Source organism: Streptomyces sp. NPDC093109 (genome assembly GCF_040701725.1).
In the GTDB taxonomy this organism is placed as follows: Bacteria; Actinomycetota; Actinomycetes; order Streptomycetales; family Streptomycetaceae; genus Streptomyces.
The window spans coordinates 1-114,328 of record NZ_JBFBEZ010000017.1 but is presented as its reverse complement, the minus strand read 5'-3'; the positions used below and the strand labels follow the sequence as shown (position 1 = coordinate 114,328).

Annotated in this window: 103 protein-coding genes, 1 tRNA gene and 4 pseudogenes (1 of these 108 cut by a window edge); 60 read left to right on the top strand and 48 right to left on the bottom strand. The window is 70.0% G+C overall.

What is annotated here, in order from left to right; genetic code table 11:
* From AB0389_RS18515 to AB0389_RS18495, 5 genes are all read left to right on the top strand, one after another.
* Positions 1-352: the 3' portion of an ABC transporter substrate-binding protein gene (locus tag AB0389_RS18515; protein ID WP_366396472.1), read on the top strand. Its footprint begins 1,175 nt before the window's first position; 352 of the gene's 1,527 nt are visible here — the last part of the coding sequence; the start codon falls outside the window, past its left edge; its stop codon occupies positions 350-352.
* Positions 353-470: 118 nt separating this feature from the next.
* Positions 471-1,448: an ABC transporter permease gene (locus AB0389_RS18510; protein ID WP_366396471.1), complete on the top strand. Its 978-nt coding sequence runs from the start codon at positions 471-473 to the stop codon at positions 1,446-1,448.
* Complete coding sequence (locus AB0389_RS18505) at positions 1,448-2,311, top strand: ABC transporter permease (protein ID WP_366396470.1); 864 nt, start codon at positions 1,448-1,450, stop codon at positions 2,309-2,311. Before AB0389_RS18510 ends, AB0389_RS18505 begins: the two co-directional genes overlap by 1 nt.
* Complete coding sequence (locus AB0389_RS18500) at positions 2,308-3,132, top strand: ABC transporter ATP-binding protein (RefSeq protein ID WP_366396469.1); 825 nt, start codon at positions 2,308-2,310, stop codon at positions 3,130-3,132. Before AB0389_RS18505 ends, AB0389_RS18500 begins: the two co-directional genes overlap by 4 nt.
* Positions 3,129-3,962: an ABC transporter ATP-binding protein gene (locus AB0389_RS18495; protein WP_366396468.1), complete on the top strand. Its 834-nt coding sequence runs from the start codon at positions 3,129-3,131 to the stop codon at positions 3,960-3,962. Before AB0389_RS18500 ends, AB0389_RS18495 begins: the two co-directional genes overlap by 4 nt.
* An 18-nt stretch (positions 3,963-3,980) precedes the next feature.
* Here AB0389_RS18495 and AB0389_RS18490 read toward each other — a convergent pair whose 3' ends face one another.
* Positions 3,981-4,610 carry a MerR family transcriptional regulator gene (locus tag AB0389_RS18490; protein WP_366396519.1) on the bottom strand — a complete coding sequence of 210 codons (630 nt, stop codon included), beginning with the start codon at positions 4,608-4,610 and terminating at the stop codon, positions 3,981-3,983.
* A 216-nt stretch (positions 4,611-4,826) separates the two neighbouring features.
* Here AB0389_RS18490 and AB0389_RS18485 point away from each other — a divergent pair, with 216 nt between their 5' ends.
* The 5 genes from AB0389_RS18485 to AB0389_RS18465 all read left to right on the top strand — a co-directional run bounded on the left by AB0389_RS18485 (position 4,827) and on the right by AB0389_RS18465 (position 10,330).
* Complete coding sequence (locus AB0389_RS18485; RefSeq protein WP_366396467.1) at positions 4,827-6,356, top strand: NAD(P)/FAD-dependent oxidoreductase; 1,530 nt, start codon at positions 4,827-4,829, stop codon at positions 6,354-6,356.
* 74 nt (positions 6,357-6,430) lie between these two features.
* A complete protein-coding gene (locus tag AB0389_RS18480) occupies positions 6,431-7,360 on the top strand; it encodes an alpha/beta hydrolase (protein ID WP_366396466.1) in 930 nt (309 codons plus the stop codon).
* A gap of 5 nt (positions 7,361-7,365) precedes the next feature.
* Positions 7,366-8,346 carry an SDR family oxidoreductase gene (locus AB0389_RS18475; RefSeq protein WP_366396518.1) on the top strand — a complete coding sequence of 327 codons (981 nt, stop codon included), beginning with the start codon at positions 7,366-7,368 and terminating at the stop codon, positions 8,344-8,346.
* A 117-nt stretch (positions 8,347-8,463) separates the two neighbouring features.
* Positions 8,464-8,643 (top strand): hypothetical protein, encoded by a 180-nt coding sequence (locus AB0389_RS18470; protein WP_366396465.1) that lies wholly within the window; start codon positions 8,464-8,466, stop codon positions 8,641-8,643.
* A 163-nt stretch (positions 8,644-8,806) separates the two neighbouring features.
* Positions 8,807-10,330 carry a hypothetical protein gene (locus AB0389_RS18465; RefSeq protein WP_366396464.1) on the top strand — a complete coding sequence of 508 codons (1,524 nt, stop codon included), beginning with the start codon at positions 8,807-8,809 and terminating at the stop codon, positions 10,328-10,330.
* Positions 10,331-10,400: 70 nt separating this feature from the next.
* On the opposite strand, the gene AB0389_RS18460 is transcribed toward AB0389_RS18465, so the two are convergent.
* Entirely contained in the window at positions 10,401-13,823 is a 3,423-nt protein-coding gene (locus AB0389_RS18460) for a S41 family peptidase (protein WP_366396463.1), read from the bottom strand.
* A gap of 310 nt (positions 13,824-14,133) precedes the next feature.
* On the opposite strand from AB0389_RS18460, the gene AB0389_RS18455 reads away from it, so the two are divergent.
* Together AB0389_RS18455 and AB0389_RS18450 are read left to right on the top strand one after the other, a co-directional pair.
* A complete protein-coding gene (locus AB0389_RS18455) occupies positions 14,134-14,706 on the top strand; it encodes a TetR/AcrR family transcriptional regulator (RefSeq protein ID WP_366396462.1) in 573 nt (190 codons plus the stop codon).
* Between the two features lie 150 nt (positions 14,707-14,856).
* Positions 14,857-17,118, top strand: coding sequence for an MMPL family transporter (locus AB0389_RS18450; RefSeq protein ID WP_366396461.1), 2,262 nt, complete (start codon positions 14,857-14,859; stop codon positions 17,116-17,118).
* Positions 17,119-17,357: 239 nt separating this feature from the next.
* Here the strand turns inward: AB0389_RS18450 and AB0389_RS18445 are convergent, their stop codons facing one another.
* Positions 17,358-17,774, bottom strand: a complete 417-nt coding sequence (locus AB0389_RS18445; protein ID WP_366396460.1) for an SsgA family sporulation/cell division regulator — start codon at positions 17,772-17,774, stop codon at positions 17,358-17,360.
* A 222-nt stretch (positions 17,775-17,996) separates the two neighbouring features.
* Here AB0389_RS18445 and AB0389_RS18440 point away from each other — a divergent pair, with 222 nt between their 5' ends.
* The 3 genes from AB0389_RS18440 to AB0389_RS18430 are packed head-to-tail and all read left to right on the top strand — an operon-like array spanning position 17,997 to position 20,654.
* Positions 17,997-19,112: an energy-coupling factor ABC transporter permease gene (locus AB0389_RS18440; protein WP_366396459.1), complete on the top strand. Its 1,116-nt coding sequence runs from the start codon at positions 17,997-17,999 to the stop codon at positions 19,110-19,112.
* Between the two features lies 1 nt (position 19,113).
* Entirely contained in the window at positions 19,114-19,875 is a 762-nt protein-coding gene (gene cbiQ, locus AB0389_RS18435) for a cobalt ECF transporter T component CbiQ (RefSeq protein ID WP_366396458.1), read from the top strand.
* On the top strand, positions 19,872-20,654 hold the full coding sequence (locus AB0389_RS18430; RefSeq protein ID WP_366396457.1) for an ABC transporter ATP-binding protein: 783 nt from the start codon (positions 19,872-19,874) through the stop codon (positions 20,652-20,654). Before cbiQ ends, AB0389_RS18430 begins: the two co-directional genes overlap by 4 nt.
* Before the next feature lie 3 nt (positions 20,655-20,657).
* Here AB0389_RS18430 and AB0389_RS18425 read toward each other — a convergent pair whose 3' ends face one another.
* The 3 genes from AB0389_RS18425 to AB0389_RS18415 all read right to left on the bottom strand — a co-directional run bounded on the left by AB0389_RS18425 (position 20,658) and on the right by AB0389_RS18415 (position 25,129).
* Complete coding sequence (locus tag AB0389_RS18425; protein WP_366396456.1) at positions 20,658-22,037, bottom strand: hypothetical protein; 1,380 nt, start codon at positions 22,035-22,037, stop codon at positions 20,658-20,660.
* Positions 22,038-22,106: 69 nt separating this feature from the next.
* The gene (locus tag AB0389_RS18420; RefSeq protein WP_366396455.1) at positions 22,107-22,841 is read right to left on the bottom strand and encodes a siderophore-interacting protein; all 735 of its coding nucleotides are present in this window, start codon (positions 22,839-22,841) and stop codon (positions 22,107-22,109) included.
* The gene (locus AB0389_RS18415) at positions 22,838-25,129 is read right to left on the bottom strand and encodes an MMPL family transporter (RefSeq protein ID WP_366396454.1); all 2,292 of its coding nucleotides are present in this window, start codon (positions 25,127-25,129) and stop codon (positions 22,838-22,840) included. Before AB0389_RS18415 ends, AB0389_RS18420 begins: the two co-directional genes overlap by 4 nt.
* A gap of 24 nt (positions 25,130-25,153) precedes the next feature.
* Here AB0389_RS18415 and AB0389_RS18410 point away from each other — a divergent pair, with 24 nt between their 5' ends.
* From AB0389_RS18410 to AB0389_RS18400, 3 genes are all read left to right on the top strand, one after another.
* Positions 25,154-25,945, top strand: a complete 792-nt coding sequence (locus AB0389_RS18410; protein WP_366396453.1) for an AraC family transcriptional regulator — start codon at positions 25,154-25,156, stop codon at positions 25,943-25,945.
* A 754-nt stretch (positions 25,946-26,699) separates the two neighbouring features.
* Positions 26,700-27,197, top strand: a complete 498-nt coding sequence (locus AB0389_RS18405; RefSeq protein ID WP_366396452.1) for a GNAT family N-acetyltransferase — start codon at positions 26,700-26,702, stop codon at positions 27,195-27,197.
* A gap of 676 nt (positions 27,198-27,873) precedes the next feature.
* Entirely contained in the window at positions 27,874-28,341 is a 468-nt protein-coding gene (locus AB0389_RS18400) for a hypothetical protein (protein WP_366396451.1), read from the top strand.
* A 121-nt stretch (positions 28,342-28,462) separates the two neighbouring features.
* On the opposite strand, the pseudogene AB0389_RS18395 reads toward AB0389_RS18400, so the two are convergent.
* The 4 genes and pseudogenes from AB0389_RS18395 to AB0389_RS18380 all read right to left on the bottom strand — a co-directional run.
* Positions 28,463-28,708, bottom strand: a pseudogene (locus tag AB0389_RS18395) (transposase); the annotation flags it as partial.
* Positions 28,709-29,479: 771 nt separating this feature from the next.
* Positions 29,480-29,656, bottom strand: a complete 177-nt coding sequence (locus AB0389_RS18390) for a DUF397 domain-containing protein (protein WP_366396517.1) — start codon at positions 29,654-29,656, stop codon at positions 29,480-29,482.
* A 5-nt stretch (positions 29,657-29,661) separates the two neighbouring features.
* The gene (locus tag AB0389_RS18385) at positions 29,662-29,847 is read right to left on the bottom strand and encodes a DUF397 domain-containing protein (protein ID WP_366396450.1); all 186 of its coding nucleotides are present in this window, start codon (positions 29,845-29,847) and stop codon (positions 29,662-29,664) included.
* Positions 29,848-29,851: 4 nt separating this feature from the next.
* The gene (locus tag AB0389_RS18380) at positions 29,852-30,733 is read right to left on the bottom strand and encodes a DUF5753 domain-containing protein (RefSeq protein ID WP_366396449.1); all 882 of its coding nucleotides are present in this window, start codon (positions 30,731-30,733) and stop codon (positions 29,852-29,854) included.
* Between the two features lie 316 nt (positions 30,734-31,049).
* Between AB0389_RS18380 and AB0389_RS18375 the strand changes: the two genes are divergently transcribed.
* On the top strand, positions 31,050-31,478 hold the full coding sequence (locus AB0389_RS18375; RefSeq protein ID WP_366396448.1) for an ATP-binding protein: 429 nt from the start codon (positions 31,050-31,052) through the stop codon (positions 31,476-31,478).
* The gene (locus tag AB0389_RS18370; protein ID WP_366396447.1) at positions 31,471-31,743 is read left to right on the top strand and encodes a hypothetical protein; all 273 of its coding nucleotides are present in this window, start codon (positions 31,471-31,473) and stop codon (positions 31,741-31,743) included. Before AB0389_RS18375 ends, AB0389_RS18370 begins: the two co-directional genes overlap by 8 nt.
* Positions 31,744-31,827: 84 nt before the next feature.
* Here AB0389_RS18370 and AB0389_RS18365 read toward each other — a convergent pair whose 3' ends face one another.
* Positions 31,828-33,243, bottom strand: a complete 1,416-nt coding sequence (locus tag AB0389_RS18365) for a M14 family metallopeptidase (RefSeq protein WP_366396446.1) — start codon at positions 33,241-33,243, stop codon at positions 31,828-31,830.
* A gap of 229 nt (positions 33,244-33,472) precedes the next feature.
* Between AB0389_RS18365 and AB0389_RS18360 the strand changes: the two genes are divergently transcribed.
* A complete protein-coding gene (locus AB0389_RS18360) occupies positions 33,473-34,771 on the top strand; it encodes a serine hydrolase domain-containing protein (RefSeq protein WP_366396445.1) in 1,299 nt (432 codons plus the stop codon).
* A 78-nt stretch (positions 34,772-34,849) separates the two neighbouring features.
* Here AB0389_RS18360 and AB0389_RS18355 read toward each other — a convergent pair whose 3' ends face one another.
* From AB0389_RS18355 to AB0389_RS18340, 4 genes are all read right to left on the bottom strand, one after another.
* The gene (locus AB0389_RS18355) at positions 34,850-35,869 is read right to left on the bottom strand and encodes a DUF1259 domain-containing protein (protein ID WP_366396444.1); all 1,020 of its coding nucleotides are present in this window, start codon (positions 35,867-35,869) and stop codon (positions 34,850-34,852) included.
* Between the two features lie 75 nt (positions 35,870-35,944).
* Positions 35,945-36,832, bottom strand: a complete 888-nt coding sequence (locus AB0389_RS18350; protein ID WP_366396443.1) for a DMT family transporter — start codon at positions 36,830-36,832, stop codon at positions 35,945-35,947.
* Positions 36,833-37,004: 172 nt separating this feature from the next.
* Positions 37,005-38,705 carry a penicillin-binding transpeptidase domain-containing protein gene (locus AB0389_RS18345; protein WP_366396442.1) on the bottom strand — a complete coding sequence of 567 codons (1,701 nt, stop codon included), beginning with the start codon at positions 38,703-38,705 and terminating at the stop codon, positions 37,005-37,007.
* Between the two features lie 99 nt (positions 38,706-38,804).
* Positions 38,805-40,532 (bottom strand): phospholipid carrier-dependent glycosyltransferase, encoded by a 1,728-nt coding sequence (locus AB0389_RS18340; protein ID WP_366396441.1) that lies wholly within the window; start codon positions 40,530-40,532, stop codon positions 38,805-38,807.
* 71 nt (positions 40,533-40,603) lie between these two features.
* Here AB0389_RS18340 and rsmI point away from each other — a divergent pair, with 71 nt between their 5' ends.
* From rsmI to AB0389_RS18315, 5 genes are all read left to right on the top strand, one after another.
* Entirely contained in the window at positions 40,604-41,704 is a 1,101-nt protein-coding gene (rsmI, locus tag AB0389_RS18335; protein ID WP_366396440.1) for a 16S rRNA (cytidine(1402)-2'-O)-methyltransferase, read from the top strand.
* A gap of 139 nt (positions 41,705-41,843) precedes the next feature.
* Positions 41,844-42,317: a hypothetical protein gene (locus tag AB0389_RS18330; protein WP_366396439.1), complete on the top strand. Its 474-nt coding sequence runs from the start codon at positions 41,844-41,846 to the stop codon at positions 42,315-42,317.
* Positions 42,318-42,440: 123 nt separating this feature from the next.
* On the top strand, positions 42,441-43,283 hold the full coding sequence (locus AB0389_RS18325; RefSeq protein WP_366396438.1) for a TatD family hydrolase: 843 nt from the start codon (positions 42,441-42,443) through the stop codon (positions 43,281-43,283).
* A 58-nt stretch (positions 43,284-43,341) separates the two neighbouring features.
* Positions 43,342-44,217: a 16S rRNA (adenine(1518)-N(6)/adenine(1519)-N(6))-dimethyltransferase RsmA gene (rsmA, locus tag AB0389_RS18320; protein ID WP_366396516.1), complete on the top strand. Its 876-nt coding sequence runs from the start codon at positions 43,342-43,344 to the stop codon at positions 44,215-44,217.
* Positions 44,218-44,300: 83 nt separating this feature from the next.
* A complete protein-coding gene (locus tag AB0389_RS18315) occupies positions 44,301-45,212 on the top strand; it encodes a 4-(cytidine 5'-diphospho)-2-C-methyl-D-erythritol kinase (RefSeq protein ID WP_366396515.1) in 912 nt (303 codons plus the stop codon).
* A 124-nt stretch (positions 45,213-45,336) separates the two neighbouring features.
* Here the strand turns inward: AB0389_RS18315 and AB0389_RS18310 are convergent, their stop codons facing one another.
* From AB0389_RS18310 to AB0389_RS18300, 3 genes are all read right to left on the bottom strand, one after another.
* Complete coding sequence (locus tag AB0389_RS18310) at positions 45,337-48,657, bottom strand: S8 family peptidase (RefSeq protein ID WP_366396437.1); 3,321 nt, start codon at positions 48,655-48,657, stop codon at positions 45,337-45,339.
* Positions 48,658-48,997: 340 nt separating this feature from the next.
* Complete coding sequence (locus AB0389_RS18305) at positions 48,998-49,492, bottom strand: hypothetical protein (RefSeq protein ID WP_366396436.1); 495 nt, start codon at positions 49,490-49,492, stop codon at positions 48,998-49,000.
* Complete coding sequence (locus tag AB0389_RS18300) at positions 49,489-53,988, bottom strand: DNRLRE domain-containing protein (RefSeq protein ID WP_366396435.1); 4,500 nt, start codon at positions 53,986-53,988, stop codon at positions 49,489-49,491. Before AB0389_RS18300 ends, AB0389_RS18305 begins: the two co-directional genes overlap by 4 nt.
* Before the next feature lie 1,588 nt (positions 53,989-55,576).
* Here AB0389_RS18300 and AB0389_RS18295 point away from each other — a divergent pair.
* A complete protein-coding gene (locus AB0389_RS18295) occupies positions 55,577-56,305 on the top strand; it encodes a polysaccharide deacetylase family protein (protein ID WP_366396434.1) in 729 nt (242 codons plus the stop codon).
* Between the two features lie 131 nt (positions 56,306-56,436).
* Here AB0389_RS18295 and AB0389_RS18290 read toward each other — a convergent pair whose 3' ends face one another.
* On the bottom strand, positions 56,437-56,892 hold the full coding sequence (locus AB0389_RS18290; RefSeq protein WP_366396433.1) for a MarR family transcriptional regulator: 456 nt from the start codon (positions 56,890-56,892) through the stop codon (positions 56,437-56,439).
* A gap of 162 nt (positions 56,893-57,054) precedes the next feature.
* On the opposite strand from AB0389_RS18290, the gene AB0389_RS18285 reads away from it, so the two are divergent.
* The 9 genes from AB0389_RS18285 (at position 57,055) to AB0389_RS18245 (ending at position 70,266) form a co-directional block, all read left to right on the top strand.
* Complete coding sequence (locus tag AB0389_RS18285; RefSeq protein WP_366396432.1) at positions 57,055-58,533, top strand: MFS transporter; 1,479 nt, start codon at positions 57,055-57,057, stop codon at positions 58,531-58,533.
* Between the two features lie 165 nt (positions 58,534-58,698).
* A complete protein-coding gene (locus AB0389_RS18280) occupies positions 58,699-60,534 on the top strand; it encodes an ABC-F family ATP-binding cassette domain-containing protein (protein ID WP_366396431.1) in 1,836 nt (611 codons plus the stop codon).
* A gap of 252 nt (positions 60,535-60,786) precedes the next feature.
* Positions 60,787-62,823 (top strand): PQQ-binding-like beta-propeller repeat protein, encoded by a 2,037-nt coding sequence (locus tag AB0389_RS18275; protein WP_366396430.1) that lies wholly within the window; start codon positions 60,787-60,789, stop codon positions 62,821-62,823.
* A 16-nt stretch (positions 62,824-62,839) separates the two neighbouring features.
* Complete coding sequence (locus AB0389_RS18270; RefSeq protein ID WP_366396429.1) at positions 62,840-64,768, top strand: PQQ-binding-like beta-propeller repeat protein; 1,929 nt, start codon at positions 62,840-62,842, stop codon at positions 64,766-64,768.
* A 241-nt stretch (positions 64,769-65,009) separates the two neighbouring features.
* A complete protein-coding gene (locus AB0389_RS18265) occupies positions 65,010-65,693 on the top strand; it encodes a LuxR C-terminal-related transcriptional regulator (RefSeq protein WP_366396428.1) in 684 nt (227 codons plus the stop codon).
* A gap of 220 nt (positions 65,694-65,913) precedes the next feature.
* On the top strand, positions 65,914-66,969 hold the full coding sequence (gene galT, locus AB0389_RS18260) for a galactose-1-phosphate uridylyltransferase (RefSeq protein ID WP_366396427.1): 1,056 nt from the start codon (positions 65,914-65,916) through the stop codon (positions 66,967-66,969).
* Positions 66,966-67,949, top strand: a complete 984-nt coding sequence (gene galE, locus AB0389_RS18255; protein WP_366396426.1) for a UDP-glucose 4-epimerase GalE — start codon at positions 66,966-66,968, stop codon at positions 67,947-67,949. Before galT ends, galE begins: the two co-directional genes overlap by 4 nt.
* 32 nt (positions 67,950-67,981) lie before the next feature.
* The gene (gene galK / locus AB0389_RS18250; RefSeq protein WP_366396514.1) at positions 67,982-69,163 is read left to right on the top strand and encodes a galactokinase; all 1,182 of its coding nucleotides are present in this window, start codon (positions 67,982-67,984) and stop codon (positions 69,161-69,163) included.
* A 332-nt stretch (positions 69,164-69,495) separates the two neighbouring features.
* Positions 69,496-70,266: a response regulator transcription factor gene (locus AB0389_RS18245; RefSeq protein ID WP_366396425.1), complete on the top strand. Its 771-nt coding sequence runs from the start codon at positions 69,496-69,498 to the stop codon at positions 70,264-70,266.
* 73 nt (positions 70,267-70,339) lie between these two features.
* Here the strand turns inward: AB0389_RS18245 and AB0389_RS18240 are convergent, their stop codons facing one another.
* Positions 70,340-70,837 carry a MarR family transcriptional regulator gene (locus tag AB0389_RS18240; RefSeq protein WP_366396424.1) on the bottom strand — a complete coding sequence of 166 codons (498 nt, stop codon included), beginning with the start codon at positions 70,835-70,837 and terminating at the stop codon, positions 70,340-70,342.
* Positions 70,838-70,945: 108 nt separating this feature from the next.
* Here AB0389_RS18240 and AB0389_RS18235 point away from each other — a divergent pair, with 108 nt between their 5' ends.
* From AB0389_RS18235 to AB0389_RS18205, 7 genes are all read left to right on the top strand, one after another.
* Positions 70,946-71,863: a trans-aconitate 2-methyltransferase gene (locus AB0389_RS18235; protein ID WP_366396423.1), complete on the top strand. Its 918-nt coding sequence runs from the start codon at positions 70,946-70,948 to the stop codon at positions 71,861-71,863.
* A 136-nt stretch (positions 71,864-71,999) separates the two neighbouring features.
* Complete coding sequence (locus tag AB0389_RS18230; RefSeq protein WP_366396422.1) at positions 72,000-72,179, top strand: hypothetical protein; 180 nt, start codon at positions 72,000-72,002, stop codon at positions 72,177-72,179.
* On the top strand, positions 72,137-72,589 hold the full coding sequence (locus tag AB0389_RS18225) for a Uma2 family endonuclease (RefSeq protein ID WP_366396421.1): 453 nt from the start codon (positions 72,137-72,139) through the stop codon (positions 72,587-72,589). The genes AB0389_RS18230 and AB0389_RS18225 overlap by 43 nt, the downstream gene beginning before the upstream one ends.
* 105 nt (positions 72,590-72,694) lie before the next feature.
* Entirely contained in the window at positions 72,695-72,925 is a 231-nt protein-coding gene (gene cas5 / locus AB0389_RS18220; RefSeq protein ID WP_366396420.1) for a CRISPR-associated protein Cas5, read from the top strand.
* A gap of 121 nt (positions 72,926-73,046) precedes the next feature.
* Positions 73,047-73,889 (top strand): helix-turn-helix transcriptional regulator, encoded by an 843-nt coding sequence (locus AB0389_RS18215; protein WP_366396419.1) that lies wholly within the window; start codon positions 73,047-73,049, stop codon positions 73,887-73,889.
* On the top strand, positions 73,886-74,098 hold the full coding sequence (locus tag AB0389_RS18210; RefSeq protein WP_366396418.1) for a DUF397 domain-containing protein: 213 nt from the start codon (positions 73,886-73,888) through the stop codon (positions 74,096-74,098). The genes AB0389_RS18215 and AB0389_RS18210 overlap by 4 nt, the downstream gene beginning before the upstream one ends.
* Positions 74,099-74,232: 134 nt before the next feature.
* Positions 74,233-74,451: a DUF397 domain-containing protein gene (locus AB0389_RS18205; protein WP_366396417.1), complete on the top strand. Its 219-nt coding sequence runs from the start codon at positions 74,233-74,235 to the stop codon at positions 74,449-74,451.
* On the opposite strand, the gene AB0389_RS18200 is transcribed toward AB0389_RS18205, so the two are convergent.
* The 4 genes from AB0389_RS18200 to AB0389_RS18185 form a co-directional block, all read right to left on the bottom strand.
* Positions 74,420-74,710 (bottom strand): hypothetical protein, encoded by a 291-nt coding sequence (locus AB0389_RS18200; protein ID WP_366396416.1) that lies wholly within the window; start codon positions 74,708-74,710, stop codon positions 74,420-74,422. The two genes, AB0389_RS18205 and AB0389_RS18200, sit on opposite strands and share 32 nt — an antisense overlap.
* Before the next feature lie 115 nt (positions 74,711-74,825).
* Positions 74,826-75,152, bottom strand: a complete 327-nt coding sequence (locus AB0389_RS18195; protein ID WP_366396415.1) for a DUF1048 domain-containing protein — start codon at positions 75,150-75,152, stop codon at positions 74,826-74,828.
* 1 nt (position 75,153) lies between these two features.
* Positions 75,154-75,510 carry a DUF1048 domain-containing protein gene (locus tag AB0389_RS18190; protein WP_366396414.1) on the bottom strand — a complete coding sequence of 119 codons (357 nt, stop codon included), beginning with the start codon at positions 75,508-75,510 and terminating at the stop codon, positions 75,154-75,156.
* The gene (locus AB0389_RS18185) at positions 75,507-75,833 is read right to left on the bottom strand and encodes a PadR family transcriptional regulator (protein WP_366396413.1); all 327 of its coding nucleotides are present in this window, start codon (positions 75,831-75,833) and stop codon (positions 75,507-75,509) included. Before AB0389_RS18185 ends, AB0389_RS18190 begins: the two co-directional genes overlap by 4 nt.
* 78 nt (positions 75,834-75,911) lie before the next feature.
* Between AB0389_RS18185 and AB0389_RS18180 the strand changes: the two genes are divergently transcribed.
* Positions 75,912-76,070, top strand: coding sequence for a hypothetical protein (locus AB0389_RS18180; RefSeq protein WP_366396412.1), 159 nt, complete (start codon positions 75,912-75,914; stop codon positions 76,068-76,070).
* Positions 76,071-76,136: 66 nt separating this feature from the next.
* Here the strand turns inward: AB0389_RS18180 and AB0389_RS18175 are convergent, their stop codons facing one another.
* Together AB0389_RS18175 and AB0389_RS18170 are read right to left on the bottom strand one after the other, a co-directional pair.
* The gene (locus AB0389_RS18175; RefSeq protein WP_366396411.1) at positions 76,137-76,976 is read right to left on the bottom strand and encodes a helix-turn-helix transcriptional regulator; all 840 of its coding nucleotides are present in this window, start codon (positions 76,974-76,976) and stop codon (positions 76,137-76,139) included.
* A gap of 13 nt (positions 76,977-76,989) precedes the next feature.
* Complete coding sequence (locus tag AB0389_RS18170) at positions 76,990-77,739, bottom strand: DUF6879 family protein (protein ID WP_366396410.1); 750 nt, start codon at positions 77,737-77,739, stop codon at positions 76,990-76,992.
* Positions 77,740-77,913: 174 nt separating this feature from the next.
* Between AB0389_RS18170 and AB0389_RS18165 the strand changes: the two genes are divergently transcribed.
* A complete protein-coding gene (locus AB0389_RS18165) occupies positions 77,914-78,177 on the top strand; it encodes a hypothetical protein (protein WP_366396409.1) in 264 nt (87 codons plus the stop codon).
* A 46-nt stretch (positions 78,178-78,223) separates the two neighbouring features.
* Here the strand turns inward: AB0389_RS18165 and AB0389_RS18160 are convergent, their stop codons facing one another.
* From AB0389_RS18160 to AB0389_RS18135, 6 genes are all read right to left on the bottom strand, one after another.
* Positions 78,224-78,631, bottom strand: a complete 408-nt coding sequence (locus AB0389_RS18160) for a hypothetical protein (protein WP_366396408.1) — start codon at positions 78,629-78,631, stop codon at positions 78,224-78,226.
* 177 nt (positions 78,632-78,808) lie between these two features.
* A complete protein-coding gene (locus AB0389_RS18155; RefSeq protein ID WP_366396407.1) occupies positions 78,809-79,597 on the bottom strand; it encodes a calcium-binding protein in 789 nt (262 codons plus the stop codon).
* Positions 79,598-79,625: 28 nt separating this feature from the next.
* The gene (locus AB0389_RS18150) at positions 79,626-79,868 is read right to left on the bottom strand and encodes a hypothetical protein (protein ID WP_366396406.1); all 243 of its coding nucleotides are present in this window, start codon (positions 79,866-79,868) and stop codon (positions 79,626-79,628) included.
* A gap of 60 nt (positions 79,869-79,928) precedes the next feature.
* Positions 79,929-80,543, bottom strand: a complete 615-nt coding sequence (locus tag AB0389_RS18145) for a Uma2 family endonuclease (protein ID WP_366396405.1) — start codon at positions 80,541-80,543, stop codon at positions 79,929-79,931.
* Positions 80,544-80,698: 155 nt separating this feature from the next.
* Positions 80,699-81,409, bottom strand: a complete 711-nt coding sequence (locus AB0389_RS18140) for a TetR/AcrR family transcriptional regulator (protein WP_366396513.1) — start codon at positions 81,407-81,409, stop codon at positions 80,699-80,701.
* A complete protein-coding gene (locus AB0389_RS18135; protein ID WP_366396404.1) occupies positions 81,409-82,398 on the bottom strand; it encodes an acyl-CoA desaturase in 990 nt (329 codons plus the stop codon). Before AB0389_RS18135 ends, AB0389_RS18140 begins: the two co-directional genes overlap by 1 nt.
* A 275-nt stretch (positions 82,399-82,673) precedes the next feature.
* Here AB0389_RS18135 and ppc point away from each other — a divergent pair, with 275 nt between their 5' ends.
* Positions 82,674-85,403: a phosphoenolpyruvate carboxylase gene (ppc, locus tag AB0389_RS18130; RefSeq protein WP_366396403.1), complete on the top strand. Its 2,730-nt coding sequence runs from the start codon at positions 82,674-82,676 to the stop codon at positions 85,401-85,403.
* Between the two features lie 112 nt (positions 85,404-85,515).
* Here ppc and AB0389_RS18125 read toward each other — a convergent pair whose 3' ends face one another.
* The 7 genes from AB0389_RS18125 to AB0389_RS18095 all read right to left on the bottom strand — a co-directional run bounded on the left by AB0389_RS18125 (position 85,516) and on the right by AB0389_RS18095 (position 91,270).
* Complete coding sequence (locus AB0389_RS18125; protein WP_366396512.1) at positions 85,516-85,932, bottom strand: hypothetical protein; 417 nt, start codon at positions 85,930-85,932, stop codon at positions 85,516-85,518.
* Positions 85,933-86,071: 139 nt separating this feature from the next.
* A complete protein-coding gene (pth, locus tag AB0389_RS18120) occupies positions 86,072-86,668 on the bottom strand; it encodes an aminoacyl-tRNA hydrolase (protein ID WP_366396402.1) in 597 nt (198 codons plus the stop codon).
* 168 nt (positions 86,669-86,836) lie between these two features.
* Positions 86,837-87,427 carry a 50S ribosomal protein L25/general stress protein Ctc gene (locus AB0389_RS18115; protein ID WP_366396401.1) on the bottom strand — a complete coding sequence of 197 codons (591 nt, stop codon included), beginning with the start codon at positions 87,425-87,427 and terminating at the stop codon, positions 86,837-86,839.
* 234 nt (positions 87,428-87,661) lie between these two features.
* Positions 87,662-88,645, bottom strand: coding sequence for a ribose-phosphate diphosphokinase (locus AB0389_RS18110; RefSeq protein WP_366396400.1), 984 nt, complete (start codon positions 88,643-88,645; stop codon positions 87,662-87,664).
* Between the two features lie 139 nt (positions 88,646-88,784).
* Positions 88,785-90,233, bottom strand: a complete 1,449-nt coding sequence (glmU, locus tag AB0389_RS18105) for a bifunctional UDP-N-acetylglucosamine diphosphorylase/glucosamine-1-phosphate N-acetyltransferase GlmU (RefSeq protein ID WP_366396399.1) — start codon at positions 90,231-90,233, stop codon at positions 88,785-88,787.
* Positions 90,234-90,338: 105 nt separating this feature from the next.
* Positions 90,339-90,412: transfer RNA gene (locus tag AB0389_RS18100), tRNA-Gln, on the bottom strand.
* Positions 90,413-90,418: 6 nt separating this feature from the next.
* The gene (locus tag AB0389_RS18095) at positions 90,419-91,270 is read right to left on the bottom strand and encodes a hypothetical protein (RefSeq protein WP_366396398.1); all 852 of its coding nucleotides are present in this window, start codon (positions 91,268-91,270) and stop codon (positions 90,419-90,421) included.
* 215 nt (positions 91,271-91,485) lie between these two features.
* On the opposite strand from AB0389_RS18095, the gene AB0389_RS18090 reads away from it, so the two are divergent.
* Positions 91,486-92,937 carry a histidine kinase gene (locus AB0389_RS18090; protein ID WP_366396397.1) on the top strand — a complete coding sequence of 484 codons (1,452 nt, stop codon included), beginning with the start codon at positions 91,486-91,488 and terminating at the stop codon, positions 92,935-92,937.
* A gap of 30 nt (positions 92,938-92,967) precedes the next feature.
* Here the strand turns inward: AB0389_RS18090 and AB0389_RS18085 are convergent, their stop codons facing one another.
* Positions 92,968-93,456, bottom strand: coding sequence for an SUKH-3 domain-containing protein (locus AB0389_RS18085; RefSeq protein WP_366396396.1), 489 nt, complete (start codon positions 93,454-93,456; stop codon positions 92,968-92,970).
* Positions 93,457-93,463: 7 nt separating this feature from the next.
* Entirely contained in the window at positions 93,464-94,015 is a 552-nt protein-coding gene (locus tag AB0389_RS18080) for a YwqJ-related putative deaminase (protein WP_366396511.1), read from the bottom strand.
* Positions 94,016-94,654: 639 nt separating this feature from the next.
* Here AB0389_RS18080 and AB0389_RS18075 point away from each other — a divergent pair.
* From AB0389_RS18075 to AB0389_RS18055, 5 genes are all read left to right on the top strand, one after another.
* The gene (locus AB0389_RS18075) at positions 94,655-95,632 is read left to right on the top strand and encodes an SMI1/KNR4 family protein (protein ID WP_366396395.1); all 978 of its coding nucleotides are present in this window, start codon (positions 94,655-94,657) and stop codon (positions 95,630-95,632) included.
* The gene (locus tag AB0389_RS18070) at positions 95,629-98,199 is read left to right on the top strand and encodes an SUKH-4 family immunity protein (protein ID WP_366396394.1); all 2,571 of its coding nucleotides are present in this window, start codon (positions 95,629-95,631) and stop codon (positions 98,197-98,199) included. Before AB0389_RS18075 ends, AB0389_RS18070 begins: the two co-directional genes overlap by 4 nt.
* Positions 98,200-98,393: 194 nt before the next feature.
* Entirely contained in the window at positions 98,394-99,284 is an 891-nt protein-coding gene (locus tag AB0389_RS18065) for a cellulose-binding protein (protein ID WP_366396393.1), read from the top strand.
* Positions 99,285-99,640: 356 nt separating this feature from the next.
* Entirely contained in the window at positions 99,641-100,429 is a 789-nt protein-coding gene (locus tag AB0389_RS18060) for an ABC transporter ATP-binding protein (RefSeq protein ID WP_366396392.1), read from the top strand.
* Complete coding sequence (locus AB0389_RS18055) at positions 100,426-103,017, top strand: FtsX-like permease family protein (protein ID WP_366396391.1); 2,592 nt, start codon at positions 100,426-100,428, stop codon at positions 103,015-103,017. Before AB0389_RS18060 ends, AB0389_RS18055 begins: the two co-directional genes overlap by 4 nt.
* Positions 103,018-103,243: 226 nt before the next feature.
* Here the strand turns inward: AB0389_RS18055 and AB0389_RS18050 are convergent, their stop codons facing one another.
* Entirely contained in the window at positions 103,244-103,714 is a 471-nt protein-coding gene (locus tag AB0389_RS18050) for a hypothetical protein (RefSeq protein ID WP_366396390.1), read from the bottom strand.
* A 569-nt stretch (positions 103,715-104,283) separates the two neighbouring features.
* Between AB0389_RS18050 and AB0389_RS18045 the strand changes: the two genes are divergently transcribed.
* From AB0389_RS18045 to AB0389_RS18035, 3 genes and pseudogenes are all read left to right on the top strand, one after another.
* Entirely contained in the window at positions 104,284-104,544 is a 261-nt protein-coding gene (locus tag AB0389_RS18045) for a hypothetical protein (protein ID WP_366396389.1), read from the top strand.
* A 238-nt stretch (positions 104,545-104,782) separates the two neighbouring features.
* Positions 104,783-105,139: pseudogene (locus tag AB0389_RS18040) on the top strand (DddA-like double-stranded DNA deaminase toxin); the annotation flags it as partial.
* Positions 105,140-105,141: 2 nt separating this feature from the next.
* Positions 105,142-105,573: an Imm1 family immunity protein gene (locus AB0389_RS18035; RefSeq protein WP_366396388.1), complete on the top strand. Its 432-nt coding sequence runs from the start codon at positions 105,142-105,144 to the stop codon at positions 105,571-105,573.
* 180 nt (positions 105,574-105,753) lie between these two features.
* Here AB0389_RS18035 and AB0389_RS18030 read toward each other — a convergent pair whose 3' ends face one another.
* Complete coding sequence (locus tag AB0389_RS18030) at positions 105,754-106,896, bottom strand: methyltransferase domain-containing protein (RefSeq protein WP_366396387.1); 1,143 nt, start codon at positions 106,894-106,896, stop codon at positions 105,754-105,756.
* Complete coding sequence (locus AB0389_RS18025) at positions 106,893-107,018, bottom strand: hypothetical protein (protein WP_366396386.1); 126 nt, start codon at positions 107,016-107,018, stop codon at positions 106,893-106,895. The genes AB0389_RS18030 and AB0389_RS18025 overlap by 4 nt, the downstream gene beginning before the upstream one ends.
* A 141-nt stretch (positions 107,019-107,159) precedes the next feature.
* Here AB0389_RS18025 and AB0389_RS18020 point away from each other — a divergent pair.
* Positions 107,160-107,702 (top strand): annotated as a pseudogene (locus AB0389_RS18020) (MMPL family transporter); the annotation flags it as partial.
* 74 nt (positions 107,703-107,776) lie between these two features.
* Here AB0389_RS18020 and AB0389_RS18015 read toward each other — a convergent pair.
* From AB0389_RS18015 to AB0389_RS18005, 3 genes and pseudogenes are all read right to left on the bottom strand, one after another.
* Positions 107,777-108,448 carry a class I SAM-dependent methyltransferase gene (locus tag AB0389_RS18015; protein WP_366396385.1) on the bottom strand — a complete coding sequence of 224 codons (672 nt, stop codon included), beginning with the start codon at positions 108,446-108,448 and terminating at the stop codon, positions 107,777-107,779.
* Between the two features lie 288 nt (positions 108,449-108,736).
* Positions 108,737-109,597: a helix-turn-helix transcriptional regulator gene (locus tag AB0389_RS18010; protein WP_366396384.1), complete on the bottom strand. Its 861-nt coding sequence runs from the start codon at positions 109,595-109,597 to the stop codon at positions 108,737-108,739.
* Between the two features lie 55 nt (positions 109,598-109,652).
* A pseudogene (locus AB0389_RS18005) lies at positions 109,653-109,811 on the bottom strand (DUF6879 family protein); the annotation flags it as partial.
* A gap of 221 nt (positions 109,812-110,032) precedes the next feature.
* On the opposite strand from AB0389_RS18005, the gene AB0389_RS18000 reads away from it, so the two are divergent.
* The gene (locus AB0389_RS18000) at positions 110,033-110,881 is read left to right on the top strand and encodes an alpha/beta hydrolase-fold protein (RefSeq protein ID WP_366396383.1); all 849 of its coding nucleotides are present in this window, start codon (positions 110,033-110,035) and stop codon (positions 110,879-110,881) included.
* A 42-nt stretch (positions 110,882-110,923) separates the two neighbouring features.
* On the opposite strand, the gene AB0389_RS17995 is transcribed toward AB0389_RS18000, so the two are convergent.
* Positions 110,924-111,484 (bottom strand): TetR family transcriptional regulator, encoded by a 561-nt coding sequence (locus tag AB0389_RS17995; RefSeq protein WP_366396382.1) that lies wholly within the window; start codon positions 111,482-111,484, stop codon positions 110,924-110,926.
* 103 nt (positions 111,485-111,587) lie between these two features.
* On the opposite strand from AB0389_RS17995, the gene AB0389_RS17990 reads away from it, so the two are divergent.
* From AB0389_RS17990 to AB0389_RS17980, 3 genes are all read left to right on the top strand, one after another.
* On the top strand, positions 111,588-111,725 hold the full coding sequence (locus AB0389_RS17990) for a hypothetical protein (protein WP_366396381.1): 138 nt from the start codon (positions 111,588-111,590) through the stop codon (positions 111,723-111,725).
* The gene (locus tag AB0389_RS17985; RefSeq protein ID WP_366396380.1) at positions 111,725-113,242 is read left to right on the top strand and encodes an MFS transporter; all 1,518 of its coding nucleotides are present in this window, start codon (positions 111,725-111,727) and stop codon (positions 113,240-113,242) included. Before AB0389_RS17990 ends, AB0389_RS17985 begins: the two co-directional genes overlap by 1 nt.
* A gap of 246 nt (positions 113,243-113,488) precedes the next feature.
* A complete protein-coding gene (locus tag AB0389_RS17980) occupies positions 113,489-113,827 on the top strand; it encodes a hypothetical protein (protein ID WP_366396379.1) in 339 nt (112 codons plus the stop codon).
* Positions 113,828-114,328 lie beyond the last annotated feature (501 nt).

The following is a 114,328-nucleotide window of genomic DNA, read 5'->3' as shown; positions in this document are numbered from 1 at the left end:
CATCATCACGCCGGACGAGTGGTACACGAAGGTCTACAAGAACCACGACTTCAGCGCGACGCTCCAGGAGCACGTCAACGACCGCGACATCGTCTGGTACGGAAACCCCGACTTCTACTGGGGCTACGACAACAAGCAGGTCACCGAGTGGGTGAAGCAGGCGGAGGAGTCGGACACCACCGCACAGCAGACGGCCCTGCTGAAGAAGGTCAACACGAAGATCGCGGAGGACGCGGCCAGCGACTGGCTGTACCTCTACCCGCAGATCGTGGTGGCCAACACGAAGCTGTCGGGGTACCCGCTGAACGGGCTGAACTCGCAGTTCTTCGCGTACGGCATCAAGAAGAGCTGACCTCCCGCCCGCTGGGATCCCTTCTTGATGTGCTGTTCCGCGGGGCGGCCGGGCCGGGTTCTCCCGCCCGTCGCCGCCCCGCGGAATACCCGCTTCCCCCGATCGGTTCGGTCTCCTGATGCTCTCCTACCTCCTGCGGCGGCTGGGCTTCCTCGTCGGCTCGCTCTTCCTGGCCAGCGTGGTGCTCTTCCTGCTGCTGCGGCTGCTGCCCGGTGACCCGGCGAACTCCCTGCTCTCGGTCGGCGCGACCCCGGAGCAGATCGCCGCCGCCCGCCACCAGATAGGGTCCGACCGGCCGCTGCCCGAGCAGTTCGGGCACTGGCTGCACCAACTGGTCACCTTCGACCTCGGCAACTCCTTCATCAGCTCGCTGCCGGTCGGCCCGGAGATCACCTCCCGGCTGAACGTCACCGTGCCGCTGACGCTGCTTGCCTTCCTGCTGGCCGTGGTGGTCGCCGTACCGGTCGGCTACGCCGCGGCCCTCCGCGCGAACACCCGCCTCGGCACACTCCTCAGCGGAGTCTCCCAGCTCGGCATCGCCGTACCCGTCTTCTGGGTCGGCATGCTCCTCATCACCGTCTTCGCGCTGCGCCTCGGCGTGCTGCCGGCCGGGGGCTTCCCGCAGGACGGCTGGGCGGAGCCCGGGGAAGCGCTCAGATCGCTCGCGCTGCCGGTCATCACCGTCGCGCTCGTGATGTCGGCGTCGCTCATCCGGTACGTACGCTCCGCCGCCCTGGATGTCCTCGGCAGCGACTACCTCCGTACGGCGCGCGCCCTGGGCTCCTCCTTCACCCGCGCGATGTGGCGCCACGGGCTGCGCAACGGCGCCGTACCGGTGATATCGGTGCTCGGCATCGAACTGGCGACGACGCTGCTCGGCGCGGTGGTCGTCGAGACGGTGTTCGCGCTGCCGGGCCTGGGGAGCATGCTGGCGCAGGCGGTCGCGCAGCACGACTACCCGGTGGTGCAGGGCGTGCTGTTCGTATCCACCTTCGCGGTCCTGGTCATCGGGTTCCTCAGCGATCTCGCGCAGCGGCTGGTCGATCCGCGGCTGCGCGGCCATCTGGCGTCGGGTCGGCGGGGGGCGAAGTCGTGATGGGTGACACCACGGTGCGGGACACGGCTACGGAGAAGACCACACGCCGCCGGCGGCGGTCGCCCGCGCTGGTGACCGGACTCGTCCTCGTGGGATTCATCGTCCTGATCGCGGTCGTGTCGGCGTTCTGGCTGCCGTACGCGCCCGACGACACCTCGGGCGGGCGGCTGATGGCGCCGGGGCTCGACCATCTGCTCGGTACGGACAAGCTCGGCCGCGATCTGCTGACGCAGCTGATGAACGGCGCGGGCATCGCGCTGCGTGCCGGGCTCGGCGCGACCGCGATCGGTGCCGGGCTCGGGGTGTGCGCCGGGCTCGCGGCCGGATTCGCGACGCGCTGGCTGGACGACACACTGTCGACCCTGCTGGACGTGCTGATCGCCTTCCCCACCTTGCTGCTGGCCATGCTGATGGTCGCGGCGCGCTCCGCGTCGCTCGGCTCGGCGATCCTGGCGATCGGGCTCGCGATGACGGCGGTTGTTGCCCGTTTGACCAGAGTGCTGGTCAAACGGGTACTGGCGCAGGACTACATCACCGCGGCCCGGACCTCGGGCACCTCGTGGCCCCGGATCGTCACGGGCCATGTGCTGCCCAACATCTGGCCCACGCTCGTGGTGAACCTCGCCCTCCAGTTCGGCCTCGCCGTCATGGCCGAGGCGAGCCTGTCGTTCCTCGGGCTCGGCGCGCCGCCGCCGAACGCCTCGTGGGGGCGGATGCTCCAGGAGGCGCAGGCGACCGTCTTCACCGCGCCGACCGGGGTGATCGCGCCGGGCGTGCTGCTGGTCATGCTGGTCGTCGGCATGAACCTGGTCGCGGACGGGCTGCGCGACACGCTCGATCCGACGCGACGGAGGTCCCGATGAGCGACGTACTGCAGGTCGAGGGGCTCGGTGTCCGCACGGACGACGGGCGGGACCTCGTCTCCGACGTCTCGTTCTCGATCGGCGCCGGGTCCCGGCTCGGGCTGGTCGGGGAGTCGGGTTCCGGCAAGTCGCTGACCGCGCTCGCCGTCATGGGGCTGCTGCCGCGCGGAATGAGCGCGTCGGGCAGCATCCTGCTCAGGCCCACGGACTCCGCGCCGGCCGCCGAGGTCGTCGGCGCGTCCGAGCAGCGGCTGAACGGGCTGCGCGGCAGCGCGGCCACCGTCGTCTTCCAGGAGCCGCTGACCGCCCTCGACCCGCTGATGCGTACCGGGCACCAGATCGCGGAGTCCCTGCGCCTGACCCACGGCCGCGGGCTGCGCGGCCCGGCGCTGCGGCGCGCGGTGACCGACGCGCTGGACCGCGTACGGCTGCCCGAGCCCGACCGGATCGCCCGCGCGTATCCGCACGAGATCTCCGGCGGCCAGCGCCAGCGGGTCGCCCTCGCCATGGCCCTGGCCAGGGAACCGGCGCTGCTGATCGCGGACGAGCCGACCACCGCGCTGGATGTCACCGTGCAGGCGGAGGTGCTCGCGCTGCTGGACGGCCTGGTCGCCGAGCGGGGCATGGCACTGCTCTTCATCAGCCACGATCTGGCGGTCGTCTCGGCCGTGACCGACCATGTCCTGGTGCTCAAGGACGGGGCGGCGGTCGAGTCGGGCACCGTGGACGACATCGTGCGGCGGCCGTCACATCCGTACACCCGGGACCTGGTGGGGAGCGCCCGGCACCTCGAAAGCGCGCTGGAACGGATCGTTCGATGACGCCACACACTCCAACGACCCCTTCCACGGCCCCCGTTCTGGCCGCCCGCGACGCGGGGTTCGCGTACCGGGGGGCGCCGCCCGTACTGCACGGTGTCTCGCTCGACATCACGGCGGGACGGAGCGTCGGCCTGGTCGGTGAGTCGGGCGCGGGCAAGACCACGGTGCTCCGGCTGCTGCTCGGCCTGACCCGGCCCACCAGCGGGCGGATCCTCTTCGACGGCGACGAACTCCGGCTGCGCGACCGGGAGCAGATGCGGCGCTTCCGGCGGGGCGTGCAGAGCGTGTTCCAGGACCCGTACTCGTCGCTGGATCCGCGGCAGCGGGTGGGCAGGATCGTCTCGGAGCCGCTGCGATCGCTGGGGCTCGCGCCGACGGCCAGTCCTGTACGCGGTGTACGCGGCGTACGCGGGGACGATCCGCGCGTCGGGGCCGCGCTGGAGGCGGTCGGGCTGCCGGCGGATGTCGCGGGGCGCTACCCGCACGAGTTCTCCGGCGGTCAGCGCCAGCGCATCGCGATCGCGCGGGCGACGGTGTGCGATCCGCGCGTTCTGCTGGCCGACGAGCCGGTCAGCGCGCTCGATGTGACCACCCGCGTCCGGATCGTCGATCTGCTGATCGAGCTGAAGGAGACCCGCGGGCTGACCATCGCGATGGTCTCGCACGATCTGTCGGTGGTGGCGGCCCTCTGCGAGTGGACGGCGGTGCTTGAGCACGGGCGGGTGGTGGAGCAGGGCGACACCGCCGGCGTCCTGGGTGCGCCGTCGCATCCGTACACGCGCCAACTGCTGGCGAGCGTACCGAGGTTGCCGGCGGCGGACGACGCGTAGGGGTCTTCTGCGGCTCCTTTACGGGGTCGGCGGATCCGTGCGCAGGTGGCGGTCCAGGGCCAGTGACACCTCCGCCGCCACCACACTCTGCGCGAGGGGCCTGAGCTTGGCCGGGTCCGTGCCGGGGGTGTGGTCCCTGAGCACCTCGGCGAAGATCGCGGCCAGCGCGTCCGTGTGGACCCGTACGCTCCGGCCCGCTTCGAGGACGGCCGCGAGCGGCACGCCCTCCCGTACCAGGGCCGTCGAGACGTCCAGCAGCCGGCGGCTGACGTGGACGATGTCCGTGCCGTCCGTGGCGAGATAGCCGAGGTCGAGGGCGGCGGCGAGGTTCGCCGGGGTGACCTCGCCCTCGAAGTGGTCGGCCAGCTCCTCGGGGGAGAGCCGGACCGGGGTCTCCTCGAAGTCGGCGCCGAGTCCCAGGACTTCGCCGACGTCCCGGCCGGTCTCGATGGTGGCGGCGAGGTCGGCGATGCCGTTCAGGGTGTGGCCGCGCTCCAGGAGGGCGGCGATCGTACGGAGCCGGGCCAGATGACCGTCGTCGTACCAGGCGATCCGGCCCTCCCGGCGGGGCGGCCGGATCAGCCCGCGCTCACGGTAGAAGCGCACGGTGCGGACGGTGATGCCCGCCTCCCGGGCCAGCTCCGCCATGCGGTACTCGCGGACCGCCGTGTCCTGCGCCCGTCGCTGCCCCTCTTCCATGCCGGGCAGCTTATGTCGTACGCGTCGTACCGCGGGTAACTTGCCCTGGTCCGACCCCTACCCATCAGTACGGCGCTGCTCTACGCTCCGGATTGCGCCAGTGATCGCTGGCGCTGTTCTTGTCTGTCCGGCGGATGGGCCCAGTGGGTCAGGAGGCGGTGCGGTATGGATCAGCACGTACGTGTGGCGGTGATCGGATCCGGGTTCGGCGGTCTGGGGGCGGCCGTCCGGCTGCGACGGGAGGGGATCACCGACTTCGTCGTACTGGAGCGGGCCGGTTCCGTCGGCGGCACCTGGCGCGACAACAGCTATCCGGGCTGCGCCTGCGACGTCCCCTCGCACCTCTACTCGTTCTCCTTCGCGCCCAACCCCGACTGGCCGCGCACCTTCTCCGGGCAGCGCCATATCCGCGCGTACCTGGAACACGTCGCCGACACCTTCGGGCTCCGGCCGCACCTCCGCTTCCACCACGACGTACGGCTGATGCGCTGGGACAACGACGCCCTGCGCTGGGAGATCGAGACCACGCACGGCACCACACTCACCGCCGATGTGGTCGTCTCGGCGACCGGCCCGCTCTCGGACCCGAAGATCCCGGACATACCCGGGCTCGCGGAGTTCCCCGGGAAGGTCTTCCACTCCGCGCGCTGGGACCACGGCTACGACCTGCGCGGCAAGCGCGTCGCCGTCATCGGTACGGGCGCCTCGGCCATCCAGATCGTCCCCGCCATCCAGCCCGAGGTGTCCCGGCTGACGCTCTTCCAGCGGACCCCGGCCTGGGTGCTGCCGCGCGCCGACCGGCCGATCACGGCGGTGGAGCGCGGGCTGCACAGGGCGCTGCCCGTCACGAGCGCGCTGCGTCGCAGACTGCTCCGGTCCATAAGGGAGTTGCAGATCCAGGCGTTCACCAAGCGGCCCAGGGAGCTCGGTCTGGTCGAGACCCTCGCCAAGGCCAATATCGCGAGGTCGGTCAAGGACCCGGCGCTCCGGGCCAGGCTGACCCCCGCGTACCGCATCGGCTGCAAGCGCATCCTGCTCTCCAGCTCGTACTATCCGGCGCTCGCACGGCCGAATGTGGAGGTGGTCGCGGCCGGGCTGGCCGAGGTGCGCGGGTCGACGCTGGTGGGGACGGACGGTACGGAGGTGGAGGCCGACGCGATCGTCTTCGGCACCGGATTCCATGTGACGGACGCACCCATCGCCGAGCGGGTGATCGGCGCGGACGGGATCACACTCGCGGAGGTGTGGAAGGGCGGGGTGACATCGCTGCGCGGCGCGACCGCCGGCGGATTCCCCAACTGGATGACGATCATCGGCCCGAACACCGGGCTCGGGAACTCCTCGATGGTCCTGATGATCGAGTCCCATCTGAACTATCTTGCGGACTATCTACGGCAGTTGGACGGCCTGGGCGGCCGGGACGCGGGCCGGGGCCGGGTGGCACTCGTACCCCGCGCGGCGGCCGTGCGCGGCTGGAACGACCGTGTGCAGCGGCGGATGGCGCGCACGGTGTGGAGCACCGGCGGCTGCACCAGCTGGTACATCGACGAGAGCGGTCACAACACCACCCTCTGGCCGGGCACGACGGCGGAGTTCCGGCGGGCGACGCGGGAGGTGAACCTCGCGGAGTACGAGGTGATCCGCGCGGCGGGGCCCGCGCGGGGTAACGAGCGGGAGAAGGAGGCGGTCCGATGAGCCGGGCGGAGAGCGGGACAGCAGGGGGGAAGGCTGCGCGGCCGGGGCGGCGGTACTTCCCCAAGGAGCGGGAGGTGTCCGTCCGTTCGGCCGACGGCACCCGGATCCACACGGAGATCCACGGCGAGGACGGCCGGCCCGCCGTCGTCCTCGCGCACGGCTGGACCTGCTCCGTCCAGTACTGGGCCGCGCAGCTCGCGGACCTCGCCGTCGACCACCGGGTGATCGTCTACGACCTGCGCGGACACGGCCGCTCGCGCGTACCGGCCGACGTACCGGCCGATGCGGGCCGTTCGGACCGTTCGGGCCGCCCGGGTAGTCCGGGCGGCCGTCCAGGCGCGTTCTCGGCCGACGCGCTGGCCGACGACCTCGAAGCGGTGCTCGCCGCCACCCTCGCGCCCGGCGAGAAGGCCGTGGTCGTCGGCCACTCGATGGGCGGCATGGCGGTGATGGCCGCCGCCCGCCGGCCCGTCTTCCGGGAGCACACGGCGGCCGTCCTGCTGTGCAACACGGGCAGTTCGCGGCTGGTCGCCGACATGGAGGTCGTACCGCTGCCCGCCGGGCGGGCGCGCGACTGGTTCACCCGGCGGATCCTCGGCACACGGCTGCCGCTGGGCCCGGTCACACCGGTCTCGAAGCGGCTCCTGCGGTACGGGACGATGGGCGCCGGCGCGGCGCCGGAGCGGGTCACGGCGTGCGCGCGCGTCGTACAGGCCTGTCCCCGGGGTACCCGGGTGGGGTGGGCGAAGGTGCTGGACGGGCTCGATCTCGACGCGAACGTACGGGAGTTGCGCGTACCGACCGCCGTACTCGCCGGGGAGGCGGACCGGATGACCCCGCCGGTGATGTCGCGGGCGCTGGCCGCCGCGCTGCCGGAGTGCGTGGGGCTGACCGTACTGGCGGGCGTCGGGCACATGGGGCCGGTGGAGGCGCCGGAGGCCGTCGGCGAGTCGATACGGGAGCTCACGGCGGCGCATCTCGGCACGGCGGAGGGGACGGCGTGAGCGACGTGAGCACGGCGAACCGTAGGAACCGGACAGGACGCCCGCGCGGCTTCCGCGACCTCGACGGGCAGGTCGCCGTCGTCACCGGTGCGGCGCGCGGGGTCGGTGAGCTGCTGGCGCGCAAGCTCTCGGCGCGCGGCGCGCGGGTGGCGCTCGTGGGCCTGGAGGAGGACGGGCTGAAGCGCGTCGCCGGGCGGCTGCACACGGAGGGCGGCCACTGGCACGCGGATGTCACGGACGACGCCGCGATGACCCGGGTCGCGGGCGAGGTGCGGGAGCGCTTCGGCCGCGTCGACATCGTGGTGGCCAACGCGGGCGTCGCCGCCGGCGGCCCCTTCGCGGACGCGGACCCGGCCGCCTGGCGCCGGGTCATCGAGGTCAATCTGATCGGCGGCGCGGTGACGGCGCGGGCCTTCCTGCCGTTCCTGCGCAGCAGCCGCGGCTACTTCCTCCAGATAGCGTCGCTCGCCGCGATCACGCCCGCGCCGCTGATGACGGCGTACTGCGCGTCCAAGTCCGGTGTCGAGGCGTTCGCCCACAGCCTGCGCGCCGAGGTCGCCCACCAGGGCGTACGCGTCGGCGTCGGCTATCTGTCCTGGACGGACACCGACATGGTGCGCGGCGCCGACGAGGACGAGGCGCTGCGCGAACTGCGCGCCCGGCTGCCCTGGCCGGCGAACCGTACGTACCCCCTCGGCCCCGCCGTGGACCGTATCGTCGCCGGCATAGAGCGGCGCGCTCCGCATGTGTACGCGCAGTGGTGGCTGCGCGGCATGCAGGGCGTACGGGGCTGTGTGCCCGGCGTCATCGCCACTGCCGGACAGCGCGAGATGCGCCGCTTCGAGGCGCGGCTCGCGGGCCGTCCGGCGGGAGCGGGCGGCGGCGTGGGCGGTGGCGTGGGAGGGGGCGCGGGCGGTGGCGTGGGTACGGGCCTGCTCGGCGCGGGCGGCGCGGCGGACGAACGGGGGCGCACGCTCCGTAACTGAGCGAACCTTGATCGAAATGCGTGGAATGTCGGGCCGTGTCAGTCTGATCGAGGCCCCACCCCGCGAGGGGGTTCCGGGCCTCATCCCAAGGCTCCACAACTTCAGGAGTGACATTCCATGGGCATTTCCGACCAGTTCAAGGACAAGGCACAGCAGCTCGCCGACCAGGCCAAGGCCAAGATGGACGAGAACAAGGACCCGTCGAAGGCCAAGGACCGCGCGCAGGACGCCCGCGACCAGGGCCAGTCGAGGGCCCAGGACGCACGCGACGACGCGGAAGACCGCTTCGACCACTGACGCGGGCGCCGCTCCGGTGCTTCGACGAGAGCGCACCCGGCTCCGGCCGGGTGCGCTCTTCGCGCGTGCTCGTCCGAAGTCCTTTGCCCAGGAGGCCCCCTGGTACGTTGACGCCCTGAGAATCCGGACGTTCGCGGATCTCGGCACAGAGGAAAGGGCGTCCATGCGCACTCAGCACACCCCGGCCAGGGGAACCGATCAGGTGGAGGACCCGGCACGGCGTGCCGTGCTGAGAAACGCTCGCGCCGCGGACGATCTCGTCGGTCCCGCCCTGGCCGGCCTGTCGCGGCCCACCTCTGGTTCACTGCTCACCTTGCAGAGCGCCGTCGGCAACTCGGCGGTGATATCCGCGATGAACGGCGGGAGCGGCGCCCCGGTTTCGGCACCGGGCGGTACGCGGGGCCTGTTGGTTCAGCGCGCCCGCGACGATGATGACGATGATCGTCGTCGCCGCCACCGCAGCAAGTCGCACGCCTCCAGCTCACGTCGCACGCCTTCGCGTTCACGGGGCTCACAGACCCCTGAGTACGAACACCTGGACATCAGTTACACATCGAGGGACACGATGGCGGGCGTGCCGCACGGTCCCAGGCGACCCGACCAGAACACGGTGATGGGCGGGTCGGCGTCCGACGCGATGAAGGCATCCGGAGTGCACCCCGGCGGAACCACGAGCTGGCTGCACGCCGCCGCCGCCTGGCACCACGGTGACGCGGTGCACGGCACGCCGCAGCGGGCGGACAACCTGGTCGCCGGTACGCAGGCGACGAACATGGAGCACCTCCGCTGGGAGTCCGCCCTGTCGGAACCCGCCAGGGACGACAAGGGCAAGGGCAAGGCCAGCAGCAAGGGCAAGGGCAAGAGCAGCAGCAGCAAGAGCAAGAGCGGAAAGAGCGACGGCGGCGACGGCGGTGGCCACTTCGCGGGCGGCGTCGACATGCTCGGGACGCCGGTCACGCAGATGGCCATGAACGGCCGTGTCCCCGGCGGGAAGAACGTGTTCCGTGAGGCGAAGTACATGGTCCACTCGCCTTATGATCCGCGAGACATGTATTACAGGAAGCTCGATCCCCTGGACCCGCGATCGGTCGGCGATCGCGAAAAGGCCGGAGACCTGCCGTCACGTGAGTCGATTCACCGCCAGTCGGAGGCGTATCACGCGCAGTTCACGATGAACGCGCTCCCTCACGAGGCGGTCCCGTCCGAGTACCGGGACTGGGAGCAGTCGCGGGGGCAGTCGTCGGCGCCGACATCGTCGGCAAGCGGTGCCCACATCAGGACCTCGCGCGAGCGCAGTCGGGAGAGCCCCGCCCCTGCCCCCTCCGGCTCAGGACACCGGCGCCGCAGTGAATCCCTGAGCAGAAGCAACAGCCGGAGCGGCACCCCCACCACGAGCGCGCCCAGGCCGGATCGCAGCCGGCCGCCGGTGGCCAACGCGCACCTCTACCCCGCTGCCGGCAACCAGGCTTCGAGGCTTTCGCCGGCCCCCGGTTACGGCTCTTCCCGGTCCTCCCGCTCGGGCAGCGTCGACATCGTCACCGCCGAGCCCAGGCCACGGCCCCGCCGGCGGGACAGTGTCCACGAGCGCGACGACCGCTCCGCCTCCCCTCCGGATCGCCTCAGCAGCGCCCGTGACGCCCGTGACAGGGACGACGACAGGCGCTCACGTGGGGGGTACTACTACTGAGTCCGGGAGGCGCCGCGCGGGCCGAACGCCGTTCGCGAGCCGGTGCGTGCCTACCGCTGCCTGCCGCTGCCTACCCCGAACGGGGCGGCAGCGGCGGGCGGCGGAGGTCGGGGACCGCGCCGTAGCCCGGAGGGGTGGCGGCCGGGGTGCCGGCCAGGAGGTCGAGGGCCATCCAGACCGCGTCGTCGAGCTGGGCGTGCCGCCCCTCCGCCCAGTCCAGAGGGGTACGCAGGGCCTCGACGTCCGGGGCGACGCCGTGGTTCTCGATGGACCAGCCGTACGCGTCGAACCAGGCCGCGTTCATCGGCACGGTGATCACCGTGCCGTCGACCAGACGGTGCCGGCCCGTCATCCCGACCACACCGCCCCAGGTGCGCTGGCCGACGACCGGGCCGAGGCCGAGCAGCTTGAACGCGGCGGTGATCATGTCGCCGTCGGAGGCCGTCGCCTCGTCGGCCAGCGCGACGACCGGGCCGCGCGGCGCGTTCGAGGCGTACGAGACGGGCTGGGCGTCGCGCGTCAGGTCCCAGCCGACGATCCGGCGGCTGAGCTTCTCCACGACCAGTTCGCTGATGTGGCCGCCCGCGTTGCCCCGGACGTCCACGATCAGCGCCGGGCGCGAGACCTCCAGCCGTAGATCCCGGTTGAACTGCGCCCAGCCCGAGCCGCCCATGTCGGGGATGTGCAGATAGCCGCACCGGCCGCCGCTGATCTCCCGTACCGCCTCCCGGCGCTTGGACACCCAGTCCTGGTAGCGCAGCGGCCGTTCGTCGATCAGCGGGACCACCGCGACGCGCCGGGGCCGGTCCTCGCGGGTCTCGCGGCCCTCGCGCGCCGCCGGGCGGAAGGTCAGCTCGACCGTCGTACCGCCGGCTGCGGAGAGGAGCGGGTACGGGCCGGTCACCGGATCCACCGCGCGCCCGTCGACATGCGTGAGCACCGCGCCCTCGCGGATGCCCGTACCGGCGAGCGGTGAGCGCGCCCGGGAGTCCGAGGAGTCACCCGGCAGAATGCGCTTGACGATCCAATCCCCGTCCCTGCACACGAGGTTGGCGCCCAGCAGCCCCATCGCGCGCTGGTAGTGCGCCGGTCCCTCGTTGCGCCGGGCCGGGGTGACGTACGCGTGCGACGTGCCCAGCTCGCCGAGGACCTCGCGCAGCAGATCGGCGAACTCGTCGGGGGAGGCGACGCGTTCGATCAGCGGCCGGTACTGGTCGAGGACCCCGTCCCAGTCGATGCCGCACATCTCCGGCTCCCAGAAGTACGCGCGGATGATCCGGCCCGCCTCCGCGTACGCCTGCCGCCACTCCGCCTCCGGGTCGACGTCGTGCAGGATGCGCCGGGGATCGAGGAAGACGGTCGTGTCGAGGTCGCCCAGCTCGGTCGCGGGGACGGCGCGCAGCTCGCCGTCGTCCACGATCACCAGCCGGCTGCCGTCGCCGCTCGTGGCGAACCAGTCCAGATGCGCGACGAGTTCGCTCTTGCGCGCCTTCGCGATGTCGAAGTGCTCCAGCGTCGGCCGGCCCGACATGTCCGCCGGGTTGGCGAACGTCTCGCCCAGCGCGCCCGAGATCGGCCAGCGCAGCCACACCAGCCCGCCCCCGCTCACCGGGCGCAGCGCCGAGTACTTCGACGCGGTCACGGGGAACGGTGTGACCCGGTCGGGCAGCCCCTCGACCTCGACCGTGACCGTACCCTCGCCGTCCTCACTGAGCGTCGGATCGAGCCCGCCGGCAGCCGGGCGGCCGTCGGGGGAGAGCGCGAAGGGGGACGGGGTCGCGGAGGAGAGGGGGACGAGGTAGGGGCGGCAGCCGAGCGGGAAGGAGAGGTCGCCGGTGTGCACGTCGTACACCGGGTCGAAGCCGCGCCAGGAGAGGAAGGCGAGATAGCGGCCGTCGCTGGTGAAGACGGGGTTCTCGTCCTCGAAACGGCCGTTGGTGACATCGACGACGGTACGGGCGAAGCTGCCGGCGATCTTGGCGAGCTTGATCTGGCGCAGCGAGCGGCCGATGCCGGGGTGGGACCAGGTGAGCCAGCCGCCGTCGGGGGAGAAGGCGAGGTCGGTGACGGGGCCGTTGATGGAGCGGATGAGTTCGGTGACGGGGTCGGGGGTGGGTTGTTCCGCGGTCGCTTCTTCGGCGGGGGCCTCGGTCTGCTCGGTCTGCTCGGTCTGCTCGGCCTGCTCGGGGGGTTCCTCGGCCGTCGTCTCCACGTCTGCCGCCGCCACGTCCGTGTCCGCCACATCGATCAGCAGCAGCCGCCCGTCGTGCGACGCGATCGCGATCCGTTCGCCGTCCGGGTCCGCGACCATCTCCAGTACGCGCCCCAGCCGCCCGGAGGCCAGCCTGCGCGGCGGGCGGTCGCCGCTCGCGCGCGGGAGGTACGCGATCTCGACGGCGTCCTCGCCGTCCGCGTCCGTGACGTACGCGACCTGGCCGCCGCTGCCGAGCATCACCGGGTTCCTGACCCGTACGCCCGGTGTGTCCGCGATGGTGCGGGCGGGGCCGTCGCGGTGGGTGAGCCAGTAGAGGCTGCCGCGTACGGAGACGGCGCTCGCGCGGCCCGTCAGGTCCACCGACAGCCCGTCGATGTGCCGGCCGGCGGGCACCTGGTAGCCGCGCCGGCCCGCGCGTGTCCCTCCGAGCCGTACGTCCAGCCTGCGCGGCTGCGAGTCGGGGGCCAGCGTGTCCACCAGCCAGAGATCGCCCGCGCACTGGTAGACGACCCGGTGGCCGTCGGAGGAGGCGTGGCGGGCGTAGAAGGCGTCGTGGTCGGTGTGGCGGGTGAGGTCCGTACCGTCGGGGAGGCAGGAGTAGAGGTTGCCCACGCCCTCGTGGTCGGAGAGGAACGCGATGCGCCCGGCCACGAACATCGGCGAGTCGAGATGGCCCCCGATGTCCGGCAGCAGCCGCTCCCCGTGCAGCCAGAGCCGGCCGGTCGCGCCGCCCCGGTAGCGCTTCCAGGCGGCGGGCTCGTGCGGCGGCTTTCCGGTGAGCAGGAGCGTACGGCGCTCGCCGTCGAGGTCCGCGACGGCGATGTCGGTCACCGGGCCCCAGGGCAGCGCGCCGCCGGGGGAGCCGTCGAGGGGCAGGCTGTACGCCCAGGCGAAGTACGAGAAGGGCTGGCCGTGCGAGGAGACGGCGAGGATCTGCGGGGTCTGCGGCTCGCCGTCCTCACGGACGCAGGGGGTCCAGCCGCAGACCCGGGTGTCGGTGGCGCCCCAGTACGTCAGCCGCCGCGCGGGGCCGCCGCCGACGGGCGCCAGATGGATCTCGGGATCGAGGCTGCGCCAGCTCGTGTAGGCGATGTGCCGCCCGTCGGGCGAGAAGCGGGGATGGCCGAGCCGGGTCCGGTCCGCCGTCACCCGCCAGGCCCGGCCGGGTTCCTCCCCGGCACGCGGGAGCGGGGCGACCCAGAGGTCGTCCTCGGCGACGAAGCACAGGGAGTCGCCGTGCAGGTGCGGGAAGCGAAGGTACGCGGTCTCGTCACTCACCTCCCCCATGCTGCACTCGTCGGGGGTGGCGCGCCTCTTGAACGCGGGTTTTCGGGCCTGTGGCCGTCCGAAGGGGCCGAGCGTCTACCAGTGCGTGAAGTCGTACACCGCCGTGCAGTACGGATCCAGTGCCGGAGAGGTGTTCCACTCGAGTTCGTCGGGGACGAGAGACGGCAGCGCGGCGGCCAGCGCCGTGTTGCCCACCGTGATGTGGCGCAGGACACAAGCGAAACGGGTCCGTTTCGCTTGGGGGTAGGGTTATCTTCGTACTGTACGAAACCGTTTCGTTCGTTCGGGAAGGTCGAAGGCCATGGCACGCAGCAGACTCACGCCTGAACGTGAGGCCGAGCTGTACGGTGCCGTGCTCGATCTGCTGCGCGAGGTCGGTTACGACGCCCTCACCATGGACGCCGTGGCCGCACGTACCCACTCCAGCAAGGCCACCCTCTACCGCCAGTGGGGGAGCAAGGCCGAGTTGGTCGTCCGGGCGATGCGGAGCAACAAGCCATTGCAGTCGGACCGGATCGACACCGGTTCGCTGCGCGGGGACTTCCTCGCGATGGTCTCGCACACCGATGACTGCCAGGTGGAGAAGGACACCGCGCTGATGCGGGGTCTGTTCCATGCCGTGCACGACAATCCCGATCTGCACCAGGCGCTGCGCGAGCTGCTCATCGAGCCCGAGATCAACGGGCTTCACGTGCTGCTCCAGCGGGCCGTGGACCGGGGCGAGATCCCCGCGGACAGTCCCGCGCTGAAATATGTCACCCACATGCTGGTCGGCGCCTTCGTGGCCCGGCAGCTGATCGAGGATCTGCCGCCGGACCAGGCGTTCCTCGGTACCTATATCGACGCCGTCGTCTTCCCCGCCCTCGGCGTCTGAGTCCTTCTCTCCCTCGCAGGACCAGTTGGACCCGCAGGACCGTAGGACCTGTTCCACCCCGCAGCACCCGCAATACCTGACGCGTACCGCTCTGCCGTCGGGCCGGCTCCCCATGCCCTGTTCGTTCCATAGACCCGGGAGTACGCCCTCGTGGCCACGTTCCTCTACAAGCTCGGTCGGTTCGCCTTCCGGCGCCGCAACTATGTCGCCCTGGTGTGGGTGGCACTGCTGGCGCTCGCCGGGGTCGGCGCGGTCTCCGCGTCCACCCCCGCCGCCAGTTCCTTCTCCATACCCGGCACGGAGGCCCAGAAGGCCTTCGACCTGCTCGAACAGCGCTTCCCCGGAGCCACCGCCGACGGTGCGACCGCTCGGGTCGTCTTCAAGGCGCCGAATGGCGAGAAGATGACCGATGCCGCGCACAAGGCAGAGGTCGACAAGATCATCGGCGAGCTGAAGAGCGGCTCGGACCAGGTCGCCTCGGTGGCCGATCCGTACACCGCGAACGCCGTCTCGCAGGACGGCTCGACGGCCTACATCTCCGTCTCGTACAAGGTCGACCAGGCGACGGTGACCGACGCGAGCCGCGACGCGCTCACCGAGGCCGCCGAGGGCGCGCGCGCCGACGGGCTGACGGTCGAGATCGGCGGCACCGCCCTCCAGGCCGAGCCCGAGGCCGGCGGATCCTCCGAGGCCGTCGGGGTGGCCCTGGCCGCGGTCGTGCTCGTCATCACCTTCGGCTCGATGATCGCGGCGGGGCTGCCGCTGCTGACCGCGATCATCGGGGTCGGGATCTCCTTCGCGGGCATCACCGCGCTGGCGGGCCCCCTCGACCTGGGGACGAGCTCGGGCAGCCTCGCGACGATGATCGGACTCGCGGTCGGAATCGACTACGCCCTGTTCATCGTCTCGCGCTACCGGTCCGAACTGGCCGAGGGCCGGGAGCGGGAGGAGGCCGCGGGACGCGCCGTCGGCACCGCCGGATCCGCCGTGGTCTTCGCGGGTCTGACGGTCGTGATCGCGCTGGCCGGTCTGGTCGTCGTCGACATTCCGGTCCTCACCAAGATGGGCTTCGCCGCGGCCGGCGCGGTCGTGGTCGCCGTCCTCGTCGCGCTCACCCTCGTACCGGCGGCCCTCGGGTTCGCGGGCAAGAAGGTGTTCGGCCGTAAGGAGCGCAACGCGATGGAGGCGAAGGCCGCGGAGGCCGCCGCCGGGACGCGGCCCGAGGGCAAGCCCAACATGGGCACGCGCTGGGCGCGCTTCGTCCTGCGCCGGCCGGTCGCCGTCATGCTCACCGCGGTCGTCGGCCTCGGTGTGATCGCCATCCCCGCCACCTCGCTGGAGCTGGGGCTGCCCGACGAGGGCTCGCAGTCGACCGACACCACCCAGCGCAGGGCGTACGACCTGCTCTCCGACGGCTTCGGCCCGGGCTTCAACGGGCCGCTGATGGTCGTCGTCGACGGCAAGGCCCGCAACAACACCCAGGAGGCGGCCGACAAGGTCGTCGAATCCGTCGGCAAGCTGGACCATGTCGCCGTCGTCGCGCCGCCCACCCTGAACAAGGCGGGCGACACCGCGATCATCACCGTCATCCCCAAGGACCGGCCCTCCTCGACCTCCACCGAGGAACTGGTCCACTCCATCCGTGACACCGGCGCCACCGTCAAGTCCGACGACGGCGCGGAGGTGCTGGTCACCGGCAACACCGCGATGAACATCGACTTCGCGCAGCGGATGAACGACGCGCTGATCCCCTACCTCGGGCTCGTCGTCGGTCTCGCGTTCCTGCTGCTGATGCTGGTCTTCCGGTCGATCCTGGTCCCGCTCAAGGCGGCGCTCGGCTTCCTGCTCTCCGTCGTCGCCACGCTGGGCGCGGTCGTCGCGGTCTTCCAGTGGGGCTGGCTCGCGAGCCTCATCGGGGTCGAGCAGACCGGCCCGGTGATGGCGATGATGCCGGTCTTCCTGGTCGGTATCGTCTTCGGCCTCGCCATGGACTACGAGGTCTTCCTCGTCACCCGCATGCGGGAGGCGTTCGCCCACGGCGAGGAGCCCCGCGAGGCGATCGTCACCGGCTTCCGGCACAGCGCCCGGGTGGTCGTGGCCGCCGCGGCGATCATGATCGCGGTCTTCGCGGGCTTCATCGGTGCCGGCGAGTCGATGATCAAGATGATCGGCTTCGGACTCGCCGTCGCCGTCCTCTTCGACGCGTTCGTCGTCCGCATGACGATCGTGCCGGCCGTCCTCGCGCTGCTCGGCAAGCGGGCCTGGTGGCTGCCGCGCTGGCTCGACCGGGTGCTGCCCAACGTCGACGTCGAGGGCGAGGCGCTGAGCAAGTACGACAAGGCTCCGGCGCAGGGCTCGGACGGCGGTTCGGACGGCGGTCCCGACGCGGACCGGCAGCTGGTACGGGTCTGATCCCCGACCCCCGTCGGTGGTCCGGGCCCTGAGCCCGGACCACCCCTCTGACTCCGGGGCCGCCGCCTGAGCGGGGCGCGGCTCCGGATCGCTGCGGCACCGTGGGGACGGGAGCCGGAGCGGAACACGCGGCCCGGTCGCACACCTCGGTGGGAGGTGTGGGGCCGGGCCGCGGTACGTGCTGGGTGCGGGGGGTTGTTCGGCTTCGTTCGGCTTCGCTCAGCTTCGTTCGGCTCCGTTCAGCTTCTGTGCAGGAGGCCGCGGTCCGTGCGGTCCGCGGGCTCCTCCCGTTCTTCCCGCGCGTACGTGCTCTCCAGGAACCTGCGCAGCGGCGCCGAGTCGAACTGCACCACCGCCACCCCGTCCGGCGAGTGGAACTCCACCACCGTCTGCGCCCGGCCGCACGGCCACACCCGTACGTCGTCGCCGTCGTCCCCCGCGGGCTGCCGCAGACCGGTTTCGAGGAGCGCCCTGGCGAACGCCCAGACCACCTCGTCCCCGTCGGCGGAGACCTCGGGCGGGAACGCGATCCGTACGGTCCCCGGATCCGCGCCGTCGTGGCGGAGGGCGACGGTGACCGGTCTGGACTGGGGGGCGTCCATGGGGGCGTCCGTGATCAGACGGGCCTTGGCGGGCTGTTCGACGACGGGGGACATCGAATCGCTCCTCGGCGGAGGCGGATCGCTCGGGGGACTGCTCCGGGCACTGCTCCGGGCACTGCTCCGGGCACTGCTCCGGGCACTGCTCGGGGGTTCGATCGGGGCATCGCTCGGCGGATCGAGTGACATACTGCATTTAATAGTACAAATAACTCCGCTCGGCATGTCGCGTAGCTCACGCTCTTGCAAACCATTCGCAAGAGGCCCGATCATCGGTCCATGCATGTCCCCGACGGATTCATCAACGTGCCCGTTTCGGTCGCCACCGGCGCCGTCGCGGCGACCGCCGTCGCCGTCAGCCTCCGCGGCGCCCGCCGCGAGCTGGACGAGCGCACCGCGCCCCTGGCCGGGCTCGTCGCCGCCTTCGTCTTCGCCGTCCAGATGCTCAACTTCCCGGTCGCCGCCGGGACCAGCGGGCATCTGCTGGGCGGGGCGCTCGCGGCGATCCTCGTCGGCCCGTACACCGGCGTCCTCTGTATCTCCGTCGTCCTGCTGATGCAGGGCATCCTCTTCGCGGACGGCGGGCTCACCGCGCTCGGCGTGAACATCACCGACATGGCCGTCGTGACGACCGTCGTCGCGTACGCGCTCTTCCGCGGCCTGGTCAGGATCCTGCCGCGCACCCGCCGCTCGATCACGGCCGCGTCCTTCGTCGCCGCGCTGGTCTCCGTACCGGCCGCCGCGCTCGCCTTCACCGGGATGTACGCCCTCGGGGGGACGACGGACATCCCGATCGGCCGGGTGGCGGTCGCGATGACCGGGGTCCATGTGCTGATCGGCATCGGCGAGGCCGTGATCACGGCGCTCACCGTCGGCGCCGTCATCGCCGTACGCCCTGACCTGGTGTACGGGGCGCGGGGGCTCACCGCGCCGCTGAAGCTGCGGGTGGGCGGGGAGCTGGTGGACGCGGCGGTTCCGGCGGCGGTTCCGGGGGCTGCGCCTGTAGCGGTGCGGTCCGCGTCCGTGTCCGCGTCCACGCGTAACGTCCGGATCGCCGGGCTGGTCACCGCGCTCGTCCTCGCCGGGTTCGTCTCGTACTACGCCTCGTCGAGCCCCGACGGCCTGGAGAAGGTCGCCGCCGACCAGGGCATCGACGAGAAGACCGAGGCGCACCACACCGACGGCTCCCCGCTCGCCGGCTACGGCGTCGCGGACATCTCCGACGGCCGGCTCTCCGGCGGGCTCGCCGGGGTGATCGGGGTGGGCGCCACGGTCGCCGTCGGCAGCGGGGTCTTCTGGGCGGTACGGCGGCGGCGTACGTCCGAGGGGCAGGGGCCGGGGGCGGCCGGTGGCGATTCGGGCCGCGAGCCCTCCGTACCCGCAGGGAACGTCTGACATGGGCGCCGGGCACGCCCACAGGCTCTACCGGCACGGCCACTCGCCCGTCCACGCGCTGCCGCCGCACTGCAAGCTCGCCGCCGTCTTCGGCTTCGTCCTGGTCGTGGTCTCCACCCCGCGCACGGCGGTCTGGGCGTTCGCGCTCTACGCGCTGCTGCTCGCGGCGGTCGCCGCCGTCGCCCGGATCCCCGCCGGGTTTCTGCTGCGGCGGCTGCTGATCGAGGTCCCGTTCGTCGCGTTCGCCGTGCTCATGCCCTTCGTGGTCCCGGGCGAGCAGGTCACCTTCGCCGGTCTGTCGCTCAGCGTCCCCGGCCTGTGGGGCGCCTGGAACGTGCTGGCCAAGGGCACACTGGGCGTCGCCGCCTCCGTACTCCTCGCCTCCACCACCGAACTGCGCGCCCTGCTGCTCGGCCTCCAGCGGCTGCGGCTGCCGCCCCTGCTCGTCCAGATCGCGTCGTTCATGATCCGCTACGGCGATGTGATCACCGACGAGATGCGCCGGATGTCGATCGCCCGGCGCTCGCGCGGCTTCGAGGCCAGGGGCATACGGCACTGGGGCGTGCTCGCCAAGTCGGCGGGCGCGCTCTTCATCCGCTCGTACGAACGCGGGGAGCGGGTGCATCTGGCGATGGTCAGCCGGGGGTACGCCGGGACCATGCCGGTGATCGACGAGGTGCGCGCGGACCGGACGCAGTGGACGTACGCGGCGGCCCTCCCGGTGTCGGCGCTCGCGGTGTGTCTGCTTGGCTGGGCGCTATGACCGACCCCGACTCCGTACCGCTTCCGCCGTCCCTCGATGTGCGCGGCCTCGCGTACGCCTATCCGGACGGCCACCAGGCCCTGTTCGGCGTCGATCTGACCGTCGCGCGCGGCGAGCGCGTGGCGCTGCTCGGCCCCAACGGCGCCGGCAAGACCACGCTCGTCCTGCACCTCAACGGCATTCTCACGGCGGGCGCCGGTACGGTCGCGGTCGCCGGGCTGCCGGTCGAGCGGCGGAACCTGGCCGAGATCCGACGCCGGGTCGGCATCGTCTTCCAGGACCCGGACGACCAGCTCTTCATGCCGACCGTACGGGAGGACGTGGCCTTCGGCCCCGCCGCCGCCGGACTGCGCGGCGCCGAGCTGGAGGCGCGGGTCGTGGCGGCGCTGCGGCAGGTCGGGATGGCGGAGTACGCGGACCGGCCGCCGCACCATCTGTCCTTCGGCCAGCGCCGCCGGGTCGCGGTGGCGACCGTACTCGCCATGGAGCCCGAGATCCTGGTCCTGGACGAGCCGTCGTCCAACCTCGACCCGGCGTCCCGCCGCGAACTCGCCGACATCCTGCGGTCGTTGGACATCACGGTGCTGATGGTCACGCACGACCTGCCGTACGCGCTCGAACTCTGCCCGCGCGCCGTCGTCCTGAGCGAGGGCGTCATCGCGGCGGACGGCCCGACGGGGGCGCTGCTCGCCGACGACCAACTGATGCGCGCGCACAGGCTGGAGCTGCCGTTCGGCTTCGACCCGGGGGCGGTACGGGCCCCTTCCGGAACCGCGTAGCCGTCATCCCGTGTGGGTGGCGAGGATCTCGTACATCTCGGCGGGCCGCAGGGCGGGGTTGGCGGCGGCGGCGTCGGCCACCTCGGGGTCCGGGTCCGAGAGCAGCCGCGTCAGCAGTTCACTCGTGATGTTGGGGTGACCGGCGACGCCTCGGCGCACGAAGGGCTCGGCGTCGGCGGCGAGTTGTTCCAGGGCGGGTACGGGCAGTTCCGGGTCCTGGAGGGCTACGTAGCGGACGTTCGCGCTCGGTTCGTCGACGAGCGTGCGCAGTGTGTGCCGGGGGAAGCGGGGGTGGTCGACCAGCAGCGGCCGGATGTGGAACGTTTCGCCGTGGGCGCGGACCAGCCGTTCCAGGACCTCCGGGGGAGCGGTTGGGCGGCGGGCGGCGGTGCGCCGGACCGTGAGTTCCGGGTCGTTGTCGAGCTGACGCCATGCCTCGTCGGGCAGGTCGTGGCAGGAGGCCAGTACGTTCCGGAATGCGGTGTGCGGGCAGTCCAGGTAGGTCAGCCGCTCTTCGAGGGGCGCCTCGCGCAGCCAGTCCGGCTCGATGCCGTACCAGCTCAGAGCCACGTCGGCCCTGGTGCTTCCGCTCGCGCGGTCGGCTTCCACGTGTGCGTACAGCCGGTCCCGCGTCGCGGGGTCCGTATGGCGGCTCTGGGCCACGGCGACGCGCACGATGGGATCGTCGATCTCCCCGGCCGCGTCCATCTCCAGGATGCGGGCCACCATCGCGGACGACAGACACGGGTTCTCCGCGACAGCCTGATGGACCTCCTCGTCCTCACTCCGCATGAGCTGTACGAACTGGTCCCAGGTGAGCGGGGTGTGGCGCGCCACGTTCGCCCGCGTGGCCGGGTCGGCGAGGCAGCGGTCCCGCCACTCGGGCGGCACGGCAGGCTGCCCGTGCCCGGTCGCCGTCGCGCGGACCATGGGATCAGGGTCGGCGAGCAGCTCCACGTGTACGGCGAGGGGCCGGTCGCGCCAGGCCCGCGCGACCGCCGCGCGCAGCAACGGACTTGGCGCGCCGACGAGCGCCGTACGGGGCCGGCCGTACGCCTCCTCCAGGTCGTCGATGCCGATCGGCACCTCGACGTCCACCATGGAGCGGACGAAGTCCGCGTGCGCGTCGCGGATCGCCGGATCGGGATGCCCGGCGATCCGGCGGCGCATCGCCGGGGAGAGCCGGTCCCTGCGCCGGCCCACCGAGACGCCACCGTCGCCGTACGCCAGCAGAGCCTCGACGACGGCATCCGGCAGCGGGCCGGGATGCCCCGCTATTCCGTGCCGGCCGGCCGGGTGCGCGGCGAGGCGTACCAGGACGTCCTCGGGGGCCGCCGGATTCCGCCCCAGCCCGGACAGCAGTGGGTGGTGGAGGTGAGTCATCGGGCCAACCTAGTGCCCCTCCCGGGGCTTGGTGCGGGGGGAGCCGCCTTGGCTGCCGGCCTCGCTCCGTCAGTCCATTCCGCGCTTTCCGGGTGTCCAGAAGGGCTTGGTGACGATGTCGCGGCGGTTCCAGCCGCGGTCGTTGACGAGGTGACCGCGGATCATCTGGATGGTGCGGGCCTCGCCGGCCAGGTAGGCGGCGCCCGGAGTGTCGGGCAGGTCGAGGGCGGCGACGGCGGCGACGAGCTGCTCGGAGGAGGCCGCGGGGGCTCCGTGGCGTGCGATCCGGGTCAGGGGCCGGGGCAGGTCGATGTGGTCGGCCTCGGTGGCGGCCTGGTGGACGCCGAAGACGGGAACGTCGACGGGCAGGGCGCGCAGCAGTGAGCCGAAGCCGGCCGCGGCGGTCTCTTCGCCGGCGAAGAGGTGCCAGCGGGCGTCGGGCTTGAGGCGGATCGCCCGGGCGTCGCGCATGAACACCACGTACTGCCGGGGGCGGGCGGCTTCGGCCCACTGGAGGCCGATGCTGTCGGGGGTGCCGTGGTCGAACAGGACGAGGTCGATCCACCCCCGGTCGGGGTCGGCGTCCCAGACGCTGTAGGTGCGCAGCGTGAGCAGGCTTCCGATCCGCACCCGGATGTGGTCGCCGGGCTGCCAGTTCAGACCGGTCAGCTTGGGTCCGGCCAGCCGCATCCGCTTGGAGGTGGGTGTGAGGTCCTCGATTTCCTCGATGTAACCGCCGCGCAGCAGCCGCCGGCTCAGGTCGAACCGACCGCTGCCGGACGATGGGTCGTTGATGTCGTTCATCGTGTGCCTGCCTTGGTCAGTTGCTGGTCATCGGTGCCGGTGACGGAGCTTGCGAGGCGTGGGCGGTGCAGGGTCTCTCCCTCGATATCGACGTTGGGCAGGATGCGGTCGAGCCACCTCGGCAGCCACCACGCCTTGTCGCCCATGAGATACAGGAGTGCGGGGATGAGGCACATCCGTACGACGAAGGCATCGAAGACGACCGCCACCGCCAGGCCGAAGCCCATCGACTTGATCATTGTGTCCTCCATGAAGATGAAGCCGGAGAACACCGCCGTCATGATCAGCGCAGCGGCGGTCACCACGCGCGCCGAGTTACGGAACCCGTCCCTCACCGCCTCGTGCGGGGAGGCACCGCGGACATGGGCCTCGCGGATACGGGTCACCAGGAAGACCTGGTAGTCCATCGCCAGACCGAACACCACGCCGATGAGGAAGATCGGCAGAAAACTGACGATCGGCTGGCCCGGGAACCACCCGAAGGCGCTCTTCTGGAACACGGCGACCATGGCGCCGAGCGTGGCCAGGATGGAGAGCAGGAACCCGAAGGTGGCGGTCAACGGCACCAGGATCGAGCGGAACACCAGGACCAGCAAGAGAAACGCGAGCCCGATGACGATGCCGAGGTAGGGCACGAGCGCATCGCTGAGCTTGGCCGAGATGTCGGACTGCACGGCCGAGGTTCCGGTGACGCCGATGGTGACCCCGGTCCGCTTCTCGATGGCCGCGGTGTCGCGCAGATCGCGCAGCAGGTTCTCGGCCGCGACCGACTCCGGGCCGGCGGTCGACTGCACCAGCACCATCGCGCCGTTCTCGCCTGTGCCGACCAGGGCCGCGTGGGCGACGTTGTCCTGTCCGGCAGCCCATGCGGTGACCTGGTCGTATGCGTGCTGCCGTTGCTGCTGTCGCTGCTGCTGCTGCGCGGGCGTGATGGCCCGGCCATCGACGACGACCAGCAGGGGAGAGAGCTTGCCGGGACCGAACGACTCGGTGATCAGGTCGGACGCCTTGCGGGCGGTGGTGTCCGTTGGAGCGGTGGAGTCGCCCGGCAGCCCCATATGGAGGTCCTTGAAGGGCAGCGCCAGCGCCCCGAGGCCGATCACCACGATCAGAATCCATGCGAAGGGAGCCCTGGCTACGGTGCGAGCCCAGCGCACACCGTGGTTGAGGACTCTGCCGGACCGGTCACGGGCCGGGACGTAGCGGCGGAACTGTCCGCCAAAGATCTTCGACTTCAGCATGCCGCCGACGGCCGGTATCAGGGTCAGGGCGACCAGGATCGAGACGGCGACGGTCGCGGCGGCGCCCAGGCCCATGGCGGTGAGAAACCCGATGCCCACGACGCCGAGCGCCACCAGGGCGATGATGACGGTCAGGCCGGCGAACACGACCGCCGAGCCCGCGGTGCCCACCGCGATGCCCATGGCTTCCTCGCGGTCCTGAGTGTGCTGGAGTTCACCGCGGTAGCGGGCAAGGATGAACAACGCGTAGTCGATGCCCACGGCAAGGCCGAGCATCGTAGCCAGAATCGTGGTCGTGTCCGGTACGTCGACGAACGCGGTCAGCGCGGTGATGCCCAGGACGCCAAGACCGACGCCGACACCTGCCGAGACGACCGGCATACCGGCCGAGACCAGCGAACCGAAGGTCAGCGCGAGGATGACCAGCGCGACACCGATGCCGATGATCTCGGCGGTGCTGTCCGGGGCGGCCATGGTCTCCATCCCGGGTCCCGAGACCTCAGCTCGCAGACCCGTGCCGCGTGCGTTGCTCAGGATGTCCATGACCTCGGCCTTCATGGCCGGTGTCACGTTCGCCACCTCGGGGACGTCGAAGGCGAAGTCGATCGTGCCCACCCGGCCGTCGGCCGAGATCGGCAGGGTCGCGGCGAGCTGCTCCGGCGAGTCCCCCGCCGCCCGACGGAGGGCGGCAGCGGCCTCGACCGGACCGGCGACCGGGCCCGGGACGTGGTCCAGGGCGGCAACACCGCTCACCAGACGGGCGACGGCGCTCGCGTACGGCTCCTCGGCCAACTTCGCGCCCTTCGGTGCGGCGACGACGATCGTCACCGTCGGTGCCTCGACATCCTGCGCGCCGGGGAAGAGTTCCTGCTGGAGTTCGGCGGCCCGCATGGAAGGGATGCCCGGAATAGCGAAACTGCTCGTCATCGGCTTGGAGAACGCGCCGGCGACGGCACCGGCACCCACCAGGGCGATCAGCCACCCGGCCAGGAAGACCGGCCAGCGGCGGTATGCGGTTCTGCCGAGACGGTAGAGAAGAGTTGCCATGTCCTCGACCGTAGGATGGCGTTCATGCGCATGGCGGTCAACCAATACCCCACAGCGGCCAGTTCAGCGGATGCGGACGCCTCTGTGTCGCCGATCCTGCGCATCGACCGCGGCAACTCGGATCAGTTCGACCAAATCGTCGAGACGCACGCCCATCCCGAACCCAAGCTGCTCTGGTCCGTGAGCGCGACGGGCACGGTCACCGCCGCGGCGCGCGCCTGGCTCATCCCGCCCGGCTACGGACTGTGGATCCCCGGTGGGGTCGAACACGGCGGAGCGGTGTTGCGCGGCGGCGAGGGGTCGGCCGTCGCCTTCTCCCCGGACCGCTGCCCGATCACCTGGACCCAGCCGACGGGCGTCGCGGTCGGGCCGCTGCTGCGCGAGCTCATCGCGCACCTTCACCTGGCAAGCCGCCATGACCCGAGCCGACCGCACGCCGAAGTTCTCATGTTCGCTCTGCTCGTCGCGCTGCCCACCCATGACATCAACGTGACCATGCCAACAGACCCACGCGTACGGGCCATCACGGAACGGCTCATCGCGGACCCGTCGGATCAGCGCGAACTCGGCGCCTGGGCCGATCACGTCCACGCCGGCGTCAGAACCCTGTCGCGGCTCTTTCTCAGTGAGACCGGGCTCAGCTTCGCCCGCTGGCGCACTCAGGTCCGCATCCGGGCGGCGATCCAACTGCTCGCCGACGGGGCCTCGGTCAACACCACGGCCCGAGCCGTCGGCTACCGCAAACCCAGCGCCTTCATCAACGCCTTCCGCCGCGTCACCGGCCACACGCCCGGCACCTACATCCACACGGACTGACCCCGGCGGTCAGGTGCGGCGTGGAACGCGACGGCCGCCTTCGCGTCCCGGAGTGTGTCTTGGACCGGTCGGTCTTACGCACCTCAGGACACAAGTGGCCCCCGGGGAGGTCCCGGCCGGGCGGCAACCCCCCCCCCACCGCTGTGGGGATATTGGGTGCGGGTCAGCGCCAAGACGTAGACAGGGGTGTACGGGGGCGGAGGTTGTGGGCGTGGGGCCGCCCCCTTCTGCTCTGAGTGTCGCGCCTCCGGGTCAGGTGTAAAGGGCGCTCCTGCGTCGCGTCGGCTGCGCCGATTTCGCTTCGCTGCACCCTTGACACCTGCCCCGGAGGCGCAAGTGCGGGAGTGGAGGGGGCGGCCGGGGGGTGGGGGTTGCCCGGGGGGTCTGCTGTTCTGCCACTCGGCTCAGGGGCTGGCGGCCCGGTGGGCCCTGCGGGGCTGCGCGGCAGTGGAGTGGGGCAGCGGGGCTCGTCTCGGCGGCTGGCGGCCGTCCGTTTGCTGAGACACGTGCCCCACTGGTCACCGCCGGTGGGGGTGGTGGGGTGGGTGGGGTTTGTGTGGCGACGAGTGGGCTCCCGGAGGGAGTTCTTGTGTCCTGGAGTGCGTAACCCGCACCTGAGAGGGCTGGGGGACGCTTCAACGCTGTTGCTTTCAGGCGTTGTTGACTGGGGGCCTGCGACGTATGACGACCACGGGGCCCGCGGTGTGTGCGCCGGCTGGAGCGGGATGGGAGGGGGGCGTGTGATGCTGGCGCAATGAATGATCAACGCGAGCCTGTCGTCGTTCGCTGGCCAGGTCAGGGCACCTCCGAGGATCGCGTGGCCGAGTTGTTGGCGGCCTACCATCTGCGGACGGAGGCCGAGAAGGGCGAGGCCGTTGCCGATGTGGAGGGGCTGCCGGACCGCTACCGGGCGGAAATCCTGAACCCCCGGGCCGCGTTCGCCGACGACGCCGTGCTGATCGCTCTGAGCGGCGACACCGCCGTGGGCTGTCTGGTGGTGACCGCGCCCGTGCACGGCCGGTCAGAGATCAAGAGGCTCTGGACGGATCCCGCCTTCCGAGGCCGGGGCATCGCGTCCGGCCTGGTCGGGGCCGCGCTTGAGCATTCTGCGGAAAGCGGCGTCAGCACGGTACGGCTGTCGGTGTGGAAGTGGCGGACCGACGCCATCGCCCTGTACGAACGTCTCGGCTTCACCGTCGCCGATTCTTGGGAGGGCCGGGACCAACTGCTGTGCATGGAGCGCGCCGTGTGAGTAACCACAGCCACAAGACCAGCGCTGCGACCGGCAGAGTTGCCTAGGCCCCGACGGCCCGCACCTGCCGGCCGTTGGGACGACCCCCGGGGCTGCGGATGTGTCCTGGAGCGCGGCTTGTGCACTCCAGGACACATGACCCCGGCGGGTGAGCCCCAATACCCCGTCATAGTGGGGCATATGGGGCGTACTGGTGGGGGTGGGGGTGCTTGATCCCGAGGACGGTGTCGCTGTGGCCGTCTGACGTGCCGATAGTGGCTCTAACGTCGCACCCCCTGCCCCCGAGCACCGCCCGGAGACCCCGGACCGGCCCGAGGACCCCGTCCGGCCCGAGGGCCCGGCCGGACAGCAACTCCCGCCCGGCTGCCGGGTACCACAGTGCAACGGTGACCAGCGGGGCATGAGTGCCGACCAACGGGCGGCCGTCAGCCGCCGAGACGAGCCCGGCAGCCCCATGCCACTGCTGCGCAGCCCCGCAGGGCCCACTTGCCCAGGGCCTGTCTCCTTGGGGTTTTCCCACGTTCGGGTGGTTTGCTGTCTTGTGGCGCCTGTTCAGGGCTTCTGTGGCGTTGCCTGGTGGTCCGGCCGATCCGCGGGCCGGTCCACTTGTCGCCGCAGGAGGCTGTCGGCCGTAGTCGGTCGCGGTCGTGGCGATCACTAGGCGAAGGAGTCACCCATGAGCAGCAGCCTGGCCAACCTACGCAACGGCACATACCGCATCTTCGCGCTCGGCGAAGGCATCGCCCCTGAGGCGGCGATCCTCACGGCGACCGAGCAGGGTGTGACCCTTGCGGGTAAGGGGGCTGTGCCGGAACGAGAGCAAGAGTGGCGCGTAGAGCGCGCCGAGGGCGGCACTGCCATCCAGTTCCCCGCCCAGATCATCCCCAGTGCTTCCCTGAGTTACAAGGAGCCTCAGTCCGGTGAGAGGCTGATCCTGGGGCCGCTGAGTGATTTCCCCACGCGTATTTGGAACGTCGAGCCACTGCCGATCGGGATCATTCCGGAACCTTTCGTCATCCGTGTTCCCGATAGCGACCTGGCAGCGATCATTTTGCCGATCAAGATCTTCCCGCCTCAGCTCGGGCTGGGGATGACGGGCATCGGCAAGCCCCAGGCCTGGGCGTTCGAGTTCCTCCGGGAGTGATATCCGCGTGACGCCCGGGTGAGGACACCGTGCCTATCCGCATGGCGTTCAGCGTCGTGGAGCACGTCGGTACTGGTCTCTTCGCCTGCGGACGCGCGTTGCTTCCGACTGCTGACGACCCTTATCGCCGGGCCCGGATGAGGATCGCGGCGAGGTGGAGTGCGGCCTGATAGGCGATGGCGAGCTTGTCCGTTCGCATGGCCAGGCCGCGCCACTGCTTGAGCCGGGCGATGCGTCGCTCGACCGCGTTGCGCTACTTGTACTCCTCCGCGTCGAAGGGCGGCGGTAGGCCGCCGGCACTGCCTCGCCGCAGGCGGTGGCCGGTCTGGTCGGACGGCTGGGGGATGACAGCGTGGATACCGCGTCGGCCCCCGAGGCTGCGGATGTGTCCTGGAGCGCGGCTTGTGCACTCCAGGACACATGACTCCTGGCGGGTGAGCCCCAACGCCCCGCCATAGTGGGGCATATGGGGCGTACCGGTGGGGGTGGGGGTGCTTGATCCCGAGGACGGTGTCGCTGTGGCCGTCTGACGTGCCGATAGTGGCTCTACCGTCGCACTCCCTGCTCCGGGCGCCGCCCGGAGATCCCCGGTCCGGCCCGAGGGCCCCGGTCGGACAGCAACTCCCGCCCGGCTGCCGGGTACCACGACGCAACGGTGACCAGCGGGGCATGAGTGCCGGCCAACGGGCGGCCGTCAGCCGCCGAGACAAGCCCGGCAGCCCCATGCCACTGCTGCGCAGCCCCGCAGGGCCTACCGGCCCGTCAGGCCCTGAGCCGAGTGGTAGGGCAGCGGACCTCTTGGGCCCCCCTTCCCCCCCGGCCGCCCCTCCCGCACCTGCACTTGCGCCGGAAGGGCAGGTGTCAAGGGTGTAGCGAAGCGTAATCGGCGCAGCCGACGCGACGCAGGAGCGCCCTTTACACCTGTCCTGGAGGCGCGAAACTCACAGCTGGAGGGGCGGCCCCACGCCCAACAACCTCCGCCACCGACCCACCCCACTCAGCGTTGCACTGAGCCGAGCCCGACAACTCCACGGTGACCAGCGGGGCATGAGTCTCAGCGAGCGGCGGACCGTTGGCCGCCGAACCGGTGCCGAGTCACCCCATGCCACTGCCGCGCAGCCCCGCAGGGCCCACTTGCCTAGAGGTTGGTGGTGAAGGTCAGCCAGGTGGCGGGGGTGACGTGCAGGGCCGGACCGGTGGGGTGCTTGGAGTCGCGTATGGCGACGATGGTGGGTACGTTGCGAGCGACTTCCACGCACTCCTGGGTCTGTTCTGCGCCGCTGTAGCTGGACTTGATGAAATCGAAGGTGGGAATGGCGTCTACCCCTGTTCGATGTGGGTGGTGAAGGTCTGCCAGGTCGTAGGGGTGACTCGCAGGACTGGGCCGGTGGGGTGTTTGGAGTCGCGTATGGCGACGGTGGTGGCTATGTTCCTGGCGACTTCCACACACGCGTTCTCGGGGTTGCCCCCGCTATAACTGGACTTGACGAACTCGTAGTTCGGCACGCGGCTACAACTCCTTGATGATTGCGCTGATCAGTGCGAGGGAGTCGCGCTGTACGAGAGCCATTTGTGCGAGTCGTTCGAAGAACTGACCGTGTCGCTTGGCATCGGCCTCTCCCTCCAGCCAGACGGCTGACGACGCGGTGTCCATGTGTACGACATCGAGTGCGTCCGCTTCAGCAAACGAAACGATATTGAAGGCAATGCCCATGGCCGGATGGGCACCCGCGCTGTACGGCACCACCTGCAACTTCACGTTGGGGTGCTTGGCCATGTCCAGCAGGTGTGAAAGCTGGTCCTTCATCACGGCCTGGCCGCCGACGTGTTGACGCAGTACTCCTTCATGAAGGAGTACCCACAGTTCGAACGGTTGCTCCCCCAGTAGGCGTCCCTTTCGGGCCATCCTGGCCTCGACGAACGGCTCGATCTTGGCCGGGTCAGGCCATGCGCCACTTCCCGCGGCCAAGGCTCGCGCGTAGTCCGGTGTCTGGAGCACACCTGGTAGAACCGCGATTTCCCACGCTCGAATGCGGGTGGCGATGTCCTCCAGTGCCACGTATTCGACCAGAGACTGAAGATCCGCGTAGTGGTCCCACCAGCCCTTCGCCTTTCGGCGATCGCGGTCTACGGCCGCCAGTTCCAGCAAGCGCGCTATGGACGCCTCGTCCCGTTCCCCGTACAGGTGACACAACGCTCGGATGTCCGGGTCCCGCATGGGGACCAAGCCGCGCTCCATCTTCGCGACCTTGGTCGCGGATGCCGTCAGGGCCCTTGCCGCAGCCGCCTGCCCCTGCTTTCGCTGCAATCGCATGCGCAGCAACTCGCCGCCGAGTCTGCGTCCGAGGACGGTTGAGACCGTCTTCCCGCGATCCGGGTTGGTACCGCCCACGCTGACCCTTCCTCTCGTTGGTGACGCCCCATTTTGGGGTCTCGGCGCCGGTGAACTCAACTTGGGCAGCAAACTGGCTGTCCGCCATCTTGCGGGACAGCCAATCACCCCAATACGGTGTGTACGCAACCGCTCGCACAGCGGAACCGCCCAGCGGAAGTGCACCGCCCCGCCCTGCCCAACGGCCGACGCGGGCTCCGGTATCGCCACCGCCGCGTATCCGCCCCGTACGGGCAACGCCCCCGACCGCACTTGGAGGTGCGCGTCCATGGCCTCAGGACCCCAAACCCCTTGCCCCGAGCCCCCCTTCGGGCCCGTGCTGCACGAGGACCGGCTGAGCTACACCCCGGCCGCCAGCAGTGTCACCCTCGCCAGACACCGTGCCGTGCAACTGGTGACCGAGTGGGGGTATCCCGAACTCGCCTGGTCCGTCGGGCTGGTGGTCTCCGAGCTGGGAACCAACTCCCTGATGCACGGCTGCATTCGCGGCCGGCTGTTTCAGGTGCGGAACGTCCTCCGCGTCGGCACCCTGCGCGTCGAGGTCAGTGACCCGCGTGGGGAGCGGCTGCCGCATGCCCGAGTCGCGGCGGACGACGAGTGTTTCGGGCGGGGGCTCCGGATCGTCGCGGAGGTCGCGGACCGGTGGGGGACGGAGCCCCGGACCGTGGGGAAGACGGTGTTCGCCGAGTTTGACGTTCGCGACGGCGGTGGCCGGGCCAAGTCGGTCGGACGGCAACATGGTTGAGCCCGTCAGCGACGCGCGGCTCTGGGGCGTCGTCGCGCTCGGCCTGAGCTTTCTCGTGCTCGTCGTGACCGTCCTGTGGGCGGCCTCGTCGTCCTCCGTCGAGCCGGGCGACGACGCGCGGGCGTTGCTCATCGCCGCCGAGACAGGCGTGACGGGCGCGCCCGGCCCCGTCTACGCGTACACCTGCCACTGCCACCGCGCGCCGGTCCTCGTGACCGTACCGGCCGGTGAGCTGCCCCGGCCGCGTGGGTGGGCGCGGGTGTGACGCGGTCCGGGTGCGTGGCCTTGTCCGTACCCCCGGCCCCGGCGGCGTACGCCGGGGCCGGGGGCAGGGGGCACGGCCGTCACGTCAGCAGTACTGCGCCTGCTTGCCTATCGACCGGTACATGCAGTCCGCGTTCTCCAGGAGTTGGAGTACCGCGTCGCGGTTCCTGCTGGTCTCGCGGGCTATGAGTGAGCCCGACGGGTAGAAGCCGCCCTGCGCGCTCGTCCTCGGGTACATCTCGTAGGTGTAGCTGAAGATCTTGTGCGTGCCCCACAGCCAGTCGGGGATCGAGCCGTCCGTGATGTACAGGGCGCTGGACTGCTGCGCCGTGTAGCCGTTGCTGGCGGCCATCTTGCGGCCGACCGTCGCGAAGGCGTCGCGGTCGTCGGCGGTCAGGCCGGTGCCGGTGGTGGCCGTGGTGTAGCCGTACGGCCACATCACCAGCTCGCTGTAGGTGTGGAAGTCGATCGCGGCCTTGATCTGCTGCACCCCGCCCACGACCCGGCTTCGGACGAAGTTCGCCACGACCTTCACCTCGGGCGCCGACTCGGCCGCCGTGCCCCGGTACGTCTCCGAGGAGAAGCTGCCGGACGAGCCGCCGCAGCAGCCCCAGAGGTACGCCCAGTTGCGGTTGAGGTCCGTACCGACGGCGGTGGAGCCGGAGTTGGGCTGGCGGTTCTTGCGCCAGCTGCGGTACGAGCCGGTGGCGATGTCGTACTCGCCGCCGTCCGGGTTGAGGTCCGGGATGATCCAGATCTCACGGGTGTTGAGGAGTGTGGTGACCCGGGAGTCGGTGCCGTAACCGGAGGTCAGCTCCTTGAGCAGATACAGCGCCATCTCGACGGTGAGGTGCTCGCGCGCGTGCTGGTGGTGGGTGAAGAGGACCTCGGGCTCGTTCTCGTCGACGGCCACGTTGCGGCTGATCTTGATGGCGACGATGTTGCGGCCCTCGTACGTGGTGCCGATGACGCGCTGGCTCGCGATGGTGGGGTTCGCCGCGATGACCGAGTTGATCTCCGTCGTCATCTCCGCGTAGTTGTGGTACGCCGAGTCCGAGGAGGGGAAGTCGGCGATGGAGACCTCGCCGTCGGCCCTGCGGTCCGGGGGGCCGCCCAGCGGGGTCGCCTCGTAGCCGAGTGCGCTCAGCTTCGCGACCTGCGCGGGGTTGGCGGAGACGACCACGGACTCGCTGTCCGTCTCGTCGATGGACACGCCGGTGGAGGCGACTTCGGTACGGGTCGCCGGGGTCGAGTGCAGGTGGATCTCGTACTGCTCGATGTCCTCGGTGGTGTCGGGCCCGACGGCGGCGGTGGTGGTGCCGGACGCGGCCTGCTGTAACGGGGAGGTCGAGTCGCTCTGGGCGGCAACGGCCGTGAGGCCGAGGGCCAGGGCCACGAGGGCGGCGAGGGGGCCGGTCCGGCCGCGACGGGTGTGGCGGGTGTGGCGGGTGCGTTTGGTTCCGCTCCCTGTGGTTCCGCTTCCTGAGGGTCGGAGGCGCATGAGTTCTCCTGTGTAGGGGGGAGCCATCCTGAGGGTTATGTCATGGTCAGGTCAAGAGTGCCTCGGGTCTGCCTGGTCCGCCCCGGAATTCGTCGCCGCCCTCGCCGTGCTGCAATAGAAGGACCGCCCTGCTGGGACGGGACGGGACGGGACGCGGCGAGGGCGGAACGACGGGCAACGACGGGCAACGACGGGCAACGACGGGCAACGACGGGCAGGGAGTACGGGCGTGGACGTCCAGGGCACGGTGGATGCGGGCTTCGAGCCGGTTAGGGACGCGTTCGCCGGGAACTTCGAGCGGCTCGGTGAACGGGGCGCGGCGGTCGCCGTGTACCGGGACGGCCGCAAGGTCGTCGACCTGTGGGCGGGTACGCGCGACGTGGGCAGCGACGTGGGCAGCGATGCGGACGGCGATGCGGACGGCGATGCGGGCGACGATGCGGGCGGTGACGTGGGCAGCGACACGGGCGTAAGTGCCCCCTGGGCGCTCGACACCGCGCAGATCGTCCGCTCGGCCACCAAGGGCATCGCCGCCGCCGTACCGCTGCTGCTCCACCAGCGCGGCCAGATCGACCTGGACGCCCCGCTCGGCACGTACTGGCCGGAGTTCAAGGCGGCGGGCAAGGAGCGCGTACTCGTCCGGCATCTGCTGTCGCACCGCGCCGGTGTGCCCGTGCTCGACCGGCCGCTCACGCCCGCGCAGGCGATCGACGGCGTGTCGGGGGCGCGCGCGCTCGCCGCGCAGGGGCCCGCGTGGGAGCCGGGCACCGACCACGGTTACCACGCGCAGACCTACAGCTGGCTGCTGTCCGAGCTGGTCGCACGGGTGACGGGCCGGTCCATCGGCCGCTGGATCGCCGAGGAGATCGCCCGGCCGCTCGGGCTCGACTTCTGGGTCGGGCTGCCCGCCGAGGAGGCGCACCGGGTGGGCCGGATCGGCCCGGTGACGGAGCCGGCGGCCGTCGGGGGCGCGCTGCGGCTGCGGCCGAAGCGGTCCGTCTCGGCGGCGTACGGCGACCCGGGGTCGCTGACGCGGCGCGCGTTCGGGGTCATCGACCCGCTGCCGGACGAGAACGATCCCGCGTACCGCGCGGCCGAACTCCCCGCGTCCGGCGGCATTTCGACGGCCCGCGCGCTGGCCCGCTGCTACGCGGCGATGATCGGTCCCGTCGACGGGCACCGGCTGTTCGCGCCCGCGACGCTGACCCTGGCCCGTACGGAGGAGTCGGCGGGCCCCGACCGCGTCCTGGTCGTCCACACCCGCTTCGGCCTGGGCTTCATGCTGCACGGCCCGGCGGCGCCGCTGCTGGGGCCGGGCTCCTTCGGCCATCCGGGGCGCGGCGGCTCGCTCGGCTTCGCGGACCCGGAGACGGGGATCGCGCTGGGGTACGTGACGAACGGGATGCGCAAGGGCGTGACGGCGGACCCGCGCGCGCAGGCGCTGGTGCGGGCGGTACGGAGCGTGGTGGCGCCGGAGGGCGGGGCGACGCCGGAGGGCGGGGCGACGCCGGAGGGCGGGGCGGCCTGAGGGGCTATGGGCTCCGGCTCGGTGTGAGGCCGTCCCGCTCCTCCGTACCTACAAGTACTCCTACAAGTACTCCTACGACTACTCCTGCGACGCCGGGACCCGGGGGTTGCTGACCGGCTCCACGTTGGTGAGGTCCAGCGCCGGCCGCAGCGCCTTCGCGAGCCGGACCGCGTCGCCGACCGCCCACACATGGATGAAGAACATCCGCGGGCTCTCGGTGAGCCCGTGGTTGTGCAGCTCCACCAGGCCGATACCGCCGCGCAGCAGCGCCTTGATGACCCCCTGCACCTCCGAGGCGATCAGCGCGAAGTCCCCGCTGAGCGCGGCCCGTCCGCCGCCCAGTGGCTGGAAGATGAGGGCGGAGATCGAGCCGAGTCCCGTCGGCAGCACCATGCCCTGGTCCACGATGGGCTCGCGGCGGGCGAAGGTGGCCTTGGCGACCTCGCCGTCCCGGCCGATCTTGGTGCGCAGCGCCGCGTTGATTCCGTCGAGGTCCAGATCGAGCGGTGGCGGCGGCACCGGGTCGGTGTGCGGCGGGCTGGCGGTTTGGTCCAGTGCCGCCCGCATGCCGCGCGCGAGGGCCACCGGGTCCTTGCTGTGCGCGTGGACGTGGATCCACCAGACGTCGGGCTGGTGGGCGGGCAGATGCTTGTGCAGCGAGGTCTGCGAGATCCCGTGGTCCTGGAGCGCGTTGAGCACCCCGGGCACCTCGCTCTCGGTGATCGTCAGATCGCCCATGAGCAGCACCTCGTCGCCGGGGTAGCGCACGAACGCGATGTGCGACCCGAGGGCGAGCGACGGCGACACGGGGACGCCGTGCGCGCTCAGCCGCAGGTCCCCGCGCGGGTAGCGGGTGAAGTAGGCGGTGTTGTTGTTCCCCAGGGTCCCCGGCCGGCCCAGCTCCGCCGCGACGCCCCGCCAGTACGCCTCGGTGCTGGGTACGGGCCGGACCGGCTCGGTGCCGTGGCCGGGATCGCCGACGCGTGGCGGCTCAGCCGATGCCGCCGATGCTCTGGCGGTAAGGAGCGGTACTCCGGCGAGTACGGGGGCCAGCGCGGCGGCGGTGAGCAGGGTGCGCCGGGGCGTTGTGTCCCGCATGGGTGTATTCATATTATTTTGCACCTCCGGGAGGAGATGAGAACACGAAGGTGCCGGTGAACCTCCGACGACACGTCAGCCCGCGTGCAGCATCAGTCCGATGCCCACCACCATCAACCCCGCCGCCACCATCCGAGGCCCGCCGAAACGCTCCTTGAAGAAAACCGTCCCGATGGCGGCGCCGACGATGATCGACGACTCCCGGAGTGCCGAGACCGGGGCCAGCGCCGCCCGCGTCTGGGCCCACAGGACCAGGCCGTACGCGAACATGGCGAGCACCGCGCCGAGAAGGCCGAGCCCGGCGTGCCGGCGCAGTTCCGGCAGGAGCGGCCCGCGCCGGATCCACAGGGCGTACGCCGGGATCACGGCGCCCTCCAGGATCATCAGCCAGGCGATATAGCCGAGCGTGGAGTCCGCGTTCCGTACGCCGACGCCGTCCACGACGGTGTACGCGGCGATCGACAGCCCGGTCGCGAGGGCGGCCAGCAGGGCGGGCCAGTGCGGTGTCGCCCTGGGCTCAGCTCCCGGCTCCGCCCTTGAGGTCGTCCCGCTGCCCCGGATCCCCCACAGCGCCAGTCCCACCAGCCCCGCCGAGGCGACCGCGACCCCCGTCGCCTGCCACGCGTCCAGGGACTCGCCGACGAAGGCAGCGGCGGCCACCGTCACCACCAGCGGCGCCGTACCCCGGGCGATCGGATACATCTGGCCGAAGTCACCGAGCTGGAAGGAGCGCATCAGCAGCAGCTTGTAGGCCACGTGCACCACGCCCGACACCACCAGATACGGCCAGGCCGCCGCGGCCGGGACCGGTGTGAAGCAGGCCAGGACCGCGCCGATTCCGGCCGCGCCGCCGCCGATCAGGGTGAACGCGACCAGTTTGTCGGGGATGTTGTGCGCGATGGCGTTCCAACTGGCGTGCGTCAGAGCGGCGATGAGGACGGCCGCGGCCACCAGCGGTGTCATCTGCCTCCCCCCGTCAGGCTCTTACCCCGCCCGGCCTACCCCCGCCCGGCCTACCCCCGCCCGGCCTACCCCCGCCCGGCTTACCCCCGCCCGGCTTACTCCCGCCCGGCTTACCCCCGCCCGGCTTACTCCCGCCCGGCTTACTCCCGCCCGGCTTACCCCCGCCCGTCCCTTACCCTCCCGCGCCCAGCACCGCCGCCACCACCGGGCCCGCCGCGTCGCCGCCGTGGCCGCCGGCCTGGACGACGGCCGCCGCCGCGACATCGTTGCGGTAGCCGACGAACCAGCTGTTCGAGGTCTCCTGGCCGTCGACCTCGGCGGAGCCGGTCTTCGCGCCCTTGTCGCCGCTCAGCCCCGACATCGCGTTGGCGGCCGTACCGGAGGTGGCCGTGATGACCATCATCCGGCGCAGCTGGTCCGCCACATCGAACGGCAGCGAGCGCGCGGCCGTGGCGATCTCCCGGCCGTCCAGCTCGGGCGCCACGATGACGGGCTGCTTGAAGGAGCCGTTCTTGGCGGTGGCCGTGATCGACGCCATGTTCAGCGCGTTCATCTGTACGGTGCCCTGTCCGATGTACTGCGCCGCCGCTTCGCCGCCCACGGTCTCCGGCACACTGCCGTCGAAGGTCGGGATGCCCGTCTTCCAGTTGTCGAGTCCGATTCCGAAGACGTCCCGGGCCTCCGTCGCCAGCGCGGAGTCGTCCCTGACGTCGTCGATCAGCTTGATGAAGGCGGTGTTGCAGGAGCGCGCGAAGCTCTCCGAGAAGGGCCTGTTGTCGAGCGAGAACCCGTTCAGGTTCTGGAATCCACGGCCCTGGTACGACGCGTTCGGCGGGCACTCGGCCGGCCGGTCAGCGGCGGCCAGGCCCTTCTCCATCAGCAGCGCCGCGGTCACGATCTTCATCGTGGAGCCGGGCGCCTGCTTGCCGAGCAGCGCCGCGTTGAAGCCGTCCGCGCGGTTGTTGGCGATGGCCAGGATCTCGCCCGTACTCGGCTGGACGGCCGCCACCGACGCCTCACTGAACTGCTTCACCGAACGCTCGGCGGCGGACTGCGCGTTCGCGTCGATCGTGGTCGTCAGCCGGCCCGGCGTGCCCTCGGAGAGCTTGAGCAGCGTCTCGGCTGCCCGGCCCGTACCGCTGCCCGCACCGCCGCCGCTGCCCGTACCGCTGCCGCCCGTACCGCCGTCACTGTCGTTCCGCAGCATCAGCTCGATGCCGGGCGCGCCGCCGGACGACTCGCCGTACCGTTCCCGCAGTTCGTCCAGGACCGGCCCGAGGGACGGGTACTTCTCCTTCGTCAGCTCCACGCCATTGCGGTCGACGGCCTCGATCTGAGGGGCCGACGCCTCGCTCGTGACGAGCTGGTTGGTCTTCGTCAGCCGTGGGTGGATCACCGACGGCGACCAGTCGACCAGCGGCCGGCCGGTGGTCAGCCCGCGCACCACCGTCAGCTCCGACGTATACGTCCAGGGCGCGCTGAGCCCGCCGAACTCGACGGTGGCGCGGACGGTGAAGGGGACCTTCGTGCCGAACGCCTGCCCCGGGGTGATCTCCGCCCGGGTGACATGCGCCTGCTCGCGGTAGTCGTTGACGACCGTCGCCGCCGCGTTCGGGTCGTTGGTCAACTGGGCCACGGTGGCGCCGTCGTCGCCCTTCGCCCAGGAGGCGAGGAAGTCCCGGCCGGCCTTGTCGACCTCCGCGGCGGTCAGCGGCGCGGTGCCGGCGTCCCGTGCCGAGGAGACGGACGAACCACCCGTGTCCGTACCGCCGCCGGTGATCCCGTCGTACACGTTGTACGCGCCGTACCCGACCCCACCCGCGAACACCAGAAAAACTCCGCCGATCACGGCGGTCTTCGCTCCACTGCGCATGAGTGCGGTCTCCCCTCCCCAGTCCCCAGGTGGCCGCACTCTACGGGACCGCCGCGACCCCCGGGGCGAGAGCCGCCGGACTGCGACGCGGCCCACACCTCACACCCAGGTATCCAGCCACATACGCGCCCGCCACGAGTCGATCGGGATCGGTGTCCCGGTGTACAGCGGCCAGAAGTAGATGAAATTCCAGATGATCAGCAGGGTCAGCACACCCGCGCCGACCGCGCCGACCGTCCTGCGGCGCTCGTCGGAGCCCGGCGGGCCGATGATCGCGCCGAGCAGCATGGCCACCGCCAGACAGAGGTACGGCACGAAGAGGACGGCGTAGAAGAGGAAGATCGTCCGCTCCTGGTACATGAACCAGGGGCCCCAGCCCGCCGCCACCGCGCACGCGATCGCGCCCGCGCGCCAGTCGCGGCGGAAGAGCCAGCGCCACAGCACGTAGCAGAGCGCGAACGCGGCCGTCCACCAAAGCAGCGGGGTGCCGATCGCCAGCACCTCGCGCGCGCACTTGCCGGCCGTCGTCGCCGGGCAGCCGTCCGTACCGGCGGCCGGGTCCTCGTAGAAGTACGAGACGGGGCGGCCCAGGACGATCCAGCTCCACGGGTTCGACTGGTAGGTGTGGCCGGAGGTGAGGTTGATGTGGAACTGGTAGACCTCGTACTCGTAGTGCCACAGGCTGCGCACCCAGTCGGGCAGCCAGGTGAAGTGGCCGCCCTGGCCCTGGCCCGCCGTCGTCGCCCAGTTCCGGAAGTACCCCTTGTCGGTGACGATCCAGCCGGTCCAGGACGCGACGTACGTGGCGATCGCGACCGGGACCGTCGAGACGAAGGCCGGCAGAATGTCCCGCTTCAGCACCGAGGCGTACGGCAGGCGCGCGCCCGCGACGCGGCGGGCGCCGACGTCCCAGAGCACCGCCATGACCGCGAAGGCGGCCAGCATGTAGAGGCCGTTCCACTTTGTTCCGAACGCCAGCCCGAGCATCAGCCCGGCGCCGATCCGCCACGGCCGCCAGCCGAGCCGCAGCCGGTCCGCGACGGTGGCGTCCGGGCGCAGCAGGCCCTCCTCGTCCACCGGCAGGGCCGCCGCCAGTCTGCGCCGGGCCCAGTCGCGGTCGATCAGCAGACAGCCGAACGCGGCCAGTACGAAGAAGGACAGCACCAGGTCGAGCAGCGCGGTCCTGCTCATCACGAAGTGCAGCCCGTCGACGGCCAGCAGCGCGCCCGCCAGACACCCCAGGAACGTCGACCGGAAGAGCCGGCGCCCGATCCGGCACAGCATCAGCACCATCAGCGTGCCGAGCACCGCCACCATGAAACGCCAGCCGAAGGGGTTGAACCCGAAGAGCTGCTCACCGAGGCCGATGACCCACTTGCCGACCGGCGGATGCACCACATAGCCGGGGTCGGACGGCACGGGCACCGACGACGGGTCCTTGAGGATCTGCTTGTCGATGTCCTTGGGCCAGCTGCCCTCGTAGCCCTGGTTGATGATCGCCCAGGCGTCCTTGGCGTAATACGTCTCGTCGAATATCACCGCCTTGGGGCTGCCCAGGCGCCAGAACCGCAGCACCCCCGCGACCAGCGCCACCAGCAGCGGCCCGCCCCACGCCGACCAGCGGACGATCCGGTCCGCGAGCGCGGGCGACACCCCGAGGACGGCCCACAGCCGTTCCGAGGGCCTGGTGTACGGCGGCACGAGCCGTTCGCGCAGCCCGGTCACCCGCCGGGGGGCGTGGCCGAATCGGCGGAGCCGCTGGGGCCATGAGGGCGGCTTGTCCCCGGCGTCGTGCCCCTGGAGGGGTGTGGGCGCAGTACTCGTCACCGCGCCATCGTAGGGAACGCCGCTGTGCGAGGGGCGCGTCGCGTCCTGCGAGGATGGCGGATGTGACGGAAATGCTCGGAACTCACGGACCTCAAGAACCCCACGAAGCACGCGAAGCGCGCGATACGGACGGCGCGGACGGTACGGATAGTGCGGACGGTGCGGATAGTGCGGACGGTACGGACGCGTCGTACGTCGTCGAGGAGGAGTGGACGCACCGCGCCGACGTCGCGTACCGCGCGGACGGGGCTGCCGGCACGCTCGTGCTCGCCGGGACGCCCATCGGCGATGTCACGGACGCGCCGCCCCGGCTCGCCGCCGAGCTGGAGACCGCCGATGTGATCGCCGCCGAGGACACCCGGCGGCTGCGCCGGCTCACGCAGGCGCTCGGGGTACGGACCCGGGGCCGCGTCGTGTCGTACTTCGAGGGCAACGAGAGCGCCCGTACCCCCGAGCTGGTCGAGGCGCTGGCCGGTGGCGCGCGGGTGCTGCTGGTCACGGACGCGGGCATGCCGTCCGTGTCGGACCCCGGGTACCGGCTGGTGGCGGCGGCCGTCGAGCGGGACATCCGGGTCACCGCCGTGCCCGGACCGTCCGCCGTACTGACCGCGCTGGCGCTCTCCGGGCTGCCCGTGGACCGCTTCTGCTTCGAGGGCTTCCTGCCGCGCAAGGCGGGCGAACGCCTCGGCCGGCTCCGCGAGGTCGCGGGCGAGCGCCGCACCCTCGTCTACTTCGAGGCGCCGCACCGGCTGGACGACACCCTCGCCGCGATGGCCGAGGTCTTCGGCGCCGGGCGCAGGGCCGCCGTCTGCCGCGAACTGACCAAGACGTACGAGGAGGTCAGGCGCGGCGGCCTGGGCGACCTCGCGGCCTGGGCGGCGAAGGGCGTACGGGGCGAGATCACCGTCGTCGTCGAGGGCGCGCCCGCCCCCGTACCCGGAGACGTGGACGCGGCCGAACTGGTGCGGCGGGTGCGGGAGCGCGAGGAGGCGGGGGAGCCGCGCAAGGAGGCGATCGTGGCGGTCGCCGCCGGGGCCGGGGTGCCGAAGCGCGAGGTGTTCGACGCGGTGGTTGCGGCGAAGAACGCGGCACGGGGCGTGGCGAAGAACGTGGCGAAGAACGTGGCGCCGACGGCCGGGGGGACCGGCGGGAACGGCAAAGGACCTTCTTGAAATGTAAAGCGCAGACCGTGCCGTGTGCCTTTTGCCGGGCTTTTGTGGCATGAGAAGGCCAAGACCCCTCCATTAATCGACAGGCCCGATGCACTCACGCCCGCAAAGGCGTCCACTGGGTCAGTGGAGAGGAGCTGGCATGAGTGAGATCACGGGCACCGCCGTCGCCCACGAGGCATATGCCTTTTGCTGCATGCACTGTGGACACGGCTGGGAGCAGTCTTTCGACATAACGCACTTCGTCGACGGCGCGGGCCGTAATGTCGTGGTGTACAAGGTGGACGGGGTACGGGTTCCGTCGCCGCTGTCGAGCCCGACCTGTGTCAACTGCGGGGGGCATGTCGTACGCATCATGAGGTCCGGACAGGTCTCGTCCGTCCTGGCGCTGACGCACGAGCAGCGCCACCCGGCGAAGACGTCCCGGGCGGGGGCCGAGGCAGCCGCGGCGGCTGCGGCGACCGCGACCGGGGCGACAGCGACGGCGGCGACAGCAACGGCGGCGGCGCGGCCGGCCGGGGAGCCCGGCGACGCGATATCCGGGGTGGCCGACGGCCACCACCACTGGCACCTCTCCGATCTGCTGCATCCGTTCCAGCACCGCCACCGCGGCTGAGACGGACCGGGACAGGACGGACCGAGAGGACGGACCGAGAGGACGGACCGGCTGAGACAGGCCGGACCGGCTGAGGCAGGCCGGTGGGAGCGGGCGCCGAGGGGCCCTCGTAGGATCGCTCCCATGAGTGCGAAGCAAGCCCCGCCGCCGCTGCCCGAGCCCCTCCGGGTGGCGGTCGCGGACGCGCACACCCACATGGACATGCAGGACGGCACCGTCGAGGAGGCCCTGGAGAAGGCCGCCGCGGTCGGTGTCACGACGGTGGTCCAGGTGGGGTGCGACCTGAAGGGCTCCCGCTGGGCCGCCGAGACGGCCGGGACGTACGAGAACGTGCACGCGGCCGTGGCCCTGCACCCCAACGAGGCGCCGCGCATCGGCCAGGCGCTGAGTGACGCGCTGGACGACGCGCTCGCCGAGATCGACCGGCTGGCCGTCCTGCCGCAGGTGCTCGGCGTCGGCGAGACCGGCCTCGACTACTTCAGGACCGGCCCCGAGGGCGTCGCCGCCCAGGAGTACTCCTTCCGCGCGCACATCGAGATGGCCAAGCGCCACGGCAAGGCGCTCGTGATCCACGACAGGGACGCGCACGCCGATGTGCTGCGTATCCTCGCGGAGGAAGGCGCGCCGGAACGCACGATTTTCCATTGTTATTCCGGTGACGCGGAAATGGCGGAGAAGTGTGCGACCGCCGGTTATTACATGTCCTTCGCCGGTAATGTCACATTCAAAAACGCTCAACCGTTGCGGGATGCGCTCACAATAGCGCCGCTGGAACTCGTTCTCGTGGAGACGGACGCGCCTTTTCTCACGCCGGCGCCCTATCGCGGCCGTCCGAATGCGCCGTACCTCATCCCGGTCACGCTGCGCGCGATGGCCGAGGTGCGCGGGATCGACGAGGACACGATGGCGCGGGCGCTCGCGGACAACACGGCGCGCGCGTTCGGGTACGGCGCCCCCGTAGGCTGAGCAGGTGAGCAGCACTGAGCCCGACGCCCCGGCCCCCGACGCCCCGGCCCCCGACGACATTGCCCCAGAGGCTCCGGCCTCCGACGCCCTGCTGGGCCCCGCGGAGATCCGCGAACTCGCCGCGGTGCTGGGCGTACGCCCGACCAAGCAGCGCGGCCAGAACTTCGTCATCGACGCCAACACCGTCCGCCGGATCGTCCGCACCGCCGGCGTGCGCCCCGACGATGTCGTCGTGGAGATCGGCCCCGGGCTGGGATCGCTGACGCTGGCGCTGCTGGAGGTGGCCGACCGGGTCACCGCCGTGGAGATCGACGACACCCTTGCGGGCGCGCTGCCCGCGACGATCGCGGCGCGGCTGCCCGCGCGCGCCGACCGCTTCGCGCTGGTGCACTCGGACGCGCTGCGGGTCACCGAGCTGCCGGGCCCGGCGCCGACCGCGCTGGTCGCGAACCTCCCGTACAACGTGGCCGTACCGGTGCTGCTGCACATGCTGGAGCACTTCCCCAGCATCGAGCGGACCCTGATCATGGTCCAGGCGGAGGTGGCCGACCGGCTGGCCGCCGTCCCGGGCAACAAGGTGTACGGCGTGCCGTCCGTGAAGGCCAACTGGTACGCGGACGTGAAGCGGGCGGGCGCGATCGGCCGCAATGTGTTCTGGCCCGCGCCCAATGTGGACTCTGGGCTGGTCTCGCTCGTCCGCAGGGCCGAGCCGGTCAAGACGACGGCGAGCAGGACCGAGGTCTTCGCGGTCGTCGACGCGGCCTTCGCGCAGCGCCGCAAGACCCTGCGGGCCGCCCTGGCCGGCTGGGCGGGCTCGGCACCGGCGGCGGAGGCGGCGCTGGTCGCGGCGGGGGTGTCGCCGCAGGCGCGCGGCGAGTCGCTGACGGTCGAGGAGTTCGCGCGGATCGCGGAGTCGAAGGGCGCGGGCGCGTGAGCACGGAGCGGGGGCGGGGGCAGGAACCGGCGAAGGTGCAGCAGCGGGAGCAAGAGCTGAAGCCGCAGCGGGTAGGGGCGCAGGTGCAGGGGCCGGAACGCGTACGCGTACGGGTCCCGGCCAAGGTCAACGTCCAGCTCGCGGTGGGCGCCGCCCGTCCCGACGGCTTCCACGACCTGGCCAACGTCTTCCTCGCGGTCGGGCTCCACGACGAGATCACCGTCACCCCGGCCGACACGCTCCGCGTCACCTGCGCGGGCGCGGACGCCGCTCAGGTCCCGCTCGACGCGACGAACCTGGCCGCCCGCGCGGCGATCGCCCTGGCGGAGCGGCACGGCATCGAACCGGCCGTCCACATCCACATCGACAAGGACATCCCGGTCGCGGGCGGCATGGCGGGTGGCAGCGCGGACGGCGCCGGTGCCCTGCTGGCCTGCGACACACTGTGGGGGTTGGGCTCCTCGCGGGACGAACTGCTCGCCATCTGCGCCGAGTTGGGCAGCGACGTACCGTTCAGCCTGATCGGTGGCGCGGCGCTGGGCACAGGCCGGGGCGAGCACCTGACCCCGCTCGATGTCGGCGGTGGCTTCCACTGGGTGTTCGCGGTCGCGGACGGCGGCCTCTCCACACCGACGGTCTTCCGCGAGTTCGACCGCCTCACCGAGGGGACGGACGTCCCGCCCCCGGCCGCCGACCCCGCGCTCCTCGCCGCGCTCCGTACGGGCGACCCCGTCGCGCTGGCGGCGACCCTCGCCGGCTCCAACGGCCTCCAGCCCGCGGCCCTCGCCCTGCGCCCGTCCCTGGCGGACACCCTCGCGGCGGGTACGGCGGCGGGCGCCCTGGCGGCGCTGGTCTCCGGCTCGGGCCCGACGACGGCCTTCCTGACGAAGGATGCCGACTCGGCAACCACCGTGGCCGAGGCGCTGACCGCCTCGGGTACGTGCCGTACAGCCAGGGTGGCGACGTCCCCGGCGCCCGGCGCGACGGTGGTGTGAACGAACCGAACGCGGGAACGGCGCCGGCCGCGCCCGGGGGAGTGGTGCGTGATCCCCGCCCGGACGCGGCCGACGTACGTACTGCCCGACGCGCGTACTGCCGAAGTCTCCCTGCTTCAGTCGCCTACTTCAGCAGGTACGCCTTGATGATCGTGACCTCGTAGCTGTTGCCGTTCTTGTCGACGACCTTCGCCTTGAGGGAGACCGACGTCGCCTTCTTCGGGTGGCTCAGCTTCAGGCTCTTCTTGCCGTCCTTCGCGGTGGTGACCGGAGCCTTGGCCCACTTCTTGCCGCCGTCGTAGGAGACCTGCACGGCAAGGGACTTGAGGCTCTTCCTGGCCGCGCCCTCAATGGTCAGCGGCACGGTGAGCTTCTTGCCGGCCGAGGCCGTGCTCGCCAGGCTCAGCTTCGGGCTGAAGCGGAGCGAGGAGAGCGGCAGCGTCGCCCTGTCGTTACCGGAGAGCTTCTTCGTGGTGAAGTTCCAGGTCGCGACGAGACGGGTGGTGACCCCGGCGACCGTGGTGGAGCGCGTCGCGTCCGTGGTGACCCGCGCCTTGGCCGCCTTGTCGGGCGGGCCCTCGAACAGCCCGCACATCTCGCCCTTGAAGTCGGCGATCTTCTTGCCGTCGACGGTGACCGAGGACCGCTGCTTGGCGACCGCGGAGACGCCGAGGTGCCCGGCGCCGTCCGAGAACTGCGGCACGCAGAAGAACAGCAGGTTCCCCCACTGCTCGTAGGTGGTGAAGCGGCTGCGGTTCACCGAGGGGGCGAACACCCCCACGTTGTAGGTCAAGTTGTATGTCTTCTTGGCCTTGTACGCCCTGCTCGCCGTGTCGTTGAGGTACAGGCTCGGTTCGTTTCCGCTGCCCTGGGTGACCGATACGTCCCAGGTGTAGCCCTTGGGCGCCGAGACATAGGTCTTCGCCGTACGCGGGAACGAGAAGGTGCCCGTGGTGGCGCTGAACCCGGTCTCGCCCCTGCCGGTCCAGCCGACGGAGACGGAACCCTTGCGGTTCTTGGCGGAGGATCCGATCTTGACGTTCAGCAGCGCCAGTTCACTCTTGGCGGCCTTGTGGGTGAATCCGCTGAACATTGAACCCGGGCGGGGGTAAAGGAGGTTGTAGCTGGTGCTGCCCTTCACCCACTGGCCGCCGATCTCCGCGACGAACTCCTTCGCCGGCAGCCCCGCGCCGACCTGGAGGGTCCTGATCCCGGCGAAGGAGCCGGCGATCCAGCCCCTGCCGTACTCGATCGCCGGCCGGTACAGCGTGTAACTCACGGACGCCTGGGCGAACTTCGCGGAGTCCGGCGCTGTGATCTTGATGGGCTTCGCCTTGCGGGCGTCGAAGGTGTACGTGGCCTTCTTGGTCACCTTGGCGTTCGGGTGGACGATCACCGCCAAGTCGCCCTTGGGGGTGATCACTTCGGCGTCGAACAGATAGGAGCCCTTCGGCACGCGGACCTTGGCGGTGCCCTTGATGTTCCAGGAGTCCCACAGGAAGTCACCGGAGTGGCTGATGACATTGATCGCGGCGGAGGCGGACTTCCCCTTGGCGTCGATGAACTTCATTGTGAGGTCGTACGACTCGACCTCACGGACGGCGATGAAGGCGGTACGGACGCTCTGGCCGCCGTCGGTGGCCTTGGCGACGACCGCACCGGTGAAGGCGCCGTCCACACTGCCGACCGAGGTGTTGCTGACCAGTGTGACGCTTGCCGTGCCCCCGGCGGGGACGGTGATCCGCTGGGCGCCGAGGGTGAAGAAACCGGCCGCGGCGGGCTTGCCCTTGGGGCCGGCGATCTCCAGCGACAGATCGAGGGCGACCGGGGCCGTACCGGCGTTGGCGTACGTGATCTTCTTGGTGACCGGCTTGTCGTTGGTGTGCGGCCACGGCTTCATGCCGAAGTCCAGGGCGGTCTGCTCACTGACGACGGTCTGGGTGATCGCCTTCGTCAGATCGACGCGGCCGGTGCCCTGCTGGTTCGGGGTGAGCCCGGCGGTGGGCTTGGCGGAGGAGGCCAGCGCCTGCTTGATGCGCTGCCCGGTCCAGTCGGGGTGCTGCTGGGCGAGGATCGCGGCGGCGCCCACGACATGCGGCGTCGCCATGGACGTACCGGACAGCGATACGTAGCCGTCGGCGGCCGGTTCACCGATGAACCCCTTGGCGGCCTTCGCGGCCACGATGTCCACGCCGGGTGCGGTGATGTCGGGCTTGAGCGCGCCGGTGACCGTCGGGCCCACGCTGGAGAAGACGGCGAGCTTGTCCTTGCGGTCGACGGCGCCGACGGTCAGCGCGGAGGCGGCGCTGCCCGGGGAGCCGATGCTCCGGGGGTTGGGGCCCTCGTTGCCGGCGGCGATGACGAAGAGCACGCCCGTCGTGGCGGACAGCCGGTCGACGGCCGCAGTCAGCGGGTCGTTCTTTCCGGCGTCGGGGCCGCCGAGGCTCAGGTTGGCGATCCGGGCGCCCTGGTCGGCGGCCCACTGCATGCCCGCGATGATGCCGGAGTCGTTGCCCCCGCCGGAGTCGTTGAGGACCTTGGCGTCGATGATCTTCGCACCGGGCGCGACGCCCTTGTACTTCCCGCCCGACTTGGCGCCCGAGCCGGCCAGGATGGACGCGACGTGCGTGCCGTGGCCGAAGTGGTCGACGATATTGCCGGAACCGGAGAAGTCCTTCTGGACGATCTCGGCACCCTTGAGGTCGGGGTGCGTCTGGTCGACCCCGGTGTCCAGGACCGCGACCTTCACCCCCGTACCGTCGAAACCGGCCTGCCACGCGGCCGGCGCGCCGATCTGCGGCACACTCCTGTCCAGCAGCGCCTTGCGCTTGCCGTCCAGCCACACCTGCTCGATCCCCGGCGCCACTTCGCGCCCCTCGACGCCCGGGTCACCGGGCGCGGTGAGCGCGTGCCAGACATCGGCGGTGTCGTCCTTGGGCGCGGTGAGCGCCTCACCCCGGACGGCGGGCAGATTACGGCGTACGGAGACATCCGCGTCCGCGATGGCCGCCTTCGCCCGCGCCTTCTGCTTCGCGTCCTTCGCGTACGACACGATCAGCGGGAGCGAAGCCCGGTGCGCGTCGTCGTACTCGGCCTTCAGCAGGCCCGTCACATCGAACAGTCGCCGGTCCAGCTTCCCCTGCGCGACCAGCGCGGCGGCGTCCGCCGGCACGACGTAGGTCGCGCCACCGTCCCGCCGGACCGATACCCGCACCCCTTCCCGCCCCTCGGCAGCCTCCACCCGGCCCACCCGGCCCTTGGCGTCGACGTGGACGCGGTCACCGGTGATCAGGGTCACGACGGTGGTCGTCAGCGGAGCGACTCCCCCAACGCGGCTTGCGGCGGGGTCCGTTGCTCCGGCGGCCGGGTCCGCCGCTGTGGTTGCCGCCGGGGTTGCCGGGGCGAACCCGGTGGCGAGCCCGGCGGTGAGCAGCGCCGCGACCATGGCGGCGCCGGCTCGCCTGCTGTTGCTGCTTCTGCTGCTACTTCTGCTCTTGTCCCTGCTCCTGCTCCTGAACAACTCGTCCCCCCAGGATGAGTGCACACCGTGTTGCCCGTCCGTGCACACCACCAACTGGGTTGCCTAGCTCAATAGTTGGCAGGGCCTCGTCGGGCAGTCGTCTTGGACGAGGAGATGAGCCACGGCCCCGGATGGTTCCCACCGATCCGCCCCATTTTTCCGGAACCATTGCCTCCGGGGGTAGCGATCTGCCCGCCGCCTCATGACCGGGCGGCCGGGTCGAACGAATGGCACTGTCCGGCCCGGCCAACCGTGGTGGCGTTGGCTACCCCGGGGCGCCTGTCGAACTCGGGGGAGGAGGCGTGTTGTAGCTACCAGGATCCCATTTTCCGGTAGCAGAGATCTTCGTGGTCAGTTCCCCGTCGGACGTGAGATCGAGCATGACCCCAGACCCACCCGGCTCGCCGCACACATCCGCTCTCTTTTTCGGCAGCACCGTGATCGACCGGTCGATGGCCGGCTCTTTGGCACCCGAAGGGAAAACACGAAGGCGAATTTTCATCCGTGAACCCGCGGAATCCTCCGGGATGTCCACGCTCAGCCTGACGATATCTTGCGAGGCCGGCTTCTCGCGTACGCAGGAATCGCCTGCGCAGAGCTCGGCCGTCGCGCCGTCGAACTGCGGATGTTCGGCTTCGAGCCAGCGTACCGTCGCACTCGAAGGGGCGGGTTCGGCCGCGCAGCTGAGTGTGGACGGCGCGCATCCGACGGCCAGCGGGATGAGCAGGGCCGCAGTCGCTCCAATGAGGGATTTTCTCACTTCTTCATCACTCCGCCCGGCAGTGCGGTTTCAGCAAGTGCGATGTCCGTGAAGATCACCCTGCATTTGTCGAACCATCCGTCGCAGTCTTTGTACCCGAGAAGGTTTACGCAACCGGCACCGGATATGATCCCCTTGGCCTGGGCGCGTCCGTTCTTCTTTACGGTGTAGACCGGCCCGCCGGAGTCTCCGCTGATGACACATTTTCCCGAGGTTTTCGTGGCGACGGTGACATTTTTGGCAACTGTTTTGTCGTATTTGACATTCGCTTTTGTTTCCGTGACCTTCCACCCGCACACCTCACCGCTCCTCGCGCCTCCGGTGCAGAGTTTCTGGCCCTTCTTGGAACGGGTTGTCCATCTCCCGTCCACGCGGCGGGTGGATTTGCTGCTCGTCCCGCCCTTGAATATCTTGGCCGATACTGAATACTTGTTTGAGTATACCTCCATGAGGGAGAGGTCGCCGGACCAGTACTTCTGGCCGGACAACTTCACCGACCCGGTTGAATTATTCCAGTTGTCGATTACCACTTTTCCTACGGTGAGGCCGGAGTTGTAATTGTTGAAATATGCGTTGAGTGTGGTGCAGTGACCTGCTGTGAGCATGTACGGGGCGCCTTTGTATGTCCAGGAGAACCCAGTGGTGCAGAAGCCTACTTGCTCTCCGAACTTATTGGTCGGCGCGAATATCGCGCCACCCTTGTACGGGGTTGAATCACTCTTTCGTCCTGCAGTAGCGTCGAGATTCTCGATTTCGGGGGAGACGCGAATAGCTACGGCGTCGGAGCCGTAGCGATCCCCCAGGGAGTCCGCGAGACTGCTGTCGGCCGTACTCCCGGTCACTATCACGCGGTTGTGCTCGGCATCGACGTGAGATGTGACTAGGGGGGAGACTCCAGGAATGTCCTCTTCGTCCAGCATGAGGATTTCCTCGGCGATGGAGTCGAGTTCGCCCTGGTTGTATCGGGTGAGGAAGCTGACAGGTGCTATTTCACCGCTGGTTGTTGAGTCTTCTTCGGGCTCTTCCGTGTCTTCTTCATCGTCGGCCCCTTCATCTTCCTCTGTGCTCTCTTCGTCGTCGGATTCCTCAATTGAGGAGTCTCCTGAACCCTCGTCGGTGGAGATATCGGTGAGGACAATGGTCGCAGTGGCTTCCTGTTGCGCTTCCTTCTCCGTTACCGGGGCGACGATTTCTCCGGTCTCGGCGTCGAGATAGGGAGGAGCGAAGGTATCGGGAGACTCTTCCGCGCGCTGTTCGGCGATATCGAGAGCCGCAGTTTGGAGCGCCGTGGGCTCTGATATGTCGCGGTAGTCTCCCTCTCCGTCGAGCACGGGGACACGGTTCAGTAGCACTTCGACCGCATCCGAAGGGGCCGGGGAGTTGGAGCCGCTGAATGTGGTGCGCAGCTCGATCTTTCCGTCAGTGAGTGCGCTTGTGTCCCACACCAGTTCGGGAGTCATTTCCTCGGTCATGGCGACGGGCCATGTGACTGCCGAAGGGGAGCCGGCGCGCGCGACGCGGTTGGTGGGGATGGTGGTCCACGTTCCGGTGCTGCCCCGACGGTACTGGAACGTGGCGCCCGTGATGGTGCTCGGTCCCTGAGCCGCCAGAGTGACCTTGTAGCCGATTTCTTCACCGGTCAGCGGTTCGGTGAGACCCGCGGTTCCCACGTGGAAGGTATACGTGGTCGGATCCGACGTGTTGCCGGCGCGGTCGGTGGCGGTCACTGTCAGCAGATGGCTGCCCTCCGTGGAGGGTGTCAGTTCGAGTGCGGTGGTCGCGCCGGTGGTGGAGCGCGTGACCGTTGCGGCGCGGTCAAGGGAGTAACTGATCCGCGCCAGGCCCTTGTCGGCCGAGGTGACGAGGAATGACCCCGGAACATCGGCGTCGCCGGTCCATGAGTCGTCGGGGTAGTCGGGGGAGACGACGGTGGGGGCGTCGGGCGGAGTGGTGTCGACGCTGAAGCGGTAATGGGCGGTGGGACCCCAGTTTCCCGCCGCGTCCACTGCTCTTACGTGCAGATACCAGGTGCCCTCGGAGTGGTTGCCGGTGACGCTTCCGCTCGTCGAGTTGACAGCGGCGGCGGGAACGGTGGCCGTCGAGGCGTCAACCGTGTGGCTGTAACCGGCGGCCGATCCGGTGGTGCTCCAAGTCGCCTTGAATGCACTGGATTTGTAGGCACCGGTCTGGTCGGGATGCGTGCTGGAGGTGATCGTCGGCAGGAGGGCTTGAGCGGAGTCGGCGACGAAGGAGAAGTGGGCTGCGGTCGACGACCAGTTGCCCGCCCTGTCCCTGGCCCGTACGTGCAGGTACCAGGTGCCGTCGGAGGAGACCGTGGTCGAGTACGTCGTAGCGCTCTGGGTGGTGCCGGTCGTGGGCGGCAGTGTGGCGGAGCTCCGGTCGACGACGACCGTGTACGTGGCAGCGCCGGAGAGGTCGGCGGGGGCCGTCCAGCTGAAGGATGCCGTGCGGCTGGCGTAGGTGGCCTCGCTCAGCGGATGGCTGGAGGAGACGACACTGGGGGCGCCGGGTGGCGTGGTGTCGATGTTGAAGGCGAAGTGCCCTGTGGCGGACCAGAGTCCGGCCTTGCTCCGGGCGGCTGCGTGAACGTACCAGGTGCCGTCGGCCTTGTCCGTCGCGGACACGGCCGCGGTGGACTGGGTGACGGTGGTTCCCGCAGAGGTGGCCGGAGCCCGGTCGATCTTGACCGCGTAGCCGGAGATTCCGCTGACGCCCGTGGCGGTGAGGGCACCGCTGAAGGTGCCACTGGAGTACCAGTCGGCGTTGCTGCTGTGGCTGGTGCTGGTGACCTTGGGAACGGTCGGAGCGGCGGTGTCCACGGTCAGGGTGTTCCAGGAGGACCATGCGCTGGACAGGTCGGTCCCGTCGTAGGCTTTCGCCCGCCACTTGTAGGCACCTGTGGCCAGGGTTCCTGTGGTCCAGGAGGCTGTGGTGCCGGAGACCACGTACTTGGAGTTGCCCTTGGTCTGCCGTGTGGTCAGGGCGCTGTCCCACACCTCGAAGGCGTAGCGGATGTCGTCTCCGTCCGCGTCGGTGGCCTTGGCCTTGAACGTCGGGGTGGCGCTGCTGGTAGCGGTGCCGGATTCCGGTGAGACGAGTGTGGCGGTACTGGGATACGAGTTGTAGGTGACACTCAGCTTGGGACGCTGGGAGGCAGTGGAGTACTTCGAGGAACGGTACCGGCGCCAGGTCAGGGAGTCGGTCTCCGAAGCGCCCGCGATCCGCAGGCCGTGATTGGCGGTGCCGTCGGCCCATGCCTGGGCAATGGTGTCGATGGCGAACGTCATGGTTCCCGCCGGGCAGGACGACGAGTAGCCGAGTGCCGCCGTGTTCGTCACCGCTCCGGTGGATGTAGTGGAGGGCTGGTCCGACCAGGTGACGGCGGAGGCCGACCAGGCGGAGGTGATCCTGCGGACCTGGGTGCCGGCCCCTGAGGTGGCGCAGGTCGAGGAGTAGTAGGAGTAGAGGGACAGGTCGGCGTCGATGATGTGCTTGCCCTTGAAGGCGGACACGTCGAACTTCAGGTAGGACCGCGCTTTGGTGGTACCCGTGTTGTATGTGCCCGACTTCAGCTCGGTTGAGGAGACCTGGGAGTCGGTGTAGTTGGTGGCGACCCAGGTGTCGGTGGTGACCGAGAGAGTGGAGGTCGGATCGACCGTGACGGGGTAGGTGGCGTTCGCGAAGAATTCGGCGTCCGGTGTCAGGACGAGCGTCTGAGACCCGTCTCCGGCGGTCCTGACCTCGGTGGCGACGGGCGCCTGGTGCGCGGATTCACCGGACGCCCGGTCCGTGGAGGAGTCCCACATCATCGGCGCGGGGGCCTCGGCGACCAACTTGCCGGCGGTGTCCTTGAGGAGCAGGTGCCCCGAGTCGGCCTGGGACAGGGTCAGCCCGTCGAGGTTGAGCGGGATCCGGTAGGTGACCGGGCCGCTCGGTTCCTCATGCAGAACGACGTTCTGAGAGAAGCCCTGGGAGAGGGCGGTGACGGTGAGGCGCTGCCCGTTGCCGAGGTTGTAGAAGGCGGTGTCGTCCTTGACCGTCGGGGTGGGGAGCTTGGTCTCCCATCCCATGCCGAAGGATTTGTCGCCCCGGGACACCGACGCGAGGTCGGTGCCGCCGCCATCGGAGACCACTAGGTCCACCGGGACGGTACGAGGCTCCAGGCCGGCGTCGGTGCCTATCAGGTCCGTGTCGATGTCAGACCAGCCGCCTCCCTTTCTCTTGAGCCGGACTTGGCTGGCGAACGCCTGTGTGGTGAAGGAACCGTCAGGATTGGCGAAGAGGGAAGTGTCTTCCGTGCGGGCGTCGAGAATCTCGATCGGCCGGTCCTGCATCTGCGCCAGCACTCGGGCTGTGGCCTCGTCGTCGGCCTCGGCCGGGCCGTGGTCGACGGGTGAAGCCGCCACAGGGGGCTCAGGGGTTTGGGCGCCTTCGTCCGCCGGCGCCTGCCCGGCGAAGACGACAAGACTGGACACCGCGAGTGCCAACACCGTTGTGGTGGCTGTGAGTTGTGCGGGCCGGGGTCTCCATCTGGAAGATGGCGCTTTCACTTATATGCCTCTCGTTATGGCTATCGACGAGTTGGTCATCGAATAGCTCGATTGCCTGATGTGAGGATTCTGTATGCATGACGCGCATAAGTCGATCTTGTAATGGGTCGGGTTGGGCCGGGCCCGGCGCTGTGCGATGTCCTGCGGGTCAGGGCGGTTTTGAGTGGTGTGTGTGGGTGGCGGAGGTTGTTGGGATGGGGGCCGCCCCTCCTGCTGTGAGTTTCGCGTCTCCGTGCCAGGTGTAAAGGGCGCTCCTAACGTCGCGTCGGCTTCGCCGATTTCGCTTCGCTGCACCCTTGACTCCTGTCCCGGAGTCGCAAGTGCGGCTTATCGGGAGGGGCGGCTGGGGGGTGAGGGGGGCCCGGGAGGTCCGCCTGTTCTGCTACTCGGTTCAGGGTCCGGCGGCTCGGTGGGCCCTGCGGGGCTGCGCGGCAGTGGAGTGGGGTGGCTCGGCCCCGTCTCGGCGGCCAACGGTCTGTTGTTTGCTGAGACTCGTGCCCCGCTGGTCACTCTGGGTGGGGGAGGGGTTGGTGGGACGTGTGTGGCGGCAAGTGGGTTTCTGGAAGCGGTCTTTGCATCCAGGAGGGCGTCTAATGCACCTCAGGACACATGTGCCGTCCGGAGGGACCCTCAACCGCCCGTCAAACCATCCCATATGGGACGGATCGGCGGGTGGTGGAGTGCTTGATCCCGACGACTGTGACGTTGCGGCCGTCTGACGTGCCCGAAGTGGCTCTACCGTCGTACTCCCTGCTCCCGGACACCGCCCGAAGACCCCCGGCCCCCGATCGACCCGAGGACCCGACCGGACAGCAACTCCCGCCCGCCTTCCGGGCACCACAGCGCAACGGTGATCAGCGGGGCATGAGTGCCGGCCAACCGGCGGCCGTCGGCCGCCGAGACGAGCCCCGCTGCCCCATGCAAAGTGTGCGCAGCCCCGCAGGGTCCACCGGGCCGCCGGACCCTGAATCGGCCAGCAGTCCGGCCGGTCCCCCGGGCAACCCCCTCCCCCCCCCGGCCGCCCCTCCCGCACCTGCACTTGCGACTCCGGGGCAGGTGTCAAGGGTGACCGAAGGTCATCGCGCAGCGACGCGACGGAGGAGCGCCCTTTACTCCTGTCCTGGAGGCGCGAAACTCACAGCTGGAGGGGCGGCCCCACGTCCAACAGCCTCCGCCACCGGCTCACCCCACTCAGCGTTGCTCTGACCCGCACCCAGCAACGCCCCAGTGACCAGCGGGGCATGAGTGCCAGCAAACAACCGGCCGTCAGCCGCCGGGACGGGGCCGGGTCACCCCTCTCCTCTGCCGCGTAGCCCCGCAGGGTCCGCCGGGCCGTCGGGCCCTGCGCCGAGTGGCGGAACGGCAGGCCTCCTGGGTCCCTGCTCCACCCCGCCCCGCGCCGGCAGGCTTCTTCAGGACATCGGGCTCGGAAGTGGGGCACATGGGGGCAACCTTTGCGGGTAAGTCGTCGTCCAAGCAGGTGAGTTCACATCCACACTCATGTGAGGTCTCCATGGACAGACGAACTGCCGCCGTGATGGTCACCACCACCCTGCTGGCCGTCACCGCCTCCGTCACCACCACCGCGCACGCCGCCACCGCATCCACCACCGCCGCCGCCGTGGACTGTCGCAAGGTCAAGTGTGTCGCGCTGACCTTCGACGACGGTCCCTCCGGGTACACCAATCGGCTGCTGGGCCTTCTGAAGGACTACAAGGCCAAGGCCACCTTCTACGTCGTCGGCCAGAACGTCGCGAGCAAGCCCGATCTGGTGCGCAAGGAGGCCGCCGCCGGGCATCAGATAGGCAACCACAGCTGGAACCACCCCGATCTGACCAAGCTGACCACCGCTCAGATCAAGTCACAGCTCTCGCGCACCGACAAAGCCGTCAAGGCCGCTACGGGCAAGTCGCCGACCACCGTACGTCCGCCCTACGGCGCCCAGAACGCCAAGGTCCGCTCCGCCGCAGGGCGGCCGTTGGTGAACTGGAGTGTGGACACACTGGACTGGAAGTACCGCGACGCGGCCAAGGTCGCCGCCGCCGTCAAGAAGTACACCAAGCCGGGGGACATCGTGCTCATGCACGACATACACAAGACCACCGTGGACGCGATGCCCAAGATCCTCGCGGACTTCAAGTCGCGGGGGTACAAGTTCGTGACGGTCGATCAGCTCTTCGCGCCCACCAAGCTCAAGGCCGGCACGGTGTACTACAGCAACCGGAGCGCCTACCGTCCCTGAGGCTCTGAGGCTCTGAGGCTCTGAGGCTCTGAGGCTCTGAGGCTCTGAGGCTCTGAGGTCCCGAGTGCGCGGGCGTCCCCGCCGCCCCGCCCCGCTCCGCCGCTCCGCCCCGCCCCGCTCCCGCCCCCGCCTCAGTGGCCCGGCCAAGGGCGCCCGTCGACCCGTTCGATGTCGCGGTTCAGGCGGCCCAGGTAGCCCGCGAAGTCGGCTACCTCCTCGGGCGTCCAGTCGGTCATCACCTTCGCCAGCCCCTGGATGTTCTCCGCCCGCTCGGCGGCCAGGCGGCGGGCTCCGTCCGGGGTGATGGCGAACTTGCGCGCGATGCCGCCGGCCGGGTCCGGGATGCGCTCGACGATCCCGGCCCGCAGCATCGCCGCCGTCTGCCGGTTGAGTGTGGAGGTGTCCAGGCCGAAGGCCTCGCTGAGCTGGCCGATCGACATCGGCCCCTCCGCCTCGATCCGGCTGAGCAGGAGATACGCGCTGCGGTCCAGTCGTCCGTCGGCGCCCAGCGGACGCGGGTTCAGCAGGTGCATGTACCGCCCGAGCAGCATGGTCTCGAAGGCGATCCGGTCGATGGGCTTGTTCACGTGCGGCTTCCTCCGGCTCCTGCTGGCCCTCCCCTGGGGGCGGGACGACCACCTCACATTAGATGTAACACGTGACGTGTACGATGCACGCGATGTGCATGCTGCACATTGTTTGCATGGTGCAATTTCGCCATGGCCCGGAAGAAGCAACAGGGAGTACCCGTGGAAAGTCCCAGTACCGAGGTCCGCTCCGGCCGTGTGGTCGGAATCCTCGCGCTCGCGGGAATCGTGGCCGCGCTCATGCAGACCCTGGTGGTGCCGCTCATCGGCGAACTGCCGACGCTGCTCGACACCTCACGCTCGAACGCTACGTGGGTGATCACCGCCACCCTGCTGGCGGCGGCGGTCACCACGCCCGTCGCCGGGCGCCTCGGTGACATGTACGGCAAGAAGCGCATGCTGATGGTCTCCATCGGCCCGCTCGTCCTCGGCTCCGTGGTCTGCGCGCTCTCCTCCTCGGTGGTCCCGATGATCGTCGGACGAGGGCTCCAGGGCATGGGCATGGGCGTGGTGCCGCTCGGCATCAGCCTGCTGCGCGACGTCGTGCCGGCCGAGAAGCTCGGCGGCTCCATCGCGCTGATCAGCGCGTCCATGGGCGTGGGCGGCGCGCTCGGCCTGCCGTTCGCGGCGGCGATCGCCGAGAACGCCAGCTGGCGCGTCCTGTTCTGGGTCGCCGCCGCGCTCAGCCTGCTGGTCGGCGTCCTCGCCGCGCTCTTCGTGCCCGCCGGCAAGGAGAACACCGCCAAGGGCAGCTTCGACGGCCTTGGCGCCGTCGGGCTCGGTATCGCGCTGGTCTGCCTGCTGCTCGGCGTGTCCAAGGGCGCCGACTGGGGCTGGGGCAGCGGCTCCACGCTCGGGCTGCTCGGCGGCGCCGTGGTCATCCTGCTGGCCTGGGGCCGCTGGGAGCTGCGTACGAAGGACCCGCTGGTCGACCTGCGCGTGACCGCACGCCCGCAGGTGCTGATGACGAACGTGGCCTCGATCCTCGTCGGCTTCGCGATGTACGCCCAGTCCCTGGTCGTCCCCCAGCTGCTCCAGCTGCCCGAGGCCACCGGCTATGGCCTCGGCCAGTCGATGCTCGCCATGGGCCTGTGGGTCGCGCCCGGCGGTCTGATGATGATGGTGATGTCGCCGATCGGCGCCAAGCTCTCCGCCGCCTCCGGCCCCCGGATCACCCTCGCCCTCGGCAGCCTCATCATCGCCATCGGCTACGGCGCCTCCCAGGCGCTGCTCGGCTCCACCCTGGGCCTGCTCGCCGTAACGATCATCTGCAGCACCGGCGTCGGCTTCGCGTACGGCGCGATGCCGGCCCTGATCATGGGCGGTGTGCCGCAGTCGGAGACCGCCTCGGCCAACAGCTTCAACACCCTGATGCGCTCGATCGGCAGCTCCTTCGCCGCCGCCGTGATCGGTGTGGTCCTCGCCCAGATGACCACCGACTTCGGCGGTTACGCCCTGCCCTCCGAGAACGGCTTCCGTGCCGCCATGGCGATCGGCTGCGGCGTCGCCCTCGTGGCGTCCGTCGTCGCCTTCTTCATCCCGACCAAGGGCGCGGGCGCCCGGCCGGAGACCGAGACGGCCGAGGAGGCCGCGCCCAGCGCCGCCGCCACCGCCCCCGAGGTGTCCGAGGCCAAGGCCTGACCCGACCCCGGCCACGCCTTACGAGCACCACGCCAACCCCGACCGGCCGCCCCGCCTCACCGCGCGGCGGCCGGTCCGTTTCCCGCGCGATCGGCTGTCCTACCGGGCGACTACGCTGGGACGTCGATCGCGTGTCCCCGCGTGTCCCCCTGTAGCAGGAGTGAAATGGCCGTCAATCTCGTCAATGTCGAGGCAGTCACCAAGGTGTACGGCACCCGTGCGCTGCTCGACGGTGTCTCTCTCGGTGTGTCCGAGGGGGACCGGATCGGCGTCGTGGGGCGCAACGGTGACGGGAAGACCACCCTCATCCGGATGCTGGCCAAGCTGGAGGAGGCCGACACCGGCCGCGTCACCCACAACGGTGGCCTGCGGCTCGGCGTGCTGACGCAGCACGACTCGCTCGACCCCGCCGCGACCGTACGGCACGAGGTCATCGGTGACCTCGCCGACCACGAGTGGGCGGGCAACGCCAAGATCCGCGACGTGCTGACCGGGCTCTTCGGCGGGCTCGACATGCCGGGCTTCCCGCAGGGCCTCGACACCGTCATCGCGCCGCTCTCCGGCGGCGAGCGGCGCCGTATCGCGCTCGCGAAGCTGCTGATCGGGGAGCCCGATCTGATCGTGCTCGACGAGCCCACCAACCACCTCGACGTCGAGGGCATCGCCTGGCTCGCCGATCATCTGCGCGCCCGCAGGTCCGCGCTCGTCTGCGTGACGCACGACCGGTGGTTCCTCGACCAGGTCTGCACACGGATGTGGGACGTGCAGGGCGGCACGGTGCACGAGTACGAGGGCGGCTACTCCGACTACGTCTTCGCCCGCGCCGAGCGCCAGCGCATCGCCGCGACCGAGGAGGTCAAGCGGAAGAACCTGGTCCGCAAGGAGCTGGCCTGGCTGCGGCGCGGCGCCCCCGCCCGTACGTCGAAGCCCCGCTTCCGGATCGAGGCGGCCAACGAGCTGATCGCGGACGTACCCCCGCCGCGCGACACCTCGGAGCTGATGCGGTTCGCCAACGCGCGGCTCGGCAAGACCGTCTTCGACATGGAGGACGTGACCGTCCAGGCCGGCCCGAAGGTGCTGCTCACGCACCTCACCTGGCAGCTCGGCCCCGGCGACCGGATCGGGCTCGTCGGGGTGAACGGAGCGGGCAAGACCTCGCTGCTGCGCGCCCTCGCCGAGGCCGCCACGAGCCGGGGCGACATCCAGCCCGAGACCGGGAAGATCGTCGTCGGCAGGACGGTGAAGCTCGCGTACCTCTCCCAGGAGGTCACCGAACTCAAGCCGACCCTGCGGGTGCTCGAAGCCGTCCAGCAGGTACGGGACCGGGTCGACCTCGGCAAGGGCCGCGAGATGACGGCGGGCCAGCTCTGCGAGCAGTTCGGCTTCACGAAGGAGAAGCAGTGGACACCGGTCGGCGATCTGTCCGGCGGTGAGCGGCGCCGGCTCCAGCTGCTGCGGCTGCTGATGGACGAGCCGAACGTCCTCTTCCTCGACGAGCCCACCAACGACCTCGACATCGAGACGCTCAACCAGCTGGAGGACCTGCTCGACGGCTGGCCGGGCTCGATGGTCGTCATCTCCCACGACCGGTTCTTCATCGAGCGCACCACCGACAAGGTGATGGCGCTGCTCGGTGACCGGTCGCTGCGGATGCTGCCGCGCGGGATCGACGAGTACCTGGAGCGGCGCCGGGCGCTGGCCGGGTCCGGCGCCCCCGCCGCCGTACAGGCGTCCTCCTCCTCCTCCTCCGGCTCCTCGTCCTCCGCTTCCTCCTCCGTCGCCGCGTCCGCCAAGGACGGGCGGGCCGCGAAGAAGGAGCTCCAGAAGATCGAGCGCCAGGTCGGCAAGATGGACGACCGTGAGAAGAAGCTCCATCAGCTGATCGCCGACAACGCCACGGATTTTGCGAAAGTCGCCGAGCTGGACGGTGAGCTGCGCGAACTGAAGGCCGAGCGCGAGGAGTTGGAAATGCGCTGGCTCGAACTCGCGGAGGACGTGTAGAGGCGGCGTGCAGAGCGCATAACAACAGCGTCACGGGCCGGTCCTCCCTTGGGTACAGGGGTGGACCGGCCCGGCCCGTTCAAGGATTCGGGTGATACAAAGAAGCCCCGCTCGACTGATGTGACGATGCGGAATCCACGCCCGAATCGCTCTATTCCGGGGAGGCACGCCGCATTAACGGCAGTGTCCCGCCGGGATTGCGGGGGAGTACGAACGGGTGGCGGACCCGCGCCAAACAGGGGGAAAGCGCTGATGACGCAGCCACCCAGCCAGCAACCGCCGCAGGGAGGCTTCGGCGCTCCGCAGGACCCGCAGCAGGGGGCCCCGCAGCAGCCGGCCGTACCACCGCAGGCCCCGGCTCAGCCACCGCAGACTCCGCCGCAGCCGGCTCAGGCCCCGGCTCAGCCGGCCGTACCGCCCCAGGCTCCGCCGCAGCCGCCCCAGGCGCCGGCCCAGCCTCCGCAGGCTCCGCCGACCGGGCAGCCCGGTTACGCGTACCCGCCGGCGCCGCCCGCCGGTGAGCCCGGCTACGGCTATCCGCCGCAGGCACCGGGCCCGTACGGACAGCAGCCCGGACCTTACGGCCAGCAGCCAGGCCCCTACGCCGGCCAGCCGGGTCAGCCGGCTCAGCCCGGCGCGTACCCCCACCAGCCGGGCCAGCCCGGACCGTACCCCGGCCAGCCCGGACCGTACGCCGCACAGGCGGGACCCTACGGGCCCGGGCCGCAGCAGGGTGGCTACCCGCCGCAGCAGGGTGGCTATCCGCCCCAGCAAGGCGGCTACCCGCCCCAGCAGTTCCCCGGCGCGCCCTTCGCGTTCGCCGACGGCAGTGGTAACGGCGGCAACGGTGGCCAGAAGCCCAAGAACAAGGTGGCCATCATCGCCGCCGCGGCCGTCGCCGGGCTGGTCATCGTCGGCGTCGGAGCGTGGGCCGTCGTCGGCAACGGCGGTGACGACGGCGACAAGCCCGTCGTCAGCAAGAGCAGCGGCAGCCCCGACGTCTCCGGCTCCCCCTCACCGGGCGTCGACGAGGGCGACGGCAGCGGTACGGGCCGTGAGGCCAACGACGACCTCAACGCCGGGCGCAAGGCCGGCGAGGCCAAGGTCGACTGGATGCTGATCAACGACGTGCAGCTGCCGCGCAACGGCGCGGAGGTGTTCGGCCCCTGGTTCGCCGGGGACACGGTCGTCAAGGCCATGTACAAGGAGGTCGTGGGCTACTCCGTGGCCGACGGCAAGAAGCAGTGGACCGTCCCGCTCGCCGCCCCGGTCTGCGCCACGCCCACCGCGCCCACCGCCGACGGCAAGATGGTCGTCGCGATCATGGACGGCAACACCGAGAAGAGCAACTGCACCCAGCTCCAGATGGTCGACCTGAACACCGGCAAGGCCGGCTGGAAGAAGACCGTGGAGAAGGGCGGGCTCTTCGACTTCATCGGCGACCCCACGCTCGCGATCACCGGTAACACCGTCACCGTCGGCCGCACCAGCTACGCCAACGCCTACCGCGTGAGCGACGGCAAGGACCTCTTCGCGACGCCGACCACCGACTGCAAGCCGTACTCGTTCGCGTCGGGCGGCGGCCCCCGGATGATCGCCGCCGCCACCTGCCGCACCGGCGACACGAAGGCGCTGCAGGAGCTGGACCCGACCACCGGCGCCGCCAAGTGGTCGTTCAAGCTCACCAAGGGCTACGAGGTCGACAAGGTCTACTCGGTGGACCCCCTGGTCGTCTCCATGAAGGACAGGGACAAGAAGACCTGGAGCATCGTCTCCTTCAACGCCAACGGCACCCAGCGCGCCGTGATGAAGGGCAGCGACGACAAGTTCTCCGTCAACTGCGGCGGCGGGATCATCTTCGACGACACCATCGAGGGCTGCGTCGGCGTCGCCACCGACGCCACCCACTTCTACATGTCGACGAGCGTGGACTACGGCAAGGCCAACGAGGTCGTCGCGTACAGCCTGGCCACGGGCGCGATCACCTCCCGTACGAAGGCCCCGGACGGCCGCACCATGACGCTGATGGGGACCGAGGGCGGGAAGCCGCTCGTCTACATCACGCCGACGTACGAGAAGGGCGGCGCGGTCGCGACCATCGCGTCCGGTGGCGGCGGCAGCCCGAAGATCCTGCTCCAGAACCCGGACTCGACGGCGACGATCGAGAACTCCTTCAGCTACAGCAAGTTCACCTACGTCGATGGCCGCTTCTATCTGCTCGCCGACCGGGTCAGTGGCACCAGGGCCGAGCTGCTGAAGAAGAAGACCATGATCGTTTACGGTAAGTGACCGAGGTGCCCACGCCATGACGCAGCCTCCGCAGCCCCCCAACCAGCCGCCCACACCGCCGAGTCAGCCCCCCACGCCTCCCACGCCTCCCAGCGAGCCGCCCACGCCGCCCCAGCAGCAGCCGGCGCCCCCGCAGGGCGGGTTCGGCGCGCCGCAGGAGCCCCCGGCGGGCGGCTTCGGCGCCCCGCAGGACCCGCCGCCCGCCGGGTACGGCTACCCGGCACAGCCCCCGGCGCAGCCCGGCCAGCAGCCGCCCGTGCCGCCGCCCGGCTACGGCTACCCGGCGCAGCAGCCGCCCGGGCAGCCCCCGTACCAGCAGCCGCCCTACCAGCAGCAGCCCCCGCCCTACCAGCAGCAGCCCCCGCCGTACCAGCAGCAGGGGTATCCGCAGCAGGGATATCAGCAGCCTCAGCAGTACCCGCAGTACCAGCAGTTCCAGCAGCCCGTGACCTCGGTCAGCGGTGGCGCCGGTCCCGGCGGCAAGAAGTCCAACACCCGGCTCCAGATCATCATCGCCGCGGCCGTCGCCGTCGTACTGATCATCGGCACGGGCGTCTACTTCGCGAACTCCGGCGGCTCCGGGAAGGACGAGGCCAAGAACGGCTCGTCCGGCACCAACGGAGACACCAAGGACGGCGACAAGAAGGACGGTACGGGCGGCGGGGGCGGTGGCGGATCGGAGCAGGCGCCGTCCAACACCAAGGCCAAGGTGGCCTTCACCGTCCCGCTGCCCAAGGTCACGGACAGCACGTCCGTCTACGGCTCGTGGATCAGCGACTCCACGTACGCCAAGACGGGCATCGACCAGATCGTCGGCTACGACCTGGTCAAGGGCACCCAGCTCTGGACGGTCCCGCTCCCGGGCGAGATCTGCGCCACCACCAAGCACGTCTCCAAGGACTACCGGACCGCGATCATGTTCGCGGCCGAGAAGCCGTCGGCGGCGAACAAGTACCCGCGCTGCACCAAGATCGCCGTGATCGACCTCAAGTCCGGCGAGATGGTCTGGAACAAGTCCCTCAAGGACACCAACGACGGGGACAAGGACTTCTCCTTCAGCGAGATCACCCTCAGCGGCGAGACGGTCGCGGCCGGCGGCTTCGACGGCGGCGCCGCCTTCAACATCAAGACCGGCGCCGTCCGCTGGAAGCCCGAGGTCAGCACCGACGGCTGCTACGACACGGGGTACGGCGGCGGCGAGGCGCTGGTGGCGGTCCGCCGGTGCGGCTCGACCAACGACCCGCAGATGACCGTCCAGTCGCTCAACCCGCTCACGGGCGCGCCGCTCTCCTCGTACGCGATGCCGGCCGGTGTCGACTACCCGCACATCGTCTCCAGCAAGCCGCTGGTGGTCGCCGCCGACGTCGGTGACACGGCCGAGGGCGGCAGCGGATTCTCGGACCTCTTCTCGATCGACGAGAAGACCGGCAAGCTGCTGACGAAGATCTCCGCGGTGGGCAAGTTCGAGGCGCGCTGCGGTTCGACGGAGGTCGAGAAGTGCTCGCTGATGGCGGTGGGCGACGGCAAGATCTTCGTGCCGACCGCGGAGCACGAGGGCAACTCGGACTACGGGCGCACCAACGAGATCATCGCGTTCGACCTCACCACCGGCAAGGGCGTCACGGGCCGCGCCGAGGCGGGCGAGCGCCGGGTGATGTACCCGGTGCGCATGGACGGCTCCCACGTCATCGTGTACAAGGTGCCCACGTATGACAAGGGCGGCGAGATCATCTCCATCGACGGCTCGACGTTCAAGCAGACGCTGCTGCTGGAGAACTCGAGCGAACGGTCCGCCACCGAGCAGGAGAACGACTTCAGCACGCCCAGCGCCATGGAGCTGCTGTACCGGGACGGCCGGATGTTCATCTCCAGCCCGTACATCAGCAAGCCCAGCGAGTACAGCAAGAAGCTCTACCTGGCGATGTCGTTCACGACGAAGCAGTAGCCGCGGCGACAGCGGCAAGGACGCGGCGGGGCCGCGGTCCGTGGGTGACACCACGGACCGCGGCCCCGTTTCTGTAAAGCGCCCTGTACCTGCGACAGGCCGTAAGTAGTCCTGAATGGGCGGGAATTCGGCAATCCGAGCGGCTTCTGGCAAGTAAGGGGCGCGCGGCGTCGAACAAGCGTGTAGCTTGCCGGGTCAAGAGGCCGGGGGGCCAAGGGACCAGCGGGGATGGGGGTTGTTCGTGGGCGTGCGGCTCATGGTGGTCGACGATCACAGATTGCTGGCCGAGGCGCTCGCTTCGGCGCTGAAACTGCGCGGGCACCGGGTGCTCGCCGCGGCGGCGCCCACGGCGGGCGTCGCCGATCTGGTGGTGAGCAGGGCGCCCGAGGTGTGCCTGCTCGGTACGGCGGTGCCCGCGGAGCCGGGGGTCTTCGACCCGATCGTACGGATCAAGCGCGACCGCCCGCAGGTGGCCGTCGTGGTGCTCGGCCCGGTGCCGAACCCGCGCGGGATCGCCGCCGCCTTCGCGGCCGGCGCCTCGGGTTACGTACGGCACGACGAGCGCATCGAGGGCGTCGAACGCGCCATGATCAAGGCGCGCGCGGGCGAGGCGGCGGTGGCCCCGCAGCTGCTCCAGGGCGCCTTCACCGAGCTGCTCAATCCGGCGGCCCAGCCGGACGACGAGGGGCAGCGGCTGCTGCGGATCCTGACGCCGCGCGAGATCGAGGTGCTGGTACGGGTCGCGGAGGGCGAAGACACGCGGCTGATCGCGGCGGGCATGGGTATCGCGCCCAGCACGGCCAGGACGCATGTGCAGCGCGTGCTGATGAAGCTCGGGGTGGGGTCCCGGCTGGAGGCGGCGGCGCTGGCGGCCCGTACGGGACTGCTGGACCGGGCGGCGGAGCCGCCGGAGGGCGCCGAGTAGCCGGCTCGGGACAAGTAAGAGGGGACGTACCGGCCCCGGGCAGCGGTAAACAGCCGCCGCCCGGGGCTTCGTGCTGCCCGCTGCCGCCGACCGCCGACCGCCGACCGCTGCCCGCTGGGGCGGGACCCTCGCCCGTTGACGCATCTGTTGACTTATGATTAGTTGTGTTGAGTTCTGTTGAGTGTGATCGGTTGGGCGTTGTAGTGCCGGAGGCAAACGCATGAAGAAGACGGTGACGAAGCTCGCGGACGGTCGCGCGCTCGTCTATTACGACTCCGGGGACGACGTCGTACGCGACGCCCCCGACCGCCGGCCCCTCGACCCGATCTCCACCACCTCCGAGATCCGCCACGACGCGCTCCTCGGCGACGCGGTCGCCATCGCCTCGCACCGCCAGGGCCGTACGTACCACCCGCCCGCCGACGAGTGCCCCCTCTGCCCCTCGCGGGACGGCCGGCTCAGCGAGATCCCCGACGCCGACTACGACGTCGCCGTCTTCGAGAACCGTTTCCCCTCCCTGGCCGGCGACGCGGGCCGCTGCGAGGTCATCTGCTTCTCCTCCGACCACGACGCGTCCTTCGCGGACCTCACCGAGGAGCAGGCCGGCCTGGTGCTGGAGGCGTGGACCGACCGCACCGCAGAACTCGCCGACCTGCCCGAGGTCGAGCAGGTCTTCCCGTTCGAGAACCGCGGCGCCGAGATCGGCGTGACGCTCGGCCATCCGCACGGCCAGATCTACGCGTACCCCTTCGTCACCCCGCGCTCCGCGCTGATGCTCCGCAACGCCGCCGCCCACCGCGCCGAGACCGGCCGCAACCTCTTCGACGACATCCTGGCGCGGGAGACCGCCGCGGCCGAGGACGGCGGCGGCCGGGTCGTGCTGGAGGGCGAGCACTGGGTGGCGTTCGTACCGTACGCCGCGCACTGGCCGTACGAGGTGCACCTGTACCCCAAGCGCCGGGTCGCCGATCTGCGCGGGCTCGACGACGCGGCGCGCACAGAGTTCCCACAGATCTATCTGGAACTCTTGAAGCGCTTCGACCGGATCTTCGGCGAAGGTGAACCGCTGACGCCGTACATCGCCGCCTGGCACCAGGCGCCGTTCCGGGCCGCCGGGCGCGAGGACTTCGCCCTCCACCTGGAGCTTTTCACCATCCGACGGACCTCAGGCAAGCTGAAGTTCCTCGCGGGCTCCGAATCCGGCATGAGCGTGTTCATCAATGACGTGCCGCCGGAGGCCGCGGCAGAGCGACTGCGAGAGGTAGCGAGCACATGAGTGGTAAGTACCTGGTCACGGGTGGCGCGGGATACGTCGGCAGCGTCGTCGCCGCCCATCTGCTTGAGGCCGGGCACGAGGTGACCGTCCTCGACGACCTCTCCACCGGCTTCCGCGCGGCCGTCCCGGCCGGCGCCGCCTTCATCGAGGGCCGCGTCCAGGACGCCGCCAAGTGGCTGGACCCCTCGTACGACGCCGTCCTGCACTTCGCCGCGTCCTCGCAGGTCGGCGAGTCCGTCGCCAAGCCCGAGAAGTACTGGGACAACAACGTCGCCGGCTCCATGGCGCTGCTCGCCGCGATGCGCGACGCCGGCGTCCGTACGATCGTCTTCTCGTCCACCGCCGCGACCTACGGCGAGCCGGTCTCCACGCCGATCACCGAGTCCGACCCGACGGCGCCCACCAGCCCGTACGGCGCGACGAAGCTCGCCGTCGACCACATGATCACCGGCGAGTGCGGGGCCCACGGCCTCGCGGCCGTCTCGCTGCGCTACTTCAACGTCGCGGGCGCGTACGAGTCCGCCTCCGGCGTCACGTACGGCGAGCGGCACAGCCCCGAGTCGCACCTCATCCCGCTCGTCCTCCAGGTCGCCCTCGGCACGCGCGAGTCGATCTCCGTGTACGGCGAGGACTACCCCACGCCGGACGGCACCTGCGTACGCGACTACATCCACGTCGCCGACCTCGCCCAGGCCCATCTGCGCGCGCTCGAAGCGGCGACGGCCGGCGAGCACCTGATCTGCAACCTCGGCAACGGCAACGGCTTCTCGGTCCGCGAGGTCATCGAGACCGTACGGAAGGTCACCGGGCACCCGGTCCCCGAGGTCGTGGCCGCGCGCCGCGGCGGCGACCCGGCCGTCCTGGTCGCCTCCGCCGGCACGGCGCACGAGCGCCTCGGCTGGACCCCCGCCCGCGCGGAGCTGGCGGACATCGTCGCGGACGCGTGGGCGTTCGCACGCAGCGAGGAGAAGCAGGCGTGAGCGAGACCGTTCCCACAGACAGCACCGCGGATGTGGACACCGCCCGCGTCAGGGAAGAGTTCCAGGAGCTGTACGGCGCCGCGCCGGACGGCGTCTGGGCCGCGCCCGGCCGCGTCAACCTGATCGGCGAGCACACCGACTACAACGACGGCTTCGCGCTGCCGCTGGCCCTGCCGCACCGCGCGGTGGCCGCCGTGTCGCGCCGCAGCGACGGTGTCGTACGGGTGCACTCCGCCGACATTCCGCAGGGCGTGTACCAGCTCGGCGTCGCCGACCTCCTGCCGCGCTCCGAGAACCCGGGCGCCGACAACGGTGGCTGGGCCGCGTACCCGGTCGGGGTCGTCTGGGCGCTGCGCGCGGCCGGCCACCCGGTCACCGGCGCCGACATCCACCTGCGGTCGACCGTCCCCACGGGCGCCGGGCTCTCGTCCTCCGCCGCGCTGGAGGTCGTCACCGCGCTCGCCCTCAACGACCTGTACGAGCTGGGGCTTTCCGCGACCGAACTGGCCGTCGTCGCACAGCGCGCCGAGAACGACTTCGCCGGCGTGCCGTGCGGGGTCATGGACCAGACGGCGTCCGCCTGCTGCGTCGAGGGGCACGCGCTGCACCTGGACGCGCGCGACATGGCGCAGCGCCAGGTGCCGTTCGACCTGGCCGCCCACGGCCTCCAGCTCCTGGTGGTCGACACCCGCGTCAAGCACGAACTCGGTGACGGCGCCTACGCCGAGCGCCGCACCGGCTGCGAGGCCGCCGCGGCTGCGCTCGGGGTGCCCGCGCTGCGGGACGTACCGTACGAGGAACTGCCGGCCGCGCTGGAGCGGCTGGCGGCGGCGGGGCAGAGCGAGACGATCCGCCGCTACACGCACCACGTGGTGACCGAGAACCACCGGGTGGAGCAGGTCATCGCCCTCCTCGACGCGGACGACGTCCGGGCCATCGGCCCGCTGCTGAACGCCGGACACGCCTCGCTCCGCGACGACTTCGAGGTCTCCTGCGCCGAACTGGACCTGGTGGCCGAGACGGCGACGGCGGCCGGCGCGCTGGGCGCGCGGATGACGGGCGGCGGCTTCGGCGGCTCGGCGATCGTCCTGGTCGAGGTGGACGCGGCGGACGCGGTGGCGAAGTCGGTCACGGAGGCGTTCGCGGCGGCGGGGTACACGGCGCCGCGGGTGTTCCCGGCGATCGCGTCGCGGGGGGCGCACAGGGTGGCGTAGGGGTGAACGGGGGAGGGGCCGCCGGGACTTGGGCCGAGGGCGGCCCCACCCTCAACTCCCGCCTCACTGAACATAATTCACCACTTCCATAACACACCTCCAAGGGCACTGTCCGGGATTTCCGCGATTTTCCTTCCGCTCCCGGTCCGCGCCCGTACGCTGATGCACAGCACCGGTGGGGGCCGGTGCTGATCAGGGGTGGAGACAAGCGGGTACGACGCCCGGGGTGGGGTAGCAGTCAACACGCGGCGGCGGCCGTGCGACTTGACCTGTCACTCGCACCACCGGGCGCCGTGCCTGTGCCGTCCGCTCCCACCTTGAGGGGGTGTCCATTGGTACGTATCAGGGTTCTCGTGGTGGACGACCACCGCATCTTCGCCGAATCGCTCGCCGCGGCGCTCGCGGCCGAGCCCGATGTCGACGTCGCCGCCGCGGGCAGCGGGCCCGCGGCGCTGCGCTGTCTCGAACGGGCGGCGTCCGAAGGGCGCAGATTCGATGTGATGCTGGTCGACGCCGATCTCGGCGCGGTGATACCGGTTCAGGTGCCGGTCGCCCGCGCCGTACCCGACAGCGGCAGCGGCGAGACGCTGACGCCGGTCGACGGCATCTCGCTGGTGGCCGGGGTCCGTTCGGGCCAGCCGTCGGTCCGTACGGTCGTCCTCGCCGAGAAGGACGACCCGCGCCGCGCGGCGCTGGCGCTCCAGGCGGGCGCGTCCGGCTGGGTCGCGAAGGACTGCTCGCTGCAACGGCTGCTCGCGGTGATGCGCGGAGTCCTGCGGGACGAGACGCATCTGCCGGCGGCGCTGCTCACCGGCGTCCTGCGCGAACTGACGGCGGCGCGCAAGCACCGTACGGAGAGCGAGCGGCTCGTCGAGTCGCTGACGCCGCGCGAGCGCGAGGTGCTGCGCTGCATGGTGGCGGGCCTGGGGCGCAAGGCAGTGGCGGAGCGCCTCTTCCTCTCGCCGCACACCGTCCGTACGCATATGCAGAACGTGCTGGGGAAGCTGGGCGTGCACTCCACGCTGGCGGCCGTCGCGCTGGCCCGCAGGGCGGGAGTGGGACCGGTGGACCTGGCGGCGCGGGCGATCACGTCGACGGGCTGAGCGGGGGTCCTGGCGTCGGCATCCACGATCCACGGATACGGGCGCCGGGACCCCGCGGTTCCGGGACCCCGGTTCAGCTGGGCACGTTGTCGAACGGCGCGGTCAACTGGCGCAGCAGCCCGGCCAGTTCACCGCGCTGGGCCGCGCTCAGCTCCGCGAGGATGGCCCGCTCCTGGGCGAGCAGCCCGGCGAGCGCCTGATCCGCGCGGTCCTGCCCCTCGGTGGTGAGCCGGACGAGCACCCCGCGCCGGTCGCTGGGGTCGGGCAGCCGCTCGACGAGGCTCTTCTTGGTGAGCCGGTCGATGCGGTTCGTCATCGTGCCGGACGTGACCAGGGTCTGGGTCAGCAACTGCCCGGGCGAGAGCTGGTACGGAGCCCCCGCACGCCGCAGCGAGGTGAGCACGTCGAACTCCCACGGCTCCAGGCCGTGCTCCGCGAACGCGATCCGGCGCGCCCGGTCGAGATGGCGGGCGAGCCTGCTGACGCGGCTGAGCACCTCAAGCGGTTCCACGTCGAGGTCCGGGCGCTCTCGGCGCCATGCTGCGACCAACCGGTCGACCTCATCCTCCATGGCGATCAGTGTAGAGGGTCCCTCGATATGAAGTCTCTTGACGTCAAGATAAATGGGGTGCAGGGTGGAAAGGAGGCCAGGCACCCGAGCAAGAGGAGCAAGATGGTCATGCCCACCACCCCGGTGACTCCCAGCACCCCTTTGACCCCGGTGACTCCCGCCACCCCGGTGACTCCTGCCACCCCGACCAAGACCCCCACCTGGGACCCGGCCCAGTACCTCAGGTACGCGGACCACCGGACCCGCCCGTTCCGGGACCTGCTGGCGCGGGTGGAGGAGCCGCGGGCGGGAGCCCCGCTGACGGGAGGCCCGCTACGGATCGCCGACCTGGGCTGCGGCCCCGGCAACGTCACGGCGCTGCTGGCCGACCGCTGGCCGTCGGCCCGTATCACCGGCTTCGACAGCTCACCGGAGATGCTGGAGCGCGCGACGCGGGAGTACGCGGGCCCGACCGCGGGCGGCGGCGAGCTGGACTTCCGGTCGGCGGACGCGACGGTCTGGCCCCCCGACCACTCGTACGCGTACGACCTGATCGTCTCGAACGCGGCCCTCCAATGGATGCCGGGCCACCCGGACTCCTTCCCCAGCTGGATCGAAGCCCTGGCCCCCGGCGGCACCTTCGCGTTCCAGGTCCCCGGCAACTTCACGGCCCCCAGCCACACCCTCCTGGCCGACCTCTGCGCCACCCCGCCCTGGCGCGCCCGCCTGGGCGACGGCCTCCGCTTCCCCGGCAACGTCCTGGACCCGGCGGACTACTTCACCCGCCTGACGGACCTGGGCTGCGCGACGGACGTCTGGGAGACCACGTACCTCCAGCTCCTCCAGGGCGAGGACGCGGTGCTGGACTGGGTCAAGGGCACAGCCCTGCGCCCGGTCCTGACGGCCCTGGACGGCGACGAGGACGCCGTGCGGGCCTTCACCGCCCAATACCGCGACCTCCTGCGCACCGCCTACCCCAGGGGCCCCCACGGCACCCCCTACCCCTTCCGCCGCATCTTCGCGGTGGCCCGCAAGCCGGCGGCCTGACGACCCCCTGGTCACCCCATCGTCACCCATTCGGCTGATCGGACGACGGGACGCCGGATCCGGCGAGGCCGGGGGTTCTAGCGTGCGGGTGTCGCTTGTGCCGTCGTGGCACCGGGCGCGGAGGAGGCGCGTCGCGATGACCGCAGTCGCACACGAGGAACTGGACGAGTTCCTGTGGCAGAGGTGGAAGGCCATGGATCCCCCCGAGGGCTGCCGCGCGGAGATCATCGAGGGGCCATCGAAGTGTCACTCACCGGCCGTCTTCGTCATGGGGTGCTCAGCAACCGTCTCCGCCGGGAGTTGGACGCCCATCTGACGGGCAGCGACTTCGCGGCGTACCACGGCGTCAACGTCATCCACCGTCGGAAGGTCTGGATCCCTGACCTCGTCGTGGCGCCCCGTGATCTGGACGAGATCCCCGACGAGGATGACCTCGGCGTTACCGCCGCGGGAGTCGCCATGGTCGTAGAGGTGGTCTCGCCGGGCCATCGCAACATCGTCCGCGACCGCGACCGCAAGCGCCGCGAATACGCCCGCGCCGGGATTCCGCTGTACGTGCTCATCGACGACCACGACGGGGAGGGCACCGTCACCATCCTGGCCGACCCCACCCCGGGGAAGGCCGCCTACGCCGACGAGCACCGCGTCGCGTACGGCACGGAAGCGACCATCCCCGACGGCCCGGCCAAGGGCTACACCATCGGCGAGACGATCACCCGCCCCTGACGGCCAGGGGACCCCGGCCCGCTCGCCGGCTACGGATCGCCGTCGCCGTCGCCGTCCCCGAAGTCCAGCTCCGACAGCCCGAGGCGCACGCCCCGGCTCTCGGCGATGAGCAACGTGTCACGCAGCGCCTCCGTCAACCGGGCGGTCAGCCCGTCGACGTCCAAGCCGTCGGCCTTGGCTTTGGCCTTGGCCTCGGGTTTCGGCTCCGGCTCCGGCTCCGCGAACGCGTCAAACGCCTCGTCGAGCAGCCGCCCCGCCATGACGAGCTGGACGGACTCGACCCGATCGGCCAGCCGCGACACCGGCCCTGTGCCGACACCGTCCGCCGACAGATAGCAGGGCCGCCCGTCGGGCTCGGTCCACGGCAGCAGCCGCAAGGGCCGCCCGGCGATGCTCATCGGGTCACCCCTGCGTGGCGCGTGGGGGGTGAACGTACGAATGTTGAGGTCCCAACCTGATGCGCCGTCGACTCGGCTTGGCGCTGCGCACGTTGAGGCAGAGAGCAGGGCTGAGCCTCGCGGACGCGGTGAAACTGCTGGGGCTCTCGGGCTCCTCCGCGCTCAGCAAGATCGAGAACGGCAAGCAGCGCGTACCGGCGACTTCGCTGGACAAGTACTTCGAGGCGTACGACGTTCAGGACGAGCGTCGGATGCGGGAGATCCGGCAACTCGCCGCGCAGGCATCGTCGTCGCGCCGCACCAACCTGTTCGCCCAGTACCGCGACGCGGTCCGCGACCCCTTCGCCGACTACCTCGAACTCGAAGAACTCGCCGTGCATGCCGACTGGTACGCAGCCCAGTTGGTGCCGGGGCTGCTCCAGACGCCGGAGTACGCCCACGCCGTGGTCGAGGGCAGCGGCAAGTGGAACACCACCCGCGAGGTGCGCACCTTCGTGGAGCTGCGCATGAAGCGCCAGCAGGTGCTCCGGCGCGAGCACCCCCTCTCCATGTGGTGCGTGCTGGACGAGGCGGTGCTGCGCCGGGCTATGGGAGGGGAGCAGGTACTGGCGGGCCAGTTGCGGTACCTGCTGGATGTCTCGGGAGAGTTGCCCGGTGTGGAGATCCAGGTGCTCCCGTTCAGCGCGGGCGTCCACGCGGGCATCGACGGGACGTTCACCCTGTTCCGGTTCGACGCGGGTGACCCGCTGGCCGTGCTGGAGCCGCTGACGAACTCCCTCTACTTGGAGAAGGATGAACATGTGGGCCGCTACGACGTGGCGTTCAACCATCTGCGCGCGCGGGCGCTGGACATTCCGGCATCACGCGAGTTCATCAAGAGCCTCATCAAGGAGGAAGCTTGACCACCAAGGCTGACCTGATAGCCGCCGACTGGACGAAGAGCAGATTCAGTTCGGGTGGCGACAACTGCGTAGAGGTGGCCACCGCGGGCCACACCACCGGCCTCCGCGACTCCAAGGTCCCGAACGGCCCCCACCTCGCGGTCACCGCCGCCGCGTTCGCCACGTTCCTGGCCGGCCTCAAGGCCGCCGGCCCGGACCGCACGGCCTGAGGGACAACCTCCCTCTATCTGGAGGAAGGTGCTCACGTGGGTCAGTGCGAACTCGCGTTCAACCTTTTGCGGGCCGGAGCGCTCAGTACGGAGGAGTCCCGTACCTTCATCCGTGAGATCGACAAGGAGCTGAGTTGAGCAAGCAGGCCAACCCGAGCGTGGCGCCGACGTCTTGGGTCAAGAGCAGCTACAGCTCGGGCGACAGGGACTGCGTAGAGGTGGCCACCGCGGGCCACGCCACCGGCCTCCGCGACTCCAAGGTCCCGAACGGCCCCCACCTCGCGGTCACCGCCGCCGCGTTCGCCGCGTTCGTAGCCGGCCTCAAGGCCGACGGCCCGGACCGTACGGCCTGACAGCCGCGTCGACGCGCGCCAGGGGCGGCGCGAGGCGCGCCGCGCCGCAAGCGCGTGCCCCGAGGCGGCAGGACACCGGGGGATGGTCATGGCTGAGCCGTTCGATCAGCGTGGGTGTGGCGGCCGGGTCCCGGACGGCCAGCCGACGGTAGTCGCCGTCCGGGTGGTCCGCGTAGCGCGCGGCGAGACCCTCGCGGGGGAAGCGGGGATGCGTCTCCGCCATCCAGGCGGAGAACGTGCCACCGAGCCGCGCGTACACGCGCTCCGTCCAGCGAGGACGCGTGGAACGCGACCATGATTCCGCTTACTGGCTGAGCTGTGCCGAGGCGAACGAACGGCTCGGGCGGGCTACGTCTGTCGACACGGGGCGGGCGTCACTTCTCATCCGCGCCGGATTCCGCGCTGATGGATGCCTGGTAGACGTCGGCGTAGGTAGGGGAGTCCTTGACCAGGTCGTCGCAGAACGCGGCGACGTCGGTGCCGATGAGTTCCAGGACGCCCTTGCCTGCGGCGACGCCCTCCTCGAAGAAGTCGACGATCCCGGGCAGCAGGGGTCCGTCGGACAGGCTGACCGGTCCGACCTTGAAGAAGTACCTCTGCATCTCCTTGTAGACGATCTGGTAGTCCGGCGGGAGAGCCTTGACCCGAGCCATGTGCGCCCGCCACTGCTTCTTGCCCTCAACGATGTCCTGGATGCTCACGTCAGCCTCCCAGCCGGCTCAATTTCCTGGCGACGTTCCTGTTCAACTGCTCGCGCCACCGGTCGCGATAGGTTCGGGCCCCTTCTCCACCGGCAAGCGCGGTGCAGAAGCCTCCGATGTCGTCGCCGAACACCTCGTGGACGCTCTGCCCGTCCGCCGCTGCTACTTCGAGCAGTCCCAGGGCGGCGTCGAGGATCGGCAGCAGGTTGCGGCCGGTCAAGTCCCCGTAGGGGAAGAGGTGGGCGATGATCTGTCCCCATACCGCTCGGTAGTCGTCCGGCAGGGCCTCGGCCCGGGCGTCGAACGCCTTCCATTCCCTGGTGAGATCGCTGCCTGTGACCTTCTCCCAGAAGTTCATCTCCCGCCCTCCTTCAGTCTGTCGATGCGTGATGAGAGGTACTGCCATTTCGCCCAGAACTTCGCGAGTTCTTCGCGTCCGGCGTCGTTGAGCGCGTAGAACTTGCGCGGCGGACCGACCCCGGAGGGGCGTTTCGTCACCCGGACGAGCCCGTTCCTCTCCAGCCGCAGCAAGATGGTGTACACCGTCCCCTCGATGACGTCGGCGAAGCCGAGCTCGTTCAGCCGGCGGGTAATGGCGTATCCGTAGGTCTCCTCGCCGGCGATGATTTCGAGCACACACCCTTCGAGCGTGCCCTTCAGCATCTCCGTCAGGTCCTCCATCGCAGATGCTCCTCAGCCGTCGGTACTACGTGCTACCGAGTACCGCTATACGGTACCACCGAGTAGTGCAGAGCGGCAGTGTCTCCGGTAGGCGTAGGCATCCAGCACGACCTCCGGCACGAGCTGACCTACGACGGGCTGCGGGTCGCCGAGGCGAAGAGCCCCCGGTCCCTGCTCGCCGCGGTCAGTGGCCCCGCTCTCGCACGGGGACGCCTGGACGGCCTCTGCGCCCGCTGACCACCGATCGGGGCACGTGGACAACGGTGGCCGCCGGATGCACCGCGCGCGGCGTGGAGCCGAAGCTCATCGCGCGTCGAGCATCCGGCCCGCGCGCGTGATGATGCGGTGCGCGTCGGCTCCGTACACCGCTGATCCGTTCAGCATGTCCCACACCCGGAGGTACGTGGCGATGCCGGCGCGGTCCTCCACCCACAGCTCCGCGTGCCAGTCCTCGACGATGACGAGCCGCTCGTCGAAGATCCAGAAAGCGTTGGCGGGCGGGATCCTCAGCGGGGCGCTGAAGGGGATGATCCCCAACTCCACGGTGTCCATGCCGATCACACCCGCCAGCCTGTCCAACTGCGCGGCAAGCACGGAGGGCGGGCAGACCAGGGCGTGGAGTGCTGCCTCCCACAGGATGATGCGGTACTTGTTTCCTGCCTCGTACAGACCGGCCTGCCGCTTCATACGGGCCCGGACCGCGTCCTCCGTATCGCGCAGCGACTGATGCAGGTCGGTGTAGCGGCTGAAGATGTGCCGTGCGTAGTCGGCAGTCTGGAGCGACCCCACGATCATTGACCCTTCCCAGGCGCGGAAGGTTCTTGTCCGGTCGAACTCGGTGTTGAGCGTCTCCTGTACGGCCTTGTGCCCCGTGGCGAGTTGACGGCGCCATGAGCGCATATGGGATTCGAGCCCGGCGAGCCGTGAGGTCAGCTCCCCGGCCGTGTCGGGCCGCTCCACGGCCGCTGCCCATCGCTGAAGATCGTCCGCCGTGGCGGTCTGGCGACCGTTCTCCAGCTTGCTGACCTTCGACTGCGTCCAGCCGAGCAACTCCGCGAGCTGCGCACCGGTGAGCGACCTCGACTTGCGCAGCTCTCGCAGCCTCATGCCAAGAGCCACGCGCGCTTGCTGGTAATCGCTCACCGGTTCACGGTACCTACTCCGGGGCCGGGAGACCTGCCTCGGTCTCCTGGTACGGGACGGCGTAGTGCCAGGCGGCGTCGCGTGCCTGGGCGTAGCGCAGGACGGCGGCGGGCTCGGTGATCAGCTCGACATCGACGAGTTGGTCGTCATCGTCGAAGCGAAGCAGAGCGACCAGCCGCGCGTCGAAGATCCAGAAGTCCTCCTCGGGCAGGCGCAGCCTTTCGGCCTCCGAGCGCGACAGCGTGTGGATGACTTCGCCGACCGCACTGTTGCGGCGTGCGTTGTCCAGGAGGTACCGCTGTCCCGTTGTCGGCGGGCTGTCCAGGATCCGTACCCGCTCGAAGCGCTTGCCGAGGGCGACTTGCCTGCGTCGTTCGGCGCACCATTCGGCGTCGACGCCGTCCCACCGGACGGGCTCGCCTCGCGTGAACTGCGCGTAGGTCTCGGTGGTTTCGTCCGACCCGTAGCGGCGGCGGGTCTCCAGCCGCCACGCGGTGTGCTTGAAGATGGTGAAGAGCCGGTCGAATTCGTCGAGGTCGATGATGTGGGGCACACGGTCCTTCGGCCCGAAGTCCACGAGAACCTCCCTCGGTACGACGACGGCGACTTCTCCCTCGGAGAGATGCTGCAACTGGGCGAGGTCGCCCGGCTCGGTCAGCGGTCGTCCATGGACGATGGCCTCGCCCGTGTCCAAGTCCTCGTGCACGGCAGGACATCCGTTGATGCCGGATCCCGTCCCGTTGAAACGCAGCCGTCGCGCCATGGTCCGTGTCCTCTCGCTTGCGACTGTGATCACACCAGCATGAGTGGGCGGTTGGTCCAGTGCTACCGAATCCGCTGCCGCGCAGGAGAATGATGAGGAATAGTCGAAACCAAGTCGCGAATGATCGAGAATATTCGCAGCGATCCTGGTGGCTCTGCCCCTAACGTCCCGTTCATGGCCACTACGCGTGACAACACGTCAGGAAGCGTCAACGTCAAGGACAACGACATCCCCGTGCCGTCCATCGCCACCTGGATGCTCGACACCGAGCGCGGCGCCGTCGGAGAGGTCGTCGGATACGTAGTGGCCCGCGTCCGGCTCCGGCATCCGCGCGGCGGCGACGAGTGGGAGGCCGATCCCGGGTGCCTCCGGCCGGCCACCCCCGCCGAGGAGCTGCGGGCGCGGGTGGCGGCGCGTAACCACCGGACGCGGCTGTGAGCGGGGACCGGGACCAGGGCCGGGCGCGGGCACGCGGCAGGCGGAGTCAGCATCCAGGGCTGATCGGCGGGGACGATGTCAGGGTGAGGGCAGCGTTCCGCAGCTGGACAGCCCACGTCTGCTGGTCAAGCCCCAAGGTGTACTCGATGCAGCAAGTGCACTGCGGGATCAACGCCAGGAACGATTGCTCCGCCGCGGTCTCGACCTCCGTCTCCCACCAGTCGTCCGTCGCCAGGTCAGCGGGAGCCATCTCGCCACCGACGAGTCTCGCCGCCATCCGGCGCAGAGCGTGACGCCGTGCCAGGGTCCGGTCGGGCAGCACGATCCCGGACTCGGCAAGTGCCTGCTCGAACGCGTCGCGAATGTCGCGGACATCCGCGTGGCGAGGCCAGCCGGCGAGCTCGCACAGTGTCGGGGTGTCCAGTCCGGCCGCGAGCGCCTCGGCAGCGATCATCGGCAGATCCTCCGGGCGTATCTCATCCGCTTGATAGCGGCATGCCAACTCACCCAGAGATATGAGGCCACTCTGCGTAGAGACTTCCGGTCCTGGTGCCCTTCCCTCTGCTCTCATGCCATCTATGGTGTCAGCACCGTCTCCGGGGAAGGCGCCAGGGGCGGGCCTCCCGGGGGGTTACTTCACGTCGATGTAGTCCGGCGCGGAGGTGACCGCGGGAGTGGTGGACGTGCCTGCGAAGGAGTAGCGGAAGCGGCCTGGGGCCGTGGCCTTCGTTGTCGTCCTCAGGTTGCCCTTGCTGTCCGTCGTGACGGTCTTGAGGGTCTTGTAGGTGCTGGTGCCCTTCTTCTTGAACTGGAGCTTCACCGGCTGCTTGGTGTAGCCCCCGTACTTGTAGGTCTTCCAGTTGGCGCGGGTCAGGGTGCCCGTGACGGTGATCGTCTTGTTCTTCTTCACCGGTTCCGGCGAGGCGTTGGCCGTCAGCTTGGAGTTGCGCAGGACCTTCGCCTTGGCGGCGGAATCCTTGGTGATGTAGTCACCGTCGTTGGCCAGGGCGTGAGTTCGCACGGTCCAGGTCCCGGCCGTGGAGTTGTCCTGGGGGTGGATGCGCGGGTTCATTTTCAGCGTGTGGGTGCAAGTGGTTGTGGTGGCACTCTGGTGCACACACTTGCCCGCGATGTTCTCGGGAATCACGAGACCGTAAGAGTCCCCGTTCGGGAGGGGCGTGTGCCACATGACCGGGAAGGTGTCTCCGACTTTGATGCCCGAGTCGTCCGTGGCGGTCACCGCGATGGTGAACGTCTTCACGTTCGTGGTTCCCAGGACGATGGCCTTCCCTCCGTTGACGACCACCTTCGTGATCTTGATGTCGCCCGAGAAGTCATCCGCCTGCGCGGCTCCCGGAATCGTGAGCGCGGACAGGGCGAGGGCCCCGGCGAAGCCTGCCGCGGTGGTGCGGTGATGCATGAAGGCGTTTCCCCCATGTTCCAGCGCCTCAGGAACGTCCCGAGGCGGACCTGACCATGCCCACCCGGTACGCGGGTGGCACGGACATGACCATCAGATAGGGGGAATGGTTGCCCACCGATCTCACGGCTGCCAGGGCGAGCGCGTACCGCAAGTCCGCCGCCAGGCGCTCGGCGAGTTTCTGCGGGGAGAGGCCGCGGGCGAGTACCACGCGGTAGCCCCCGAAAGCGATGGACTGTCGGTCGGCGAGCCAGGTCGTTCCGTCTGTCATGACCGTTATCCTGACCGCTACCTCTGACAGTGCGTGTGGCGGACCTGTGGTGCCCCGTCCTTAGAGCCGGTTGAGGGCTTCCAGCGTGATGTCGAGGTCGACGGTGAACGGGGCACTCGTCTTCAGCTGGTTGTGGAAGATGCCGATCGGTACGTAGGACTTGGACACCGGGTCCAGCTCATAGGTGCGGACGATGGGGTGCTTGTCACTGCCGGCCACCTCGACCAGCCAGAAGTACGGGATCCCGGCCGCCGCGTACTTCAGCGGCTTCGCCGTGCGGTCGCGGGCCTCGGAGTCCGGCGAGACGACCTCCACGGCGAGGAGGACATCTGCTGCCGGGTAGCTGGTCTGGTCCGAGCTGGTGACAGCTTTGGCGCGTACGACGGACACGTCGGGCTCCGGGCCGTTGCGACGGTCGATGACCACCGTCATCTCGCGGCGGACCTTCAGCTCCGGGGGTGCGGTTCGGCGCAGTCCGGTCACCAGCAGGTCGGTCATGTCGGTGTGAAAGCGGCGCCGCGGGCTTGCGAAGACGAGACTTCCGTCGATCAGCTCGGTATGCCGCGGGAGCCCGGGCAGGGTGAACAGATCGTCCACCGTGTAGCCGTCGGGCGGGGGCACGGGCCACCGAGGCGAGTCTTCGACCCGATCGGCGGCGGTATTGATTCCTTCCATGGGCGTCATACTCGGCTCTGCTCGCCCACCGCGACCGCGCCATCCGGCAGCGTCATCACCTTGAGCGATCAAGCCGTACGGGTTGACCCGGGCGCCCGACCGCCCGGCCCCCCGGCTCAGGCCCCCGCCCCCCGCCCCCGGACGCCCGGGACCCCTCACACCTTCCGGTGTCCTATCAGCCGCGGCTTCGGCTCCAGACCCTCAAGACCGTGCCACGCCAGGTTCACCAGGTGGGCCGCCACCTCGGACTTCTTCGGGCGGCGGGCGTCCACCCACCACTGGCCCGTGAGCGCCACCATGCCGACCAGGGCCTGCGCGTACAGCGGGGCCAGTTTCGGGTCGAAGCCGCGGGCCTTGAACTCCATGCCGAGGATGTCCTCGACCTGGGTGGCGATGTCGCTGATCAGGGAGGCGAAGGTGCCCGTCGACTGGGCGACCGGGGAGTCGCGGACCAGGATGCGGAAGCCGTCCGTGTACGTCTCGATGTAGTCGAGGAGCGCGAACGCGGCCTGTTCGAGCAGCTCGCGGGGGTGCCCGGCGGTGAGGGCGCCGGTGACCATGTCGAGGAGCTGGCGCATCTCGCGGTCCACCACGACCGCGTACAGCCCCTCCTTGCCGCCGAAGTGCTCGTACACCACCGGTTTGGAGACCCCGGCCTTCGCCGCGATCTCCTCCACCGACGTGGCCTCGAAGCCCTTCTCCGCGAAGAGCGTGCGACCGATGTCCAGCAGCTGCTCGCGCCGTTCCGCCCCGGTCATCCGGACCCGGCGGGCCCGGCGGCTCCCCGTGGCCCGGGCCCCGGTGGTCCGGGCCTTCTCGGTGCTGCCCTGCTTGCTGGTACTGCCGTCGATCGCCACGGTGCCCATCATGCCTTGACGGGTGCGCTCTTGCGGCGGGAGTCAATACGGGAGGCATCGGGCCAGCGCACGTCGGACGCCCAGCCGGCCAGCTCGAACCACCGGATCAGCCGGGCGCTGGAGTCGATCTGCCCCCGCAGCACCCCGTGCCGGGCGCTCGTCGGGTCCGCGTGGTGCAGGTTGTGCCAGGACTCGCCGCACGACAGGACCGCCAGCCACCACACATTGCCCGAACGGTCCCGGGACCTGAACGGGCGCTTGCCCACCGCGTGGCAGATGGAGTTGATCGACCACGTCACATGGTGGAGCAGCGCGACCCGCACCAGCGACCCCCAGAAGAACGCCGTGAACGCGCCCCACCACGACATTGTCACCAGCCCGCCGACCAGCGGCGGCAGCAGCAGCGAGACCAGCGTCCACATCGCGAACTGGCGCGACACCGCCCGCAGCGCCGGGTCCTTGATCAGATCAGGCGCGTACTTCTGCTGCGACGTCTGCTCCTCGTCGAACAGCCAGCCGATGTGCGCCCACCACAGCCCCTTCATCAGGGCCGGCAGCGACTCCCCGAACCGCCACGGCGAGTGCGGGTCGCCCTCCGCGTCCGAGAACTTGTGGTGCTTGCGGTGGTCCGCCACCCAGCGCACCAGCGGGCCCTCCACGGCGAGCGAGCCCGCCACCGCAAGCAGGATCCGCAGCGGACGCTTCGCCTTGAACGCGCCGTGCGTGAAATAGCGGTGGTAGCCGATCGTCACCCCGTGGCAGCCGATGTAGTACATCAGCACCATCAGCCCCAGATCGAGCCAGCTCACCCCGCCCCACGACCAGGCCAGCGGCACCGCAGCCAGCAGCGCCGCGAACGGCACCACGATGAACGCGACCAGCGCGAGCTGCTCGATCGTGCCCTTCCTGTCACCGCCGAGTGTCGCGGAAGGTAGTGGAGTGTCTCCGGTGAGTGAGGGTGCGGAGGTGTCGGTCAGTGCGTCGCGTGGTGCGGTCATGTGGGTCCCCTGAGAGGAGAAGCGGATCCGGAATCCGAATCCCGAATCCGAATCGAAAAGGGCGAAGAAGGGTACGTAAGGTACGGAAAGCGCAGAAGGCTGGATACGGGTGCGTAACCTACGGCAACGTAAGTATGGCAGCGCCGAACGACCCGGCAAGAGGGCTGTGGATAACGTCAGAGGGCGGCCACCTATCCTTATGGAGTCGGACAGCGCGGTCCGCGAAGTCTCCAGAACCCTCCAGACGTGCCAAAACACTGCAAGGAGCCGCACCTGTGAGCAGTGCCGACCAGACCCCCTCCGCCAACGCGGAGCTGCGTTCAGATATCCGCCGTCTTGGTGACCTCCTCGGCGAGACCCTCGTCCGCCAGGAGGGCTCCGAGCTGCTCGACCTCGTCGAGCGCGTCCGCGCCCTCACGCGCGAGAACGGCGAAGCCGCCGCCGAGCTGCTCGGCGACACCGACCTGGAGACCGCGGCCAAGCTCGTCCGCGCCTTCTCCACCTACTTCCACCTCGCCAACGTCACCGAACAGGTCCACCGCGGCCGCGAGCTGCGCGAACGCCGCGCCGCCGAGGGCGGGCTCCTCGCCCGTACCGCCGACCGGCTCAAGGACGCCGACCCCGAACACCTGCGCGAGACCGTCAAGAACCTGAACGTACGGCCCGTCTTCACCGCGCACCCCACCGAAGCCGCCCGCCGCTCCGTCCTCAACAAGCTCCGCCGCATCGCCGAGCTGCTCGAAGCCCCCGTCATCGCCTCCGACCGGCGCCGCCACGATCTGCGGCTCGCCGAGTCCATCGACCTGATCTGGCAGACCGACGAACTGCGCGTCGTACGGCCCGAGCCCGCCGACGAAGCCCGCAACGCCATTTACTACCTCGACGAACTGCACGTCGGCGCCGTCGGCGACGTCCTCGAAGACCTCACCGCCGAACTCGAACGCGTCGGCGTCGAGCTGCCCCCCGGCACCCGCCCCCTCACCTTCGGCACCTGGATCGGCGGCGACCGCGACGGCAACCCCAACGTCACCCCCGACGTCACCAGCCAGGTCCTGATCCTCCAGCACGAGCACGGCATCACCGACGCCCTCGAACTGGTCGACCAGCTCCGCGGCCAGCTCTCCAACTCCATCCGCTACACGGGCGCCACCCAGGAGCTCCTCGACTCGCTCGCCGACGACATAGAGCGCCTGCCCGAGATCAGCCCCCGCTACAAGCGCCTCAACGCCGAAGAGCCCTACCGGCTCAAGGCCACCTGCATCCGCCAGAAGCTCGTCAACACCCGCGAGCGCCTGGCCCGCAACACCCCGCACGAGCCCGGCCGCGACTACCTCGGCACCGCCGAGCTCCTCGACGACCTCACACTCATCCAGACCTCCCTGCGCGAACACCGCGGCGGCCTCTTCGCCGACGGCCGCATGGACCGTACGATCCGCACCCTCGCCGCCTTCGGCCTCCAGCTCGCCACCATGGACGTACGGGAACACGCCGACGCCCACCACCACGCGCTCGGCCAGCTCTTCGACCGCCTCGGCGAGGAATCCTGGCGGTACGCCGACATGCCGCGCGAATACCGGCAGAAGCTCCTCGCCAAGGAACTCCGCTCGCGCCGCCCCCTCGCCCCCACCCCCGCGCCCCTCGACGCGGCCGGCGAGAAGACCCTCGGCGTGTTCCTCGCCGTCCGCCAGGCCTTCGAGCGCTTCGGCCCCGAAGTCATCGAGTCGTACATCATCTCCATGTGCCAGGGCGCCGACGACGTCTTCGCCGCCGCCGTCCTCGCCCGCGAGGCCGGCCTCCTCGACCTGCACGGCGGCTGGGCCAAGATCGGCATCGTGCCGCTGCTGGAGACCACCGACGAACTGCGCGCCGCCGACGTCATCCTCGACGAGATGCTCGCCGACCCCTCCTACCGACGGCTCGTCTCCCTCCGCGGAGACGTCCAGGAGGTCATGCTCGGCTACTCCGACTCCTCCAAGTTCGGCGGCATCACCACCTCCCAGTGGGAGATCCACCGCGCCCAGCGCCGACTGCGCGACGTCGCCCACCGGCACGGCGTACGGCTGCGCCTCTTCCACGGCCGCGGCGGCACCGTCGGCCGCGGCGGCGGCCCCTCGCACGACGCGATCCTCGCCCAGCCCTGGGGCACGCTCGAAGGCGAGATCAAGGTCACCGAACAGGGCGAGGTCATCTCCGACAAGTACCTGATCCCCTCCCTCGCCAGGGAGAACCTCGAACTGACCGTCGCCGCCACCCTCCAGGCCTCCGCCCTGCACACCGCGCCCCGCCAGTCGGACGAGGCGCTCGCCCGCTGGGACTCGGCCATGGACACCGTCTCCGACGCCGCGCACGGCGCCTACCGCGCGCTCGTCGAGGACCCCGACCTCCCCGCGTACTTCTTCGCCGCCACCCCCGTCGACCAGCTCGCCGACCTGCACCTCGGCTCCCGCCCCTCCCGGCGGCCCGACTCAGGCGCCGGCCTCGACGGACTGCGCGCCATCCCGTGGGTCTTCGGCTGGACCCAGTCCCGCCAGATCGTGCCCGGCTGGTTCGGCGTCGGCTCCGGTCTCAAGGCACTGCGCGAAGCCGGACCCGACACCGTGCTCGACGAGATGTACGAGCACTGGCACTTCTTCCGGAACTTCCTCTCGAACGTCGAGATGACCCTCGCCAAGACCGACCTGCGGATCGCCCGCCACTACGTGGACACCCTCGTACCGGACGACCTCAAGCACGTCTTCGGCGCCATCGAGGCCGAACACGCCCTCACCGTCCAGGAAGTCCTGCGCATCACCGGCGGCGAGAAGCTCCTCGACTCCAACCCGGTGCTCCAGCAGACGTTCTCCATCCGCGACGCCTACCTCGACCCGATCTCCTACCTCCAGGTCTCCCTGCTGGCCCGCCAGCGCGCCGCGGCGGCCCGGCAGGAGGCACCGGACCCGCTGCTCGCGCGGGCCCTGCTGCTGACGGTCAACGGAGTCGCGGCCGGTCTGCGCAACACCGGCTGACAGACATCTGTCCGTACGTACGCGACTGCCCCCGCCGGAATCGTCCCGGCGGGGGCAGTCGCGTCAGCCGTACGGGGGAAACCGCACCGCGGAAGCCGCACCGCGGAAGCCCTCAGAGCGCGAAGAACGTCCCCAGCAGCAGCGCACCGCCCGCCACCGCCGACCCCCACGCCAGCCGCGTCATACGCATCCCGCCGCCGATGATCAGCGCCGCCAGCAGCAGCGCCCCGCCCAGCGGCACCCACGCGTACAGCAGCCCGGCCGTCCCGGCCCGCACCAGCTCCGACGTCCCGGGCTTCACCACCACCGGGAACCGGTCACCCTCGCCCGCCGCGACCGACTCCTCGATCGTCATCCCCGCGCGCGTGCCCGCCTCCGCCGCTCTGTACGTACCCGTACAGAACCCGTCCGCGCAGCCGGTCACCGCGAACGTGCCGTGCTCCCGGCCCTTCGAGAGCATCACGTGCTGCGCCGCGTCCCAGGACGCCCAGACACCGGCGACCAGCAGCAGCACGGTCACCCCGGCCATCGCGGCCTCACGGACCAGCGCCAGCAGACGGGCCGAGCGCGCAGCGCGCGCCGCACGGGCCGAGCGCGCCGGAGGCGCCGCGCGCTTCTTCGTCCGTTTCCTCGTCCGCTTCCGCTCCATAGGGCGGGATCCTACGATCCTAGGAATTGAACGCGCTCTGCGCCCGCTCCAGCCCCTCCGTCACCAGCGCCTCCACCGCGTCCGCCGCGCGGTCCACGAAGTACGCCAGCTCCTTGCGCTCCACCGAGGAGAAGTCCTTCAGCACGAAGTCCGCCACCTGCATCCGGCCGGGCGGACGCCCGATCCCGAACCGCACCCGGTGGTACTCGGGGCCCATCGACTTCGTCATCGACTTCAGACCGTTGTGCCCGTTGTCGCCGCCGCCCAGCTTCAGCCGCAGCGTCCCGTAGTCGATGTCCAGCTCGTCATGGACGGCGACGATGTTCGCCGTCGGCAGCTTGTAGAAATCCCGCAGCCCGGCCACCGGGCCGCCGGAGAGGTTCATGTACGACGTGGGCTTCGCCAGCACGATGCGGCGGCTCGCCGGTCCCGGCGCGCCGAGGCGGCCCTCGATCACCTGCGCCTGCGCCTTCTGCGCCCGCTTGAACGAGCCCCCGATCCGCTCCGCCAGCAGATCGGCCACCATGAACCCGACGTTGTGCCGGTTGGCCGCGTACCCGGGCCCGGGGTTCCCCAGACCCACGATCAGCCAGGGGGCGTTGGCATCCGTGGTCATGCGCGCCGAATCTCCTCGCGTCGGTACGTTGCGTCTTTCGCTACCGCGTTTCGCTACTGCGTCTTTCGTTACTGCGTCTTTCGTTACCGCACAGGCACGGACGGGGTGGCGGGACCGTAGCCCGCCACCCCGTCCCTGTCATGTCAATGCCCGATCAATGCCCGAGGATCAGGCCTCGGTGGTCGCGGCACCCTCGGCCGCGTCCGCGGCGGGCTCCTCGGCCTGCGCGGCCAGGATCTGGATGACGACCGCGTCCGCGTCCGTCACCAGCGTCGTACCGGACGGCAGCGGAACGTCCTTCGCGGCGATCGAGTCACCGGCGGTCAGGCCCGCGACGGAGACCGTGACGGACTCCGGGATGTGGGTGGCCTCGGCCTCGACGGTCAGCGTGTTCAGGACGTTCTCCAGCAGGTTCGCGCCCGGGGCCAGCTCGCCCTCGGTGTGGACCGCGACCTCGACCGTGACCTTCTCGCCGCGCTTCACCGCGAGGAGGTCGACGTGCTCGATGTGGCCACGGATCGCGTTGCGCTGCACGGCCTTCGGGATGACCAGCTCGGTGCGGCCCTCGATGTCCAGCGTGATCAGGGCGTTCGCCGTCTTGAGCGCCATCATCAGGTCGTGGGCGGGCAGCGTGACGTGGACGGTGTCGGCGCCGTGGCCGTAGATGACGCCGGGGGCCTTGTTCTCACGACGGAGACGGCGCGACGCGCCCTTGCCGAACTCGTTGCGGATCTGGGCGCTGATCTTCAGGTCGGCCATGGCGGCACTCCTCGTAGATGGTGAGTCGGAAACTGCTGAGTCGGAAACAGCTGGTCACCCGGCCACAAAGGGCCTGCTACGAAGAGCGCGTCGATAACGGACGAACCGCACATGAGTGCGGCCTCCCTCGCCGAGCAACTCGATGAGTCTACCCGGCGGGGAGGCCGCCCAGAAATCGATCTACCGGCTACCGGCTACCGGCTACGAGAACCGGCTACCAGTACCGGCTACCGGTCAGTGGTCTTCCTGCTCCTCGAAGAGGCTCGTGACCGAACCGTCCTCGAAGACCTCACGGACCGCCCGCGCGATCGTCGGCGCGATCGACAGCACCGTGATCTTGTCCAGATCCAGATTGCCCGGGTCGGGCAGCGAATTCGTGAAGACGAACTCGCTCACCTTCGAGTTCTTCAGGCGATCGGCGGCCGGACCCGACAGCACACCGTGCGTCGCCGTCACTATGACGTCCTCGGCGCCGTGCGCGAACAGCGCGTCCGCGGCGGCGCAGATCGTGCCGCCCGTGTCGATCATGTCGTCGACCAGCACACAGACCCGGCCGGCCACATTGCCGACGACCTCGTGGACCGTCACCTTGTTGGCGATGTCCTTGTCACGCCGCTTGTGCACGATCGCCAGCGGCGCGCCCAGCCGGTCGCACCAGCGGTCGGCGACCCGCACCCGGCCCGCGTCCGGGGAGACCACCGTGAGCTTCGCGCGGTCCACCTTCCCCGCCACGTAGTCCGCCAGGATCGGCAGCGCGAAGAGATGGTCCACCGGGCCGTCGAAGAAGCCCTGGATCTGGTCGGTGTGCAGGTCGACCGTCAGGATCCGGTCGGCGCCCGCGGTCTTCATCAGATCCGCGACCAGCCGCGCCGAGATCGGCTCACGGCCGCGGTGCTTCTTGTCCTGCCGGGCGTAGCCGTAGAACGGCACGATCACGGTGATGCTCCGGGCCGAGGCCCGCTTCAGAGCATCGATCATGATCAGCTGTTCCATGATCCACTTGTTGATCGGAGCGGTGTGGCTCTGGATCAGGAAGCAGTCGGCCCCGCGGGCCGACTCCTGATAGCGCACATAGATCTCACCGTTGGCGAAATCGAATGCCTTGGTCGGCACAATCCCGACACCGAGTTGTTGCGCGACCTCCTCGGCCAGCTCGGGGTGGGCGCGGCCGGAGAAGAACATCATCTTCTTCTCGCCGGTCGTCTTGATCCCGGTCACAGCACTGTCTCCTCAGACGTGTTGATGGCCGCTGAGCCCGCGCGTCCCTGCGAGCCAGCCGAATCGTGCGAAAGCCAATCGTGCGGTCATACGGTTTTCGGTTATCACGTTACGCCGAGAACGGCGCAACTCTTTCCGGTCAGCTTTCGTCCCCGGAGCCCGGGACCGCCGCCGACGCCGCCTGCGCCGCCGCGCTGCCCGGACGCTTCCGGGCCACCCAACCCTCGATATTCCTTTGCTGGCCGCGTGCGACGGCCAGCGAACCGGCCGGTACGTCCTTCGTGATCACCGACCCGGCAGCGGTGTACGCGCCGTCCCCGACCGTGACGGGTGCCACAAACATGTTGTCCGAACCTGTGCGGCAGTGCGACCCGATCGTGGTGTGGTGCTTGCGCTCACCGTCGTAGTTCACGAAGACGCTCGCCGCGCCGATGTTCGTGTACTCACCGATCGTCGCGTCCCCGACGTACGACAGGTGCGGCACCTTCGTACCCTCGCCGATCGTGGCGTTCTTCATCTCGACGTACGCACCCGCCTTGGACCTCGCGCCCAGCCGCGTACCGGGCCGCAGATAGGCGTACGGGCCGACGGTGGCGCCCGCGCCGATCTCGGCGCCGTCCGCGACCGTGTTGTCCACCCGGGCGCCGGTGCCCACGGTGGTGTCCTTCAGCCGGGTGTTCGGCCCGACCTCGGCGCCCTCCGCCAGATGCGTGGCGCCCAGGAGCTGCGTACCGGGGTGCACGACCGCGTCCTGCTCGAACGTCACCGACACGTCGATGTACACCGACGCCGGATCCACGACCGTCACACCGGCCAGCATCGCGCGCTCCAGCAGCCGCTGGTTCAGCAGCCGGCGCGCCTCGGCGAGCTGGACGCGGTTGTTGATGCCCAGGATCTCCCGGTGGTCGGCGGCGACTGACGCGCCGACGCGGTGACCGGCCTCGCGCAGGATGCCCAGGACGTCGGTGAGGTACTCCTCGCCCTGGCTGTTGTCCGTACGGATCTTGCCGAGCGCGTCCGCGAGGAGCTGCCCGTCGAACGCGAACACCCCCGAGTTGATCTCCCGGATCGCGCGCTGCGCGTCGGATGCGTCCTTGTGCTCGACGATCGCGGTGACCGCGCCGTGCGCGCCCTCCCGGACGATCCGCCCGTACCCGGTCGCGTCCGGGACCTCGGCGGTGAGCACGGTGACGGCGTTGCCGTCGGCGGCGTGGGTGGCGGCGAGCGCGTTCAGGGTCTCGCCGGAGAGCAGCGGGGTGTCGCCGCAGACGACGACCACGGTCCCGTCGGGCGTCCCGCCGAGCTCCTGGAGCGCGACGCGGACGGCGTGGCCGGTGCCGAGCTGGGTGGCCTGGTACGCGGTGCGTACGCCGTCGTACGCGGCGCTCAGATGCCCCTCGACCTCGGCGCGGGCGTGCCCGACAACCACGACGAGCTCGCGCGGCTCCAGCTCGCGCGCGGCGGACACGACGTGCCCGACGAGCGAACGCCCGCAGACCTCGTGCAGGACCTTGGGTGTCCTCGACTTCATGCGGGTACCTTCACCCGCTGCGAGAACGACGACGGCTGCCGGGCGGTTGGCGCTCACGGGGATGCCCTTCGGCTTCGGGTGCTGGACATCCGCAGGATACCGGGGTGTTTCGGGGCGTAAACGAGGACGGGTCCCGACCGGTGAGGTCGGGACCCGAACCTATGGCTCCCGGGGAGGGACTCGAACCCCCATGATCAGATCCAAAATCTGACGTCTTGCCCTTAGACGACCCGGGATGGTGCTTATGTCCGATTTCGTTGATCGGCTCGTGTTTCAGCGGCTCCTACTATGCCGTACCACCAGCCCTTGATGCGACGGTAAAGCTCAGCGCTTTGCAGCACGCGGATGCTGAGGCATCCGCGGTAGTCCTCGCCGACGTTCTTACGTACTGTCTTCGGGTTGTGTTTCTTCAGGGTCGTCTTCTGGAAGGCTGTTACGTCGGTGCCGGAGACATCGGCCCAGAAGCGTTCGGCGGCCGGTACGTTTGCGTTCTCGTGGATGTGCACCTGGAAGCGGAGCCTGTCGCGCTCGACGCCCAGCAGGTCGAGCCACGCGATGAAGGTCTTGATCATGTCGGGATCGCTGTTGATAAAGCTCACCCGCTCCTGCGGATTGTGGGGCTTGTCCTTGGCTCCTTCGGCCCAGTAGAGCCCCGCGCCTACCAGGAGCAGCTCCCGGTCGGTCATCGTGCCGACCTCGGCCGAGGCTGTCGCGATCGTCCGCTGTCGCTTCTCGTCCCGCACCGCGAGTTCGTGATCCCAGCGCAGCCGCGCCGCCAGCTTCACCTGCTCCTTCGCCTCGCGCCGCTCCGGCTTCGGCAGGTCCCGTACCCAGAGTGAGATCGAACTCTTCGAGCAGCCAAGCTCCAGCTGGATCTGGTCGTACGTGAGGCCCTTCAGGCGGAGTTCGCGGGCCCGGTCGCGCAGGTCGTCTTTGGCATTCGGGCGCTTCGTCCACTCCGGGGCCGGTTCGCCCTTGACCAGTCGGCCGAGGAGATCGTTGTTGTGGATCTTCAGCCGGTCGCGGATCTGGCGCAGGCTCAAGCCCTCCCTCCTCAGCGCGACCGCCTGTTCCCGTAAGCCCTCGAAGTCCATGTTTTTACTGTGAAGTCGTGTCATGTAGGGGATCGTCGTACGGAATATTTGGTTCCGGCTCGAATGCAAACGCGATTCACCAGTTCGAGGGTTTGCCGGTTGTTTCTGGCATGTCCTGGGGTGATCCGTGGCAGGTGGGGGGATTGGTGGTGCGTCGTACACACGTCCTACAGGTCGCCGGAAATTACCGCGCCGCCGCCCGTACGCTGGACGACATGACCACAACGGGGGCACACCAGGACGGTGCGGGCACGGCCGCCCGTGGCTATGGGTGGTGGGGGCGGCGGCGGAGTGTCGTGCTGGATGTGGGGCTGGCGCTGGTGTCGGCCCTGGAGTGCGGGCTGGAGGGGACCTCGTTCGCGCAGAACGCGGGGCTGCCCGTGCCGCTGGGGGTGGTTTTCGGGCTGCTGGTCGGTTCTGTGCTGGTGGTACGGCGGCGGTGGCCGTTCGCCGTCGTGCTCGTGTCGATCGCCGTCACGCCCGCCGAGATGGGCTACCTGATGGGGCTGGTCGGCCTCTACTCGCTGGCCGCCTCCGAGGCGCCGCGCCGGCTCATCGGGTCGCTGGCCGGGATGTCGGTGGTCGGGACGCTGATCGTCACCTCTGTACGGATGCGGCAGAACGTGACGGACACGGGGATCGACACGCACCGCTGGTACGTCCCCCTCGTCGCCGTCCTGATGTCCGTCGGCCTGACCGCCCCGCCCGTGCTGCTGGGGCTCTACGTCGGCGCCAGGCGGCGGCTCATGGAGAGCCTGCGGGAGCGGGCCGACAGCCTGGAGCAGGAGCTGTCGCTGCTCGCCGACCGCGCCGAGCAGCGCGCGGAGTGGGCGCGTACGGAGGAGCGCACCCGGATCGCCCGTGAGATGCACGACGTCGTGGCGCACCGGGTGAGCCTGATGGTCGTGCACGCGGCGGCCCTCCAGGCGGTGGCGCTGAAGGACCCGGCGAAGGCCGTCAAGAACGCCGCCCTGGTCGGTGACCTGGGCCGGCAGGCGCTGACGGAGCTGCGCGAGATGCTGGGGGTGCTGCGCTCGGGCGAGCAGGTCGCGGCGCGGCAGGCCGCCGGGCGGCCTGGGGGCGCGCCCGGGACCGTGCCGGCGCCCGCTGCCGTACCGCTCGCCGCCGTCGGACTGGCGGCAGCGAACGCCGCTGCCGCCGCTGCCGCCGAGGACGGGCCTGGCATGGCGGATATCGAGGCCCTGGTGGGCGAGTCCCGGGACACGGGGATGGTCGTGGAGCTGACGGTGCAGGGCGAGTCGCGCCCGTACGCGCCGGAGGTGGAGCAGACCGCCTACCGGGTCGTGCAGGAGGCGCTGACGAACGTCCTGAAGCACGCCACCGGCTCGAAGGTGATGGTCCGGCTCGCGCACCGGGAGTCGGAGGTCGCGATGCAGGTGGAGAACGGGCCCTCGGACGACATGCAGGGCGCGGGGCCCCGGCTGCCCAGTGGCGGGAACGGTCTGGTGGGGATGCGGGAGCGGGTGACGGCCCTGGGCGGGGCGTTCGTCTCGGGGGAGACCGACTCGGGGGGGTTCCGGGTGTCGGCGGTGCTGCCGGATCGGTCCGATCGGTCGGATCGGTCGGATCCGTCGTCCTCGGCGGAGCTGCCGGGCTCGAGGGTCGCGCCGGGCTCGCCCGTGTCGCCGGACCGTGGCGCTGTTTGACGGTCCGGCCTCGTTCCGGGCCCCGCCGGCTCAGCCCTGCGTCAGCCTCGTCGGCTCCAGCCCCGTGATCAGCGTCCCCAGCGCCTTGTCGACGTCGGGCCCCAGGTACCAGTCCCCGGTGTGGTCGATGCTGAACACCCGGCCCGCGCTGTCGATCGCCAGCACCGCCTGACCGTCGCCCTCCTCGCCCAGCGGGCTCAGCTCCGTCTCCAGCGACCGGCCGAGGTCCGCGAGCGTACGGGCCAGATGGACGCCCGCCGTCGGGTCGATCCGCAGGGAGGCCGGGGCTATCTGGCGGCCGGGACCCGGCGCGGTGACGCGCAGGCCGCCGAATTCGGCCCAGGCCTCGACGGCCGCCGGGAAGACGCTCAGCCGGTGGCCGGCGGGGGTGGTGTGCGCGCGCAGGACGTCGGCCCACTCCTCGGCCCGCTGTATGTTCCAGCGCCCCGGCCGCCAGCCCGCGTCGCGCAGGGCCGCGTCCACGGGGACGGGGAAACGGGTGGTGCTGAGGTCAGGCATGGTCGGTTCAGCCGTTCTCGGTCAGGTCGACGGGCCGTACGCCGAAGTGGACGAGCAGCGCCGAACAGGAGCGGCAGGGTGGGGCGTAACTGCCGTGCAGGGGGTCGCCGTCCTCGCGGATACGGCGGGCGGTCAGTTTGGCTTGCTTGAGCGAGCGTCTCGCCTCGCCGTGGGTCAGGGGTTTTCGTCTGGCCCGTTTGGAACGGGTGTCCTCGGCGGCGGTGAGATGGCGGGAGAGCAGTATGGCCTCCGGACAGCGCCCGGTGAATCGTTCCCGCTGTCCGCTGGTCAGGGTGTCGAGGAAGTCCTGTACGAGCGGGTGCAGCGCGGGCGGCTGGTCGCCCTTGCCTGCCGTGCAGGTCGTCGTCTCGCCGCGGACGGAGAGCGCGGCGGCGATGGCGGGCAGGATGCCGTCCCTGCGGCGGCGGAGCTGGGGCGGGCGGTTCGGCTCGGTGCTGCTCCAGCTGAGGCGTGGGTCGCCGCCGGAGCGCGGGTCGCCGGGGTGCGCGTCGCCCGAGCGCGGGTCGGTGGACCGGGAGTCGTCCGGCCGCGGGTCCACGGACCGCGTGTCCGCTTGGTGCGCGTCGGCGGGCTGCTCGTCGCCGGAGCGCGGCTCGCCAGGGCGCGGCTCACCGGAGCGCGGGGTGGCCGGGGACCGGCCGTCGGACGTGCCGGACATGCCGGTTGTACCGGCCGTACCGGGCCCGCCGGTTGCCGCGCGGTACGTGTACGTATACGTGTGCGTCTGCATGCAGTGCTGTCCCTCCCCGCGCCCGGCGGCCGGTGGCCGCTGGTGTCACGCCCCCCATGTTGCTGGGACAGCCTGCCAAATGTGACGCACTGTGGGGAAGCTGGGGCGTGGTTCGGGCCGGATTCCGGGCTGTTCTCGGCGTGGCGTCCGCTTCCGGTCACGTGCGTGTGACCGTTGGTCACCAGGTGGACGCGGGCGGAGACGGGTGGACCGGGGCGAAGTGCCCGATCTCACTCGGCGCGTGATGGCGCACGGCGACGATCGGACAAGATCAGGCCGGATCTTGTCGGTCGCCAGGCGAAAGTGGCTGATTGTCACCGTAGAAAAACGTCCGGACGGCGGTCGGTCGGCGTAAGGCCGGTGGCCTGTCCCCCCTTGCCCCACCGCATAGGCTGTGCCGAACCAGGGCTGTGGTGAACCAGCCGTAAGCAGCAGGGGGCAACCGCCATGACGACAGGTCGGCTCGGGCAGCAAGCCGCGCCACCGAACGCGGCCTACGCCGGGCAGGTCGTGCACTTCCCGGACCCGGTCCGGGCCTCCCGGCACCCGAGAGGTGTCCGGGTGGACGGAGACGGCTTCCCGGACTTCGTGCCGTACGCCCGCGCCGCGGTGGAGATAGCCGAGCCCCCGGTGGGCTTCGGTATCGACGAGCTGCGGCTCACGGACTACGTATCGGCCAACGCGGCCATGCACGCCGCCGGTCACGAGCTGTGGGGCACGGTCCCCGCCGTGGCCACCCCGCACGGCTGGACGTGGCACCATCTGCCGGCCTCGCGCCGGATGGTGCTGGTGCCGGCCGAGGTGAAGGCGCTGCTGAGACACCACGGCGGGCTGGCGACGGCGCCGGTGGACCACGCCAAGCGCGGCACGCGCCCGCTCCAGGAGACCAGGCCGGTGCACTTCGGACTGCCCAAGGGGACGGGTCCGGTCGGCGAGCAGCAGGTGCTGGGCGCGGAGGAGGATCTCGGCTACCGGCTGCCGGGCGCCTACCGCTCGTTCCTCAAGGCGGCGGGCGGCTGTGCCCCGGCGGGCGCGGCGCTCGATCCGGAGCTGGGGCTGCTGGTGGACCAGCCGTTCTTCACGGTGCGCGACGAGGCCGCGGTCAACGACCTGGTGTACGTGAACAAGTGTCTGCGGGACCATCTGACCAAGGACTATCTGGCGGTCGGCTTCGTCCAGGGCGGCATTCTCGCGGTGAAGGTCAGGGGTGAGCGGATCGGTTCTGTCTGGTTCTGCGCGTACGACGACGCCCGTGACCAGGACGGTCTGAGCGTGCACGAGCGGGTGGAGCGGCTGCTGCTGCCCTGCGGTGACGACTTCGACGCGTTTCTGCTGCGGCTGGCGGGCAGCCCGCCGGAGCTGGAGACCGTGGCGAACCTGATGGTGGACGGCGGCTTCGCGCGCGCTGTCCCAGTGGAGGGATGAGCGCGGTGGTGACCTTCGCGCAGGCGCAGGAGCGCGCGGAAGACTGGGTGAACGGCGATCTGCCGGGCTATCAGCACCGCGAGGTGCGGGTACGGGAGTTCGAGCTGGGCTTCGTGGTGTGGGCGGAGGACCGCGAGGGCGGCCCCACCTCGGACGGCGGCAGGCAGCGGCTGGTCATCGCCAGGGACAGCGGCGAGGCGACGCTCTGGCCGGCGCTGCCGGTGGGTGAGGTGATCCGGCGGTACGAGGAGGAGTACGGGGTGCCCGAGGAGGCGCCCGCGACGCCGGAGCCGCCGGCCCGGATGGACCTGAACCAGACGTCGTTCCTGCTGACGCCGCCGGAGTGGTTGCAGGACGCGGCGGACAAGCTGGGGATTCCGGACCGGCGGAAGCCGGAGGAGCCGGCGGCGGCGGCTGCTGCCGCGTCCGATGAACCGGCGCCGTCCGCGGCGGCGGCAGCAGCAGCTGCGGAGGCTTCGGGCTCGGGCTCGGGCTCGGGCTCGGGCTCCGGTTCCGGTTCCGGGTCTGCCGGTGGTGGCAACGCCTCGCAGGGCAGTTCCGCCTGGCCCGGGGCGTACGAGCCCACCGCCAACGACGGTGTGCCCGCCGCGACTCCGAACGCGCCGGCCGGGGCGACGCCCTGGTCGGGGATCGACACGAGCGGCTCGGGCAGTGTGGCGGGAGGCTCCGTACCGCTGCCCGCCACGGTCTTCGCGCCGCCGCTCTCGGGGGCGGACGACGAGAACGTACCGCCGCCCGCGGTGGCCGCGGAGGCGCCGACCGCGCTGATGTCCGGGGGAAGCCAGCTGCCGCGTACGACGGTGAACCCGGCGCTGGGCAGGCCCGGTTCGGCGGGCGACGGCGCGGGTGCGGCGGTCGCGCCACCGGGTGCGGGCGCCGGGGACATCGCCGACGCCACGACCAGCAAGGCCGCCGCGCCGCCGCGCGGTGCGCGTGGTGGCGGTTCGGCTCCGCCTCCGCCGCCGAGCGCCCCCGGTGTCCCGGGCGGCGCCGCGGCTCAGAGGCCGTCCGCAGCCGCGCCCGCGCCCGCACCCACGTCCGGCCCGGCGCCCGGCGCTCCGGCGGCCGGTTATGTGCCGACGCAGTTGGCCCCCGGTATCGGTTCTCAGGCGCCTGCGCAGCCCGGCCCGCCGGCGCCGCCCGGTGGTGGCGTGCACCACGCCGCGACGATGTTCGCCGACCCCGGCCGACCGGGTCCGGGCGCTCCCGGTGCCCCACAGCCGCCGCGTCCCCCGGGTGCTCCCGGTGCTCCCGGTGCTCCCGGCGCGCCGCAGCCTCCCGGTCCGCCCGGCGCTCCCGGTACGCCGCCCGGTGGTGTGCACCATGCCGCGACGATGTTCGCCGACCCGGCCCAGGCCGGCGGCCCCCGGCCTCCCGGTCCGCCGGGTGCTCCGGGTGCCCCGGGCGCGCCCGGTACGCCGCCGGGCGCTCGCGGCCCCGGCTCCGTACCTCCGCCCGGTCCCGTACCTCCGCCCGGTCCCGTACCCCCGCCGGGTCCCGGTCCCGTACCCCCGCCGGGTCCCGGGTCCGTACCCCCGCCCGCGTACGGCTATCCGCCGCAGCCGGGCGGTCTGCCGACCGTCGGCCCCGGCTACCAGGCCGTCCTGCGGTACCGCGCGCCCGACGGTTCCGAGGCGCAGCTCATCCGCCGCTCCGCGCCCGGCACTCCGCATCCCGAGTGGCAGATCCTGCATGAGCTGCGCGCGCTGAACGTGCCGCCGCAGCAGGTGCTTGAGCTGCACACCGAGCTGGAGTCGTGCGAGCTGCCCGGCGGTTACTGCGCGCGGATGATCCGGGAGACCTGGCCGCAGGTCCGGATCACGAGCGTCGCGCCGTACGGTCAGGATCACGCGGGACGGCAGCAGGGTATGCGTCATCTGCTCACCCACCAGGGCGAGTTGCACCAGGTCGCGGACGGTCCCGCGCGTCCGGCGCCGGTGCGTGCGCCGCTGCCGCAGGTTCCGCCCGCGCCGCCGGTTCCGCCCGAGGGGATCGCGCAGGAGCTGATGGGCGCGTTCGGCCCGCAGGGCATCTGCCGGTTCGACCAGCGCGCGGTGTCCCGTCAGGGTGTGCCGGAGATCGTGGCGCGCACGCTGGTGTGGGCGGGGCTGCCCGCCGATTTCGGGCCGTTCTTCTGGGCGCAGCAGCCGCAGCCCGTGGTGCCGACGCTGGCCGAACTTGCGGCGCAGCGGCAGGTGCGGGCCGCGTCGGACGCCGGCTCGTATCTGGTCGTGGGCAGCGACTTCGGCCGTGCGCTCTGTGTCCAGTACGGTACGGCCCACATCATGGCCGTACCGGTGGAGGCGGGTCCTGGCGGGCAGCCGGTGGCGCCGCAGTTCGTGAACACGGGGCTGCCGGAGTTCACGCGGTCGATGGCGCTGCTGGGGCGGATGTGGCGGCTGCGGTACGGGCTGACGCCGGAGCAGGCGGGCCGCTGGACGGTGGACTTCCAGGCGCAGCTCGCCGCGCTGGATCCGGCGGCGCTGTCGTCGCCGGAGAACTGGTGGTCGGTGCTGCTGGAGCAGATGTGGGACGGACTGCTGTGACCGTTCGTTGATGTCGCGGTGGAGTGCCGGAGAGTGGTGGCCGCGGCAGCGGTGACCGGAGAGCAGTGCCGTAGGGATGACCGGGGCGCCCCCGCTGATTGGCGGGCGGGCGCCCTGGTCGTATCCGGCGGTGGCCGGCTCTGGGTGTGTTGAAGGGTTGTGTGTCGCGTTGTGTGTCCGAGAGGGGCTGGAAGATGGGTGCTGCACCGTTGTCGACTCATGGCTTCGCGTCCGTGTGGGGTCGCGGTTACCGGCCGGAGCAGGTTGATCAGCGGATCGCGGCGCTGATCAAGGACTGCGAGGAAGCCTGGGAACGGGTGGAGCAGATGACCGCTCGGGCGGAGCGGATGGAGACGGAGTCGGTCCGGCTGGCCGAGCGGGTCGCCGCGCTGGAGCAGCCGACGTACGACAACCTGGGCAGCCGGGCCCAGCAGATCCTGGCGCTGACGAAGTCCGAGGACGAGACCGTACGGCGCGAGGTGCGCGAGGAGTGCCAGGCGGTTCTGGACGCGGCCCAGGAGTCGGCCAGGCGGCTGCGGGACGCGGCCAGGGAGCGGTCGGAGAAGATACGGGCCGAGGCGGAGGCGCATGCCGTCGAGGTCACGGAGCGCGCGCTGGACGCGGCCGAGGATCTCAGGGGCGAGGCGCGTACCGAGACGGACGCGCAGCGCGCGGAGGCGCTCGACGCGCTGACGGAGGTGCGCCGGCGCACGCAGCGGGTGATCGACGACCTGGAGAAGAAGCACGGCGAGATGCTGGCCGCCGACGACCGGGAGTTCGACCGGCGGGGGGCCGCGCTGGCGGCGGAGAACGACGCGCTGGTCGCGTCCGCGGAGGCGCGGCTCGTGGAGATCCGCCGGATGCTCTCCGAGGCGGGGGAGCAGGCGAGGCACCGTCAGGAGGACGCGCAGGACACGGCGGCGGAGCTGATGGCGCAGGCGCGGGTGCGGGCGGAGCGGGTCATGCGGGAGACGGAGCGGCTGGTGCGGGAGCACGAGGAGACGCGCGAGGAGATGCGCGCGCACATGGCGCACGTACGGAACAGTCTGGCGGCGCTGACGGGCCGGGCACCGACGGCGGACTGAGCGGGCGGATCAGGCACGTGGCGGGCCCCTGGGAGCTGGTTCCCCAGGGGCCCTGTTCTCTGTGCTCAGGGTTCCGGGGTGGAGCCCCTTAGGGGTAACTCCTTACTTCGGCCCGGGGGCCGGTCGTACCGCTGGAGGAGGAGGAAGGCACCGGTCTGTCCTTATCGTCTTCTTACGGGGAAGGGCGGGGCATCGGCGGCGCCCGGGGGGCGGGGGCTCCCCGGGGCCCAGGGGTGGGGAGAACCCCCGGCGGAAGACTGCGCCGGGCACCAGTGTGCCGCACCCCCTGTGACCAGCAGACTCGGAGCGCGCGCCGGACGAACGGACGGTGCGTCCGGCGATATAGGAGACATACCGTGACAACGGCTGTGACCATTCCCAGGCACGGGGGTACTGGAGGGCGTACGGCCGTCGCGGCACGGGCACGCCAAGTGCTGAAGGCGTACGGCGCGGGGGAGACCCGGGTCGTCGCGCTCGACCATGTCGATGTGGACATCGCCCGGGGGGAGTTCACCGCGATCATGGGGCCGTCCGGCTCCGGCAAGTCGACGCTGATGCACTGCCTCGCGGGTCTGGACACGGTCACCTCGGGGGAGATCTTCCTCGACGAGACCGAGATAACGACGCTCAAGGACAAGCACCTGACGCGGCTGCGCCGGGACCGTATCGGCTTCATCTTCCAGGCGTTCAACCTGCTGCCGACGCTCAACGCCCTGGAGAACATCACGCTCCCCATGGACATCGCGGGCCGCAGGCCGGACGCCGCGTGGCTCCAGCAGGTGGTGGACACGGTGGGGCTCGCCGACCGGCTGAAGCACCGGCCGACGGAGCTCTCCGGCGGTCAGCAGCAGCGTGTCGCGGTGGCGCGGGCCCTGGCGGCGCGGCCGGAGATCATCTTCGGTGACGAGCCGACCGGGAACCTCGACTCGCGCTCCGGCGCCGAGGTGCTCGGCTTCCTGCGCAGGTCGGTCGACGACCTCGGCCAGACCATCGTGATGGTCACGCACGACCCGGTGGCGGCGTCGTACGCGGACCGGGTGCTGTATCTCGCGGACGGCAGGATCGTGGACGAGATGCTCCGGCCGACGGCCGACGCCGTGCTCGACCGGATGAAGGACTTCGACGCGCGGGGGCGGACCTCGTGACCGTGTTCAGGACCTCGCTGCGCAACTTCCTCGCGCACAAGGGGCGGATGGCGCTCTCCGCCGTCGCGGTCCTGCTGTCGGTGGCCTTCGTGAGCGGGACGCTGGTCTTCACCGACACGATGAACGCGACGTTCGACAAGCTCTTCGCGGCGACGTCGGCGGATGTGACGGTCGCTCCGAAGGCGGACGACGACGACGGCGGCAACGGTCCGGGCGACGGCAACGGCCTGCCCGACACCCTGCCCGCCGCCACCCTCCGTACGGTCGAGAAGGCGGCCGGCGTGGAGTCGGTCGAGGGCGCCGTCGGCAGCCAGAGCGTGACCGTCGTCGACTCCGCCGACAAGAACCTGGGCGGCACCAACGGCGCCCCCACCATCGCGGGCAACTGGACGCGCAACGACCTCCGTTCGATGAAGATCACCTCCGGTCACGAGCCGGCCGGGCCGGACGAGGTCATGATCGACGCGGACACCGCCGGCAAGCACCACCTCAAGCTCGGTGACGAGCTGCGGACCATCACGCCGACGGGCGATGTGACGGCGGAGATATCCGGGATCGCCACCTTCATGGTCACCAACCCGGGCGCGACGATCGTCTTCTTCGACACGGAGACCGCCCAGCGCGCGCTGCTGGGCACCACAGGACGGTTCACCCGGATCGACGTCACGGCCGAGCCGGGAGTCGGTCAGACCGAGCTGAAGCGGGATGTCGCGGCGGCGCTGGGATCGGACCTCGGCTCGTACAAAGTACTGACACAGAAGGAAGCCGCGGAGGAGAACCGCTCGGAGGTCGGGTCGTTCCTGGACGTGATGAAGTACGCGATGCTCGGCTTCGCCGGGATCGCCTTCCTCGTGGGCATCTTCCTCATCGTCAACACCTTCTCGATGCTGGTGGCGCAGCGGACCCGGGAGATCGGCCTGATGCGGGCGCTGGGCTCCAGCCGCGAGCAGGTCAACCGCTCGGTGCTGCTGGAGGCGGTGCTCCTCGGGGTCGTCGGCTCGGTGGCGGGGGTCGCGGCCGGGGTGGGGATCGCGGTCGGGCTGATGAAGCTGATGACGGCCATCGGCATGGAGCTGTCGCTGGACGATCTGACGGTGAAGTGGACGACGCCGGTGCTGGGTGTGGTCCTGGGCGTCGTCGTCACGGTCGTCGCCGCGTACGTACCCGCCCGGCGCGCCGGGCGGATCTCCCCGATGGCGGCCCTGCGCGACGCGGGCACGCCGGCGGACGGGCACGCGGGCCGGATCCGGGGCATCACCGGCCTCGTCCTGACGGTGCTGGGCGCGGCGGCCCTGCTGGTCGCGGCCGGCGCGGACAAGGCGGGCGAGGGCTCGGCGTATCTGGGGCTGGGGGTCGTCCTCACGCTGCTCGGGTTCGTGGTGGTGGGCCCGCTGCTGGCGGGCGGTCTGGTACGGGTGCTGAGCACGGTCGTGCTGCGGATGTTCGGCCCGGTCGGCCGCATGGCCGAGCGCAACGCGCTGCGCAACCCGCGCCGTACGGGAGCCACCGGCGCGGCCCTGATGATCGGGCTGGCCCTGGTCGCCTGCCTGTCGGTGGTCGGCTCCTCGATGCTGGCCTCGGCCACGCAGGAGCTGGACCGGTCGGTCGGCGCGGACTTCATCGTCCAGTCGGACAGCGGCGGCACGATCGTCCCGCAGGCCAAGGCCGCCCTGGAGAAGTCCCCGGACCTCGACCATGTCACCGAGTACAAGTGGCTCCAGGCCAGGCTGACGTCCCCCGACGGCAGGACGGAGAGCGCCGACCTCGCCGCCGCCGACCCCACCTACGCCCAGGATCTGCGCCGCGAGACCGTCGCGGGCGACCTCTCCGCCGCGTACGGCAAGGACGCCATGTCGGTCGGCGACACCTACGCCGGGAGCCACGGCGTCAAGGTCGGCGACGAACTGACCGTCGCGTTCAAGGGCGGCGCGACGGCGAAGTTGAAGGTCGCGGCGATCACCTCGGACGATGTCGCGATCGACAGGGGCACGATGTACATCAACGTCACGACCGCGGCACGGTATCTGCCCGCCGACAAGCTGCCCGACAACATGATCATGTTCGCCGCGGCCGTCGACGGCAAGGAGAAGCAGGCATACGCGGCCCTCAAGGACGCGCTCGCCCCGTACCCCCAGTACCAGGTACGCAACCAGGCCGACTACAAGCAGGAACTGCGCGACCAGGTCGGCCAGCTCCTCAACATCGTCTACGGCCTGCTGGCGCTGGCGATCATCGTCGCGGTGCTGGGCGTCGTGAACACCCTGGCCCTCTCGGTCGTCGAACGCACCCGCGAGATCGGCCTGCTCCGCGCCATCGGCCTCTCCCGCCGCCAACTGCGCCGCATGATCCGCCTGGAGTCCGTCGTGATCGCCCTCTTCGGCGCCCTGCTGGGCCTCGGCCTGGGCATGGGCTGGGGCACGGCGGCCCAGCGGCTGCTGGCCCTGGAGGGCATGGGCGTCCTTGACATCCCCTGGCCCACCATCCTGACGGTGTTCGTCGCCTCCGCCTTCGTCGGCCTCTTCGCGGCGCTGGTACCGGCGTTCCGGGCGGGGCGGATGAATGTCCTGAACGCGATCGCCTCGGAGTAGGACGATAGGATCAAACCTTCCGGCCTCGGTGGATGTCCTCCAACATCCATCGGGGCCGGACTTGTGCGGGTGGTGGGCCGGGCCGTGTGCGTCCACTCACCCACCCCGACGCACGGGACCCTGCTCTCTCGGGACGATCTCCATCGCTGAAATGAGGCTGCCCATGGAACCGATGTCTGGGTCAGGAACTCGGAGGGGTGCCGCTCCCCTCCCGCCGTTTTTGCCCTTAAAAGGGCGGCGTGTCAAGAGGTCCCCTGTTCGAGTTCCAGAAATTATTCCAGGAGTCGTTTTCTTTTTCCGTCGATCCCGTCGGACCCTTTAGCGACGTAACGTCTTCACCCCAGGCCGCAAGCCCTGAAATCGCCGTATCTCGATAACTTTTCTTGGAGCTGACAGCCAATACGCTCCGCACTTTGGGGGCTATCGCTCCGATACGGGATGCGAGTTCCGGGGCGTCCAGGAGATGGACAGCGGCAAGCAGTGCAGCCTCTGTCGTACTTTTATCCGAATCGGAAATGTAGGGAAAAACGCCCTGGAAAAGAATAGGGCGAATCGCTCGCATTTTACCGAAGAGTGAATTGTGATCCATTGCTGCAGGGCTGAACCATTCTTCCAGCTGTTGCTCCCTCGAAACGCTTACGGCATAAGCCGCTTCTGCTAGCCACTCCAGCAACTTGGTTCGATGTGGAGCGGTCAAGGACTCCCTGCCCCTGGGCTCCCCGAGGACGGCAGCAACGTACAGTGCAGCCGCAGGTGTTGCGGAGTAGAGAGACCCTTGATGAAGGAGATCGTTCCAGAGGTGGTCAAGGGCAATAGTCACTACACCGGCATTCCCGGACGCAAGTCCGGCCAGTTTGACCGGCGTTCCTGGAGTCGCTGGCCCACCGCCGTGCTCTAGGTGAGACCAATCGGTCCCCTTGAGAAGTGTACGTGAGTCGGGCAGTTCATTAACCATCTACGAATCATGTCACATGCAACATGAGCAACGACAGAAGGGTCTCCAGGAGGATTTGACCTTGATGGCGATGATCTACTTGGAGGCCCGTCCTCTGCAGGCAGGAAATCAATCATTCTCGGTAGGTGTCAATCTCCGATGAAAATTCCACCCGTAAAGAATCTTCTGTCATGCTGGAATCTCACCGCGAGTTCTGCGCCTGTCGGGAGCATCGCGCGAATCGTTCTGGCGCAGGTGCCGCAGACTCCAATCGATGAAGCAGTTCCGAGGCTCGACGGGGACTTCCAGCAAGTCCTTGCCACATTCCGAAGATGAGGGAACTGATGGACGAGGAAATTGAACGATTGGCGTGCTTGGCCGTCGAGTACCGCGGGATTGGGTGCAGCGTCGCAGAGATCACCGATCTCCTAATCGATAAGCATCCGAACTTGAGGTCGGCGCCGTTCCGGCTGGCCCAAGTTCTTCGATCGGCCTTCGGTCTTTCGGTTCATGACCTGCAATACGTCACGGCATGGGTGCAAGGTGAGATTTCACTGGAAACACTGGAGGAGAGCCTTCAGGCGACTCGGTAAGTCGGCCTCAGCTCATAACATGCTGTAGATATTTCGAGAGGCCCCACCGAATAGCTATTCGGTGGGGCCTCTCGGGCGTTTGACGGCAACGTCAGCGGACGACGGCCGTGGCGGGCGGCGGGTCGTCTGGGGCGTCGGTCGATGTGCTGGCGGGGGCCACACCGGTACTCGTCCACAACTGTAACTTTGATTGTGACGCGGCGGCAGCCAGACTCCCGGCTTATCAAGAGGGGGCCCGACCTCTGGCCATGCTGTCGCAGGTGATGGTGCTTCGTACGATCTGGTGAGCGGAAATACAAGAGAAGATGCTGGCTTGATTGGCTGGGTCAATGACACTCTTCGCCAGCGAGGTATGTTGCCGGGAAGGGCAAACTCCTGGCGTGCCAGCGATGTTGAACAGAAATTCGCTGCCATCATGGCGCGAGATGGTATTGCGGACGCGAATTTGGTAATCAACTTCCCGACTGGGCCGTGTACGGTCAGATTGGGATGCGATCAGGTGTTGAATACTCTACTGGGCGGCGATCGATCGCTCACAGTGCACTGGCAGGACGAGGGTGGCTCCTGGCGGAATCAGAGATACGGGAGGCGTTGACAATGAAGGCTCGCGCTGAAGTGCGATACCGACTGGAATACGGTGAGCAGCCGGAATTGCTTCGTACGGCTGAGGAGGTCGATGTGCTGATCGATTCTCTCCTGGAAGGTTCGGTTCACGAGAATCTTGCTCAGGTCCATTCTTTGGAGCGAGAGCTCATGCCTTCCGGATATCCTGATCATGAACTGCTGGTTGGGGTCAACGGAGACCTCCAAATGGGACTTCTTGCGTATCTGGATTCCGATGGGAATGTTGTGACGTTGGGGTCGTCCGATAGTCATTCTAAATCTGTTTATTACATCCAAGGGTATGTGGCTGAGTTTCCGGCCAATTCGGAGATTTCTGTGGACCTTGTGCGTCGCGCCACTAAGGAATTCCTATCCTCGGGAGGGCGGCGCCCAACCTGTGTTAAATGGCAGGACGCTCAGCTTTGAGGTGATTCGTTTAGTGAAAATTGCAAGACCGCCTTGCGGAAGGATGCGAGGTGCTGGAGTTGGGCTTAATCGGTCGGGCTGGCCGATAGGTTTGGATCCGTCTGTTCTTCGGGATACCGTGAAATTCTTCTTGAAGTGATGGTTAATTCAAACCAGATACCCGCGCCCGAGCCCGTAGGCTCACCCGACGACGTTCAACGGGGCGTCCAGCCATACGCGTTGGCCGGTGCGGGTGACGCTCAGGCCGGCGCGGGCGCGGGTTGGGCGGCCGTGGGAGTCCCAGGTGCGGTAGGCGCGTTCCGCTTCGTCCCACAGTTGGCGCGGGCCGTACTGCCCGATGGCGTACGTGCGGTCCGCGTCGTCGCCCGGTGGTACGTACTCCGCCGCCGCCCATGACTTCCCGTCGTCCGCGAGCAGCCACCACGTCGCCTCGCCGCTCCCGTCGTCCGCATCCACGAGCAGGTGCCACGCGTCGGGGACGCCCAGGCCGACGAAGAACTGCGCGTCGGCGTCACCGGCGATGGCCAGGGGCGACAGGGCCGTACGGGACGGTGTGTCCTCGTCCGTGTGGTGCAGGAAGTCCGACAGATAGCCGCGGTGGGGGCGCCCGGTGCGTGTGCGCATGAAGGCCGGGTAGCCGCTGAACCGCCCGTGCGCCTCGCCGTCGGCCACGTCCAGCACGGCGAAGCTGTGCGAGAAGAACGACCCGCCCCACGGCGCGACGATCCGCCCGGCCGGCGCCTGCTCCACCCACGCGTACGGGATCTCCGGGACCGTGTACGTCGCGATCACCCGCTCGTACGGAGCCCCGCCCGGCCACCCCTTCTCGCCCGCGCCGCACACGACACGCGGGGCGAACCCGGCCGCCCGCAGGTTTGCCGCCGCCCGCTCCACCAGCACCGGATCGATGTCCACCGTGGTGACGTGACCCGACCCGAGCCGGTGCGCGAGCAACCCCGCGTTGTACCCGGTGCCCGCGCCCAACTCCAGCACCCGGTGGCCCTCCGCCACATCCAGCAGACCGAGCATCTCCAGCATGACGCTCGGCATCGAACTGGACGAGGTCGGCAACCGATAAGCCCCGTCCGGCAGTTCACGGCCGTCGTTGATCTGCGTCGTCAACGGCACATCGTCGTACACGACCGCCAGCCAACGCCCCGGGCTCACACTCCGCGAGACCACCTCACCCCCGGCCTCCACGACATCCGGCAGGAACAACTCCCGTGGTACGGCGGCGATCGAGTCAGCCCACCCCGCCGGGACGGCCCCGCTGTCCGCCAGGATCTCCGCGAGGCGTCGCGGTGTGCCCACAGGCGCTCTCACTTGTCCTTGTCCTTCTTGGGCGGGTTACTGACCGGCTTGTTCCACCGGCCGTCCCCTTCACGCGGCGACTGCTTCCGGTCGCCCTCGGTCCCGCCCTTGCCGTCTCCGTGCCTGCCGCTCAACGCGTAACTCCTTGCCGCCTGTCCGCCCGGTCTCCTGCCGGTTCACGCTTGGTTACTCAACGCATTCTTCCGTGTGAGCAGCGCAATAGGCAGGGCGCGCGCGGATCGGTCGGCGGGCTCATCCGCGCCGCTGCGCGCCCTGTCCTCAACGGGATCAGCCTGGCGGCCACCCTCGGCGTCATGACCTGGATCTTCCAGGACGGCCACCTCTCCTCCCTGCTCGGCTTCACATCGCAGCCGATGGAGATGGCGATGACGGTCCTGATGTTCTGCATCGCCTTCGGTCTGTCCATGGACTACGAGGTCTTCGTGACCAGCCGCATCAAGGAACTCCACGACCTGGGCGCGGACAACGAGACCGCCGTCACCGACGGCCTCGGCCACACCGGACGCATCGTCAGCGCGGCGGCCTTCCTGCTCGCGGTGAGCTTCTTCGCCTTCGGCGTCGCCAAGATCAGCTTCATGCAGATGTTCGGCCTCGGCAGCGGGCTCGCCATCCTCATCGACGCCATCGCGGTACGCGGCGTACTCGTCCCGGCCGCGATGCGCCTGCTCGGCCGCTCGGCCTGGTACGCCCCCGGCTTCCTGCGCACGTTCCACGACCGCTTCGGCCTGAGCGAGGCCGGCCCGGAACACCCGGTGACGGCCGATGCGTTGCCCGCGAAGGACGGGGCGCGGGTCTGACGCGACTCGGAGAGACAGCTACCTGCTGTGTGCCCGCCTCCACTACCGGAGGCGGGCACAGTCGCGCGGCGTCGTCAGCTACCGGTGGCGACGGTGGCGCGGGCGATTAGGGTGCCGATGTGGCCGTCGGTCGGGGCGTCGAGGATCCGGGCGTCGGCCTCGGCGAAGCCGGCGTTCAGGAGCAGCCGTTCCCAGCTCTCGGGGGTGTGGCTGTAGCGGTACGTGTAGCGCGCCGGGCCCGCGAAGCCGCCCTTGTACATGCCCTGGGGGCCGTAGGCGCCGGGGATGGCGGGCGGGTGGGAGAAGGCCAGGACGCCGCCAGGGTTGAGGCGTTGGGCGATCAGCGGGAGAAGCTTCTCCGGGTCGGTGAACCAGACGGCCCCGAAGATGGAGTAGACGGCGTCGTACGTCTCCGGGACGGCGCGCAGATGCTCCAGCACCTCCGCGCACACGAACCGGACGCCGTCCGGGCCCCATCGCTCGGTGGTGTGTTCCACCATGACCGGTGACATGTCGACCCCGGTCGCCGTGACGCCCTGCCGGGCGAGGTGGGCCAGCGCCCGGCCCGTACCGCAGCCGATCTCCAGCGCGGTCCTGGGAGATCCGAGGAGTTCGGCGCCCGGCCCGTGGCCCGCGTACTGCGTCCAGCGGAAGACCGGTTCGGACGCGAACACCTTGTCCTTGGTGCTCAGGGCAAAGGCGTCCCACAGCTCGCGCTCATGGTCGATGTTGTGTGGTGCGGGCAACGTGATCCTTCGGGCGGGGTCGGTGAGGCCGGCGCTCACGGGTCAGTGGCTGTCGGGAACCTTGTTGTCGCACGGGGAGCAGTCGGACGCGTCTACCGACCACAGCTCCTCATCCACCTCGACGCCGGCGCGTTGAGAATGACCCGCGGGTCACGGGTCCTCAAGCGGACTGCTGTGCTCATGCGTACCTCCGTGAGGTTGAGCCGTGGTCGTGGCTCGAAGGTAGGAACTCGCGCGCGGTCCGAGCAATGAGATTGCACAAGGTTGCAAAGGAATCGGCCTTGAGTGTCAGTCGAGCGTGCCGAGGGCCTCACGGATCAGAGCCCGCGCGGCGCTGCCGTGGACCGCCATCTCCGACAACTTGCGGAAGGCGCGCTGATACAGGATGACCTCGCCGGGGCGCTTGATGTTCATGTCGGCCGACAGCGTTTCGACTTGCACCTGAACGTCGTCATAGATGACAAAGCCTTCGAGCGTCCACATCTCGCGGACCGCGCTCCGGGGAATGATCCCGAGGGACACGTTGGGCAGCGTCATGACGGACAGCAGATAGCCGAGTTGCCTGGACATGACGTCGGCGTCGCCGAAGCGGAAGTACAGAACGTCCTCCTCGATCAGCAGCGCGAAGCGGCGTCTCGTGTCGTAGATGATCTCCGACCGTGCGACGCGCGCGATCGCGGCTTCCTCGGCGTCATTCGCGACGCTCTCGAACGCGGCGATGGAGCTGAGGAGGGCGGTGGCGTAGCCCGCGGTCTGGACAAGGCCCGGGATGACGTTCGAGCAGTACACGCGCATGTGCTCGGTACGCAGGTACAGAGGTACGACGGAGTCCTGTGCCCTCTTTAGGCCACGGCTGTGGACCCGCTTCCACTCGCGGTACATCGAGTCGGCATCACGCGAGGACGCGATGAGGTTGGGAATCTGCTCCTCGGCGCCGCACGCTCGGCACCAGGCGCGTATGTCCTTGTCCGACGGCCGGGTGCGCGCGTTCTCGATCCGAGATCTCTTCGACGCGTGCCAGCCGCACCGCTTGGCCAGCTCAAGTCCGGTGAGCCCCGCGTCCCTCCTGATCGTTCCCAGCTGAGCGGCTACGGCCCTGCGGACCTCTTCTACGCTGTCGAGTGCTTCGGGGTGGTGCGAGTGAGACATGAGTCGGCTTGTCCGGTTCGGTGATCGTGCTCAGATCATGTAGTGGTTGTGGGGTGACGCAGTCCGAGACCGGCTCGGAGACGATACGGACCCGGCGGACCTCAACACCACGTCGCACGGCGTCTTTTACGAGCGCCACCCACGGCCCCCAGTACGCGGAGGCCGGGTCCACGTCCCGCTTGCCGGTCCGCTGCCAGTGCCGGAAGTCGTAGGAAGTCCAACTCTTCGGCACGCTCCCGTACCCAGACGGTCGGCGAGTTGGAAGTACCCGTCTCCGGGTCGATCCCTACGAACCGCAGTTGCATGGTGTCCTCCCCGTACAGACTCGATTGCGTTTCATTGCACAGCAATTCGGTGCCGCCGTCCAGACCCCGGCAAGGTGGAGCGCGGGGCTCGGCCTGGTGCTCGACGATGATCTCTCCTAGGTTGGCCCGCGTGACGATCGAGGTGCCCTACCAGCCGCTGCCGATCCACCAGTCGGACGTTCGCTACGTCCACGGCCCCGACTCCGCCGCACAGCCCGGCGTGCCCTCCGGTGAGACGATCGAGTTCGACTGGAACGACAGCGCGGTCTACCCCGGCACGTCCCGGAAGTTCTGGGTCCATGTGCCGGCGGGTTACAGCCCTGCCGAGCCGGCGTCGCTCATCGTGTTCCAGGACGGATGGTGGTACCTGGATCCCGCAGGCGAGGTCCGCGGCGCGATTGTCCTGGACAACCTCATGCACCGGGGGGACATCCCGGTCACCATCGGGGTGTTCGTCGACCCCGGCGTCTTCCCCGGCGCCGAGGACCCGAAGAACCGCAACGCCGAGTACGACGCCTTCGACGATCGATACGCCGGCTTCCTCCTCGACGAGATCATCCCCGAGGTCAGCAAGCATTACTCGATTACCGCGGACCCCGGTCAGTGGGGCATCTGCGGCGGCAGCAGCGGTGGCAACTGCGCCTTCACCGCGGCCTGGCTGCGCCCCGACAAGTTCCGCCGGGTCGCCGCGTTCCTGTCCAGCTTCACGCAGATGCCCGGCGGCAACCCCTACCCCGGACTCATTCGCGACACCCCCGGCAAGCCACTGCGCGTTCTCCTCCAGGCCGGCCACCGCGACCTGCACTGGAACGAGCCCGAGAGGAACTGGCTCGCCAACAACCTGCGCGTCGCCGCCGCGCTCGCGGAAGCCGGCTACGACTTCCGCCTCGTCCTGGGCGACGGCGGTCACAGCCCCAACCACGGCGGCGTCCTGCTCCCCGATGCCCTCCGCTGGCTGTGGCGATCAGACGAGGGCTGAGCACGCACTGTTCTTGGAATCTTGGAACCAGCGGCCGGAGGACTACGAACCGGGCTCCCGCGCCGGCAGTCCGCGTAGGAGTACGTCGAGGAAGAGGTCGAAACGGGGCGCGGCCGGGCCGAGGTCGTGGCCCACCTGCCGGGCGCCCAGCCACTGCACGATGCCCAGCCCGAAGATGTACCAGCTCTGCTCGGCGAGGTCGTCGGAGGCGCCGGCGAACCTGAACGCCGAGACGACGCGGTCGTGCAGCCGGCCGAACGCCTGCGCGTTGTGGTGGTGCGGCATCGCCACGTGCGCCGCGTACCCGGGCACGGCGAGGAACTGGTCGTGCATCCGCCAGGCGAGGTCCGACAGCCACTGCCGCCAGGTGTCGGCGGTCGGCTCGGCCGTCGGGAGGATGCGTTCGACGAGGACCTCGCCGACGAGGTCGAGGAGTTCGTCGCGGTTCTTGACCCAGCGGTAGAGCGCCGAGTGCGAGACGCCGAGCCGCTCCGCGATGTCGCGCATGGTCACGGTCCGCATGTCGCAGCCGAGCGCGGCCTCGATGATCTGCTCACGGCTCAGCCGCGCGGGGCGGCCCGGCTTGGATGTTCTCGCCTTCACGGACGCCAGTCTACGAATTCGGCGGGTCCATTTAGTGACCACCGGTCTCTAATAGGTTAGGGTTCCCTTACTTTCTGCCGAGGGGGAGTGAGGATGAGTGAGGATGAGCCGATCACTGACACCGCGCTCACGCGATGGCCACTGGTCACCGACCACGGACACGGACGACCCGGCTGCCGCCCTCGCGTGGGCCCGTCAGCAGCCGGCCGCGGCGGTGCCTGGCGTCGAGGAGGGGCGCTGATGCGGGTTCTGACCGCGCTGACGGCCGCCGTAATGTCCGTCGTACGTAAGCTCCGAGGCGGTACGAGGCGACCTGCCGGCGGCGGGTCGCCGGTCCTGCTGCTGGCCGCCTTCGGCGTGGCGATCGCGCAGACGATCGTGCTCGCCGCGCTGGCGGTGTTCGCCCGCGAACTCGACGTGTCCGCGACGGGTGCGACCTGGCTCCTGACCGCGTTCATGCTCGCCTCCGCGGTGGCGACGCCGGTGGCGGGGCGGATCGGCGACCTGTTCGGCCATCGTCGTGTCATCGTCACCGGTCTCGCGCTGCTGCTGGCCGGGTCGTTGGTGGCCGCGGTGAGCACCGAGTTCGGCTCCTACACCGGAGTCGTGGCGGGCCGTGTGATTCAAGGGTTCTCCGGCGGCGTCTTCCCCTGCGCCTTCGGGCTGGCCCGCCAGAACCTTCCCGCCGAGCGGCTGGGCGGTGTCGTCGCGGCACTCAGCTCGATGTTCGGCGTCGGCGGGGCGTTTGGCATGGTCGTCGCCGGTCCGCTCGTTGGCGTCAGCGGTCCCGCGGCGCTCTTCTGGCTGGTCGCCGCGCTGGCCCTGCTGGCCCTGGCCGGGATGGTCCGTGTGCCGTCGCCGTCCGCCTCCGCTGCTCCCGCGGGCCGGGTCGACTTCGCGGGGGCGGCCTTGCTCGCGGGCGCGCTGGTCGCCCTCCTGCTCGCCATCAGCCAGGGCCGCGCGTGGGGTTGGTCCTCGCCGGGGATCATCGCGTTGTTCGTCACCGCGGTCGCGTTCGCCGCCGTATTCGCTCTCGTCGAGCGGCGCGTCGCGGCACCGCTGGTCGACCTGCGCCTCCTGACCGGGCCGCGGCTGCTCGCCACGAACGTCGCCACCCTGGTCGTGGGCATGGGGATGTTCGCCGCGGTCACGCTCCTGCCGTTGTTCGTCCAGACGCCCACCGCCCTCGGGTACGGATTCGGCTACTCTCCCGCCCGGACCGGGGTCCTGATGGCCCCGATCGCCGTCTGCACGCTCCTCGCGGCGCCACTCGCGGCGCGGATCTCGGACGCCCTGGGGGCCAGGGCCGCCTTCCGGGCGGGAGCGGTCCTCGCGGCGATCGCGCTGGGCGGCCTTGGCCTGCTCCACGGGCACATCGCACAGGTGCTCCTGTGGAGCGCTCTCCTGGGTCTGGCCTACGGCCTTGCCTTCTCCTCGCTCGGCGGCCTCGTCGTCGGCGCTGTGAGCCAGGAGCAGACCGGCGCGGCCACGGGCGTCAACACCATCCTGCGCACCGTCGGCGGAGCTCTCGGCGCCGTGCTCGCCACCGTGATCGTGACATCCGCGGCGACCGCGCCCGGACAGCCGCCGGCCGAATCGGGCTACACGACCGCGTTCATCGTCGCCGGAGCGATCGCCCTTTGCGCAGCCGCCGTGACCGCGTCCCGTGGCGCCGTCACCGCACAGCCTGGATACGAGTCCGTCAACGCGGAACCCGGCGAAGGGCGTTGGCCCAGCGGTGGGAACGACGTCGGCTGATCGACGGACTCTGGCCGTCACTGCTCCGGGTTGGGCCGTGGCGTACGGGGTGGGCCCCGCGCGTACGGGGCTTTATCACGGGGGAACGCCGTGATTGTTCCGGTGCGGGCGCGTTGGTGCGAGGTTCACTCCTTCGAGGGGTTGTTGCGCAGCGCGTCGGGTTGGACACTCAGAGTAACGGGCGGGCCTTCTGGCCGGATCGGCCGGTTGGCGCACGGGCCCGTCCCGAGAAGAGAGGAGAGCGCTGTGTCCATCATCACCGCACCGGAAACAGACGTGGAAATCGCCGAGCTGACCAAGGGCGTCGCCACTGGTGGCAACGTCGTCGACATCTGGCGTGGCTGGGTCAACTGGGGCGCGTTCAGCGGCTGGGTCAACTACCCCATCACCTGGAACGTGATCAACGCGAACTCCACGGTCCTCGTCGCGGCCAGTGAGATCGACGGCAACAACGTACGGTTCCTGGGGGCCGCGCCCATCACGGTGGCGAACATCGTTCCCGCCGCCGGGATCGTGACCGTCAGGATCAACGTCGCCTGGAGCAGTGGCCTCCGGATCCGCACGGACCTGGTGGTCTTCAACTGACCCCGCCTGCACGGGAGTTCCTCACCAGAACATCGAGTGCGACAGCGAGAACGGTGGTGGCTGTTGCGGATGAGCCCGACTCCGAGTGCGACCGACGCCCCTTGAGGGGTGTCCTGCTAACGGTCTGTCGACTTGTCCGCGGCGGCCCCGGGGCCGCGAGGCCGCGCCGGGGTGGGTGTTCGTGCGGGAGCCGCGTGCCGCCGCGCACGTCCCGGCAACCCCGCCATCCGCCACCTGCTACCCGCCATCCGTCACCTGCCACCTACCTCCCGCCACCTACCTCCCGCCACCCGCCACCTACCTCCCGTGCCGTTGCTGTCTGCGGGTCAGTACCGAGAGGTGGATCGGGGTGTACGGGGGCGAGAAGCTGGGCGCTGGGCGTGGGGCCGCCCCTCCTCTTGTCAGTGTCGCGCCTCCAGGGGAGGTGTAAAGGGCGCTCCTACGTCGCGTCGGCTGCGCCGACTCCGCTGCGCTACGCCCTTGACACCTCCCCTTCCGGCG

What these genes read in the sequence shown, in the direction of transcription:
- AB0389_RS18010 (WP_366396384.1), bottom strand. Translation starts at nt 109,597, where the DNA reads ATGTCTCACTCGCACCACCCCGAAGCACTCGACAGCGTAGAAGAGGTC.
- AB0389_RS18405 (WP_366396452.1), top strand. Translation starts at nt 26,700, where the DNA reads ATGAATGATCAACGCGAGCCTGTCGTCGTTCGCTGGCCAGGTCAGGGC.
- AB0389_RS18240 (WP_366396424.1), bottom strand. Translation starts at nt 70,837, where the DNA reads ATGGAGGATGAGGTCGACCGGTTGGTCGCAGCATGGCGCCGAGAGCGC.
- AB0389_RS18355 (WP_366396444.1), bottom strand. Translation starts at nt 35,869, where the DNA reads ATGCGGGACACAACGCCCCGGCGCACCCTGCTCACCGCCGCCGCGCTG.
- AB0389_RS18500 (WP_366396469.1), top strand. Translation starts at nt 2,308, where the DNA reads ATGAGCGACGTACTGCAGGTCGAGGGGCTCGGTGTCCGCACGGACGAC.
- AB0389_RS18115 (WP_366396401.1), bottom strand. Translation starts at nt 87,427, where the DNA reads ATGGCCGACCTGAAGATCAGCGCCCAGATCCGCAACGAGTTCGGCAAG.
- AB0389_RS18230 (WP_366396422.1), top strand. Translation starts at nt 72,000, where the DNA reads ATGACCGCAGTCGCACACGAGGAACTGGACGAGTTCCTGTGGCAGAGG.
- AB0389_RS18470 (WP_366396465.1), top strand. Translation starts at nt 8,464, where the DNA reads ATGGGCATTTCCGACCAGTTCAAGGACAAGGCACAGCAGCTCGCCGAC.
- AB0389_RS18095 (WP_366396398.1), bottom strand. Translation starts at nt 91,270, where the DNA reads ATGGACTTCGAGGGCTTACGGGAACAGGCGGTCGCGCTGAGGAGGGAG.
- AB0389_RS18035 (WP_366396388.1), top strand. Translation starts at nt 105,142, where the DNA reads ATGAAGGCTCGCGCTGAAGTGCGATACCGACTGGAATACGGTGAGCAG.
- AB0389_RS18160 (WP_366396408.1), bottom strand. Translation starts at nt 78,631, where the DNA reads ATGATCGCTGCCGAGGCGCTCGCGGCCGGACTGGACACCCCGACACTG.
- AB0389_RS18330 (WP_366396439.1), top strand. Translation starts at nt 41,844, where the DNA reads ATGAGTGAGATCACGGGCACCGCCGTCGCCCACGAGGCATATGCCTTT.
- AB0389_RS18410 (WP_366396453.1), top strand. Translation starts at nt 25,154, where the DNA reads ATGCGCATGGCGGTCAACCAATACCCCACAGCGGCCAGTTCAGCGGAT.
- AB0389_RS18490 (WP_366396519.1), bottom strand. Translation starts at nt 4,610, where the DNA reads ATGGCGGAGCTGGCCCGGGAGGCGGGCATCACCGTCCGCACCGTGCGC.
- AB0389_RS18145 (WP_366396405.1), bottom strand. Translation starts at nt 80,543, where the DNA reads ATGGAAGGAATCAATACCGCCGCCGATCGGGTCGAAGACTCGCCTCGG.
- AB0389_RS17985 (WP_366396380.1), top strand. Translation starts at nt 111,725, where the DNA reads ATGCGGGTTCTGACCGCGCTGACGGCCGCCGTAATGTCCGTCGTACGT.
- AB0389_RS18420 (WP_366396455.1), bottom strand. Translation starts at nt 22,841, where the DNA reads ATGAACGACATCAACGACCCATCGTCCGGCAGCGGTCGGTTCGACCTG.
- rsmI (WP_366396440.1), top strand. Translation starts at nt 40,604, where the DNA reads ATGCTCGGAACTCACGGACCTCAAGAACCCCACGAAGCACGCGAAGCG.
- AB0389_RS18215 (WP_366396419.1), top strand. Translation starts at nt 73,047, where the DNA reads ATGCGCCGTCGACTCGGCTTGGCGCTGCGCACGTTGAGGCAGAGAGCA.
- AB0389_RS18430 (WP_366396457.1), top strand. Translation starts at nt 19,872, where the DNA reads ATGACCGACCCCGACTCCGTACCGCTTCCGCCGTCCCTCGATGTGCGC.
- AB0389_RS18445 (WP_366396460.1), bottom strand. Translation starts at nt 17,774, where the DNA reads ATGTCCCCCGTCGTCGAACAGCCCGCCAAGGCCCGTCTGATCACGGAC.
- AB0389_RS18085 (WP_366396396.1), bottom strand. Translation starts at nt 93,456, where the DNA reads ATGCCTGACCTCAGCACCACCCGTTTCCCCGTCCCCGTGGACGCGGCC.
- AB0389_RS18465 (WP_366396464.1), top strand. Translation starts at nt 8,807, where the DNA reads ATGCGCACTCAGCACACCCCGGCCAGGGGAACCGATCAGGTGGAGGAC.
- AB0389_RS18510 (WP_366396471.1), top strand. Translation starts at nt 471, where the DNA reads ATGCTCTCCTACCTCCTGCGGCGGCTGGGCTTCCTCGTCGGCTCGCTC.
- galE (WP_366396426.1), top strand. Translation starts at nt 66,966, where the DNA reads ATGAGTGGTAAGTACCTGGTCACGGGTGGCGCGGGATACGTCGGCAGC.
- AB0389_RS18190 (WP_366396414.1), bottom strand. Translation starts at nt 75,510, where the DNA reads ATGAACTTCTGGGAGAAGGTCACAGGCAGCGATCTCACCAGGGAATGG.
- AB0389_RS18090 (WP_366396397.1), top strand. Translation starts at nt 91,486, where the DNA reads ATGACCACAACGGGGGCACACCAGGACGGTGCGGGCACGGCCGCCCGT.
- AB0389_RS18235 (WP_366396423.1), top strand. Translation starts at nt 70,946, where the DNA reads ATGCCCACCACCCCGGTGACTCCCAGCACCCCTTTGACCCCGGTGACT.
- AB0389_RS18150 (WP_366396406.1), bottom strand. Translation starts at nt 79,868, where the DNA reads ATGACAGACGGAACGACCTGGCTCGCCGACCGACAGTCCATCGCTTTC.
- pth (WP_366396402.1), bottom strand. Translation starts at nt 86,668, where the DNA reads ATGACCACGGATGCCAACGCCCCCTGGCTGATCGTGGGTCTGGGGAAC.
- AB0389_RS18165 (WP_366396409.1), top strand. Translation starts at nt 77,914, where the DNA reads ATGGCCACTACGCGTGACAACACGTCAGGAAGCGTCAACGTCAAGGAC.
- AB0389_RS18185 (WP_366396413.1), bottom strand. Translation starts at nt 75,833, where the DNA reads ATGGAGGACCTGACGGAGATGCTGAAGGGCACGCTCGAAGGGTGTGTG.
- AB0389_RS18045 (WP_366396389.1), top strand. Translation starts at nt 104,284, where the DNA reads ATGAGGGAACTGATGGACGAGGAAATTGAACGATTGGCGTGCTTGGCC.
- AB0389_RS18135 (WP_366396404.1), bottom strand. Translation starts at nt 82,398, where the DNA reads ATGACCGCACCACGCGACGCACTGACCGACACCTCCGCACCCTCACTC.
- AB0389_RS18365 (WP_366396446.1), bottom strand. Translation starts at nt 33,243, where the DNA reads ATGCGCCTCCGACCCTCAGGAAGCGGAACCACAGGGAGCGGAACCAAA.
- AB0389_RS18295 (WP_366396434.1), top strand. Translation starts at nt 55,577, where the DNA reads ATGGACAGACGAACTGCCGCCGTGATGGTCACCACCACCCTGCTGGCC.
- AB0389_RS18485 (WP_366396467.1), top strand. Translation starts at nt 4,827, where the DNA reads ATGGATCAGCACGTACGTGTGGCGGTGATCGGATCCGGGTTCGGCGGT.
- AB0389_RS18415 (WP_366396454.1), bottom strand. Translation starts at nt 25,129, where the DNA reads ATGGCAACTCTTCTCTACCGTCTCGGCAGAACCGCATACCGCCGCTGG.
- AB0389_RS18400 (WP_366396451.1), top strand. Translation starts at nt 27,874, where the DNA reads ATGAGCAGCAGCCTGGCCAACCTACGCAACGGCACATACCGCATCTTC.
- cas5 (WP_366396420.1), top strand. Translation starts at nt 72,695, where the DNA reads ATGAGCAACGTGTCACGCAGCGCCTCCGTCAACCGGGCGGTCAGCCCG.
- AB0389_RS18495 (WP_366396468.1), top strand. Translation starts at nt 3,129, where the DNA reads ATGACGCCACACACTCCAACGACCCCTTCCACGGCCCCCGTTCTGGCC.
- AB0389_RS18075 (WP_366396395.1), top strand. Translation starts at nt 94,655, where the DNA reads ATGACGACAGGTCGGCTCGGGCAGCAAGCCGCGCCACCGAACGCGGCC.
- AB0389_RS18070 (WP_366396394.1), top strand. Translation starts at nt 95,629, where the DNA reads ATGAGCGCGGTGGTGACCTTCGCGCAGGCGCAGGAGCGCGCGGAAGAC.
- AB0389_RS18125 (WP_366396512.1), bottom strand. Translation starts at nt 85,932, where the DNA reads ATGGCCGGGGTGACCGTGCTGCTGCTGGTCGCCGGTGTCTGGGCGTCC.
- cbiQ (WP_366396458.1), top strand. Translation starts at nt 19,114, where the DNA reads ATGGGCGCCGGGCACGCCCACAGGCTCTACCGGCACGGCCACTCGCCC.
- AB0389_RS18440 (WP_366396459.1), top strand. Translation starts at nt 17,997, where the DNA reads ATGCATGTCCCCGACGGATTCATCAACGTGCCCGTTTCGGTCGCCACC.
- AB0389_RS18140 (WP_366396513.1), bottom strand. Translation starts at nt 81,409, where the DNA reads ATGGGCACCGTGGCGATCGACGGCAGTACCAGCAAGCAGGGCAGCACC.
- AB0389_RS18350 (WP_366396443.1), bottom strand. Translation starts at nt 36,832, where the DNA reads ATGACACCGCTGGTGGCCGCGGCCGTCCTCATCGCCGCTCTGACGCAC.
- AB0389_RS18425 (WP_366396456.1), bottom strand. Translation starts at nt 22,037, where the DNA reads ATGACTCACCTCCACCACCCACTGCTGTCCGGGCTGGGGCGGAATCCG.
- AB0389_RS18455 (WP_366396462.1), top strand. Translation starts at nt 14,134, where the DNA reads ATGGCACGCAGCAGACTCACGCCTGAACGTGAGGCCGAGCTGTACGGT.
- AB0389_RS18325 (WP_366396438.1), top strand. Translation starts at nt 42,441, where the DNA reads ATGAGTGCGAAGCAAGCCCCGCCGCCGCTGCCCGAGCCCCTCCGGGTG.
- AB0389_RS18280 (WP_366396431.1), top strand. Translation starts at nt 58,699, where the DNA reads ATGGCCGTCAATCTCGTCAATGTCGAGGCAGTCACCAAGGTGTACGGC.
- AB0389_RS18270 (WP_366396429.1), top strand. Translation starts at nt 62,840, where the DNA reads ATGACGCAGCCTCCGCAGCCCCCCAACCAGCCGCCCACACCGCCGAGT.
- AB0389_RS18170 (WP_366396410.1), bottom strand. Translation starts at nt 77,739, where the DNA reads ATGGCGCGACGGCTGCGTTTCAACGGGACGGGATCCGGCATCAACGGA.
- AB0389_RS18065 (WP_366396393.1), top strand. Translation starts at nt 98,394, where the DNA reads ATGGGTGCTGCACCGTTGTCGACTCATGGCTTCGCGTCCGTGTGGGGT.
- AB0389_RS18155 (WP_366396407.1), bottom strand. Translation starts at nt 79,597, where the DNA reads ATGCATCACCGCACCACCGCGGCAGGCTTCGCCGGGGCCCTCGCCCTG.
- AB0389_RS18345 (WP_366396442.1), bottom strand. Translation starts at nt 38,705, where the DNA reads ATGCGCAGTGGAGCGAAGACCGCCGTGATCGGCGGAGTTTTTCTGGTG.
- galT (WP_366396427.1), top strand. Translation starts at nt 65,914, where the DNA reads ATGAAGAAGACGGTGACGAAGCTCGCGGACGGTCGCGCGCTCGTCTAT.
- AB0389_RS17990 (WP_366396381.1), top strand. Translation starts at nt 111,588, where the DNA reads ATGAGCCGATCACTGACACCGCGCTCACGCGATGGCCACTGGTCACCG.
- AB0389_RS18275 (WP_366396430.1), top strand. Translation starts at nt 60,787, where the DNA reads ATGACGCAGCCACCCAGCCAGCAACCGCCGCAGGGAGGCTTCGGCGCT.
- AB0389_RS18505 (WP_366396470.1), top strand. Translation starts at nt 1,448, where the DNA reads ATGGGTGACACCACGGTGCGGGACACGGCTACGGAGAAGACCACACGC.
- AB0389_RS18370 (WP_366396447.1), top strand. Translation starts at nt 31,471, where the DNA reads ATGGTTGAGCCCGTCAGCGACGCGCGGCTCTGGGGCGTCGTCGCGCTC.
- AB0389_RS18310 (WP_366396437.1), bottom strand. Translation starts at nt 48,657, where the DNA reads ATGGTCGCGGCGCTGCTCACCGCCGGGCTCGCCACCGGGTTCGCCCCG.